72 protein-coding genes and 1 riboswitch (2 of these 73 cut by a window edge) are annotated in these 115,343 nt (G+C 56.1%); of the genes, 34 read left to right on the top strand and 38 right to left on the bottom strand.

Annotation, left to right across the window (positions count from 1 at the left end; genetic code table 11):
• Window positions 1-1,755 carry the 5' portion of an excinuclease ABC subunit UvrB gene (gene uvrB / locus Pla100_RS22075; RefSeq protein ID WP_146580235.1) on the bottom strand. Its footprint begins 369 nt before the window's first position, so 1,755 of the gene's 2,124 nt are visible here — the first part of the coding sequence; its start codon is at window positions 1,753-1,755; its stop codon lies beyond the left edge, outside the window.
• Window positions 1,752-2,708, bottom strand: coding sequence for an SDR family oxidoreductase (locus tag Pla100_RS22070; protein ID WP_146580233.1), 957 nt, complete (start codon window positions 2,706-2,708; stop codon window positions 1,752-1,754). The genes uvrB and Pla100_RS22070 overlap by 4 nt, the downstream gene beginning before the upstream one ends.
• A 493-nt stretch (window positions 2,709-3,201) precedes the next feature.
• Here Pla100_RS22070 and Pla100_RS22065 point away from each other — a divergent pair, with 493 nt between their 5' ends.
• From Pla100_RS22065 to Pla100_RS22050, 4 genes are all read left to right on the top strand, one after another.
• Entirely contained in the window at window positions 3,202-4,458 is a 1,257-nt protein-coding gene (locus tag Pla100_RS22065) for a S1C family serine protease (RefSeq protein WP_231603349.1), read from the top strand.
• The gene (locus Pla100_RS22060; protein WP_146580231.1) at window positions 4,445-5,584 is read left to right on the top strand and encodes a PDZ domain-containing protein; all 1,140 of its coding nucleotides are present in this window, start codon (window positions 4,445-4,447) and stop codon (window positions 5,582-5,584) included. The genes Pla100_RS22065 and Pla100_RS22060 overlap by 14 nt, the downstream gene beginning before the upstream one ends.
• Window positions 5,585-5,606: 22 nt before the next feature.
• A complete protein-coding gene (locus Pla100_RS22055; protein WP_231603347.1) occupies window positions 5,607-7,604 on the top strand; it encodes a hypothetical protein in 1,998 nt (665 codons plus the stop codon).
• Between the two features lie 73 nt (window positions 7,605-7,677).
• Window positions 7,678-8,682, top strand: a complete 1,005-nt coding sequence (locus Pla100_RS22050) for a M90 family metallopeptidase (protein WP_146580229.1) — start codon at window positions 7,678-7,680, stop codon at window positions 8,680-8,682.
• Between the two features lie 327 nt (window positions 8,683-9,009).
• Here the strand turns inward: Pla100_RS22050 and Pla100_RS22045 are convergent, their stop codons facing one another.
• On the bottom strand, window positions 9,010-9,996 hold the full coding sequence (locus Pla100_RS22045) for a DUF3500 domain-containing protein (protein WP_146580227.1): 987 nt from the start codon (window positions 9,994-9,996) through the stop codon (window positions 9,010-9,012).
• Between the two features lie 197 nt (window positions 9,997-10,193).
• On the opposite strand from Pla100_RS22045, the gene Pla100_RS22040 reads away from it, so the two are divergent.
• The gene (locus Pla100_RS22040) at window positions 10,194-11,045 is read left to right on the top strand and encodes a sugar phosphate isomerase/epimerase family protein (RefSeq protein WP_146580225.1); all 852 of its coding nucleotides are present in this window, start codon (window positions 10,194-10,196) and stop codon (window positions 11,043-11,045) included.
• 552 nt (window positions 11,046-11,597) lie between these two features.
• Here the strand turns inward: Pla100_RS22040 and Pla100_RS22030 are convergent.
• On the bottom strand, window positions 11,598-13,067 hold the full coding sequence (locus Pla100_RS22030; RefSeq protein WP_146580223.1) for a hypothetical protein: 1,470 nt from the start codon (window positions 13,065-13,067) through the stop codon (window positions 11,598-11,600).
• A gap of 258 nt (window positions 13,068-13,325) precedes the next feature.
• Window positions 13,326-14,120, bottom strand: coding sequence for an AraC family transcriptional regulator (locus Pla100_RS22025; RefSeq protein ID WP_146580221.1), 795 nt, complete (start codon window positions 14,118-14,120; stop codon window positions 13,326-13,328).
• A gap of 403 nt (window positions 14,121-14,523) precedes the next feature.
• On the opposite strand from Pla100_RS22025, the gene Pla100_RS22020 reads away from it, so the two are divergent.
• Genes Pla100_RS22020 through Pla100_RS22010 form a run of 3 tightly spaced genes read left to right on the top strand, consistent with a single transcriptional unit; the run spans window position 14,524 to window position 21,146 of the window.
• Window positions 14,524-15,900 (top strand): DUF1501 domain-containing protein, encoded by a 1,377-nt coding sequence (locus Pla100_RS22020; RefSeq protein WP_146580219.1) that lies wholly within the window; start codon window positions 14,524-14,526, stop codon window positions 15,898-15,900.
• Window positions 15,897-18,395 carry a DUF1553 domain-containing protein gene (locus tag Pla100_RS22015; protein WP_146580218.1) on the top strand — a complete coding sequence of 833 codons (2,499 nt, stop codon included), beginning with the start codon at window positions 15,897-15,899 and terminating at the stop codon, window positions 18,393-18,395. The genes Pla100_RS22020 and Pla100_RS22015 overlap by 4 nt, the downstream gene beginning before the upstream one ends.
• 21 nt (window positions 18,396-18,416) lie before the next feature.
• Window positions 18,417-21,146: a c-type cytochrome domain-containing protein gene (locus tag Pla100_RS22010; protein ID WP_146580216.1), complete on the top strand. Its 2,730-nt coding sequence runs from the start codon at window positions 18,417-18,419 to the stop codon at window positions 21,144-21,146.
• 5 nt (window positions 21,147-21,151) lie between these two features.
• On the opposite strand, the gene Pla100_RS22005 is transcribed toward Pla100_RS22010, so the two are convergent.
• Window positions 21,152-22,525, bottom strand: a complete 1,374-nt coding sequence (locus tag Pla100_RS22005; protein WP_231603345.1) for a dicarboxylate/amino acid:cation symporter — start codon at window positions 22,523-22,525, stop codon at window positions 21,152-21,154.
• A 203-nt stretch (window positions 22,526-22,728) separates the two neighbouring features.
• Between Pla100_RS22005 and Pla100_RS22000 the strand changes: the two genes are divergently transcribed.
• Window positions 22,729-24,336 (top strand): MFS transporter, encoded by a 1,608-nt coding sequence (locus Pla100_RS22000; protein WP_146580212.1) that lies wholly within the window; start codon window positions 22,729-22,731, stop codon window positions 24,334-24,336.
• Here the strand turns inward: Pla100_RS22000 and Pla100_RS21995 are convergent.
• Together Pla100_RS21995 and Pla100_RS21990 are read right to left on the bottom strand one after the other, a co-directional pair.
• Window positions 24,282-26,087, bottom strand: coding sequence for a sensor histidine kinase (locus Pla100_RS21995; protein WP_146580210.1), 1,806 nt, complete (start codon window positions 26,085-26,087; stop codon window positions 24,282-24,284). The genes Pla100_RS22000 and Pla100_RS21995 overlap by 55 nt on opposite strands.
• On the bottom strand, window positions 26,084-26,665 hold the full coding sequence (locus Pla100_RS21990) for a hypothetical protein (RefSeq protein WP_146580208.1): 582 nt from the start codon (window positions 26,663-26,665) through the stop codon (window positions 26,084-26,086). Before Pla100_RS21990 ends, Pla100_RS21995 begins: the two co-directional genes overlap by 4 nt.
• Before the next feature lie 363 nt (window positions 26,666-27,028).
• On the opposite strand from Pla100_RS21990, the gene Pla100_RS21980 reads away from it, so the two are divergent.
• Window positions 27,029-28,246 carry a right-handed parallel beta-helix repeat-containing protein gene (locus tag Pla100_RS21980; protein WP_146580207.1) on the top strand — a complete coding sequence of 406 codons (1,218 nt, stop codon included), beginning with the start codon at window positions 27,029-27,031 and terminating at the stop codon, window positions 28,244-28,246.
• Here the strand turns inward: Pla100_RS21980 and Pla100_RS21975 are convergent.
• Window positions 28,227-28,955 carry a PAS and helix-turn-helix domain-containing protein gene (locus Pla100_RS21975; protein WP_146580205.1) on the bottom strand — a complete coding sequence of 243 codons (729 nt, stop codon included), beginning with the start codon at window positions 28,953-28,955 and terminating at the stop codon, window positions 28,227-28,229. The two genes, Pla100_RS21980 and Pla100_RS21975, sit on opposite strands and share 20 nt — an antisense overlap.
• A gap of 302 nt (window positions 28,956-29,257) precedes the next feature.
• On the opposite strand from Pla100_RS21975, the gene Pla100_RS21970 reads away from it, so the two are divergent.
• The 3 genes from Pla100_RS21970 (at window position 29,258) to Pla100_RS21960 (ending at window position 36,807) form a co-directional block, all read left to right on the top strand.
• Window positions 29,258-33,724, top strand: a complete 4,467-nt coding sequence (locus Pla100_RS21970; RefSeq protein WP_197168145.1) for a dockerin type I domain-containing protein — start codon at window positions 29,258-29,260, stop codon at window positions 33,722-33,724.
• Between the two features lie 75 nt (window positions 33,725-33,799).
• Window positions 33,800-35,566 (top strand): hypothetical protein, encoded by a 1,767-nt coding sequence (locus Pla100_RS21965; protein ID WP_146580201.1) that lies wholly within the window; start codon window positions 33,800-33,802, stop codon window positions 35,564-35,566.
• Window positions 35,567-35,727: 161 nt separating this feature from the next.
• Window positions 35,728-36,807 (top strand): DUF1559 domain-containing protein, encoded by a 1,080-nt coding sequence (locus Pla100_RS21960; RefSeq protein WP_146580199.1) that lies wholly within the window; start codon window positions 35,728-35,730, stop codon window positions 36,805-36,807.
• A gap of 372 nt (window positions 36,808-37,179) precedes the next feature.
• On the opposite strand, the gene Pla100_RS31815 is transcribed toward Pla100_RS21960, so the two are convergent.
• On the bottom strand, window positions 37,180-37,359 hold the full coding sequence (locus Pla100_RS31815) for a hypothetical protein (protein ID WP_231603343.1): 180 nt from the start codon (window positions 37,357-37,359) through the stop codon (window positions 37,180-37,182).
• Between the two features lie 766 nt (window positions 37,360-38,125).
• On the opposite strand from Pla100_RS31815, the gene glgX reads away from it, so the two are divergent.
• Entirely contained in the window at window positions 38,126-40,216 is a 2,091-nt protein-coding gene (gene glgX, locus Pla100_RS21950; protein ID WP_146580197.1) for a glycogen debranching protein GlgX, read from the top strand.
• A gap of 7 nt (window positions 40,217-40,223) precedes the next feature.
• Here the strand turns inward: glgX and lexA are convergent, their stop codons facing one another.
• Window positions 40,224-40,811, bottom strand: a complete 588-nt coding sequence (gene lexA, locus Pla100_RS21945; protein ID WP_146580195.1) for a transcriptional repressor LexA — start codon at window positions 40,809-40,811, stop codon at window positions 40,224-40,226.
• Between the two features lie 195 nt (window positions 40,812-41,006).
• Window positions 41,007-41,792, bottom strand: coding sequence for an undecaprenyl-diphosphate phosphatase (locus tag Pla100_RS21940; RefSeq protein ID WP_146580193.1), 786 nt, complete (start codon window positions 41,790-41,792; stop codon window positions 41,007-41,009).
• Window positions 41,793-41,987: 195 nt separating this feature from the next.
• Between Pla100_RS21940 and Pla100_RS21935 the strand changes: the two genes are divergently transcribed.
• Together Pla100_RS21935 and Pla100_RS21930 are read left to right on the top strand one after the other, a co-directional pair.
• Window positions 41,988-42,908, top strand: a complete 921-nt coding sequence (locus tag Pla100_RS21935; RefSeq protein WP_231603379.1) for a DUF368 domain-containing protein — start codon at window positions 41,988-41,990, stop codon at window positions 42,906-42,908.
• A gap of 72 nt (window positions 42,909-42,980) precedes the next feature.
• The gene (locus Pla100_RS21930) at window positions 42,981-43,754 is read left to right on the top strand and encodes a CDP-alcohol phosphatidyltransferase family protein (RefSeq protein WP_146580191.1); all 774 of its coding nucleotides are present in this window, start codon (window positions 42,981-42,983) and stop codon (window positions 43,752-43,754) included.
• On the opposite strand, the gene Pla100_RS21925 is transcribed toward Pla100_RS21930, so the two are convergent.
• From Pla100_RS21925 to Pla100_RS32310, 5 genes are all read right to left on the bottom strand, one after another.
• Window positions 43,720-46,254: a DUF1588 domain-containing protein gene (locus Pla100_RS21925; protein ID WP_146580373.1), complete on the bottom strand. Its 2,535-nt coding sequence runs from the start codon at window positions 46,252-46,254 to the stop codon at window positions 43,720-43,722. The two genes, Pla100_RS21930 and Pla100_RS21925, sit on opposite strands and share 35 nt — an antisense overlap.
• A 38-nt stretch (window positions 46,255-46,292) precedes the next feature.
• Entirely contained in the window at window positions 46,293-47,612 is a 1,320-nt protein-coding gene (locus tag Pla100_RS21920) for a DUF1552 domain-containing protein (protein WP_146580189.1), read from the bottom strand.
• 460 nt (window positions 47,613-48,072) lie between these two features.
• Window positions 48,073-52,041: a hydantoinase B/oxoprolinase family protein gene (locus Pla100_RS21915; protein WP_146580187.1), complete on the bottom strand. Its 3,969-nt coding sequence runs from the start codon at window positions 52,039-52,041 to the stop codon at window positions 48,073-48,075.
• 6 nt (window positions 52,042-52,047) lie between these two features.
• Window positions 52,048-53,394, bottom strand: a complete 1,347-nt coding sequence (trkA, locus tag Pla100_RS21910; RefSeq protein WP_146580185.1) for a Trk system potassium transporter TrkA — start codon at window positions 53,392-53,394, stop codon at window positions 52,048-52,050.
• Between the two features lie 3 nt (window positions 53,395-53,397).
• Entirely contained in the window at window positions 53,398-53,589 is a 192-nt protein-coding gene (locus Pla100_RS32310; RefSeq protein ID WP_146580371.1) for a hypothetical protein, read from the bottom strand.
• A 346-nt stretch (window positions 53,590-53,935) separates the two neighbouring features.
• Between Pla100_RS32310 and hisA the strand changes: the two genes are divergently transcribed.
• A complete protein-coding gene (gene hisA, locus Pla100_RS21900; RefSeq protein ID WP_146580183.1) occupies window positions 53,936-54,670 on the top strand; it encodes a 1-(5-phosphoribosyl)-5-[(5-phosphoribosylamino)methylideneamino]imidazole-4-carboxamide isomerase in 735 nt (244 codons plus the stop codon).
• Between the two features lie 23 nt (window positions 54,671-54,693).
• Window positions 54,694-55,350, top strand: coding sequence for an esterase/lipase family protein (locus Pla100_RS21895; protein WP_146580181.1), 657 nt, complete (start codon window positions 54,694-54,696; stop codon window positions 55,348-55,350).
• On the opposite strand, the gene Pla100_RS21890 is transcribed toward Pla100_RS21895, so the two are convergent.
• Window positions 55,328-56,140: a thymidylate synthase gene (locus Pla100_RS21890; RefSeq protein WP_146580179.1), complete on the bottom strand. Its 813-nt coding sequence runs from the start codon at window positions 56,138-56,140 to the stop codon at window positions 55,328-55,330. The genes Pla100_RS21895 and Pla100_RS21890 overlap by 23 nt on opposite strands.
• 152 nt (window positions 56,141-56,292) lie before the next feature.
• The gene (locus tag Pla100_RS21885) at window positions 56,293-56,988 is read right to left on the bottom strand and encodes a class I SAM-dependent methyltransferase (protein WP_146580177.1); all 696 of its coding nucleotides are present in this window, start codon (window positions 56,986-56,988) and stop codon (window positions 56,293-56,295) included.
• Between the two features lie 266 nt (window positions 56,989-57,254).
• On the opposite strand from Pla100_RS21885, the gene Pla100_RS21880 reads away from it, so the two are divergent.
• The 5 genes from Pla100_RS21880 to Pla100_RS21860 all read left to right on the top strand — a co-directional run bounded on the left by Pla100_RS21880 (window position 57,255) and on the right by Pla100_RS21860 (window position 63,502).
• On the top strand, window positions 57,255-59,042 hold the full coding sequence (locus tag Pla100_RS21880) for a GumC family protein (protein WP_231603340.1): 1,788 nt from the start codon (window positions 57,255-57,257) through the stop codon (window positions 59,040-59,042).
• A gap of 46 nt (window positions 59,043-59,088) precedes the next feature.
• Complete coding sequence (locus tag Pla100_RS21875) at window positions 59,089-60,312, top strand: sugar transferase (RefSeq protein WP_231603339.1); 1,224 nt, start codon at window positions 59,089-59,091, stop codon at window positions 60,310-60,312.
• Window positions 60,313-60,467: 155 nt separating this feature from the next.
• Entirely contained in the window at window positions 60,468-61,691 is a 1,224-nt protein-coding gene (locus tag Pla100_RS21870; protein WP_231603337.1) for a glycosyltransferase family 4 protein, read from the top strand.
• Window positions 61,691-62,668: a polysaccharide deacetylase family protein gene (locus Pla100_RS21865; protein WP_146580173.1), complete on the top strand. Its 978-nt coding sequence runs from the start codon at window positions 61,691-61,693 to the stop codon at window positions 62,666-62,668. The genes Pla100_RS21870 and Pla100_RS21865 overlap by 1 nt, the downstream gene beginning before the upstream one ends.
• Before the next feature lie 12 nt (window positions 62,669-62,680).
• Complete coding sequence (locus tag Pla100_RS21860; RefSeq protein WP_146580171.1) at window positions 62,681-63,502, top strand: WecB/TagA/CpsF family glycosyltransferase; 822 nt, start codon at window positions 62,681-62,683, stop codon at window positions 63,500-63,502.
• A 185-nt stretch (window positions 63,503-63,687) separates the two neighbouring features.
• On the opposite strand, the gene Pla100_RS21850 is transcribed toward Pla100_RS21860, so the two are convergent.
• Window positions 63,688-65,235, bottom strand: coding sequence for an ABC transporter permease family protein (locus Pla100_RS21850; RefSeq protein ID WP_231603336.1), 1,548 nt, complete (start codon window positions 65,233-65,235; stop codon window positions 63,688-63,690).
• Between the two features lie 109 nt (window positions 65,236-65,344).
• Between Pla100_RS21850 and Pla100_RS21845 the strand changes: the two genes are divergently transcribed.
• The 4 genes from Pla100_RS21845 (at window position 65,345) to Pla100_RS21830 (ending at window position 76,392) form a co-directional block, all read left to right on the top strand.
• The gene (locus Pla100_RS21845; RefSeq protein WP_146580169.1) at window positions 65,345-67,054 is read left to right on the top strand and encodes an ABC1 kinase family protein; all 1,710 of its coding nucleotides are present in this window, start codon (window positions 65,345-65,347) and stop codon (window positions 67,052-67,054) included.
• 389 nt (window positions 67,055-67,443) lie between these two features.
• Window positions 67,444-68,805 (top strand): magnesium transporter, encoded by a 1,362-nt coding sequence (gene mgtE / locus Pla100_RS21840; protein WP_146580361.1) that lies wholly within the window; start codon window positions 67,444-67,446, stop codon window positions 68,803-68,805.
• 226 nt (window positions 68,806-69,031) lie between these two features.
• Window positions 69,032-71,092, top strand: a complete 2,061-nt coding sequence (locus Pla100_RS21835; protein ID WP_146580167.1) for a flotillin family protein — start codon at window positions 69,032-69,034, stop codon at window positions 71,090-71,092.
• A gap of 11 nt (window positions 71,093-71,103) precedes the next feature.
• The gene (locus Pla100_RS21830) at window positions 71,104-76,392 is read left to right on the top strand and encodes a DNA repair ATPase (RefSeq protein ID WP_146580165.1); all 5,289 of its coding nucleotides are present in this window, start codon (window positions 71,104-71,106) and stop codon (window positions 76,390-76,392) included.
• Window positions 76,393-76,595: 203 nt separating this feature from the next.
• On the opposite strand, the gene Pla100_RS21825 is transcribed toward Pla100_RS21830, so the two are convergent.
• The 13 genes from Pla100_RS21825 to cobA form a co-directional block, all read right to left on the bottom strand.
• On the bottom strand, window positions 76,596-77,375 hold the full coding sequence (locus Pla100_RS21825) for a class I SAM-dependent methyltransferase (RefSeq protein ID WP_146580163.1): 780 nt from the start codon (window positions 77,373-77,375) through the stop codon (window positions 76,596-76,598).
• The gene (locus Pla100_RS21820) at window positions 77,372-78,670 is read right to left on the bottom strand and encodes a DUF3419 family protein (RefSeq protein WP_146580161.1); all 1,299 of its coding nucleotides are present in this window, start codon (window positions 78,668-78,670) and stop codon (window positions 77,372-77,374) included. The genes Pla100_RS21825 and Pla100_RS21820 overlap by 4 nt, the downstream gene beginning before the upstream one ends.
• Window positions 78,671-78,703: 33 nt before the next feature.
• The gene (locus Pla100_RS21815) at window positions 78,704-79,564 is read right to left on the bottom strand and encodes a UDP-2,3-diacylglucosamine diphosphatase (RefSeq protein WP_146580159.1); all 861 of its coding nucleotides are present in this window, start codon (window positions 79,562-79,564) and stop codon (window positions 78,704-78,706) included.
• Window positions 79,565-79,697: 133 nt separating this feature from the next.
• A complete protein-coding gene (locus Pla100_RS21810) occupies window positions 79,698-84,971 on the bottom strand; it encodes a PAS domain S-box protein (protein WP_146580158.1) in 5,274 nt (1,757 codons plus the stop codon).
• A gap of 258 nt (window positions 84,972-85,229) precedes the next feature.
• Window positions 85,230-85,829 (bottom strand): ANTAR domain-containing response regulator, encoded by a 600-nt coding sequence (locus Pla100_RS21805; RefSeq protein WP_146580156.1) that lies wholly within the window; start codon window positions 85,827-85,829, stop codon window positions 85,230-85,232.
• A gap of 172 nt (window positions 85,830-86,001) precedes the next feature.
• A complete protein-coding gene (locus tag Pla100_RS21800) occupies window positions 86,002-86,550 on the bottom strand; it encodes a DUF6580 family putative transport protein (protein WP_390620660.1) in 549 nt (182 codons plus the stop codon).
• Between the two features lie 71 nt (window positions 86,551-86,621).
• The gene (locus Pla100_RS21795) at window positions 86,622-86,858 is read right to left on the bottom strand and encodes a DUF1289 domain-containing protein (protein WP_146580152.1); all 237 of its coding nucleotides are present in this window, start codon (window positions 86,856-86,858) and stop codon (window positions 86,622-86,624) included.
• A complete protein-coding gene (locus Pla100_RS21790) occupies window positions 86,855-92,917 on the bottom strand; it encodes a DUF4465 domain-containing protein (RefSeq protein ID WP_146580151.1) in 6,063 nt (2,020 codons plus the stop codon). Before Pla100_RS21790 ends, Pla100_RS21795 begins: the two co-directional genes overlap by 4 nt.
• Window positions 92,918-92,951: 34 nt before the next feature.
• Window positions 92,952-93,782 (bottom strand): DUF1559 domain-containing protein, encoded by an 831-nt coding sequence (locus tag Pla100_RS21785; RefSeq protein WP_146580149.1) that lies wholly within the window; start codon window positions 93,780-93,782, stop codon window positions 92,952-92,954.
• Between the two features lie 145 nt (window positions 93,783-93,927).
• Window positions 93,928-94,182, bottom strand: a riboswitch (cobalamin riboswitch).
• A 142-nt stretch (window positions 94,183-94,324) separates the two neighbouring features.
• A complete protein-coding gene (locus Pla100_RS21780; RefSeq protein ID WP_146580147.1) occupies window positions 94,325-95,917 on the bottom strand; it encodes a 2-isopropylmalate synthase in 1,593 nt (530 codons plus the stop codon).
• A gap of 238 nt (window positions 95,918-96,155) precedes the next feature.
• Window positions 96,156-97,148, bottom strand: a complete 993-nt coding sequence (locus Pla100_RS21775) for an alpha/beta hydrolase (protein WP_146580145.1) — start codon at window positions 97,146-97,148, stop codon at window positions 96,156-96,158.
• Window positions 97,145-97,447: a carboxymuconolactone decarboxylase family protein gene (locus tag Pla100_RS21770; RefSeq protein ID WP_146580359.1), complete on the bottom strand. Its 303-nt coding sequence runs from the start codon at window positions 97,445-97,447 to the stop codon at window positions 97,145-97,147. The genes Pla100_RS21775 and Pla100_RS21770 overlap by 4 nt, the downstream gene beginning before the upstream one ends.
• Before the next feature lie 168 nt (window positions 97,448-97,615).
• A complete protein-coding gene (gene cobA, locus Pla100_RS21765; RefSeq protein ID WP_231603333.1) occupies window positions 97,616-99,199 on the bottom strand; it encodes a uroporphyrinogen-III C-methyltransferase in 1,584 nt (527 codons plus the stop codon).
• A 189-nt stretch (window positions 99,200-99,388) separates the two neighbouring features.
• Between cobA and rpsT the strand changes: the two genes are divergently transcribed.
• From rpsT to Pla100_RS21745, 4 genes are all read left to right on the top strand, one after another.
• Window positions 99,389-99,661, top strand: a complete 273-nt coding sequence (rpsT, locus tag Pla100_RS21760; RefSeq protein ID WP_146580141.1) for a 30S ribosomal protein S20 — start codon at window positions 99,389-99,391, stop codon at window positions 99,659-99,661.
• 292 nt (window positions 99,662-99,953) lie between these two features.
• Entirely contained in the window at window positions 99,954-100,736 is a 783-nt protein-coding gene (gene ispD, locus Pla100_RS21755) for a 2-C-methyl-D-erythritol 4-phosphate cytidylyltransferase (protein WP_146580138.1), read from the top strand.
• Window positions 100,729-102,045 (top strand): tyrosine--tRNA ligase, encoded by a 1,317-nt coding sequence (gene tyrS, locus Pla100_RS21750; RefSeq protein ID WP_146580136.1) that lies wholly within the window; start codon window positions 100,729-100,731, stop codon window positions 102,043-102,045. The genes ispD and tyrS overlap by 8 nt, the downstream gene beginning before the upstream one ends.
• Window positions 102,046-102,136: 91 nt before the next feature.
• A complete protein-coding gene (locus Pla100_RS21745) occupies window positions 102,137-103,978 on the top strand; it encodes a UbiD family decarboxylase (protein WP_146580134.1) in 1,842 nt (613 codons plus the stop codon).
• Window positions 103,979-104,313: 335 nt separating this feature from the next.
• On the opposite strand, the gene Pla100_RS21740 is transcribed toward Pla100_RS21745, so the two are convergent.
• From Pla100_RS21740 to Pla100_RS21725, 4 genes are all read right to left on the bottom strand, one after another.
• Window positions 104,314-106,275: an alpha/beta hydrolase family protein gene (locus tag Pla100_RS21740; RefSeq protein WP_146580133.1), complete on the bottom strand. Its 1,962-nt coding sequence runs from the start codon at window positions 106,273-106,275 to the stop codon at window positions 104,314-104,316.
• A gap of 127 nt (window positions 106,276-106,402) precedes the next feature.
• Window positions 106,403-107,707: a DUF1552 domain-containing protein gene (locus Pla100_RS21735; protein ID WP_146580130.1), complete on the bottom strand. Its 1,305-nt coding sequence runs from the start codon at window positions 107,705-107,707 to the stop codon at window positions 106,403-106,405.
• A 151-nt stretch (window positions 107,708-107,858) separates the two neighbouring features.
• The gene (locus Pla100_RS21730; RefSeq protein WP_146580128.1) at window positions 107,859-108,485 is read right to left on the bottom strand and encodes a transposase; all 627 of its coding nucleotides are present in this window, start codon (window positions 108,483-108,485) and stop codon (window positions 107,859-107,861) included.
• Window positions 108,486-109,049: 564 nt separating this feature from the next.
• Complete coding sequence (locus Pla100_RS21725) at window positions 109,050-111,533, bottom strand: DUF1588 domain-containing protein (RefSeq protein WP_146580126.1); 2,484 nt, start codon at window positions 111,531-111,533, stop codon at window positions 109,050-109,052.
• A gap of 326 nt (window positions 111,534-111,859) precedes the next feature.
• Between Pla100_RS21725 and Pla100_RS21720 the strand changes: the two genes are divergently transcribed.
• Window positions 111,860-113,080 carry a DUF1559 domain-containing protein gene (locus Pla100_RS21720; RefSeq protein ID WP_146580124.1) on the top strand — a complete coding sequence of 407 codons (1,221 nt, stop codon included), beginning with the start codon at window positions 111,860-111,862 and terminating at the stop codon, window positions 113,078-113,080.
• A gap of 7 nt (window positions 113,081-113,087) precedes the next feature.
• Complete coding sequence (locus Pla100_RS31025; protein ID WP_231603331.1) at window positions 113,088-113,264, top strand: hypothetical protein; 177 nt, start codon at window positions 113,088-113,090, stop codon at window positions 113,262-113,264.
• 24 nt (window positions 113,265-113,288) lie between these two features.
• On the opposite strand, the gene Pla100_RS21715 is transcribed toward Pla100_RS31025, so the two are convergent.
• Window positions 113,289-114,893, bottom strand: a complete 1,605-nt coding sequence (locus tag Pla100_RS21715) for an arylsulfatase (RefSeq protein ID WP_146580121.1) — start codon at window positions 114,891-114,893, stop codon at window positions 113,289-113,291.
• Between the two features lie 97 nt (window positions 114,894-114,990).
• On the opposite strand from Pla100_RS21715, the gene Pla100_RS21710 reads away from it, so the two are divergent.
• Window positions 114,991-115,343: the 5' portion of a sigma-70 family RNA polymerase sigma factor gene (locus tag Pla100_RS21710; RefSeq protein WP_146580120.1), read on the top strand. Its footprint extends 277 nt past the window's final position; 353 of the gene's 630 nt are visible here — the first part of the coding sequence; the start codon lies at window positions 114,991-114,993; the stop codon falls past the right edge of the window.

Here is a 115,343-nt window from a genome sequence, read left to right as displayed (position 1 = left end):
CTCTTCGTTGTACTGCTGTTGAATGCTGCGACGTCGCTCGGTTTCGTCGATCGCCATTTGCATCGAGTCGGTCACTTTATCGGCATACAAGAAAACGCGTGAGTTTGCGTTTCGGGCGGCCCGTCCGATCGTTTGAATCAAACTCGTTTCGCTTCGCAAGAATCCTTCCTTGTCCGCGTCAAGAATCGCGACCAGCGAAACTTCCGGAAGGTCGAGCCCTTCTCGCAACAAGTTCACGCCCACCAAACAATCGAATTGTCCGGTTCGTAGTTCTTGCAAAAGATCGACCCGTTCGAACGCGTTGAGTTCACTGTGTAACCACCGGCACCGGACGGCGTTCTCTTGAAAGAAGTTGGCGAGGTCTTCGGCGAGCCGTTTCGTCAACGCCGTCACCAACACTCGCTCATTCCGCTCGGCCCGCAGCCGGACTTGCTCGAGCAAGTGATTGACTTGGCCGCGAGCGGAAACGACTTCAATGATCGGGTCGAGCAACCCGGTCGGGCGGATGATCTGCTCGACGACTTCGCCGCCGGTTCGTTCCAACTCGTAGTTACTCGGCGTGGCGCTGACGAAACAAATCTGTCCGGTGCGAGCTTCCCATTCGTCGAACTTCAGCGGCCGGTTGTCCAGCGCACTGGGCAGTCGAAAGCCGTGCTCGACCAACGTCATCTTGCGACTGCGGTCGCCCGCGTACATCGCTCGCACCTGCGGCACCGTGACATGCGATTCGTCGACGAAGGTAACCATGTCCTTGGGAAAGAATTCGTAAAGCGTGTCGGGCGTTGCGCCAGGCGGCTTGCCTGAAAGAGGCCGAGAATAGTTTTCGATGCCGGGACAGTGTCCGACCTCGGCGAGCATTTCCAAGTCAAACTTGGTGCGAGCCGACAGCCGTTGGGCTTCGAGCAGCTTGCCTTGGCTTTGAAACACTTCGAGTTGCTGTGCAAGTTCTTCCCGGAGCATCTTGAGGGCGCGTTGGATGCGGTCTTCGGGCATGACGAAGTGTTTGGCCGGATAGATGTAAAGATCCTTCACCGTGCGGATCGTTTCGCCCGAGACCGGTTTGATCAGCGAAATGCGTTCGATTTCATCGCCCCACATCTCGACGCGGTAGGCGAACTCTTCATACGTCGGCCAAATTTCGATCGAATCACCACGGACGCGAAACTTGCCACGTTCGAACGCGAAGTCGTTACGGTCGTATTGCACATCGACCAGTTTGAGCAACAGATGATCGCGACGGGTGGTTTCGCCTTCGTGAATGTCGATGACGAGTTGTTTGTAGTCATCGGGCGAACCGAGCCCGTAGATACTGCTGACCGAAGCGACGATGACCACGTCCCGGCGACTGACCAACGAACTCGTCGTGGCCAATCGCAGCCGATCGATCTCTTCATTGATCGAAGAATCCTTTTCGATATAAACGTCGCGTTGAGGGATGTAAGCTTCGGGTTGGTAATAGTCGTAGTAACTGACGAAGTAATGGACGGCGTTGTTGGGGAAGAACTCTTTGAACTCGCCGTAGAGTTGGGCCGCAAGTGTTTTGTTATGACTGAGCACAAGTGCCGGACGCCCCAAGTTGGCGATCACGTTGGCCATCGTGTAGGTCTTGCCCGTTCCGGTCGCTCCGAGCAGCGTTTGCGCCGACTTGCCCGCAAGGAATCCGGCGGTCAATTTCTCGATCGCCTGCGGTTGATCGCCCGAGGGCGCGAAAGGCTGATGCAGGTCGAACTGACTGGTGAGTTGCTTGATGCTCATGAACGTTGGCCGTCAGACCGTGAGAGGCGGGGAACATTGGTAAGGACGTCTTGCAGACCTTCGCGGTAGGTCGGATAGGCCAGTCGAGGAAGAAGGTCTCGTTTGAGTCGTCGGTTCCATATGCGTTTGTCCGTTTCGCTGCGGAACCTTACGCCCGAATCGGACTCGGGGTCCACGAAGGTCGGTTCGGGTGACCCCGTTTGGCGGGCGATCTCGCGGTAGAACTCACGGCGAATGACAGGCCGATCGTCACTCACCAGATATAAGTTTTCGCGGCGACGATTCGGATGGTTCGTTTTCCAAGACAGCGCCGCGATCACGGCTTCGGCGGCGTCTTGAACATGGATCAAATTCAAGTGTCCAGTTGGTGGCGAAGCGATCGGACGTCCGGCCTGAACATCTGCGGCGCGAGGAACACGACCGGGGCCGTAAATGCCCGAAAGGCGTAAGATCGACCACGAGTCGACGGGCGATTGAGACCGAAATTTCGCTTCGGCTTGCAAATGTGCTCGGCCGCCCTCACGCGTCGGATGGGTCGGGGACGTTTCGTCGACCCAAACGCCGTCGGTTTGGTGGAATACCCCCGTTGTGCTGATGTACACGACCTCGGGCACCCAGCCAGCCGGATTGGGATTGGCAACGCGGATCGTTTGCAGCAATCTCGACAGCCCGTCGACTTGGGAGGCGAACCGATCGTGGTGGCTGTTTCGGTCGTGGCTGACCGCGATCACGATCCGATTGATGTCATGTTCGGACATTGCCCGGCCGAGCGAATCCAGGTCACGGGAGTCGTTCCAATCGAATCGAATCGGAAGAATACCGGCGTTTTCCAACTCAGTGCGGCGATTCCGTGTCGTGCCGGCGACGAACCAACCGGCCGATCGAGCCGATTGTCCGACCCGCATGCCGAGATAACCACATCCGACAACGAGCAGACGGGGAGGCGGATTCATGGAAAAATGTCGGGTCATCGGTGAGATCAGGTAAAAGTCGAGGGGGCTAGCGGGCTATGGATTTAATCGTAACCCGAAGCGTGAGCGAGGGATCGAACGCCATTCATTCTCATTTAAATATCCCTCGCTCACCGGCGTGTTGATTTAATCGTAACCCGAAGCGTCAGCGAGGGATTGAACGCCGTTCATTCTCATTTAAATATCCCTCGCTCACGCTTCGGGTTACGATGCGAACTAAATCAACAGCCCGCTAGAAGCGGGGGTGAGGATTTAGGGAAACAGGGAAACAGGGAACGGTGGGTGGGGGCGTGGCGTCTAAAACCCAACAATCGTTTTAATGCGTACAATCCAACACGGCATCATCGTCGACGGGCGACCCCCTGAAAACAGGACAGGCAAGCATGGGCCGAGGCTGACCGAGCGGTTACAATGAGCCTCCTGAGCCGTCGCCTCGTTTCGTATGCAAGTTTTTATCTTCCATGGATTTTGAAGTTTGATTTCTTCTTCACAGTTCGATCGAAAGGTTCGCCCGGGGCTGGTGACGTACGACAACAGCACTTGGTGGGTGATGTTCGCCTTGCTCATCAACCTGGGTTTGCTCGGTTCAACAAGGATGTCCCCGGTCGTAGCCCAAGACCAGTTCGGTCAGGGGACGATCGTTCCAGGTCAAGTTGTGCCCAATTCAGTTGTGCCCGATGGCGCACCGACGCAATCATCGCCTTCGTATTCGACACAAGTCAATCCGCTGGGCGATTCGGTCGATGCGGGCATGCCCCCACAACCACGTCGTGTCCCCAAGGGCGACACGTGGGTCGAAACGCCCGACGCGTTGTTGGATCTGCTGCAACGAGGCGGCGTCCCAGAGTCGCTCGAAACCCTCCGCATGTTGCAGCGTCAATCTCAATTAATCGCCGCGCGGGCCGCCGAGTGCACCGTCAGCATCCAAATCGGACCGGCCCAAGGTTGCGGCGTGATCATTACCGGCACCGGTTATGTGCTGACGGCTGCTCACGTGGCGATGCGTCCCAACAAAGCGGCGGTCTTGACGCTCGCCGACGGACGCACCGTGACGGCGATGACCCGCGGAATGAATCGGCACGTCGACGCCGGACTGATGAAAATTGATGCCGGCCAAAACGACGGCAAACCTTGGCCGCATGCCACGTTGGGTTCGAGTGACAATTTAAAGACCGGTATGTGGTGCATCGCGACCGGACACCCCGGCGGTTATGACCGCACCCGAGGTATGGTGACGCGGGTGGGTCGAATTTTGGACGTTCGCAAGGGCTCGGTGGTAACCGATTGCGCCTTGATCGGCGGCGATTCGGGTGGTCCGTTGTTCGATTTGTCAGGGCGTTTGATTGCCGTTCATAGCCGCATCGGTAATGACGTCGCGGACAATTTGCACGTCCCGATCAATCATTACGATGAATCATGGTCACGCATGGACCAAGGCGAGTCGTGGGGATTCCTTCCCGGCTTCAAACCGTCGTTGGGCGTCCGCGGCAATAGTTCCGATTCCCAAGCATTAGTCAAAGAAGTGAATCCCGGCTCGCCAGCTGAAGCGGCCGGGATCGAACCGGGGGACGTGGTCGAGCGGTTCGGGGATGTTCAGATCACCGGGTTCGAATCGCTCAAACAAGCCGTTTCGGATACGATGCCCGGCGAACGAGTTAAAGTATGGGTTCGCCGCAACGGCAATTTAGTTCGAGTGGTGGTGGAAATTGGACGGGCCAATGACTTGTATTGAAACAAAACGCTACGGTTTGCCTCAAATCGCATGGACGCTATTGATCGCGATGATCATGTCGATGCCATCGACGCGGACTTGGGCGCAAGAGGACTCGCCGATCCCCGAGTGGTTGCAGCAACGTCTCGTTGATCGAGTTCTGCACCGTCGCGACAGCAACGCGATGATGCGGTTGATGCACCCGATCTCGCAAAAGGTCGAGGGTGGCATCGTCGAAATCATCAGCGACGGCCGTCCGGTGGCACTCGGCACGGCGGTTTCCTCGTCATCGAATCTCTTGGCAGTCTCCGGAACCGGTTCAGTCGGTCAAGACGCCTCGGTTCTTCAAGACGCCTATGTGGTAACCAAACGCAGCGAACTCTCCGGCGATCCGATCCGAGTCCGACTATCCGACGGTCGTCTCATTCCCGCCCGCGTGGCGGCGGTCCGACGTCGCAGTGACTTGGCGTTGTTGGTCGTTCAAGTGGATCAAGCCACCGCCGCGAGGTCGCTGCGACCGGTTCGATTTGAGTCATTCACTCCGCTGATCGGTAGCTTTCTTGTTAGCCCTGATCGAACCGGCCGCGTGATCGGTTTGGGCGTGATGGGAGCCTCGCCCCGTAAAGTCGGTTCTCAAGGCCGATTGGGGATCGAGCTCGAAGGTATCGGCCAAACCACCGGGGCTCGCGTTCGTAATATCGTTCCCGACAGTGGTGCCGACGAAGCGGGCCTGGAACGAGGGGATCGCATCATCGCCATCGACGGCCAAAACCAAAGCGATCTTCGCCAAGTCGTTAGCACGCTCAACGGAATGTTCCCCGGTGAGGTCGTTCAGTTAACGATCGAACGAGACGGTTCGACGGTCGATATTCCGGCGCGGATGAGTGAGTTGACCGTGCTGCAAGAATCGGAAAACGACGCCCGCGTTAACGGCGCTCGCAACGCCCGCTTGTCCGGATTCGAACAGGCGATCCAGCACGACACGGTGCTAAATCCTGAGCAATGCGGCGGCCCGATCTTGGATACCGAAGGCCGAGTCATCGGGTTGAACATCGCCCGTGCCGGACGCGTGGTCAGCTATGCCTTGCCGGCCTCGTTAGTCGCATCGGAAGTTTCCAGCATGATCGCCGAAGCGGGCGGAAAGTAGTTTCGGGTCGTTCGTTTTGGCTGTGCCCTTTTCCGTTCAGTGCGTGAGTTGCCACAGCCGGTTGCGGGTGACCGATGAGTCGATCGTCGGAACCATCGTCGCGTGCCCTAAGTGCGGATCGATGGTTCAAATCGTTGCACCGGAACCTACGCCACCCGCGTTGATCGCCGGGGACGAGGACGTCGACAGTCAAGAGATGACGCAGGGTGATCTGTCGTCCGTTCATGAGGAACCACACGCGGGCTTGCCGCCGATTCCGCCGCCGTTCCCGGGCAACGTCAGCGAACTGCAATCGGGACAACCACCGATTGCACCGGAAACGATTGCCGATAATTCCAACGACTCGCCCCAAGAAGTTCCTTGGTCTAGCACGCCTCAGCAAAACTCGCGTCGATGGTTGCTGATCGCGGCGACATCGCTGGGAGCCGTTCTCACGTGCGGCTTGCTGGCGTTCTCAATGTGGGGTTCGCCGGACAGACTTGCTGACGATACAACGCCGACGGTCCCCAACGACGCCGCCTTATCTGATGCGATCCAACCTGATTCCATCCAACCCGATGTTGAACAGAGTCCCGCCTTAGATGCCGCTGATCCCGAAGTAGGCTCGTCGACCAAAACTGAAAATCCGCAAGGTCAAACGGACGGCCAACCGGCGACCGATACGACGATGTCTCAACCGAAGACCGAAACCGGTCCGATGATTCCGGCGGGACTGTTGCCCGTCGATCCTTTGCGTGGCGAATCAACCGACGCCGGCAAGACACCGGGCGAATCCAGTACCGTCGTCCGCAACCAAGAACCGGATTTGCCGACCGATCCTTTAATCGGTCTACCACCGGAACTCGAAGCGTTCACGCGGTTGCTCGACATGCCCGGCGGTGCGCCCGACGCGCCACCGGTCGAACCTGTGAACGCCAACGTCGCCGAATTGCGAGTCGAGGAGGCCGCCGACGCGATGATCGATCCGATGTTGCTGGCCACACCACCGCCTAAGGTTAACATCAACAACGCGTTGAAACTGCGTGTCGCCTTGCAAACCGACGGCTATCCACTGTCGGATTTCATGCTCTTGGCGAGCGAACTCACCCAGGTTCCGATTCAGATCGACTGGGTCACACTGGACCTCGCACAGTGGTCGATCACCCAACTCGTTAAAGATGAAGCTCCCGGCTGGAAGCCGGTCGACCAACGACTCAAGGAAGTCGCGAAGTCCACCGGGCTGGTTATCGAGCCGTCACCAGATCAACTGTTGGTGACCCTTGAATTGGAACCGTACAAAGCGAAGCTGGCATCGATCATTTCCACCGATGACTTCGGCGACGAGCAGGTTTCGGCGGATGAGGTGGTCTCGTCGTTCTTGAAAGCGACCCAGTGGAACGAGCGAGAGAAAGTGGGCTTAAGCGCGTTGGTCGCCGACGGACTGCGGATCGCTCGCGACATTCCCCCCAAGATCAATGCGACCGCACGCCAACGTTGGATGGTCGAAGCCATTTGCTTGAAATCGCCGACGCCCGAAGGTCAGATACCCAAAGAGGAATTCCAGCCGCGTTGGCCGTTGATCAAGGGCGGCGAGTCAGGCATGCAGCTCGACACCGCAATCACGATGGCGGGATTCTTGCGTCACACGGCGCGGCTTAACCAAGCGACCGCGTTGGTGAATTGGCAAGACGCTCGGGATCGCCGTCTATCGCCCGGTCAATTGGTGATGCCATACGCCGGAGATCCCGCCGGCACGATGCTGCGCAAAACGCTGCAACCGCTGGGTTTAAGTTGTCGCGACGCCGGCCAAAGCGTGTGGTGGGTCGGTACGGACGCGACTTACGACCGAATGCCGTTGTTGGTCGTCGGCGATTCGTTGGGACCTCAACGACAGGCGGTTCTGGATCGCATCCGGTTAGCCGCCGTTCAAGGTGGCACCGAAATTCTCTTGCAACACGACCCGGTATCGGACCGCTATCTCAGCTTGATGCCAAGATTCCTGTACCGTCAATTGCCGAAGATCTTGCAGCCATTCCAATAGGCTCGATGAATTCGATTCAAGGCTACTTCGCAAATCTGACTTCTTCAAGTCATCATCTAAAGCAAACCTATTCATGCTTGTATCGCCCTCGGACAATCAACGTAATCGACTGCTCGCCTATAGCGTGAGCGTTCCGCTCGCAATCATCGGGCTTGGCTTGGCGGTCAAGTATCCGATCGCAGTCGTGTTGGTACCGATCGCGCTGGGTTTGTTTTTCTTGATCCGTCGTCAAACGATGCGGCGTTTGAAGATCATGGCTTCGCCGTTTCCCGAGTCGTGGGAAGCGACGCTGCAAACCCAAGTCGAATACTTCACGGCTCTTTCCGATGAGAAGAAGACTCGGTTTCGCAACCTCGTGAAGGTTTTCTTGGACGAAGTCCAGATCACGGGAATTCGCACCGAAGTCGATGAACCAACCCGCGTGTTGGTCGCCGCCAGCGCGGTGATTCCGATCATGGGGTTTGAAGACTTTGAGTATTCACGTCTTGGTGAAGTATTGATTTATCCCGGCTCGTTCGATGAGCAATATCAAACCGATGCCGGCGATCACGCCAACACTTTGGGGCTGGTCGGAACCAATCACCTCAGCGGGGTGATGATTCTTTCGAAGCCGTCGTTGATCGCGGGATTTCAAAACAGCACCGACAAACGCAACGTCGGTATCCACGAGTTCGCGCATTTGGTCGATCGAGCTGACGGCGAAATTGACGGGATACCGCCGACGATCACGGACGAAACGTTCGACCCTTGGGTGCGTTGGGTAGGCGAAGAACTCAAGCGCGACGATGTCCAAACCGAACACATCGACGACTACGCCTATACCAACGAAGCGGAATACTTCGCCGTGTTGACGGAGTATTTTTTCGAGAGCCCGAAACTTCTCGAACAGAAAAACCCAAAGCTCTACGAGATGCTTCGCAAGATGTATCATCAAGATACCAAGAAGCTGTTCAGCGGCCGCAAACCAAAACGCGGCCGCGTCGGCCGCAATTCTCCGTGCCCTTGCGGCAGCGGAGAAAAGTACAAGAAGTGCTGTTTGCGGAAAACCCGAAAGGGATTCCCGAAGTCAGCCGTTTGAACGGGGATCAGCTGGCATAAGCTTCCAGCCTTTTTATACCCCACAAGTCCTCATGGATTGCTCCCCTGCCAGCTCGTCTGGCAGGAAGCCGAGGTTGGCAAGCTAGACACGAGCCGCAATTCGCCAACCATCCGATTTTCACTTGTGCTCGCCGCTTCAAGCGGCGAGCACAAGTGAAAATCGGATGGTTGGGAGGGCGTCGTTGTCTAGCTTGCGAACCTTATTCACCCACGAGACGAGCTCGTGGGGGTCAAAAAAGATGTGGGGTATAAAAAGCTGGAAGCCTATGCCACTTCTATAATGCGGCAGTTAATGTTCCCGCGATGCTTAGGCGTTCAACTTGACGTCAGAACTGTCGGCGACGTTGACCCAAACATGAACGTGTGGGGCACCGCGGTAGTGCCAAACGAAACTCGGGCCTTCGATCCGCCAGTTGTCCCAGACACCGTCATTGCCAAGATCTTGGTCGGTAAAGAACATCAACCGGCAAGCATCCAAGCCGCCTTGAGCTTTCAAACACGCGATCACTTCGTCTTGGTCGCTGCTGCGATACGGTTCGATCAATGTTTTCAAGACCGATTGCAACTCTTCACGTTGGTCTGAGGTCAATTCCGTCACTGGAAGACCGGGCAAATCCTTCTGATCTCGGAATCCGGCGGACTGTTCACGAATCGTTTTTTTGACTCGGGCCTGGTTTTGCTGTTGACCGTCGAGCATCTTATAAACGTTGTTCGCTGCGATCGCTTGCGGCCAAAACACGTTTCCGGTGTGCGATGGGCTTTCGTTGAAATCCGGCGCGTGGCCGTAAAAGATCGGTCCACCGAATGCGACGTGGTCTGCCGAGTTGCCGTCACAGCGTAGCGTCATGTGACGCCCCGTCATGACCAACTCAAACTTGCCGTCCCCGGGTTTGCCGAAGATCGCGATGGACTGCTCGTTGCCGAACCCGCCCGCGTCGTCTTCGAGTTGTTGATCGTATCTCGCATGCCAATCCGGATGAATGATCGCTTCGAAGATCTCGCGAATCAACTGTTGTTGATCGACGGTATAGAAATCATCGTTGATACTCGGGCGAGTAATGTTCCAATTGTTGGCGACGAACGTCCTCAGCAAACCTCGCTTAGGATCTTGATGATCCCATCCGAAACAGATTTCTGACATCTGTTTTTCCGAAAGCGTGTCGTAGAGCGTCTTGGTCAACGACTCCGCCGTCACCGGTTGCGGCGATACATCGGCGAATAGTTTTGGTGTCATCGCGGCAGCAGCGACCAACGAACCGGTTTGCAATAGCTCTCGACGATTGAGCGGGGACATGGTTAACTCCGAGGTAGGAAAAACGAACGAGGTGATGGGGAAATGGGATGACAGAAAATATGCGACCTTCAGCATAACGCATCCTGAGGAACTCGGTACAATTTGTCCTCTTGGCGACTTTCGCTACATCAGGAGTTGATCGACTACTCGCCTTTTTTATTTTCACCCAAGTTTTTTTCACCCAAGGAATCTCATTCATGTCAGTTTGGCCCATCGGAGTGTTCGCATCCATCGACGCCGGTTTGGGGGTCGCTTGGCCGATCATTGAAGAACTCGGTCTACCGACGATCCAATTGCACGCCCCCCATGCCGGTAACCGAACTCCCGAAGCGGCCGATGCGTTTGCAGCACAGTTGCTTGAAATGGGCGTGCAGTGCACAGCTGTTTTTGGCGGATTCGAGGGCGAGAGTTATGCGGACATTCCGACGGTCGTCCGCACCGTCGGATTGGTGCCCGCAGCGACGCGTCAATCGCGACTGGCCGAGATGTTCGAAATCAGTGATTTTGCGAAACGGTTGGGCGTCGATTGTGTCGCCTTGCACCTCGGCTTCGTTCCCCACGACACGGCCGACCCCGACTATGCCGGAATCGTCGAAGTCACCCGAACGCTGTGCGATCATTGTCGTAGCAACGATCAGTACCTGCATTTGGAAACCGGGCAAGAAACCGCTGACGGGTTGTTGACGTTTATCGAAGCGGTCGAACGTGAAAACCTGAAAATCAATTTCGATCCGGCGAACATGATCCTCTACGGTGCCGGCGATCCGATCGAAGCGTTAAGAAAGGTCGGGCCGCACGTGCGAAGCGTTCATTGCAAAGACGGCACCTGGAGCGACCAGCCCGGCGTCACGTGGGGACGCGAAGTCCCATTGGGCCAAGGCGATGTGGGAATGGAAACGTACCTGCAAACATTGCGTGAGATCGGTTACACCGGACCGCTGACGATCGAGCGTGAGATTCCGGAAGATCCCGTTCGCCAGAAAGCAGAGATCAGTGATGCGATCAACTTGTTGACCGACTTGCGCACGAAGTTGTTGGGTGACGCGTAGTGCTTTGTTGTGGTGACGACGCGGCCAAATCCAATGCGATACGAACCAGTCGTTTGGAAATGACCTGACTGGATGAAGGCCGGTCGCAACTCGCTAGTGGGCTATTGATTTAGTCGTATACCGAATGACAACCATTAGCCGATGGGCGTTAGCCCCGGTTGGCGTCCGGTTAACCGCCGCTAACGCGGTACGGCTAATTCAATCAACAAGCAGCTAGTGTACGGTTACCAACGCTTGCTCCGGGGCTTTCGCCTTCTTTATCCTACACATCTTTTTGACCCCCACGAGCTCGTCTCGTGGGTGAATAAGGTTTGCAAGCTAGACACCGATGCCCTCCCAGCCTTCCGAGTTTAACTTATGCTCGCCGCTTGAAGCGGCGAGCATAAGTTAAACTCGGAAGGCTGGGAAAACTGTAGCTTGTGTCTAGCTTGCCAACCTCGGCTTCCTGCCAGACGAGCTGGCAGGGGAGCAATACACGAGGACTTGTGGGGTATGAAGAGGGCGGGAGCCTGGGAACGAGGGGACGGACTGAGAGTTGCCGCCACAGACGCGCTAGCTGCCGTAGGCAGCGATGCCGAGGGATCGGCGTTTGTGAGCGACTGCACCGGGGGTGACGCCGAGTTGCTCTGCTAAATCCGCATCACTCATCTTTCCGAGTTTGGCGACATTCTTGGGATTGTTCCAGTCCGCTTTCATCGTTCGCCGGTAGCCGGGGATATCGAGTTCACCGCGTTTGCGGGCAACGAATTGTGGTGAGATCCCCAACTCTTTGGCAATCTCGTCGTCATGGACTTTTCCCAAGCGTTTCAAATCGCGGGCCTTCCATTGAAACGACTGACTAGATCGGAAGGGCGGAATCCCGGCTTCTTGGCGAATGTTCCGCACTGCCGTAGCGGAGAACTCGTATCGCCGGGCTAAGTCATTATCCGAGCACTTGCCGAGTTCATCGATCAGTTCTTTCGGGATCTCGCGATGGGTCCGCTCACACGGAGCAATTTCGAGTTCTTCCCGTTTCTCACGGACCGTGATCTTCGACACATTCCATTGTTTGGCCAACACGTGATCCGGCTCGGTGCCCAACTGATCGATTCGGCTTTGTGTCCAACGAATCGACGCTTTCACGCCCGCCGGCGGGATACCAAGAGTTTTTCGTCGATAAGATACTTGATAAACCGTCGTTCCCAGTTCGATCGCGACCGACCGATCGGACTTCGTGCCGAGCAATTTGTCATCGGCCGGGGTCCATTGGTGTCGCGATTGTGGAGGAAGAGGCGCGGCGGGGATGCCGTGAAGTGCTCGATAAATACGAATCTTGGCACGCAACACGCCAAAAACATCCGACAGATGTTTGTCGGTGTCTTTGCCGATCCGTTCGATCACGTCGAGCGGGAGAGCGGGCTCGGGATCCATCTCGGTTTGCCCGAAAGGTGGGATTCCTTCGAGGATCCGTCGCAACTTCACGACGCTGTGTGAGATGCCATACTCGCTGGCCAATCTTCCGTCGGGGACTTCACCGAGTAATCGTAACATTCCAGGTGTCCACTCGACTTCGCCCCCTCGGCGAAACGGAGCAATTCCTAGTTTGTTGCGATAAATGGTGACCGTTCCAGCGAGGATTCCAATCTTCTCGGCGATGATCGTATCGGGTTGGGTACCGAGCAATTTTCGTTCGGCAGCCGTCCACTGATGGGCGTCAGACTTTCCTTCGGTCGCGACCGTGTGCGGCATCACATACGCATCGATGCCTCGTTCGATCCTTCGTTTTCGAACCCAATAAGGATCACAATCCATCAAGGCGGCGAGTTCCGTGTCGGGCATCGTTCCCAATCGGCTTTCGAGTTTCCGCGTCCATTTCGGATCGGATTCACGCTGAGCGACGATCCCCAGTTCGATCCGTCGTTTTCGCGCAGCCGAGCGAGTGATATTGAATTTCACGCACACTTCGAAATCGGGCTGATTCTTGAGACAACGATCGATCTCGGCGGTCCAGTGGGTTTGGCTGTATTTGGTAGGTTCGTTCATGTGATTAATCTTAGTAAACGTCGTAATTAGATTCCTGACTTCCTAACCCGACGCGTCACAGCTTGTTGATCTAGTCCTCATCGAAACCCGAAGCGTGAGCGAGGGATACATACATAGGCCTTAATGACGCCGAATCCCTCGCTCACGCTTCGGGTTACGATTAAATCAACACGCCGGTCAGCGAGGGATCAAGTTTAACGGCTTATCCCTCGCTGACGCGTCGGGTTCCGATTCTCTTGCTCGATGCAAAAACCGAAGTTATTTCCGAACAGTTCCTTCGCTCGACGAAATGGTTCGTTCGAGGCGCCGAAATTCCGACGGTGTCATCTGCATCCATTTGCGAAATGTTCGGTTCAGGTGGGCTTGGTCGTAGAACCCACATTGCAAGGCGACGTCGCCGATCGTCGTTTGGGTCTCCACCAACAAGCGACTGGCTTGATACACCCGCACGCGTTGCAAATACTCGCTCGGCGGGATTTGATGCTTCGCTCGGAATCGACGGTTCAACTGGCTGACCGACAAACCCACTTCTTCGGCGATGCGGGCGATCTCCATAGCGTCGGCATAACGCTCGGTCATGCGACGGGTCGCCTGATCGACGGGGTCGGAAGGATCATTCGTTTCGAGGTCTTGGTCCAACCGGATCATCACGCCGGCGATCCCGATAACCGTTCCGGCTTTCCCCCGCAGTGGAATCTTACTTGAAACGAACGTACCCAATCGCCCCCGCCCGGTCGGTACCAACCAAACTTGATGGGGGCGTTCGACACCGCTTTGCATGACCTCGCGGTCTTCCTCTTGATAGCGTCTTCCCCAGTAGGCCGAATGCAGATCGACATCGGTCTTACCCAAGCACTCTTGAGGATCGGCTGCGCCGCTGAGATGGGCCAAGGCAGCGTTCATCGCCACGAATCGGCCCGAATCGTCTTTGACGTACAAAAACACGCCGGGCAAAAAATCAAACAATCGCAACAGTTCCGATGCGTCGTCGAGCGATTCAAACCATTTCGAGCAGATTTCTTGCATGTCCATGCGCGATTTGTACAAGGTCATGCGCGGTTTCTGCAAGTCGCAACGGGGACTTCGGTTACAATATGATTGAGGTCTGTTGATCTAGTCCTCATCGAAACCCGATGCGTGAGTTTTGAAGTTGCGCTTTTGCCTGTGGCATTGGTTTATCGTAACCCGAAGCGTAAGCGAGGGATGAGTCAATATCAATTATCCCTCGCTTACGCAGCGGGTTACGAAATAAACGCAACTTCAAAATGCGTGAGTGAGGGACACTTAAGAGAGAATTGATGGTGTTCAATCCCTCGCTGACGCATCGGGTTACGATTAAATCAACAGTCCGCGGCTGGCGCCGTCGGCTCACTCAATCAACACGCCGCTAGCAAATGGTCGCTCGTACGACCTTCCCGCCCCACCTTTCATCCGCTCGAACGACGACGGTCCCACCATGTTGAATCTGACCTCACGTGCGCAAACGCACAACTGCAACGGCACCACCCGCCGCGATTTCATGCAAATCGGGACGCTCGGCGCGATCGGATTCGGATTGCCGCAGTGGATGGCCGCTCGAGCCCACGGGATGGCGGGCAGTGATGCGGATAAAAAATCCTGCATCATGATTTTCAATCTGGGTGCGCCCAGCCAAATGGACACGTTCGATCCGAAACCGAACGCGCCGGCGGAGGTCCGCGGGCCTTTCAAAACGATCGCCACCAAAGGTGATTTCGAGTTGACGGAGATCCTTCCCAAACATGCCGAGATCGCGGATAAGTTTTCGATCGTCCGCTCGTGTTACCATACCGCCGCCGCCGTCCATGATGCCGGTTGGCAAATGTTGCAAACGGGCCGTCAATTCAACGGCGGCGTGAATTACCCGCACGCCGGCGCGGTCGTCGAGTACATGCGGGGCCGTCGCTCGGATCTGCCCGCTCACGTCGTCTTGCCGGAAACGATGGGACGCGGCGGCGGGAATTTGCCCAACGGCCAAGCGGGCGGCTTCTTGGGTAAGGCCTACGATCCGTTCGCTTTGATGGCCGATCCGAGCAAACCTAATTTTAAAGTCCCGGATCTTTTACCACCTCCTGCACTGGAGGACGTCCGTATCGATCGACGTCGGCGGATGCGTGACGCGATCGAAAGCCGCATGGCGGAATTCGAAACGACAGAATCGGCCAAGATGTTCGACGCCAATTTCGACGCCGCCTACCGCTTGATGAACAGCCCGGCGGCCCGCGAGGCGTTCGACTTGACTAAAGAACCCACGTCGGTCCGCGAACGTTACGGGATGAACCGATTCGGGCAGTGCTGTTTATTGTCGCGACGGTTGATCGAAGCCGGGGTACGGTTCGTGACGGTGAATACGTTTTTGACCGTGTTCAATGAAATCACGTGGGACATCCACGGTAGCAAACCTTTCACGACGATCGAGGGCATGAAGAACATTGTCGCTCCGATGTACGACCAAGCCTACTCGGCGTTGATCAGTGATCTGGATCAACGCGGTATGCTCGCCGACACCATGGTTTGTGGATTGGCTGAATTCGGCCGGACGCCGAAAGTCAATCCGGCGGGCGGTCGAGACCACTGGCCCCAATGTTTCTCATGCACGTTCGCCGGTGGCGGTGTCGTCGGGGGCCGTGCCGTGGGTGCGTCCGATCCGATCGGTGGAGTGCCCGCCGATCGTCCGGCCAATCCGGGCGAAATCATCGCGACGATCTTCAAAGCGATGGACCTTGACTTGCACGCCGAACTTCCCGGCCCGGCCGGTCGTCCGTTTCCGCTCGTGGACTTTGGCGTCCGCGAGATTAAGGAGTTGTTTTCATGAGTGGCTTGATCTATCGCGTTCTTATTTGCCTGACCGTCGGGCTGCCGACACTCTCGACTATTGCCGTTGCCGATGACAACGACCACGGCATCCGTTTAGTTCCCGATGCGATCGAGCTAAGCCACGCCGGCGATATTCAACGAGTTGCTGTGGTGCGTTCGCATGGCGAAGTGATCGCTTCGCTCGTCGAGGATGTCGAATTGACATCGTCGGATCCGAATGTCGCCAAAGTCATCGATCAAACAGTCCACGCGGTCGCCAACGGCGAGGCGATCCTCACGGCGACGTCCAAAGACGGACGTACGACGACGACCAAAGTGACGGTCACCGGAGGGGAGGATCCGCATCAATGGAGTTTTCGACACGACGTTCAGAGTGTGCTCGCTAAACAGGGTTGCAACATGGGTGCATGCCATGGTGCGTTGGCCGGTAAGGGCGGTTTCATTCTTTCTTTGCGCGGATACGACAGTGAATCGGATTATGTTTCGATCACGCGTCAAGCTCGTGGCCGCCGAATCGAGATGGCGGATCCCGGTCGCAGTCTGTTGTTGGCCAAGCCGACCGGGGCGTTGCCGCACAAAGGCGGGCTGAAGCTCGACGTGGACTCACGTGACTACGAAATCTTGGCCCGGTGGATCGCCAGCGGTGCCGCTCCGCCGAGCGATGAAGATCCGATCGTTCAGCGTATCACGGTCACACCCGCCAACGCTTTGCTGTCCCCCGGCGATCATTCGCAGGTGCTTGTGACGGCCCATTACGATGACGGCACGACGCGTGATGTAACGCATTGGTCGCAGTTTACCGCGACCGACGAAGCGGTCGCGAGTGTCAACGAGAGTGGGCGGGTCAGCGTCAACGGCAGCGGCGAAGCGGCGGTACTGGTTTGGTACGCCAGCCAAGTGGCCTTGGCCCGGATGAAGGTTCCTTACGCCAACGAGGTTTCGCCCTCACAGTTCACATCGTCGCCGCGTCGAAATTTCATCGATACGATCAATTTGCAACAATTGGAAACTCTGCGATTGCCGCCTTCACCGCGTTGCGACGACCCGACGTTCCTGCGCCGCGCGACGATCGATACGATCGGCCGACTCCCAACCGACGACGAGCGAAGTGAATTCTTTGCCCAACCGGAAGACCAGCGACGCGATTGGTTGATCGACCACTTGTTGGCCGACGATGCGTTCGCGGACTACTGGACATATAAGTGGTCCGACGTGTTGGTCATCAACGGAAACCGACTCCGACCGATCGCGGTCAAGGCGTACTACGATTGGCTGCACGAGCGGGTGCGGAGCAACGTGCCGTGGGATCAACTCGTCAGCGAAGTTTTGACGGCGACCGGTGGCAGCGACACCAACGGAGCGACCAACTTCTACGCACTCAATCAAACGCCCGAAGATATGACCGAAAGCGCCTGCCAGTCGTTCATGGGTTTATCGATCGGGTGTGCGAAATGCCACAACCACCCGCTCGAAAAATGGACCAACGATCAATACTACGCGATGGCGAACCTGTTCTCGCGGGTGCGAGCCAAAGGCTGGGGCGGGGATTCACGTAACGGTGACGGAATCCGGCAACTTTACGTTTCGACGGTGGGTGAATTGATTCAACCCAAACGTGGCAAGCCGCAGCCGCCCGCACCGCTTGACGGCCAGCCGATCGCGTTTGACGACCCGAATGATCGGCGAGAAGTCCTGGCACAATGGATGACCGATCCGAGCAACCCGTACTTCGCCCGTTCGATCACCAATCGTGTTTGGGCGAACTTCTTCGGTCGCGGGTTGGTCGAACAGGTCGACGATCTGCGGTTGAGCAATCCGGCTAGCAATGAAGCGTTGCTCGACGCGGCCGCAGAACATTTGATCGATGCGAAGTTTGATTTGAAAACGTTGATGCGGACGATCTTGCAAAGCGAAACTTATCAACGCAGCAGCATCGCGCTACCGGAAAACCGTGACGATCAAAAGTACCTAAGTCGTTATTACCCGCGACGGATGATGGCGGAAGTATTGTTGGATTCGATCGATCAAGTTCTCGGCACGACGACCGCCTTTACCGACATCGCGTTCTTGGGAGCGGACAAACAGAAAACCGATTTCTATCAACCCGGTACCAAAGCGATCGAACTTTTCGATTCAGCCGTCGATTCATACTTCTTGACCACGTTCGGTCGCAATCCGCGCGAGATCGTTTGTGAATGCGAGCGTAACGATGAATCCTCGATGATTCAGGTCTTGCATTTATCCAACGGCGAGACGCTCAACCCGAAACTCAACGACGCGGCGAGCTTGCCGATGATCGCGGTGAAAGAAACTTGGGATCCGCAACGATTCTTGGAAACACTTTTTCAGCGTTCCCTCGCACGCGCACCAACCGATTCGGAAGTCGACAACCTGACCAAGGTGCTCGCCGAGTACGAAGATAATCAAGCCGAAGCGATGCGTGATTTAGCTTGGAGCGTTTTGACGAGCGTGGAATTTACATTCAATCATTAGCCGTTTAATCAACACTACATCATGAATCGATTACCATTTTTTCTTGCGATATGCCTCGGTTTGGCCCGGCCTGCGGTCGGTGTCGACTACGTCGAGGATGTGTTGCCGATTTTGGAAACCTACTGTCTTGGCTGTCACACCCAAGACGACGCTCAGGGCGGGTTGGTGATGGACTCCCACAAGGCCTTGATGGCCGGTGGTGGTTCCGGATTGGCGATCACTCCGGGGGTGGCGTCGAGCAGTCGAATGTTTTTGATGGCGGCGGGGAAGCTCGAACCGGTAATGCCGCCCGACGACATGGAGGGGCCAACGCCGGAAGAACTTGAAGTTCTGGCCGAGTGGATCGATGACGGTGCCAAAGGCCCCGACGGAGACATGCCGCTGAAACGGACGCTTCGCACGCCTAAGGTTCCGACGGCATCGGATGTCGACTTACCGATTACCGCGATCGCGATTTCACCCGATGGGAAACGATTCGCCCAAGCTCGGTTTGGCGTGATCGAGATCAGCGACGCCGCGGGCAAACCGATCGCGAACATCCAAACCCATTCCGGCAAGATCAATTCGTTGTCGTTCGATGCGTCTGGGCAACGGATCTTGGCGGCGACGGGCTTGACCGGCGGTTACGGGCAAGCGGTTCTTTACGACGCGCTCAACGGCCAATTGATACGAGAGTACGTCGGGCATCGTGACGTTCTTTACGCGGCGGAGTTTTCGCCCGACGGAACCAGAATCGCGACTGCCGGCTACGATCAAACGATCTCGATTTGGAACACCGATAGCGGAGACTTGATCACCACTTTGAAAGGGCACAACGGGGCGATTTTTGATTTATCCTTTTCGCCCGACGGTCGCCATTTGGTTTCGGCGTGCGCGGACGAAACGGCCAAGGTTTGGGATACCGAAACGGGCGAGCGGATGGACACGCTCAGCCAACCCGAAGGCGAAGTGTACGCGGTACGATTCACGCACGACGGAAAGTATCTATTGGCTGGTAGTGCGGACAATCGACTGCGAGTGTGGCGATTCGTATCGGTCGATCGACCGCGGATCAATCCGATCGTGCAAACTCGTTTCGTCGACGAGTCGCCCGTGGTGCATTTTGATTTGACGAAAGACGGTCGCGGTTTGGTGATCATCAGTGAGGCCGGCAACGTGAAGTTGTTGCGAACAGATGATTGGTCGGTGGTATCGGCGATGACGCCGCTGCCTGACGCGGCGACCGATCTGGCTGTTGCTCGTGATGGAAGTTCGGTCTCCATCTCATTGATGAACGGAGAGATCATCAAGCGAACATTGCCCGCGATTCCAGATCGTGAACAATCTGCTCGCGCTAGTCGAATCGAGCCGATTTATCTCGACGTGGGACCGTTGGCGACGATGGATGAAGCCAAGAGTGAATCAATCGAGGGCATCATTGATGTTCCGCGCGGCGTTGAGGTCAAGGGCGTGATCGCTCAACCGAGCGAGACGGATCGTTATCGATTCACGGCCAAACGGGGCGAGGTTTGGGCAATCGATGCCGACAAGACTTCAGGCGACCTCGATCCCAAGATCCAAGTTCGGGACGAGTCCGGCGAGTTGGTTCGGCGGACGCGTTTGCAAGCGGTCCGCGACACTTATTTCACGTTCCGTGGCAAAAACAGCATGCAAACGAACGACTTCCGTTTGTTCGGGTGGCAGGAAATCGGGTTGGACCAGTATCTGTATTCCAACGGTGAAGTGACGAAAACTTGGATGCACCCCCGTGGGCCCGATTCCGGATTCGATGTTTACCCCGGCGAAGGAACCCGGCACACCTATTTCGGAACGACGCACACGACGCACGCGTTGGGCGAACCGGCTTATGTCGTTCGCGAATTAGCAGCCGATGAAGCTCAAGAGCCCAACGGCTTGCCGGTGTTCGATGTTTACTACGAAAACGACGACGACCCTTCTCGCAAAACCGGCAGTTCCAGCCGATTGCTGTTCACCGCCCCGATAGACGGTCGATTCACGGTTTCGGTTTCCGACACACGCGGACACTCAGGTGCAGACTATGGTTACGCCTTTCGGGTGCGGCCGGCTGATCCTTCGTTCACCGTAACCGTGGCCAAAGTTGAACCAGAAATCCATCCCGGAACCGGCCGGGAAGTCCGCCTCGTTTCGGAGCGATCCGATGGATTTGAAGGACCAATTGAAGTTTCCATTGGTGAACTTCCTGAAGGATGGAGATCGACTTTCCCGGTCACTATCGAAGCGAACCAGAAAACGGCGTTTGGGATGATTTGGTTGCCCGAGGGGGCATCGCCTGGGGAGAATCCGGTCGATTTGCCCGTTACCGCGTCGGCGGAGATCCTTGGTCGGACCGTTGAACGAGCTGCGGGTATGATCCGTGGTTTGAAGGTCGGCGGTGCAGCCAAAGTGATCCCGATGATTCAACCGATCGATCGCGACGTTCCCGAGGGCGATAGCTGGACGATCGAGGTTCCACGCGGCGAGACGGTGTCCGCCCGTGTGGTCTTGAAACGAAGCGAAGGCTTTGACGGTGAGGTCAGGTTCGGTAACGAGAACGCGTGCCTGAACTCGCATCACGGTGTTTATGTGGACAACATCGGCTTGAGCGGATTACTCGTGCTGCCCGGTTCTGATGAGCAGGTCTTTTTCCTCACCGCCGATCCGGTCGCCGCGCCCGGCGAGCGAACGATCTTTTTGAAAACCAACCAAGATAAGGGCACGACCTCGTTGCCCGTGACGGTCCGAGTGAAGTAGTTCGCTTACTCGCGGATCGTGACACTAACAACGGCGGCTCCGATGCTGTCGCCAAAAACATTGACGGTGGTACGGAAACGATCGAGCAACCAATCGACGGACAAGATCAGTCCGATGTATTCGAGCGGTAAACCGACGGCGCCGAGCACGATCAACATCGTGACCAGTCCCGCTTCGGGAATTCCAGCTGCCCCGATTGCCGCGAGAGTCGCGGTGACTGCGACGATCACTTGTTCGCCCATCGTCAAGTCGAACCCGATCGCCTGAGCGATGAAGATCGCGGCGGCGGCTTCGTAGAGCGCCGTGCCGTCCATGTTAATGGTCGCGCCCAGCGGAATCACGAACTCGGTCGATCGTTTGGAGATACCCGCCGACTCGGCGCACTCGAGCGTTACTGGTAGCGTGGCCGATGAACTCGCCGTTGAGAACGCGGTCAGTAACGCTTGGCTCATTGATGAGGCGAAGCGATACGGGTTCTCGCGTCGGACGATCCAAAAGATCAACGGTAATACGATGAAGGCATGAATGGCTAAACCGATCAGCACGGCGGCAAAGTACCAGCCGATCTGACCGAGTTCGGCAAGAAAGCGTCCGTCCGCCTGCGCCTTGCCGAACCGAGCGGTCACCAAGCAAAAGATGCCCAGCGGTGCGATCTTCATCAACACCATGACGAACGACAACAAAGCGCTGTTGGCCTCGCCGACCAGCGTCGTGATCGATCGGGTCTCGTTGGGTATCGTCGTCAACAAGGCTCCAAAAGCGATCGTGAAGACGATGATTGGAAGCAACTGTGTCTCGACGGCGGCGCCGAACAGGTTGTCGGTGACGAGCATCAACGCGAGATTCTCGAGGATCGTTTCGACACCGGGGGCCGCTTCATTGTCGGAAGCCAAATTGGTGAACACCGCGCCGACTTCGTCTTCGCTAAGTCCGCTCGATTCGGCAAGACTGGCCCGAAGGATCTGCTGCGGCTTGGCTTCCTGATTGGCGAATCGGGCGAGCTGTTCCGGAGCCACCGTTCCGACGCCCGGGCGGATGACGTTCACGACGATCAATCCGATCACGACGGCGATGACGGTTGTGCAGAGGTAATACCCGACGGCAGCGGCCCCAGGTTTGCCAAGTTTGCGAACATCGCCGAGGCCGAGGATGCCACACATGACCGAAGTGAACACCAACGGCACCACGATCATCTTCAATGACCGCAAAAACAACTCGCCGCCGATTTCAAAATGCGTTGCGATATCCGGCGCAATCAATGCCAACGCGATGGCCGCCACAATCGCACCGGCGATCCAATAGGTCAGCGAATTACTGTGCTGCGGCTTCTTGCGGTTCGAGTCGGCGGCGGGCGTATCAAGCGTTGAGTTAGTATTCAAGGTTCCGTTCCTAGGGGGTGGTGAAGCCATAAAATAACGGTTCGAAGCACTTCTCGGGCACGCTGCGCCAAGATGCAACCTACTTTTGAGATGAATTCCGCGTCCGAACGCCATCCCTATCCTCCCGCAGCGATTTCGCCATGGGTCTTTTTCGCACTCAAACATCCACCCGATCCAGTTTCCGGCGTGCATCGTTGGGCACAATGCTTTGCCTCGTTGGGCTGGTTGCCGGCGGCTTCGTCGGCGTTCCCAAGTTGCATCATGCATGGTCATTGCGCCAAGAACCGGTGGAGCTGACGTGTCTCGCATTGTTGCAATCGGGGGTTCCGGAGCAAACCAGCATCGTGCGACTTTCCGATCCGGTGGTCCATCCACCGGGCGAGATGGAACTGCCCGGTGATGAGGCGGCGGCCATGCCGGGGCTGGCCAAGATGCAAGCACTGTTAGCGGATCCCCGCGCCAAAGGCCTCGTCGATCAACTCGTCCGCGGCGATATCTTGCCGCGCGGAGTACCGCGACGTTCTGGCCACCAACCACTGAAGCTCAGTATGGGACGATCAACCGTCGCGTCGGCCCAAAATGAAATCGATCAAAACGGAACCGTGACCGTTCACGTCAGCGAAGACCAGACCGTTCAATTTATTGTCAAGGTTGCCTCCTTATTGCATCTAACTCTTCCGGAAACATTGGCAGCGCAAGCCGAACTGCCGGCCTACACGTTGCATCCGGTCAGCCTGATCGGAAGCCGTCGCGAGGCGTTGGCCTGGACGATCGGCGGATCACTCACACTCGCGTTGGGACTCGTACTGTGCGGCAGCGCCACCTTGGGTTGGTGGGTGATTTTCTCGCCCTTCGCGGCCATCATCGGGTTGCCCGGCATCGCGTTTCGAAATGGTCGTGGCAACCGCATAACTCGACGGATCGGTGCCGCGCTTGGAGTTGGTTTTCTCGTCGCCGCGTTTTATCTTGCGGGATCCATCGGCGCGATCGGACAATCGGGTGGCCAGTGGCTTTGGCACGTCGCCGGTTGGTTGGCGGCGTCAATCGGATTGGCTGCGTTGTCGGGGACTTGGCTAAATAGGCGGATCGATCGTGTCCAAGGGCGATCCGTTGACGCATTGGTTCAATTTGCATCTCCAAAGAAAAAGCAATCGAAAGCCAAACGTGAAGCCGACTTCAACCGCCAAATCGCATCCAAGCCCCCGCAACTTCAAAACATACTCGATGCGAGCGAATACACCCGTCGATATCTCGATGCCAAACTCAGCGTGTCGTTATCGAGCGAAACCAGTGGCGAATTGGCAGTCCAGGCGAGCAGTCTGGAAAAGATGGAATTCGATGCGCCACTAGTGATTGAACATTGTGCCGAGGATCAATTGATTTCGGCAACCGTCCAGATTGGTTGTCGAAAATTGGTCATGATCGTGATGGAAGAAACCGCCCATGGTTTGAAAATTCGGTTGACAAGCATCCTCGAAGACGGCCACGTGATCCTGAGCAGCGGTGGTGTCGAAGATCGATTCAATCGTGATTTTTCTGGGGATGTCGCAACGGTCCACTTTTTCGATTCTTCGAATGCGGCCAAACTGGTAACGCTTCACCTGGAACGCGCAGCCTCGGTCGCCGAGCAACGCCAGACCAAACTAGTCTTGCTTGATCCTAACGAATGGCGGGACTTGATCCACTATAGCGAACGATGTTTGGCGCAAACGATGCACGAACAGAAACTCGAACGCTGGGATGTGCTGGATTCGCACTACGGCCGATTCTCGTTCCCGCCCAAAGCGGTGCTGACACCCGCGATGGCTTGATTGAACTTGGGCCACGCGAACTGAACCGTTGTTCCAGCGCCCAATTCGGATTGCAATTCAATCCGTCCTCCAAAACGCAAAAGCGTCTTTTCAACGATGGCGAGTCCCATGCCACTGGCTTCGAGCGTATCGCGACTTTGCAAGGTTTGAAAAATCTTGAACACTCGCTGGTGAAAAGCCGGATCGATTCCGGGGCCGTCATCGGTAACACGGAATCGATACTCGGTTTGAAATTCCTGGAATCCGATCTCGATTCTCCCGTGATCGCGGTTGTGATGCTTGACCGCATTGCCGATCAGGTTCAAGAATAGCATCCGCAACGGGGTGGCATAACTGACGATCACCGGCAGGTCGTCAAGGATTTGGACTTCGTAGGCAGGATCGATGGCAAGTAAATCGATAACCTCGCTGACCAATTTGGAAAGATCGATTTCCTCGAGCTTGCCTTCTTTACGTCCGATGCGACTGTACATCAATAAATCGTCGAGCAGATTCTGCATTCGCAGGATGCGTTGGTCCAGCCTGTTCAAATGCTCGACGGAACTCGGCGTTAAATGGTCCGCGTCGTCTTCACGAATGAACTTGGCAAGTTGCCCGATCCCACGCAGTGGTGAGCGAAGGTCGTGTGAAGCGATATAAGCAAACTCCTCTAGGTCTCGGTTGGCGACTTCAAGCTCGTCAGCATACTGACGTAATTCCGCTTCGGCGATCTTGCGTTCACGAAGATCTTGCCAAACCGCGAGTAGACTTTTTCCGTCGCGATGATCCACCGGCGTCAAGGTCACTTCACATGGCAAGGGCTCGTCATCGATCGTCTGATGCATCCATTCGAATCGATGGTAGCCATCGCGGTACGCGGTCGCATACATTTCTCGGAATTTCTCATCAGATCGACGACCATCCGGTTGAAGCAAAGGAGAAAACTCGACAGGAGAATGATCCATCAAGGATGCTTTGGAACTGACACCTATCAATTCGATAGCGGCTTTGTTGCAATCCAATATCCCATATTCACCGAAGATCAAATGAGGGTTGGTGGACAACTCAAAAAGGGTTGCTCGAAATGCTTCGGCTCGTTTCAGTTCCGTCACGTCGCGGATAAATAGCACGACGAGCGACTCACCTTCGAACTGAAGAATACTAGAATGAACTTGGCAATCGATTCGTACTCCGTCCTTGCGTCGATACCTAGATTCATAGATTTGGTTACCGAGCGAATCCAACGTCTGCCAATAAGATTCCCATGAATCAATTTCGACGAAATCATCCAAATCGCTCGGCGAGAGTTGCAATAGTTCTACATTGGAATATCCAAAAAGCTTGGTTGCTTGCTCATTGGCATAGGAGAGTGTACCGTCGCGTTTCACGATCAAGACGACATCCTTCGCTTCATCAACTACGTACTGAGTCCGACGCAACCGGTGCTCCAGTTCCTTACGCTGGGACACCTCCAGACGCAAATCTTCCATGACACTAATCAAGGCTTTGCGTTTACGAAGATCGTCCGTCTGTTTGAGAATCAGCCCCGACCGCTCGGTCTCCTGGACGACCTTGTCCTGTATCAGGGCGGCTCGAAGATTCACGAGTTGGATCGCATACCATGCCACCACACCGATCAACACAACGATCACGAGCGTGCACGCCAATACGTACCCGGATCGACTGTCGATAGCCGCCCAAGATCCTAGGACAAGCGAGACCGCCATGAATCCGAAAGCGAATAAGACGATCGTGGGTGCCGATCGATTCATGACTGATTCATGTACTTCGATGCCCGTCCGAGTTCTTGCAGCAGATGATTGACTTCTTGCTTTAACTCGGAAATGCGATCTTCGCGATTGAGCACCGACGCGGTGAACTCACGTAATTCTTCGTTGTTGTGTTCCAATTCTTTCTGAATCTCTTCACGACGTTGGACTTCGCCGCGCAGACGCCGGTTCATGTCCGCGATTCCAGGAAGTGCGATCGCGGCGGGCATGACGCGGATCATCGCCAGTACCGTTGCCGTTGATGCGATAGCGGTGACTACTTTCAGAATCGCCGAAAGACGATAGACGGGAAACCAAAAGATGATCGCTTCGACCAGATGCACAAACCCGCACGAAACGATGAATGCGGCGAACAACCAAAAAATGTTGGGGAAGACCAATTCCTCACGCTTGAGCACGAAAAACGCCAACACGCAAGGAATCGCGATGTAAGCGAGAAACGTAACGACATCGGCAACGATATGCAGCCATCCGACTTCAGGTTCCTCGGCCCATCCTGAACCGCAATACCAGCGCGGCGGAAATCCCTCGGTTTGAAATAGATTGAAGAAGAAGTTCATCGTTCCTCCCTGGTTGGTCGTTGTGCCCGATCGAAACCGCCGCAGCGCAATGAAACCAAATTGCCCCGGCCAGAGGCAGGTTAACAGGACGCCAGCGGACTCACTATATACTTTTCTTGGCTCGGAAGGTTCCCTGTCCCGCTCGATGATCGGCGGCTCGCGACCGCTCGCGGGCTGTTGATTTAGTCGTATACCGAATGACAACCATTAGCCGATGGGCGTTAGCCCCGGTTAACGGCCGTGTAAACCGCCGCTAACGCGGTACGGCTAATTAAATCAACAGCCCGCAAGGCTCGGTCCGAACCGCTACAATCACGGCTTGTTTTCTAGTTGGCTCGTTCAACTCGCTCGGGAACGCTCATCATGTTGCGAATTCTGACGACCGCTTTCGCGTTTTTATTGATCGTCACCCGGTCCGTACCGGCAAGTTCCGAAACATTCCATTTGAAACCGGAACAAGATTGGTTCTCGATTCTCGACGGCGACGGTCTCGCCCCCGGTGATGTGGTGAAGCTTTCGGCGGGACGCTACCAAGACCGACGTCGTCTATCGTTGCGGCATCGCGGAACCTCCGATCGGCCGATAACGATTATCGCATCAGAGAGCGGGACCGTTGTGTTCGAACGGCCCGATGACGCGCAAAACACGATCAACCTCGACGGAGCCTCGCACCTGCACCTGATCGGAATCGAAGTCACCGGAGGTGCCGCCGGGATTCGAATCAGTCGCTCTGCAGAAAATGCCGACGAAGTCATCGGCATCCATGTTCGTGATTGTCATCTGCATCACCTCGGCGGCGTCGCGATTACCTGCAATGAACCGGGAACGGTTTACCGCCAATGTGTCTTCAGCGGGAATCACATTCATCACACGTCCGGCCACGGCGAAGCGTTTTACCTCGGCGGCAACAACGCGACGGCAACCTTTCATGATGGGCGGATCGAACGAAACTACATTCACCACCTCAATGGCCCCGACGTTTCGCAAGGCGACGGCATCGAGATCAAAGACGGCTCATCGGGCAATCGAATCATTGCCAATGTGATTCACGACACCAAATTCCCCGCGGTCACCGTTTATGGATCCGGCGGCGGCCCGGTCAATCGAATCGAGCGCAATCTCATTTGGAACACCGGCGATCACGGCATTCAAGCCGCCGCCGACGCGGTCGTTCGAAACAACACCATCGTGAAGGCAGGCCAAGCGGGGATCTATAGTCGCGATCACCAAGGTGCCCGGAGTGGAAATCTGACCATTTCAAAAAATGTCATTTCCCAAACGCAGGACGCTGCGATCCGAATCTACAACGAGTCGACCGTTCAAAACCGTCAACCGATCGAAATCATCAACAACCAGTTGCACCCGGGAAACGGAAACACGATTCGAGTTGCCAATGCTGCGGGCGTCACCGTTCGAAATAATCGCGGTCGCGGACAATCGATGCCGCCCGACGTGGATGAAAGCTGGTTCACCACGGACCAGATCGATTGGTCGCTCCCCGAAGACAGACCGCATCCGGCTTGGACGCGGCTGACTCGCGCGACGCTGCGAGATCACCTGTTTACTCCGGCCGGTCGCTGAACCGACGTAAATGGGTGTCACTCAAATCCAACCCCATGCTGGTCACTAGCGCCACCAACTCGGCTTGACCTCGCATCTGTAGCTTTTGACCGATTGATTCTTTGTGCCGTTCGATCGTCTTGGGGCTGCGGTGCAGGATCGCGGCCGCTTTGGGAACGCTCATCCCATGCCCCAACAGCGCGAGTACTTCGAGTTCTCGCTTCGTTAGTACATTCAAAGGTCCTAAATCGATGAACTGAGTCTTGTACGTTTCGCAACCGGCAGCCGGACGCCACGGTGAATCGCCGGACTCAAGATGCGTAACAACGATGACGCGATTGAAGGGAGGCGTTGAATCACGCAGTGGCCAAACGGTCGACTCAATCTTCCGACCGTGATAGATGTGTCCGATGACGACCGGACGTTGGCTCTCCAAAACCCGTGCGATCAATTCGAGTCGCTCTTGAACATACTCCGGCGGATGAAAATCACGAATCGTCTTGCCCTGATAGTCCACTTGGTCTCGGTCAAAAAACAAGACCTTCGAGGTGTCATTGATAAAAAGCAGTCCACCGTCGGAGTCCATGATGCTGATGCCGACGCCGGGTGTCTTGGAGATCGCACTCCAAATCGACGCTGGGTCGAAATGCGGTTCGTCTTGCCGATGCACGTCCGAGGGGCGCGACCTCGGAAGGGCCGACGATTCGCGTTTTTCGTTCTCCGCATTCATTGTCAAAACCATCGTAAAAAGAAAAGAAGCATGGCAAGTAGGTGAATCGCCGGATGGATCGAATCACTGCTGATCGCCATCATCGTCGCACAGCCAGTGAGGTACAAGGTGAAAGGATCCACTACGAGCCGAACGGCTCGGACCACGGACGGTCACCACACTGGATGCCGCGACCACATGACGCCTCCCGTTCGGATAACCGGTATGACCGGAAGGTTTCGAGATCGAGCGAGGTATTTTCGCGCAGGCCGATTAATCTGGAGAGCGATCCTGTCCCGCTCCAGCCGCCCGGTCGTTCGCTCATGGCCCTTTTTCCCCAAGCAAAATCGAGTCGATTCCAACCTCGCCGGCGATCGCTCACGGTTCAAAAACTTGACCCTCGCGTCGTCTTCGCCGCCGAGTTGGATTTGCAAGTCAACCTGCAGGGCAGTCCCGCCGAGACCATCCCCGGGCAAGTCATCGTTCCAGGGTCGGCGATCGTCTGGGACTATCAAATCACCAATACCGGGGACCAGCCCATCGCCGGGCTGCGGGTCCTTCAAAATGCCGGCACGCCCGCCGATCCGAGCGATGACTTCGAGCCAGCCCTCGTTCCGAACGTCCAGCCGGCACCGTCGATCGCTGCTTCGGGTACGTTGGTCGCCACGTTCGCCAACACTCGCGTTGACAAGATGGTCAGTAGTCCTTGGCAACCTCGTCTATATGCGACCATACCCAATGAAGACATGGTCGCCGTTTACAACACCAAAACGTCAACTCTGATCCGTTCGGTTGATTTAAATTACGCGCCATCCGGTTTGACGCTTTCGGCGGACGCGTCCACACTCTACGTGGCCGCGTTCAGCGAGTCCCTTGATCGCGGGCGCATCTTTATTCTCGACGCTGGCGATCTGGATGAAATCGACAGCATCATCGTGCCCGGTGTACCTCGGGACGTCCGCGTCGGTGCGGACGGTCGCTTGATCGTTTTGACCGACCGCGAACTACTGCAGATCAATCCGGCGACAGGTGACTCGGTCAGCGATTCGATTCCCGTCGAGTTCTCACGCGGCGAGCTGGCCATCAATCCGGCGCGTGACCGGCTCTACGTCGCCAGCATCGGTGCCCCTTGGGCTTCGCTGACACAGTACGATTTGACGGCCGACCCGCCTCGCGTTCTTTGGCAAAGTCCGACCGGTCCGTTGACCGGGAGCAACGGCCAAGACCTCACCATCAGTCATGACGGACGGTTCGTTTCCTACGCCGCCGGTAACGGACAGGGCGGTTATCGAATTGCCAAATACGACACGCTGTCCGATATGAATATCATCGGCCATTTCGAAACGGGAGCGTTCCCGAGAGAAATCACCTACAGCCCCGACGATGCCATCGCCTACACTGTTTCGCGATCCGGAGTCATTTCGGCATGGGATACGGGCGACTTCCAATTGGCCGATCAGCTATCGGTCATCGGGGAGGCACGTGAACTCAGTGTGGATTCTACCGGACGGTATCTCTACGCCGCATTCGACGATGGGTTGCGGGTCTATTCCACCGGTCGAACCGTCGCGATCAACATTGGCGATGAAAACCAAAACGGATTAGTCGATCCCGGTGAACGATGGTCGTACACGTCCGAAGGAGTTGCCGATACCGGACCAACCCAAACAATCAGTTTGGCAACCGGGATCAACCCGCAAGGCAATCCGGTAACCGCCGTGGCAACCTCGTATTACACCGGAGAATCCATCTCGGTTACGTTGGCATCGACGCTGCAAGGTGAAGCCGTCACGGCGACATCCTCGCCATTGCACGCAATCGACAAAACGCTCCTATGGCGTCATTCCGTCACCAACACCGGTACGGCCGCACTGTCTCAGGTCAACCTACGACGCGATGGGATCGATTCAAACAATCGATACCTGGCGGGCGATGTCAACGAAAACGGCCAGTTCGATCCGAACGAAACTTGGATTTACGAAGTCCAAGAAATCGCGACGGCGGGAATTCAAACGCGTGTCGTTCAGTTCAATGCCGTCTCGGCAAGCGGCGATGCGCCGGTCGCGTTCAATGAGTCCGAAATCGTCGGCTATTTCGGCGTCGACTCTTCCGTCGAGCTTCGATCGCTTATCAACGGTCAAGTCGTCGGCGTTGAGCCGGGCTCGGAGATCGGTGTCGGCGATCCCGCGACTTTGGTTTACCAGATATCCAATACCGGGAATGTCTCGCTATCCTCGGTGACTCTGATCGAAGACAACGGAACGGCTCGAAACGATGATGATTTTTCGCCGATTCGAGCGCAAGGAGATACCAACGCCAACGACGAACTTGACCCTGGCGAAACCTGGATCTACTTGATCGAACAAACCGCCGTCGCCGGAACACAACAGCGCAACCTCGCCCTCACGGCCACCGATCCGCTCGATCGTCAGATCACGGCGGAAACGCCCGCGCATTACGTCGGTGTCGGCGGGAATGTGGACTTGGTGGTCGGCTTGATTGCGCCTGAAAACCCACTTCAACACCCCGCCACGGAGAGTGCACTGGTACCGACCGGTGAGTTGGTCCGTTTGCAATACCTCGTTACCAATGCGGGCACCTTGCCCCTGGGCAATCCGACACTCGTCGATGACCGAGCAACACCGAACGACCTGAGCGATGACCTCACTCCGTTTCGTGTCAACGAAGACATCGGTGCCGACGGCGTTCTATCCCCCGGCGAGACATGGGACTTTCGAATCTCGTTCCTTGCCGCCGAAGGTCTTCGGTCGCACCGGGCCAACGTCGTCGTTTACCCGGTCGATGAACTGGGACAAACACTCGATGGAGTTAACCCGGTATCGGACACGGCCAGCTCGCAGTACTTCGGCGGGACCGTGGATATCAATGCCAACGTACGAGCAAATGGTTCGGCGGTCGATCCCGAGCGTGACGATTTGTTCCTAGCCGATACAATGGTCCAGTGGACCTATGAAGTGACCAATACCGGCAACACTGCGATCGAAAGCGTTCGCGTCGTCGAGAACCCGGCGGATGAAACCGAAGAACCGATCCCCACGTTTTCTCAACCGCATTCGACGCAAACGGGATTGTCGCCCCGCGGGACCGTCATGGCGGAATTCGATGGAGTCATGGTGCATCGATTTGTAACACATCCGACGCTTCCGTATGTGTTCGCGTCGGACTTCGCCGGCAACCGCGTTTTGAAGATCAATACGAACACGCTGCTGATCGAACAAACTTACGAGATGGGTCTGCGTCCACGTGGGATGTCGCTATCGCCCGACGGAAACCGACTCTATGTCGCTCATGAAACATCACAAACGATCGGCGTGTTGGACATCGCGAACAATGAAATCCTGCCAAGCCTATCGATCGCCCAGGTCCCGCGAGACGTTCAAGTCGGAATTGATGGGCGCTTGTACGTTCTCGGCCATCAAAATTTAATGCAACTCAATGCGTTGACCGGCGAGGCCGTCGGGCCGACTCTACCGGTCACCGTGCTCGGAGGCGAGATCGCGATCAATCCCGAACGAACAAGACTTTATTATTCCAACTCGAATCTAACGCCCGCATCGCTTTATCAGATCGATCTGACAACTCCCTCGCCGACCATTCTTTATCAAAGCCCGGCCGACGGCAGCGAGGGTGGCAATGGTCAGTCGTTGGCCTTGAGCGCCGACGGAAGCTTGGTCGCTCACGCGGTCTCATTGCCATCGGGAAGCATCGGCGGAGGAGGTGTCGCGACGCCCGTTCGCGTCACCGTTCGAAAGACATCCGACATGACGCTGGCCGGCGAGTATGCTCTCGCCGACCCCGCCCCGGGAGTGTTCGCGCGAGAGATCGCGTTTGATCCTGAAGGTCGATTCGCCTATGCCACATCCCAACCCAATCTCATTTCCGTTTTCGGCGCGACCACATTCGCTCAAACCAGTGCGATCGGTATCGACGGAACCACCGAAGAGATGGAAGTCGACTCGACCGGCCGCTATTTGTTCGCTTCGGTCGGAACTCGATTAGTGGTCTACTCGACCGGTCGGGCGTTATCAACGATCAATCGCGGTGACGTCAATTTCAATCGTAGCTTCGATCCCGGCGAAACCTGGATCTATGGTTCGTCGGCGACGGTTGAACCAGGCAGTGCAGCCCATTCGATCACCGCGATCGCAACCGGTCTGTTCGGCCAAACCATTGCCGCGACCACAGAAACGACGATCGTGGGGGCCGCCACCGCCCAGATCAACGCACTCGTGTCCGGAGCAACCGTTTACAACGAGGACGGCTTGCCGGAGACTTGGATCGTCTCCGATGATCGGTTTGAGATCTCGCAAGGAAGATTGAAGCTACGCGACGGCGAGTTCCTCAGTGCCGACGACGATCAACTGGAAGTCACTTTGCGTGTCGATGAGGCATCTGATCGGATCGAGCGGTCGATCGTCGTGAGCGTCAGCAATGAACCAGCATGGCAGAACACATTGGACCCTGCCGACGTCAACGGCGACGGATTGGTCACCGCCCTGGACGCGTTGATCATCATCAACCGGCTCGATGCGATCGAGTCGGCCGCTAACGGAAACTCGCTCGGTGTCCGTCCGCACGACGTCGAACTGTTCTACGATGTGAGCGGCGATTCATTGATTACGGCGGTCGATGCCTTGCGAGTGATCAATGCCCTCAACGCTTCATCGACCACGCCCGCGTCGGCGGCCGACAGCGAACCGATCGCCGCCGTGATAGAACTGCTATCGATGGAAGAAAGAAAACGTCGGGAATTTGAATACCATCGCTGACGCGACGGTTTGGGTTACCAAGGCCGCTGGAGTAAACTCCGACATCTCCTTTCCTCCTTAACAGAAACGCGTCCAATGCGGATCCATGCCGGCCACACGCTCACACTCGCGTGGGTAATCTTGCTCACCACTTCTCTCGAATGTCATGCCGACACCCATACTTGGGACGGGAAGTACGAGACGACCTCGATCGACGTGACGGTCGTTTACTTCGTCCCATCGGATCGTCAACCACTGACCGATTGGCGAGATCGAGTCGATTACTACTGCCAGAGAATCGAGAAATTTCACGCCCGTGAGTTTCAAGGCGAATCAAAGTTGCGGACGCTCATTCATCCGGAGCCATTGGTTTCGCAACTGTCGACGTCGCAACTTCGCAGCGGCGATGCCAACGCGATCTATTATCGCACGCTCCAGGAAACCGACCGGCGGATCGGATTCGCCCAAGACAAAACGGACGCCTTTCCGATTCTGCTCGTACTGAGCGAAATCAACTGGCGACCACTCGATGATTTTTATCGTCTCGCGCCCACCGAGGGCGGATTTGAATTCGAAGGCAACCTCCATGACGGTCAACATTTCCCCGGTGCCGCATCGGGCGGTTCGAGGGCAAGCTACCGTGCCGACCGGGGTGTCGGGTGGGGACTGGTTAGCGCGGACGGATGGCGAGTGCCTTACCGAGGCTCGGACTGCGTGGTCTACCACGAAGGATGCGGACACACCGTCGGACTTCCCCACCCGGAACCTGGCAACGGGTCGGTGATGAGTATGGGGCAGTACCGAGGATGGATCAGTGAATCGTGGTTAGACAAAGAACAAAAAAGCCGCCTCGGATGGGAACCGCTCGACTTAACAGTCGATCCGCAGACGCGACTGTTTTCAGAGTTTCGAGCCTTGCCCGAACCGATCGTTCCGTCTCCCGGGGAGAAGGTTGTCTTGAACCTCGATTGGCCTGATGACGCAACGCTCAAATCAATTCGAGTTCGCTACCAAACGGACATCAACGGACCTTGGATCGACGCTCCCCAAGAGCAGCAAGCCATGCTGCCGGAGACGGTGACGCTGGGATCATTCGAACGACCGACTCCGGTAAGTTACCGCATCAACGTGACGATGCAGGACGGCACGAGCGAAGAACTGTGGGGCTACTTCCAAGTCCGCCTGAATGACCAACCACCCCGGCCGACCTCGCGGTTCGAAGATTGGATCGTTCAAGACGGAGTCGGTTCGAATGCGGCCGGTTCGAATGCGGCCGATTCAACCGAGGTCGTGAAGGCTTGGCCAGACGAGGAGATTGATTTACTTAAGCAAACCGATCCGGCACAGTGCTGGACGGTGGGCGACTGGACGTCCCGCGATGGCACCTTGGTCAGCCCCAAACGTTACGGTGCTCGGCTGGAACTGCCTTTTACGCCGAGCGGAGAATACCGTTTGACATTGATCGTCGAACCACTCGATTCGCCCAACGGTTTGATCTTGGGGCATCAGCTCGCCGGCAAACGGTTCGCGACCTTATTGAATTATTCCGTCGGCGACGAGCACCGCAGCGCCATCGAAAACGTGGACGGTCGCAACGTCGGGAATGAAACGACCTTCACCGGATCGCTGTTCCGGCAAGGCCAACTTTCGCAAGTGATCGTTACGGTGCGAAAGAATCGAGTGAGCGTATTGGTCGATGGTCGCACGATCGTGAACTGGCAGGGAAAAGCCGATCAATTATCGCTGTCGGATTATTGGGCGACGCCCAACCCGTCCGCGTTATTGGTCGGTGCTTACGATTGCAGTTTCCGTTTCCACCGGATCACGCTCGAGCCACTCGAGAATCGGGGTGGCGATTTTTAAGAAAATCGACCATACCGGGTTGCTATTGCGACTGACTCGCATTACCGTTTGAGCAATAAAAAGCTAGCCAGCCCACTTCGGTTGCCTTCGATCTGATTCGATGCGTGATCCGAATGCCAGCCATGCTTGATCCTTTCAACACCGAATTTTAGGACAAGTCCATGCGCGCTGGTATGACCGGTTTGATGTCGCCTTCGATCACCCCCAAACGTTTTGCTTTTACCCTCGTCGAGTTGTTGGTCGTGATTGCGATCATCGGCGTGTTGGTGGGGTTGTTGCTGCCCGCCGTCCAGGCGGCCCGCGAAGCGGCCCGTCGGATGAGTTGCAGCAATAATCTGAAACAGGTCGGGTTGGCGACCCACAACTACGAATCCGTCTACAAGAAACTGCCGCCGGCTTGGAGCCTGACGCCCGACGGAAAGGGCTGGTCGATGCAGGCCCGGATCCTACCTTTCATCGAGGCTTCCGGGCTCGCCGATGGCATTAACTTCGGCGATGGCTATACCAATTCGTCGCTGGTCGTTGACGGACAAGCCGTACCGATTTCCGCCTATCGAGTTCCGACGTACCAATGCCCGAGCGATCCGCTGGACCAACCGCGGTTGGGCGCGAGCGGCCCGGAATATTACAAGCTGAATTACGCGGTCAATCAGGGCACGTGGTTCGTGTTCGATCCACAAAACGAATCGAACCTTGCCGACGGCATGTTCGTTCCCAACCGCTATTTCGGAATGCGCGATTGCTTGGACGGATTGAGCAATACCTTGGCGTTTGCCGAAGTCAAAGGCTGGACGCCCTACATGAGGGATGTTGCCAATACGATGGATTTGACGAAGCCGATCCAGCCAGAGGAAATCTGTGCTCTCGGTTACGGGGCGAGCGGATTCAAGCGTGACACCGGGCACACCGAATGGACCGACGGTCGAGTTCACCAAGCGGGGTTTACGACCACGTTCACGCCCAATTTGAAAGTCCTCTGCGACGACGGTTCGGGTCAAAAACTGGACGCCGATTGGACGAATTCTCGGGAGGGTAAAACGATCACCCTCGTCGGCGGACTTCCGACGATCACCGATACCGCAAAGACCTACGCCGCCGTGACGTCTCGCAGTTACCACGTCGGCGGCGTTCTGGTGGGCGTGATGGATGGTTCGGTTCGATTCGTAACCGATTCGGTCGATCGCGACCTGTGGCAAGACCTATCGACTCGCATGGGCCGAGAAGTGATCGAGTGGCCGTAATCGGCTGCGTAAGAATAAGCGTGTGCATCCAAAGCTCTGGCTCTCATTCGTGCTCGTGCTCAGCATCGCGGTGCTCGTGCTCGTAATCGACCGCCACCGGACAGCTGAACGATCGCTCTTTGACGCCGTCAAACTTGATCGCCATTCGGGTCAACTTCGACACGATTCGCTTGAGCTTGGACTTTTAGTCGCGACTCGTCGATTCGTTCATGCCGCCAGTCGAGACCAAGACGTATTCGATCGACAGACGATAAACGTCGAGTCGAACGTGGTTGAAAGTTAGATCGTTCATGAGGGCTGCTTTTCGATTACGAGCACGAGCACCGTTTCACTGAGCACGAGCACGATGGTGGATAGCCAGAACTACTGAGGTCATCTGGGACGGACGATTGATTCTTCATTGGCAAAACATGGCAGGCCGTGCTTACGTGCACGGCCAAGTTGTGGCCATGTTTCGTGCTCGTGCTCAGCATCGCGGTGCTCGTGCTCGTAATCGGCCGCCACCGGATAGCTGAACGATCGCTCTTTGACGCCGTCAAACTTGATCGCCATTCGGGTCAACATCGACACGATTCGTTTGAGTTTGGACTTTTAGTCGCGACTCGTCGATTCGTTCATGCGGCCAGTCGAGACCAAGACGTATTCGATCGACAGACGATAAACGTCGAGTCGATCGTGGTCGAAGGTTAGATCGTTCATCAGGGCTGCTTTTCGATTACGAGCACGAGCACCGTTTCACTGAGCACGAGCACGATGGGCACCTCGCGCCAGAACGATGTAATTATCGCCGGTTGCTTCGAAAATCATCTCGGGGTGGCCGGACTGATCATCGGTCGGGCCGAAGGGCAAGTATGCGGGTCCCCCGAGGGCCGGTCAAGCAATTCGGCCGGTCCAGCAATTCTGAGGAATGTTTCCAGGTGTTGGTCACAATACCGTGCCGAGGGTCTCCGTGGAGCTTGGCGAGAATTTTGCCACTAAGGCACGATAAGGTAGAGTTCGCCTTTCGTGGCGATTCTGGCCACATTGGCAAGCCCGGCGAGCTGGTGGAGGAGATATCATACGGTCAAGCTGACAGTTTCTGTTCCTCCAAAGGAGATCGTTTTTAGGTCACTCGGGTCACCGGTCGAATGATTGTCTTGTTCCATCTTAATGGAACGACCGGCAATCTTTGGCTGACACTTCGCCGTTGCCCGATCGAACTATTGAGCCGAATGATCGACGTTTCTTGTCTTCCGGGACGGAGAATTTTTGCCGATCGTTGGCTTGGTGGTAGGTTTCGGTGACAACTGGACCCTGTGACTCAAGGAGCGATCTTTCCATGCTGATGCGACAACCGTGCCCCGATCTTCAATTCGCCTATGCCCCACCTTTCGGGGCTTCGCTGACCGAAAAAGGGACTCAGTTCTCCGTCTTTAGCCGGTCGGCAACCGAAATGCGGCTTTTGCTTTACAACAAGGTCAACGACCGCGAACCGGCTCAGATCATTGATTTTGATCGCCAGACGGATCGCTGGGGTGACGTTTGGAGCTTGCACGTTCCAGGACTCGACGCCGGTCAACTTTACCACTTTCAAGCCAGCGGTCCTTGGGACCCCGAAAACGGACATCGTTTCGATTCATCGGCACGTTTGATCGATCCTTACGCACAAGCGCTTGCGGGAACTTATCAAACCGGTAAGGACGGCTTGGTTCGGCCGCCCAAGTGTGTCGTCGTCGATCAATCGTTCGACTGGGAGGGTGATCGCCATCTGCGTCACGACATAAGCGAAACGATCATTTACGAAATGCACGTTCGGGGCTTCACCAAGAGCAAGACGGCCAAGGTCAAGGCCCCCGGCAGTTATCTTGGCGTGATCGAAAAAATCCCGTATTTGAAATCACTCGGTGTCACAGCCGTCGAATTGATGCCCGTTCATGAATTCCCGATTCGTGACCCACACGGACAAAAATTGTCACGGCCGAACTATTGGGGCTACGACCCGATGGCGTTCTTTGCGCCTCATCGTGGCTACGCTCACAACTCGAAACCGGGAGCCCAAGTCAATGAATTCAAACAAATGGTCAAGGCGCTCCACGCCGCCGGCATCGAGGTGATCCTGGACGTCGTGTTCAATCACACGTGCGAAGGCAACGAGCACGGACCCACGCTGTCGTTCAAGGGATTAGAAAACCAAGTTTACTATATCCTCAGCGAAGGTCAGCATTACTGCAACTACAGTGGTTGTGGCAACACGATCAACGGCAATCACCCGGTCGTCCGCGAGATGATCTTTCACTGCCTGCGTCACTGGGTTCACAACTATCACATCGACGGATTCCGTTTCGATTTGGCAAGCATATTGAGTCGTGACCGAAAAGGAAATTTGATTCCCAATCCGCCGATGGTCGAATTGATCGCCGAAGATCCTATGCTCGCCGACACCAAGATGATCGCCGAAGCCTGGGATGCCGCAGGTGCTTACCAAGTCGGTAGTTTCGGTAACGCCCGTTGGGCCGAATGGAACGGCCGATATCGCGACGACACGCGTGGTTTTTGGCGTGGCGATGGCGGGACGCTCGGCCCGCTCGCGACCCGATTGGCCGGCAGCAGTGACTTGTACCAACACGCCGGACGTCCTCCGTTTTGCAGTATTAACTTCATCACGAGCCATGACGGCTTCACGATGAATGATTTGGTTTCGTACAAGAACAAGCACAACGAGGCCAACGGAGAAAACAACAACGACGGCGATAATCACAACATCAGCGATAACTACGGAATCGAAGGCCCGACGCGGAAGAAGGCGATCACCACGATCCGTGATCAACAAGTTCGCAACATGTTGTCGACCTTGCTGGTTAGCCAAGGCGTGCCAATGATCGTCAGCGGCGACGAAGCCCGACGGACCCAAAAAGGTAACAACAACGCTTATTGCCAAGACAACGAAATCTCTTGGTTCGATTGGCGGTTGGTCGAAAAGAACGCTGATCTGGTCCGCTTTGTTAGCGGCCTGATCGAGTTCCGCAAACGCCAGCCGACGATCCGACGTCGTGAATACCTGACCGGACACCCCGTTGACGGCCGCAAGGTTCCCGACGTGTCGTGGTACGGCGCGGGTGGGCATCTGCTCAATTGGGAACAGGGCGAATTGGCGATGACGGCCTACATCGCCGCCCCGAGTCGCATCGATGATCCCGAAGGTCTCGGACGTGATATGATCTTGATGTTCAACAGCACCGGCGACAACAAAGATTTCCTACTGCCGGAAATCGGTCGCGGCACCCAATGGAACTTGTTCGTGGACACCGCCGCCGAGTCGCCCGGTGATATCTATCCCGACGCGGACGGCCCGATGGCACCGAGCAACCGGATCATCGAAGTCAGCCGCCATTCGCTGCAGATCTACGTCTGCCACGAGGCGGCTCAATAAGCCGCAATCAGATCGTCCCTTCGCGAACCAACGCGACGGCAACGCCGAGCACCTCGGAACCGTGGGTGCTCGAGGTCGACGCAATCACCGGGTGCGGCGACGTCGCGTCCCAAATCCGCATCGCGACCCGCCCGTCGTTGAGTTTCGCCAATACGAGTGTGTCGGCAGAAACTTGTTCGGCCGTTTCCAACACAAGATAGTCGCCGTCAAGAATGCAGCGATCTCGCAACGCATTGCCGGAGATTTGAACAGTAAAGCGATCTCCGGTCGCCAGCGATTTACCCAAATCGATTGCGTCGGTCGGATTCAGGTCCAGCTCGACCGGGTGATCGGATACGACACCCATAAGGACTAAACCCGTTTTCGAGCGGGCATGATCCCCCACCAATTCGATCGCGCGGGATTTGTTCGCTCTCCGCAGAATCAATCCCTTCTTCTCCAGTGCACGCAAATGGCACATCACACCGTTGGGACTCTTGATGCCAAAGTGTTCCCCAATTTCGCGAACGGTCGGACCGTAGCCACGGTCTTGGATTAACGAGCGGATCAACTCGTAAACGTCCTTTTGCCGATCAGTCAATTGCGGCTTAGTCATGCGGATATCAGGTGGGATGGGAACGAGAAGGAACGCGTAGCTCAGGTAGGATCAAAGTCGCTTCCAATGAATCACTTTGATGGCGCAAGTTTAGCGATCCAGGCTAGCTAGCCTATCAGGATGCGCATGTATAGATGCGCTTCGAAATTCACCCTTCCTAAGCCATCGCCAAGTGTATAGGAGTTTCGGCGTGACTCAACCGAAATTCACAAAATGCAAGGCAACGACGCACACGCCGGCTGGAATGCACCAATACGCAAACCAATGCAAACGATCCTCTTGGCTCCAATAAATGAGCCATTTTAGCGCAAAAATTCCGACCAAAAATGAGCAAATCGACCCAGCTAGTAAGAGGGGTACAGACAGGCTCGACATGGCGGTTTCTTCGCTTAAGAGATCCTTCAAAGCCAATGTCGTCGCGCCACAGATGGCGGGGATCGCAAGCAAAAAAGAAAACGTGACCGAATCTTCGTTGTTCAATCCCATCATGCGGCCGCCCACGATCGTCGAACCGCTGCGACTGATTCCGGGAAGGATCGCAATCGCTTGGAAGCAACCGACCACCCAAGCGCTGAACCAACTCATCGCCGTGTACCGCCCATCACGAACGGGCAATCTCCCCAAGAGGACTAGTAGTCCGCCGGTAACGATCAACATCGCGCCGGCCAAAAGCGGACTGCGAATCAACCACGGAAATCCTTCCTTGATCGTTAACCCCACGACAACAGCGGGCAGTGTTCCCACGATCATCAACCCGACCACACGTCGGTCACGGGTGATCAAGTCCAAAATCTTCCGCCAATAAACGACCAAGATCGAACCCAACGTGCCAGCATGAAGAATGATCTCGAGCGTTGCCGATTCGCCAAGTTCGCCGAGCATCGAGCCCAAGATCACCAAGTGACCGGACGAACTGATGGGCAGAAATTCGGCAATGCCTTGGACGACGGCAAGGATCAAAACTCGGTAAAGATCGGTCACGACGAAAAGTCTTTATTGAAGTAGAGTAAAGGATTCATTTTAAAAGGTAGGTTAGAAAAGGTTCCGGCAAGTGCGCAGGCCAACCGGTTTCTGACCAATCTCTTTTGCACCCTGCATCACGGACTGCATCGACCAGTGACATCCACTTCTGAAGATACCGTTTTTCTCGACCCTACGGATCCTCCCGATTCTGCCGTGGGTGATGCGTTGAATGTGTTTCGTGGTTTTTGCATGGGCGTCGCCGACACGGTTCCTGGTGTGAGTGGCGGCACCGTTGCGTTGATCCTGGGACACTACGACCGATTAATCGCCGCCATCAGCCAAGTCGATTCCGAAGCGATCGCGATGTTGATCGGTGGCCGGTGGCGGGAGTTGATTGACAAGCTCGATCTGCGTTTCTTGATTGCCTTGGCGATCGGAATCGCCAGCGGAATTGTGATGTTAGCCGGTTTGATGCACTGGCTCTTGCACGAGCGGATGAATGAAACGATGGCGGTCTTCTTCGGGCTGATCCTGGCGAGCGTCTGGGTGGTTCGCCGCAACGTAACGTCCTGGACATTCTCTCGATATGTCGCCGCCCTCATCGGGATCGCGGTCGCGTTGGCCATCTCGCAAATCCCGGCAAGTGTCGGGGACGTCAGTCTCGTCTATTTGTTCCTCAGCGCATCGATCGCGATCTGCGCCATGATCTTGCCGGGAATCAGCGGTGCGTTCATTCTCTTGCTGCTGGGGGTCTACGAGCCGGTGATCGGCATGATCAAAGAATCCGCCCGTGGGAACATCGATTTTTCAACGATCGTCCAGCTTGGTGTGTTCGCGTTGGGATGCTTGACCGGATTGCTGGCGTTCTCGCGTTTATTGAATTACCTATTGTCAACCCACCGTGACACAACGATGGCAGCCTTGATCGGATTGATGATCGGATCGGTGGGACGGTTGTGGCCGTTGCAGGTTGTGACCCCCGAGACGGCCGACTTGAAGCTAAAGTATCAAGAATTTAATCTTGTCTCTCCGAGCGAGTATCCCGGTAGCGTCGGCGGTCTCGTCGTGCTCGCAATCGTTGCGATCTTGGTCGTGATCGTTGCCGATCGAATCGCCAATAAGGCAGATCGCTAAAAACCGCGCAGTGGTTCGTCGGCGAAGGGCTCCTGAATAAAACCGATACCGTTTTCCTTCAGGAGCTTTGCCATGTCTCGTCGTGTCTCTCACAGCCTTTTGGACCCGATCATCGGGCCGCGTTTACAATCGCTCTACCCGATCCTGCAAATTCCCCGATGGTTTCCTCCGGAAGGAATCGTCTTGGTGGGGCATCTCAGCGCGATCGCCGGAGCGGTCGGATTCGCGTTCTCGACCCAGGTTTGGTGGGGCGGTGTCGTCGGTTGTTTGGGAGTGATCGGCAATCACACCGCAGATTGTCTCGACGGAACCCATGCCCGCTCGACGGGCCAATGTCGCAACGGAGGCGAATTGCTCGATCATTTTACCGATCCGCTGAGTTTCGCCTATATCCTGATCGGTCTGGCGGTCGCGTGTGGTCGATTGGAACTGGGCTTGGCGGCGGTGTGTTGTTTGTTCGCGATGGCGGTGCTGACCAACATCAAAACCAAGATGACCGGCGAATTCACGTTGGCCACCTTCGGACCGACCGAATTCAAAACCGCGTTGGCGATATCGGGACTGCTGCTAAGCATCGGTACCACGACTTGGTTGGGAGCGACCTTCGCCTTGCCGCTGGCGTTCTACGGCTATTCAGCCATGGTGATTGCGGGCATCGGGATGCTGATTCATCAACTCGTCACGGCGGTCAAGGAAGTGAATCGGTGTGGAGCCGAAGTCGATACGGCTCCTTGGGTCACGCGATCGCAAGCGAAAGAAGTATCGCAGAGGATCATTGACAAAAACCAGCGGGTTCATGACGACGCGTTTGTTACCGCTTTCGGTAGAGAAACGCGTCCGATGTGAGCAGCGATACGATCAAGCTGTTCATGCTGCCGCCGTTTTCCCGATAAGCGTGATAGGCATCCTGCAGCACCGGGGCGTCGTGGAGAGTTTCGTTGCGTCCCATCCAAAAACGAAAGGCATGACGAACAAAGACCTGTTCGGCGCGTTCACTTTCTGAAATCTTCCTGATCATTTCGATTGCGTCGGCAACCTTCCCGTCAAGCGACGGGTCACCCGAATCAATGATCTCACCGCTCGTATCAACACGTTGATTCAGTTCCGTCTCGCGATACAAACCTGCGTGGTTGTACATTTCAAACGGCAGCCCGAGCGGATCCATTTTTTGATGGCATGTCCAGCAGTATTCCTCTCGAGTCACCCGCATCCGCTCGCGGAGCGTGTTCTTCGGTTCGTCAGGCAACATGGCGTCGACCGTAATCGGCACATCAGGAATCCCGCCACCTAGCAAACGCTCGCGAATCCATCGGCCGCGACGGATGGCGTGATTGTCCATCGCATCGGAATGAGAAACGAGCCAACTCGGGTGCGTCAAAATCCCCAGGCGTTGTCCTTGGGGAGCCGTGGCCAAGACACGTTCCGGTTTCATCGATCCATTGCCGAAGCTACGATGGCTGACGCGAACGAAGATCTCGGGACCGGACAGATCCGCTTTGGCGACACCGGAATTCTCGTCGTTCCGTCCTGACTTCTTTGTTGCCGCTAATTGCTTTTCAGCCTCCGTCACCGCTCTTTTCTTTTCGGCCAGCTCTTTCTTTCGCGATCTCGCTTCATCCGGGTGGGCTTCGATGAAAGCTTCCAGTTCGGTTAGCTGCTCTTTTGCTGCGGCAAGCTTCGTCGATTGATCCCGGATTCGCTCGGCAAGTTTCTGCTTTGCCGTTTCAAGGGCCGCCGTTTTCTCTTCTTTGGTTCGTTCTTTTCCAAAATATATCTTGTCCGCTTCCGTGGCGATCACTTGATCGGTGGTCAACAACCTGCTGAGCACGTCGGTATCGTCGGCGAGAATCAATTCCACCAATCGATCGGTGCTGGCCGTTGCGTCGAACATGGCTTGGTAATGAGCCGTCCCGCGATTGCTCACGCCGGTATCGGCTAACGCTCGGTTGTCTTTGCAGATGTAACCACCAAGGTCATAGTCAAAGTAATCGCGAAAGAAACGCAATATCCTTGGCTTGCGACTGCTGTCGTCGGCCAACATTCGCTCGACTTCCCGACGGACGTCTTCTTTAGTCCGCATCCGTCCATCAAGGATCGCCCGACGTAGTTTGTCATCCGGTTTGAGATAGCGCAGGGCGTGGTTAACCGCTAACCCGAGTTCCCAATCTTGCATCATCACGCGGCCGTGCGAATCAGGATTTCCCTCGGTCACCAGTTCAGGTCGGAACAACGCATCACGATCTAGAAAGATCGAAGAAAGCCCCAAGACAGCGCCATCTTCTTTGCCAAGTTTGTCAATCGACTCTTGGACGATTTTGATGTAAACGTCGGACTCACTTGGCAGCGGCTGACGGAACGTCAACGCTTCAAACAGATAGTCGATCGCCGCCCGCAAGCTCGGTTCGGTCACGCCGTCCTCTTTCATCAAGTCGTAGACCGGCGTCAGCGGTCGAACAACCTTCGTACTGTAGACCAGTGCGGTGGGCAAACCCCGCAGGTCACCCACCATTTTATCGGCGATCGACTTGGGGTCGTCGGTAATCTGATAAGGCTCGGCAATACTATAAGGGCCATAGGCCATGTAACGAATGATGTCGTCGGCGACATCCATGATCTGGGTCGCTTCGGCACTATTGACCGTGTAAAAATCAGGGTAGTTTTCAAGGCCGTGTGTTCGTGCCGACGACAAAACCGCCGGGATACTTTTGACCGACGTCGCATAGGCAACGGTCCCGCCTTGCCACTGAATGATTCGATCGGTTCCGAAATAGAGCTTCAATTCGCCGCCATGGTTCGTCGGCACCACGTCGCCCCATGTTCGCAGTCCAGGCTTGGACGGGTCGTAAGCCGGCTCGGTGTTGATCAACTCGTTCAATCGAGTGATGTGCTCTTGAGGAGTCACTCGCCAGAGGCGCGCCGGCGATGATGTCGGAACGAGTTCGATCGAATCGGGAAGCCGGCCAAAGAGCAGGTCATGATCGACGAAGTTACCCTTGTTCGGGTCACGGTGGTCATGGAAGCCGCCTTTGTCCCGCATCACACGGCTTAGTTCGCTCACGATCCATTCGGAAAACTTCAGTCGCTCGACGACCTCGGGTTGAGATGCGTCCGCAGGAGGCATTTCCTTCAACGTGACTTGAGCCCATACGCTTCGCCAAATGCCTGCGTTGATTTCATCGATCGGGCCGAGGTCGTGTAGCGAAAGATCTCCTTCGGGTCCGATCTCACCGTGACAATCGACACAATGATTGGTAAGAAACGGTCGAGCAACGTTTTCAAAGTTCCCGCTGACCGGCACGCCCGGCGTGTATGTCTCGCCGTATCCGTTGGAAATGAAACACGCGATCGCGATCGAAACGTTTCGCAAATGAAAGCACAGATTGTTCACACCAACAGTTCCTTGACAGGACCGGAACCGCTATCAAACTGTTTGGCAATCTTTTCGTCCATGTTGAATCGATCGCAGTTCTGTCCGGCGGCGCGGAGTAGGGTTGTGTACAACGCGTTGATCGGTCGCGTCCCGTCCAGCTGGGTAAAGCAGCCTGTTTTGAAAGTGCCATCGAAATTGCCCAACAACATGACCGGCCAATTGTTGCCGCTGGTGTGTTGCTTGTCCGCGTTGTTGCTGGTGTAGACGATCAAGGTATGATCCATCATCGTGCCGCTACCTTCGGGCACGCTTTCGAGCGCCTGCATGATCTTGACCAACATGCGGCTGTTGTACTGGCGGATCTTGATCCAGATCGGATTGTCAGGTTGATCCATGTGGCCGAGATTGTGTCCCTGTTGTTCGACGCCTAGGCCCTTCCAAGCACCAAAGATTTCGCCGCGGCCCGATCCGATGGTCAACGTGTTTGTGATTCCCGAGGTAAGCGCCGAAATACCCAAATCCAACAACACGTCGTGCCAGTCGGTTTCGAACTCCGGTTGCGTGTAACGCTCGTCCACCACGGGCGCGAATTGGCGCAAATGATCGGCAACGGAACTCAAACGATCTCGTAATGCGTTGGTCTCTTGGAACCCTTGAACGTATTGCCCGTATCGTTGTTGGTCGGCGCTCGGAAGGGATTGTCCTTTGGCGGCCGCCAGTGTTTCGATCTGGCTCAACAGGCTTGATCTTGCTTCGTGTTGTCGGCGGATGTCCCCCGTGGAAATCCCGCCGTAAAGCATTTGATAAAGATGGTTCGGATTGGAGTACATGAAGATCGGTTGCCCCGCACCGCTGGCCGACAATGTCGCGATGGTCGGCTTGGTCTTCATGTTCTCGATCGAGTCCATCCCGATGCAAAGATGGGGCAGCAGCGTTTGAGGCAACACATTGCTCAACTCGTAGTCGATCGTCGGGCCGCTCGGTGGCACGCCATCGCTCCCGCGATAACCGCCCAGAGCGCCAAAGAACGCGCTGTGGGAGGGACTTGTGTGAACGCCGTGCAATCCATTGATGATGTGCATGCGCTCTTTGTAAGGCTCCAACGGACTAATCGGTTCGGGAAGTTTGACCTTCGCCAGCGAACCACCGTTCTTCATTCCCGCCGGAATGCAGGTCTTCGGATCGAATCCTTGGTTCTGCATAAAGAATACGATCCGCTTAGGGGTCGTGTTGCTCACGGTCGATGCCATCATCCGCTGAGAAATGAGGGGACCACCGAACGCGGCACCGGCTCCCGCGGCCATGGATTGCAACAAGTTTCTTCGATTGAGCATGATCGATCCCTAGTAAGAGATGGGTGGTCGATGGTTAATACGATGGCACGCAATCAAGCGGATCCGTGGTCTCAGGCATTCGCTCGGCAGCATCGTCCGCAGGGGTGGGTCGACATCGGTTCGAAACCGATCGTCAAATTGTGCGGAAAAAGGGGTAGGAATTGAAAACGGATGCAAAAGCCTTACGCAAGTGTACCTCCCCAGAATGTTGCACGCAAATAGCGAATCCTGCGGCTTGCGGCGTGTTGATTTAATCGTAACCCGAAGCGTGAGCGAGGGATTCATCGCCATTAAGTCCCTTGTATGTATCCCTCGCTGACGCTTCGGGTTTCGATGAGGACTAAATCAACAGTCCGCTAGCTGCGGGCTTTACAGCAAATAAGCCGACATTTGAGGCCCGTGGCTAGCGCCATCGGCTCACAAGAATTGCTTAATCCACTAAATCAACACGCCGCAGGCTTTACGAAAGGGGCGGGCCGAAACCGCCGCCGCCGGGGGTTTCGATTCGCAGGCGGTCGCCGGATTGAACTTGAATCGAGAATGACGAATCCAATTCGGTTTCGATGCCGTCTTGGATGAGAAACTGTTTCCCCGGCTGCCCGTTATCGCCACCGGCAATGCCGTAAGGAGACGTTCGCCGACGTGAGGTGATCATGCTGACGGTGAGCGAACGCAGAAACTCCAACTCGCGGATCATTCCGTCGCCGCCGCGATGCGTTCCGGCTCCACCGCTGTTTTGTCGGACGCCGAATCGTCGCAACCGGATCGGTAGTCGGGACTCCAATACTTCGGGGTCCGTGATGCGGGTGTTGGTCATGTGCGTGTGGACCGCATCGGCCCCACCATGACTCGCCGTCGCTCCGGCGCCACCTCCGATCGTTTCGTAGTATCCGAAGGACTGATCGCCGATCAACAGGTTGTTCATCGTTCCTTGAGAGGCGGCCGCGACGCCGAGCGTTCCCAACAGTACGTCGACGACGCGGTTGCTCGTTTCGACGTTGCCCGCGACGACCGCCGGGCATTCCTCGGGTGTGCGATCACGGGAGACTTCCGAGGACCCCAGTGGATCAAGCAGGCCGGGTGGAATGACCAAGTCGATCCGGCGCAACACTCCATCGCACAGGGGCAATTCGTTCGGCGTGACGCAGCGTAACACGTACAAGACGGCCGCGGTCACAATCGAACGGGTGGCATTGAACCCGTGGGGATGCACCGGACCGGTGCCGGTGAAATCGATTCTGAGTCGACGTTGAATTGGATCGGGAGTCAGCGTGACTTCGACGGGCGTTCCATCGTCGAGTTGATCGCGGAAGTGCTTCGGTTGATCGCCGAGCGATTCGATCCACGACGCGGTGGCTTCGCCGGCAACGTCGAGCAACCGCCGCAACAGCGACGTTAGTCTCGGCAAGCTTAGCGAGTCGGCCATGGCTTCGATCGCCCGAGCACCTTCACGACCGGCGGCTTCGGCGGCGGCGATGTCCGCCATGTTTTCGGGAACATTGCGGGACGGATAACGGGCGGTCGACAATCGGTGCTCGATCGCCGCGTGGTGGGATTTCCCTTGATACACCAACGGCAAGTTCCGTAGCACAACGCCTTCGTCGGCGAGACAAGTCGCCATCGGTGCCATCGATCCGGGAACCATGCCGCCGATCTCGGCATGGTGACAACGCGAAGCCACGAAGAAATCACACGGCCAGCCCGGCGACCGCGCCGCCGAACCGCAAAACACGGGAGTGACGACGGTGATATCGGGGAGATGCGAACCGCCGGCGAACGGATCGTTGCTGATGAAACAATCGCCCGGTTGCATGTCGGGGAAGGCCTCGATCATGCTGCGAACGGTGTGACCCATCGCACCCAAATGAACCGGTACGTGGGGCGCGTTGGCGACAAGGGAACCATCACCCAAGAACACCGCACAGCTATAATCACGTCGCTCTTTGACGTTCACGCTGACGCTGGTCCGGCGGATCACTTCGCCCATCGCTTCGGCGATCCCTTGCACCCGTCTCGCGATGATCTCCATTTCCACCGCGTCGTTGTCGGATTCGAGGTTGTCGGCCGGCGTGTTGGTTGCGTCGCGTGTGCTCGTTTGGTGACGTCTGAGCTGAATCCATTGTCGGGCGTCGACGGTTGCCGTCCATCCCGATTCGACGACGAGGATGGAATGTGGCGAAGTGATGATGGCGGGCCCATCGATGGTTTCGCCTTCACGCAAGCTGCATCGATCGTAGGAAGGCGATGGTGCGAGGGAAGAGTCCTCGGTTTGCAAGGCCCGATGCGATGTGTCCGGTACCGATTCAAGAGTGAAGGTGCGAGCCTCCGATCGCACGGTGGCTTCCGCTCGCAAGGTTACCGTTTCGATCGACATCGTCGGCCGGGCATAGCCGAACGTGGCCGCGTGTTGTTGATCCATGCGATCGGCAAGCGATTCGATGGGAGCGAGCGTGAGTTCGATCGGCGACTGGGTCCCGACATAACGAACGTCCACGCTGACTCTCGTCTCCAGCCGATCCTCGTTGGTATCATCGGACGAAAGTTGCTCTTCGTTCTTCAAACGTTCAATGCATTCGGCGAGCAAGTCCCCGCCCGCCGTTGCGAGTTTGTTCGCCACATCACCTGGAATCGTCCTGGCCGATTCCAGCTCAATTTCCGGTGCATCGTTTGGTTGCAAACGGTTCGCCAAAAGGTGCAAGCATGGTCGGTCCAAGATTCGACCGATCGGTGCGTTGCCGATGCCGACCGCCGACAGAATTCCGGCTTGCGGATGATCGACCGCGTGATCCATTTCCAGCGCCTCGGCGACCCGGCACAGATGTCCTCCGGCGGCGCCACCGAAGCCGACCAGCGTCATCTTTCGCACGTCGTTGCCTGCGGCGGTGGTCACCACGCGCGCGGCTTCAGCCATTTCAGTCACCGCGATCTTCAAGAAACCTTCGGCGAGTTCTTCAGGAGACGTGGCGATGTCCTGTGGCAGTTGTTGATGAACGTTTTTGAGCGCTTCGCGGGACGCCTCGAGATCCAAACGGAATGGAAATTTGTCGATCGGTAGTCGGCCCAAGACCACGTTGAGATCGGTGATCGTCAGCGGCCCGCCGCGTCCGTAGCAGGCCGGTCCGGGGTTCGCGCCGGCACTTTCGGGGCCGACGAATAGACGACCGTCTCGCACCCCGCAGATCGACCCGCCACCGGAGGCGACGGTGTGAATGTCCATCATCGGCGAGAGCACGCGGATTCCGGCGATCTCGCTTTCTTGACGACGACCGATCCGCCCGTCGTAACGACTCACGTCGGTGCTCGTGCCGCCCATGTCCAAACCGACGGCGCCCTGAACGCCGATCGCCCGTGCGATTTGTTCCAAGGCAACCACGCCTCCGGCGGGGCCGGACAAGACGCTTTCGCGTCCGCGAAAGGCGGCCGAGGTGACCAGGTTCCCGCCGCTGGTCATCCACCGCAAGGTGCAATTGGATTCGCCGCCGAATTGTTGTTCAACACGTTGCACGTAGTCTTCCAAGACCGGTTGCAGGTACGCATCAAGCGTCGTTGTTTCGGCTCGCGGCACGATGCGAGGCAGCGCCGCGATTTGGCTCGACCGGACCACACGGTCAAACCCGGCTTCTCGAACAATCGTTTCGACTTGACGTTCGTGCGCGTCGTTTTGGTAGGCATGCATCAAACAGATCGCAATGACCTCCGGGCGATCGGGGGACTTGGCCAATGATGTCAAGGCGTCCCTGACTCGTCCCACGTCGATCGGTTGCAATTCCGATCCGTCGGCGGCGAGGCGGCCGGGAACTTCCAAGATCGTTTCGGGCAGAGGTTTCGGCTTGATGATATCGAGGGCAAACAATTCAGGTCGATTCTGTGTCCCGATCGCCAACAGGTCGGCAAAACCTTTGGTAATCAACAGGGCCGTCTTGGCACCGCCACGCGTTAACAATGCATTGGTGCCACGGGTCGTTCCCAATCGAACGTGCAGGGGCGGCAACGGCTCGGTCAACGGAAGTCCGAGAATTAACCGCGTCGCCAACACGGGAGCTTCGATCGCACCGTCCAGAGTCAACGAAACGCCAGGTGTGAGTGACGATGGAAAGGTTTGCAGAAGCTTTATCCGGACCAAAGCTCGGCCCTGCTGATCGGCGGGTTGAATCAGTTCGCAAGATTCGATCGTGCCAAGCTTGACATGATCGGGCGAGAAAACACCGGCCGACTTCCAAAAGCCTTCGCACACAAACGCTGGCGGTATTGCGACGGTGAGTCGGCCGGTTTCCGCCGCGATCAGTTCCGCCGCGACAAGACCGCTACTAAGGACCTTGAGCGTGCGTTGTTGCCACGTGCCGTCGTGCTGTCGAACGTTGACAAGGCAATCCGTGAACGTGCCGCCGATGTCCGCCCAAACGTCTGTCGTCGACTTGCGGTGATTCATTCGTGATCAGTGGGCGTTAAACAACGTCATGATTTCGTCAGCATCGTTCAAGTCGATCAAAGCGACAACGATATCACCGACTTTCAAAACATCGTTGGCGGTGGGAACGCGGACGAATCCGTCGCGTTGAATCGCCGCGACTAGGCAGCGGCCGGCCAACGGTAGATCGGCGAGTGATCCCTTGGTGACGGGCGAATCTTCGAGGATTTCCAATTCGTAAACACCGATCGAACCGTTGGGCAATTTACTTTGGCTGATCACGGCTCCTTCGTTGAGGAATCCCAATACTTGCCGGGCGACGACGTCGCGTTCGCTGACGGCGAGGTCGATGCCGAGTTTCCCGACGACGTTGGCATAGTCCGGTCGACCAACCACGCACATCACTCGCGAAGCGCCGAGTTCACGAGCTTCGACGCCGGCCATGATGTTGCTTTCGTCGTTGCCGGTGCAACCGACAAAATAGTCGACCGTTCCGCCGCCTTCGTCCTCCAGAACGCTGCGTCGGTTCGCGTTCGCGTTGACGATCGTAACGTGAGGTAGCAATTTGGAGAGTTGCTCGCAGCGGTGGGTATCGTTTTCGAGCAGCACGATGCGGAAGTCTTCGCGGCCGAGCAGACTGGCCAAGTGATAGCCGGTTTCGCCACCCCCGGCGATCATGACTTTGGCGAGGTTGCGTTTGCGTTTGTCGCTGCCGAACACCTTGCGTGCGACGCTGATCGCGCCGGGCATTCCGACCAGGCTGACGCGGTCACCGACGTGCGTTTCATCCGCACCGCTGGCGATCCACATGCGTCCTTCACGGGCCAGCGATCCGACACGAACGCTCGGCGGCAGATCCAATTCCATCAATTTCTTTCCCGCAGCGATGGCCGACGGGGCGACCTCCATCTCATAAACTTGTAATTGTCCGCGGGCGAAATGTTCGAGCGGGATCGCGTCGGGATTACGAATCGCGCGGGCCAATTCGGAAGCGGAAAGTTGCTCGAGGGATAGCAGACTGTCGATCCCGAAGTGTTGTTGATAATCAAATGTCGCCAAGTCACGAAACGCCGGCGCGTAGACACGTGCAATCGCCCTGCGGGCACCAAGTGCTTTGGCCATGCTCGCCGCAACGATGTTGACTTCGTCGTCGCCGGTGACAGCCAAGCACAAGTCCGCGCTCAACACGTCGGCCGAGAACAACACCGTACTTTGGGAGGCATTACCTTCGATCGCTCGGACGTCCAATTCGCTGTTGATCGATCGGACGATTTCTGGATCGGTATCAATCAACGTGACGCTGTGACGCCGCCGACACAGCATGTCGGCGATCCAGCGTCCGACCGTGCCGCCGCCGAGTGTCAGAATCCGCATCGTCTATACCATCCAATCCATCACTAACAAAACCACGAAAACGATGGCCATGAAACCAGTGATCCAACGTGCGGTGTGGGCGGCGTGCCGCAGGATCAACTTGAGATCCTCGTGCCGGGTCGCGCCAAAGACCAACGAAATCGCGATGATCAGCGGCAGGTAATACAGCAGATAGGTGGGGGAAATCGAAAGCATAAAATCAACGTTCGGCGAGGCGGTGGATGTCGCATCGTAGTGGACACGGGCCGGCGGTCGCAATGGATCGCCAGTCATGGGAGCAGGGTTTTGTCGTGAATCTCGCTCGACGCCTTGAAAATCACCCCCGTTTGGATCATCGTTCACGGGCCTTTCAACGAGCGATCGCCGTGCTTGATGCAATCGGAACGCCATGAATACATGCCCGAAGCGCAAGGGAGCGGACAAAATGGTAACCCGAAACGATTAAATTAACTCGCGTGCAACTCAGCGGAACCACTCGCTTGCGCGTCGGGCTTGTATTTTGGTGGCGTTGCCGCCTTCCCTCCAACCCCCGGATCTATTGATGCAAATTTGGCCCGCGATCGACCTGCGACACGGAAAACCGGTACGGCTCCGCCAAGGGGATTACGATCAACAAACGACCTTCGGCGACGATCCAGTCGAGTTCGCCCGCCAGTGGCAACAAGCCGGCGCCGAATGTTTGCATTTGGTCGACCTGGATGCCGCCCGGGGTGACGATCCGACCGCCAACCGCGAAGCCGTGCGGCGGATCGTCGAAGCCACCGGGCTGCCTTGCCAAATGGGCGGCGGGGTGCGGGACGAAGAAACCATCGAAGCGTTGATCGACGTCGGCGTGGCGAGGTTGGTCGTCGGTTCGCGGGCGTGTCGCGACCCACAGTGGTTCACGTCGATGTGCGACGCGCACCCGGGCAAACTCGCCGCCGGCATTGACGCGCGAGACGGATTGGTCGCGACCCAAGGGTGGCTGGAAACGAGCGACGTTCGGGCGATCGACTTGGCGAAAAGGCTGCGAGAGGCTACCTCCAACATTGCCGCTATCGTCTACACCGACATCGCCCGTGACGGCATGATGCAAGGCCCCAACTTTGAAGGCCTCGCCGAGATGGCCGCCGCGACGGACATCCCGCTCGTCGCCAGCGGTGGTGTGACCACTTACGAAGACGTTGAAAAATTGGTCGCAATGAATATGCCCGCCGCGATCATCGGTCGTTCGCTCTACGACGGTGTGATGGACTTGCGACAAGTATTGAAAATCGCATCGACGCCGAGTCTTTAGTTCGCGTCATTCGCTTGCCTTCCGTGTTCCGTCCCTCCGAGGGTCATCCACTCGTGCCTTCGATCGATCGCATCTTGCTCATCCCTGGATTGTTGGAACCGCGGTCAGCGTTCTGGCCGTTGAAGAGGCGATTGCAACGGTACCCGGTGGAAGTGGAAGTTTGGCGCGACCGCTATGTCTTTCGTGACACCGAGGCCAGCATCGAGCGATTGGCTCAGCGGATCGGAGACCTCTCTGATACGGGACGGTACGGTTTGGTCACACATAGTTTCGGGGACTGGGTCGCTCGCCAAGCGATCGCGCGGACCCCTGATCATCGTGTCAACGCACTCGTGTCGATCGCGCCGGTGATGGCGTGCGGAATCATCCCCCGCGCGATTCATTTGGTCTCCGGAAATTTGGTTCCTGAGATTAGGATCATCGCGAACACAGAACTCGCATCGAAGTCGCTTGATTGTGGCGTGCGTCTTGACGATGGAGTTCACCAACATGCGGCGACACCGCGACGAATGATCATCTGGGCGGCCTGCGATTTAGGCGTACGCCGTCTCGACGTTTCGCATCTTTCCGGTGTGGTTGTGCACCGCGTTGCCGCAACGCATTTATCAGTGGTGATGCAACCTAACACTCATCGATTGATCGAATCGTTTTTTGGTTTTAAACCGCAACGCTCGCTTTGATGTGCGGATGAGGGTCGTAGTCGAGTAATTCGAAATCTTCGTATTGGAAATCGTTCATTGAATCAACCGGCCGATTGATGAGCATCGTCGGACGTTTGCGCGGGGTCCGCGTGAGTTGCTCGCGGGCTTGCTCAAAGTGATTCGAATACAAGTGGACGTCGCCGAGCGTGTGGACGAACTCACCCGGTTGCAATCCAGTCACGTGGGCCATCATCATCGTCAACAAGCCGTAGCTGGCGATGTTAAAGGGGACCCCCAAAAACAGATCGGCACTGCGTTGATAAAGCTGGCACGAGAGCTTTCCGTTGGCGACGTAAAACTGAAACATTAAGTGGCAAGGTGGCAGTGCCATCTGAGGCACATCGGCGACGTTCCATGCCGAGACGATCAAACGGCGTGACTGCGGGTTGGTGCGAATTTCGTTTTCTACCCAAGCGATCTGGTCGATCGTTTGAGCGGCTTCGAGGTGCTCGGGATCAGGAGCGGGCCAACTTCGCCATTGATGACCGTAGACCGGTCCGAGGTTCCCGTGTTCGTCGGCCCATTCATCCCAAATCCGAACGCCGTTTTCTTTGAGCCAAGCAATGTTGGTGTCGCCACGAAGAAACCACAGTAGTTCGTAGATGATGGATCGAACATGAAGTTTCTTCGTCGTCAACAACGGAAAGCCTTCAGAGAGATCAAACCGCATTTGGCGGCCGAACAAACTCCGGGTACCGACGCCGGTTCGATCGTCGCGATCGATGCCGTCATGAAGAACTTCGTCGAGCAGATGCAAGTAGCCGTGCATGAAATGAAACAGAACGAGGGAAAACGAATTGTAAGACGAGTGGCATTAGAAAAAGTACCCAAGGTAGTGGGATTCGCAAGAATTCCCCGAGTGCAATTGGAATTCTTGCGAATCCCGCTACCGCAGAAAATTGCTGCCGCTCGCGTAAGAAACTAGGGTTTGGTCCAGTCGATCGTCCAGTGTCGATCACTCGTTATTTGAACCGCTTCGGCTTCGATGCCCAAGGGAGCGATGATCGTTCGGATTTCATCCAAGGTGAAGGCGGCGTGCAAAGACTGCCGTAACAGCTGAGCCGAAGACGATTCGCCACCATGTTGTTCGACCAAAGCTTCGACTTCGGCGCTGCTCGCCGGTCGGAACAGGTCGCGAACGAACAACCTCCCCCCCGGCTTGGCGGCTCGGATTGCCAAACCAATGGCGTTGGTCGGATCGTCCAAATGGTGCAGGACGGTGTTGCACATCAACGTGTCGGCGATGTCAGCCTGCAACGCGTTGGGTTGGTTTAAATCGATTTGCTGCAGTTCGATCTGTTCGACGCGACCGGCCATCTCGATTTCGAACTTGGCGATTTCGAGCATTTCGACGGCGACGTCGGTAGCCATCACTCGGAGGCGTTCTTGGGCGGGGCGATAGTGGGTCTCGCCGCCGTCTCCTTGAATCGCTTCGCACAACAGAATCGGAATATGGGCGGGGCCGCACCCCAAGTCGACCACCCAAGGTCCGACCGGGCCACCCAAGATCAAATCGTCAACGAACTGACGATTAACGATGGTGTGGTCCATGTCGCGGTAGATCTCCGCCTCGACGAGAGGGTCGTCCGCAATCGGTTCGCAAGTACGTGGAATCATAACAGTGTCGTTGGCCGGGTCGGTTGTCGTCAAAATGAATTGGGTCGCGATTCTGCCCTATTGCAAAAACCTAAGCAAACATAAGGGTCTTTACCCATTTTTTTCAAAAAATCGCACCACAAAATTCGCATCTCTAACTAGAACATTAGTGCTGGACTTCCGGCGCGATCATCCAATGATATCACGGTTCCGACCGATCTCCTCCTCGAAATGATTAGCCTTCTCGTTATGATTGTTCACTATTGGTCCCATACGAAGGCGAGTTGATGTCCCACATTGAAACCGAATCTTGGGCGATGGTCACCCCCGGCGACGTTTTACGTTCGATCCGGCGTCGCATTCCGTCGGTGATCTTCACAACAATCTTGGTAACAACCGCCGTGGTCTCGATTTTGGTCATTTGGCCGAACCATTATCGCAGCGAAGGGATGATGTACGTCCGGTTGGGACGCGGTGCCCTCGGTGGCGATCCGACCGCCAAGACCAATAACTCGGTATCGATGCAAGAAAGCCGCACGGCGGAGGTCGTTAGCATTGGTGAAATGATCGGAAGTCGCGAGATTGCCGAGCGTGCCGTCGAGCGAGTCGGCGTTGAGAAAATCAACCAACCACGAAACTGGATCGAAGAGTTCAGTCAATTGGCCGGCGCGAAGATGAAGGAATTAGATTGGTTAACCGGCAGTCAAGAAAAGACAGTCGGTGATCTGACTCCGCAACAGTACGACGCTCAACTCGAACGTGAGAAGGCGATCAAGACCGTTCAAAAGGCAATCAACATTCAGGTCGCCAAGAACGGTTACACCGTCGCGGTCGCGGGCAAGGAAGACGATCCGTTGTTGATTCAATCGATCGTTCAAGCCGTGATGGATGAATTCGGCAGCTATCACGTCGAAGCCCATCGGGTCAAAGGTTCCGAAGCATTCTTCGACGTGCAGGCACGTGAGAGTCGTGAATTGGCGATCGCCGCCCGGCGGGAACTTCAGGAAACCCGAAACAAGATGGGTTGGTTGAGTGCCGACGCAGCCGAACGGACCTTGAGCGAGCGAATCATTGACCTGGAGATGAAACTCAGTTCTGCCGACAGCGAATTAGCTGAAGCGATCAGCCAAGCCGAAGAATTACGTCGCCAACTCGAATCGACCGACCAATGGGTGCCCGTCGCCAAAACGTTGGGCATCGCCAACGCGGCCGGCGATCAAATGCGTAGCCAACTGTACGACGTTCAGATTCAAGATGGCGAAGAACTCGCCAAACTCAGCCCTTCGCACCCTCGCTACAAACGCATCGAAGCGAAGATGAACCAAAGCGAGCAATTGGCCGAAGTCGAACGCAGTGAACGAGAAGAACGCCAAGAGGCCATCAATCCGGTTTATCAAGAACTTGAGACCCAGTTCCAAACCGTCCGCGCCAAAGCAGTCGGCCTGGCCAGTCGACGCGATTCGATCGTCGAACGTTTGGAAGCAACCCAGGCGGATTTGCAAAGACTCAATGAAGACGTCGTGGTCATGTCTCGATTGGATTGGGAAGCCCAAATCGCTGAAGACACTTATCGCAGCCACGCGCGGTCGCTGGAAGAAGCACGGGTTAATGCCGAATTGGACAAAAACCTGATGTCGGATGTCAGCGTGATTCAAGGTGCCACACTCAACCTCAAGAAAGCGGGCCCCCAACGTGCGTTGCTGTCGGTCGTCGGAGCATTGTTCGCATTGTCGCTGGGACTGCTTCAGGCGATCTTGCGTGATTCGCCGACGAGTTCGGTCCGACGAACTGAATCACGCCGAAACCGGCAAACGGCAGACTCCGCCGACCAAGATTCACGAACGTTTCGAACCGAAATGGAACACGATGCTTTGGCACCGCAGCAACGCACCAAACGCCAAGCTCGATCGGCGGTCGCCACGGTGCCGACCATAACCGCCACTGATGAATTGCCAGGCTCCGATTCAGCGGAAATTGGTTTAACGAAATTCGAATCCGGATCGAACTCGCCATCGAGTTCGATTTTGTCTGACGATGAAAGCATTGATGGATTTTCCAGCGCACGGCCACGCTGACCCGAAACCGAAGCACTCACGACGCAATTATCCTTAGGACGACACCTTGTTCCCATTTCGCAAACGACGGTCAAAAGATCAAGGCTGGTTGGCTTGGCCGACCAGTTCGACGCTTGGCAATCGACGCGTTCTATTGCTCTCGCCTCGCCAATTCGAACGGGAAGTGGCCCGAGAACGCGTTCGATCGACCCGTCGGACGATCCCGTTCTGCGTGCTTCAGGTGAAGATCCGATCAATCGGCAAACACGGTGCGGACACCAAACTAGATCGACGACAATCTCGCAAGGTCATTGACCTATTGCACCACAACTTACGCATGACCGATGAGAAGGGAATCCTTTCATCAACGTGCTACGGTGTACTTTTGGTCGACACTCCCGAGATGGGTGGTCGCGCGGTTCTCGATCGTTTAACGACCTTGATGAACGCCTCCAATTTAAACGTCGAACTGAGTCTTCAAGTTCACGATCCAGAGGGGTTTGGCAACGAAGACGAATTGGTTGGCGTCGATGAGAACGGTCGAAGCCGACGGCGCAGTGATTTAAGTAACAGTTCTTGGGATCGCAAACCTGCCCATTCATTCGACAGCGGCTCGAGCGCAGTCCCGGCGCCTCTTAGCGAGAGCCGCGTCACGGTGGTCGACGACGAACTAACGCATCGGCCTTCGTGGACGTCCCGAGCAATGAAACGCACATTGGATCTCGTCGGCGCGACGACCGGTTTGCTGCTGACTAGCCCTTTCATCCTCGCCGCAATGGCGGCGATCAAACTCACCGACGGAGGGCCGGTGTTCTTCTGTCAAACGCGAGAAGGACTCAACGGCCGACCGTTTACAATCTATAAGTTGCGGTCGATGATCATCGACGCAGAAAAAATGCAAGCATCGTTGCGAGTGGCCAGTCACCGAGATGGTCCCGCATTCAAGATCAGTCGAGATCCCCGGGTTACGAAAGTCGGACATTTTTTACGAGCGACTTGCTTGGACGAATTGCCACAGTTGTTCAACGTCCTTCTGGGTGATATGTCATTGGTGGGTCCGCGTCCGCTACCTTGGCACGAAAGCCGCGCCTGCGAGCGATGGCATCGTCGGCGTTTGGACGTTCGCCCAGGATTGACCTGCATTTGGCAAGTCAACAAATCCAAAGCGACCACGTTTGATGATTGGATGCGGATGGACCTGCGTTACATCGACCGACCAGGACTGTTGCAGGATTTGCGATTGATCGCCCGCACCGTGGTCGTTCCCGTGACGGGGCGCGGCGGAGAATAAACCGACGCTCGTTTGATCAATTCATTGTGCTTAACTCCGCTACTTCCACGACCGACTCCTCCGAGACTTGCGAATCAAAATCCGAGACTCGCGAATCAAACACCATGAGTTCACCGAGGGACCGTTCGCAAGGTCCGTCCAAGAATTCAGTTCGGATGCAGACGTCTGAAATCACCTCCCCGCTAAAAGTCCGGGCGGTGTTTTTGACTCATTACATCCCGCTCTACCAAGTTCGCGTGTTGCAGGAATTAACCCAGTCCCTCGACGGACTGAAGATTTTGCTAAGCACACCGATCGAACCGAATCGCCAATTTCGCCCCGATTGGTCAGGGCTCGACGTGGACGTTCAAAACACCATCACGTTGCGACGGCGTTGGAAACACCGCGCCGCAGGTTTCACTGATCCGCTATTCGTGCATGTCCCCTATGACACGAAACGACGATTGAAAACGTTGTCGCCGGACGTCGTGATCTCGCACGAACTCGGCGCGCGCTCGATAGCTGCGGCACGTTATTGTCGTCGCAGTGGCACGAAGTTGATTTTGGCCACATTCATGAGCGAACACACCGAACAGGGGCGTGGGTGGTTCCGACGCCGCGTCCGCCAACGTTTGATTCGACAAGCCGACGCGATCACCTACAACGGCCCATCCTGTCGAGACTACCTGATCGGGCTCGGTGCGGATCCAAGCAAACTCTTTCATGCCCCGTACGCGGCCGATGATCGTCATTGGCTCTTGGACCCTCCGCCACGAGACGAGGCTGCCGTCCGTCGCCGATTAATTTGCATCGGACAACTTACCGATCGCAAAGGTGTCCTGCAATTAGTCCGTCAAGCGGATCAGTTTTGTCGAGACGCCGACGAACGACTCGAAATCACGTTCGTCGGTGACGGCCCGCTCCGGAGCGACCTCGAACAACTCGCCAGGGGACAATCCATTTCGCTCCAGAGTGCCTTGGACACTCGATTGCAGATCAACGTTCTGGGAAACCAACCCGCCTCGCGACTGCCGGAACTCATGCAACAACACGGTGCGCTCGTGGCACCGACTTTAGCCGACGAATGGTTGTTGGTCGTCAACGAAGCGATGCACGCCGGAATGCCAGTGATCGGCAGCGTTTATGCTCAAGCGGTAACGACTCTGGTGGACGACGACCAAAACGGCTGGCGCTACAATCCATTGCACACGAGTGGATCGTCTGGAAGTGGCAACGGCGATTGTTCGCTCGCGTTGGTGCTTCGCCGTTACCTCGACGCTGAAGATCAAGCCATCACTGGGATGCGACGACAGGCCCAAAAAACAGTCGCACCCTACACACCCGCCCGATCCGCCGCCGGATTCATCGACGCGATCCGCAAGGTCGGCGAGTCCTCGTGATGTCGACGCGTCCCGCCGCGAGCATCTCGGTTGACTTGGACAACAAATGGGCCTACTTGCGTGCCGCCGGGCGCGATGATTGGGAGAACTGCTCGAGTTACCTGCCAATGGTGATCGAGCGGATGATTGATCTGCTCGGGTCATGCGAATTACCGTTAACCGTCTTCTTGGTCGGGCGGGATCTGCGTTCGAGCGACGACGTCAATGCGATCGAGCGATTCAACACGCTCCAGTCTTGGGAACCGGCCAATCATTCGTACAACCATTTGCCGTGGATGCACACGCTCGATACCGACGCCATTCGTGACGAGATCGAATCAACCCATCACGCCATCGAGACGTCTTTCGGTCGCCCACCACGTGGTTTTCGCGGGCCCGGGTTCAGTTGTCCCGACGAGGTGCTGAGTGTTTTGACAGAATGGAACTATCTTTACGACGCGTCGATTTTTCCAACGTCGATGGCTCCGATCGCCCGGGCGGTGTTCCTGGCACGCACCCGGTTGCGAGGTGAGCAGCGGGATCGAGCTAAAAAACTTTACGGCGGAATGGCGTCGATGCGAAAACCGAATCGACCGTATTTGCGGGAAATCCGGGGTCGATCGCTTTGCGAGATTCCCGTCACGGTGATGCCGCTGATCCGAACGCCAATTCATTTCAGCTACCTGAATTTCATCGCCGGGTTCAACGTGACGCTGGCGAAAACTTACTTTCGAGCCGCGCTGGCGACATGCCGACGGTTGGACGTGCCGCCGTCTTTGCTGTTGCATCCGCCCGATTTCTTGGGCTGTGAAGACGATTCGGACATGGCGTATTTGCCTGGCATGACAACAACCCGGTCCCGCAAGCTTGATTTCATGAAATGGGCTTTGTCGTTGTACGCAAGCCAGTTTGATGTGACTACCATGATCAAACAAGTTCAACCCGATTGCGCCACTGAAAACGCGGTTGCCCCCCTTTTCGGACAGGCCTTCAACTGACGGTTCAGAAACATGCTCGATTACGGAAAACAAAGTATTCTTGGCATCGGCGTCAACGCGATCGATTACGATGCGGCGATTGACAAGATCATCGCTGGAGCTAAGCAAAAACGATCGATGACCGTGACCGCCTTAGCTGTTCATGGTGTCATGACCGGTGTACTGGATCGAGAGCATTTTTATCGTTTGAATCAATTCGATTTGGTTTGCCCAGACGGACAGCCCGTTCGTTGGGCGATCAACGCATTGCACGGGAAGCGTTTTTCGGGCGGGAAACTACAAAATCGAGTCTACGGCCCCGAACTAACATTGAGGTTGTGCGAAGCGGCTGCGAAGAACGATGTGCCGGTGTTTCTGTTCGGCGCGACCGAAGAAATGCTTTCGCAATTCGCCGATAATCTGTCGAAACGTTTTCAAGGCCTTCGAGTCGTCGGCAAACGAGCGTCCGCGTTTCGCCGAATCAACGCTCAAGAACGTGACGAACTGGCCGCCGAGATCACCGCCAGCGGAGCCCGAATGTGCTTCGTGGGTTTGGGATGCCCTCGCCAAGAAATCTTTGCATACGAAATGAAACCGCATCTTCGCATGCCATTGATCGCGGTCGGAGCGGCGTTCGCGTTTCACGCCGGCACGTTGCAACAAGCACCACCGTGGATGCAAGATGCGGGATTGGAGTGGCTCTTTCGGCTCACCCGCGAACCGTCGCGTTTGTGGCGACGATACCTGTATCTGAACCCTGCTTACGCTTCGTTGTTGATGTTGCAGAAACTGGGGTTGTATCGCAAGAACCCAAGCGACGGGACGCCACCCAAGCAAGACCTGTTGTTCGGCTAGTGGGCTGTTGGTTTAGTCGGATTCAGCAATGCAACGATTAGCCGAAGGGCGTTAGCCCCGGTTGGCGTCCGGTTAACCGCCGCTAACGCGGTACGGCTAATTAAATCAACAGCCCGCGAGCGTTCTGCCACGGTTCCTGAGGGTGGCGAAACTCGCCAAGAGTTTCGGAAGCACTCATTCATCACTCAAGACAAAACCATCCGACGCTTGACGATCACCCACGAGATCGTCCCCAAGACCAACAGGGCGGCGAAGTACCAAAACGCCAGCGAGGCTTCTTGATAGCGAGCGCCGCTGTGCAATAACCCGAACAGACGTGTCCCCACGGTGGTCACGCCAGGAGGCAGTACAGGCAGGCTCGCGGGCACATCACCGCTGGCGATGATCGCGGAGGCGATCGATGCGATCAGAACGGCCGGCCAAATCGCGGGCAACTCGACGCTGATTATGCGTCGCCACGACGAAGCATCCAACCGAGCCGATTGCCAAACCGATTCGCTGATTTGTGAATAGGCAAATCGCAGAATCAGATACGCGATTACGAAGCTACGAACGCCCACCGCCATCATGGTCGGAATGAGAGTCTGCGTCGCTAGAGTTTCAAATCCCGGGACGCCGAACGCGAACAGGCGGACGATTCCCATGGCGACTAGGGGACCGGGTATCACGAATAACGCCACCATGGCCGCATCGGTTGCCTTGGCAGACCTGGGGTGGGTCCGCGATCGACGACCAACAACGCAGGCGAGTGGGATTACGACGATCGTGGTCAGGCATGCCAACTGGATCGTCCATGCATATTCTTGAGCAAACATGGAAGGAGCCTCAGCAAGCGAACGCACGCACGCGGTCCACGACCACGACGCAATCGCCCGACCGCCTTCGACGCGTACGGCATGACCAGCCTGCAGCACCAAACCGACAAACATTGCCGTTTGACAAACAAGCAAAGACAGGATTAACCAGAGCAAAGCCATGAAGGAAGAAACAGCCATGCCCGGTGAGAACGCACAAATAAGTTGCGACGGCGACCGACGATGTGCCATGTCCATGTAGAAACCCGAATGCCCCGACAGGTACCACACACTGCACGGAATGGACGCCAAGACAAAGGGAACGACCAGTACCATCATGACGGAAGTCATTGTCGGATCGAGCGCGTAAAACAGATAGAATTGATCCGCGACCGTTCGCACGCTGTGCAGATCCGCGACACTCATTTCGGTCGCCGCGACCAACCCAACCAAAACTACTCCGAGCGCAATCCAAGGGCGGGCCAACGACAATCGGACGTTCCACCAAACACGCCAGGGTGTCATATCGATCGATGCGTGCTGCAATACAAGATCGGGAATGTTACGAATCGCCCAAAACGAAAGAAGTCCGACGATCGCCGATCCGTGAACGCCGTGGATCCAACCGACCCACAAAAGATTTCCACCGGTCATCGTTTTGACGAGCCAACCAAATTTGCCCGCCGTCGACTCCCAAGCGGCGGCGTGTAAGATCAACGGCGTCGCGATCGCAAACAACATCGCGGCGATCCACAACGGCACGGCAAGGCGGCAAACCCGCGACCAGTTAGAAACCTCGCGGTCCCGCCCGATTGCTCCCTTGTCGGCCAGAAACGTCGCGGCAATCGCCGAGGGGATTCCGATCACCACCGCTAGGATCGACGAAACAGCCATAAGCGCGAACGTCGTGACCAGGGCCGCCCCCCAATCGTCGGCCATCGCTTCGATCGTCAAAATCGTTACCTTCGTGCCTGTGGAATCCTCACACCTGGCACATTGTAGCGGCGATCTCAACGGCGACCACGCGAGTGGTTAGCATCGTAGGACGATGAAACTCACTTCCATTCCGAGTCTTTACCGAAATCTTCGCCGGGGGCGAGAGATTCTTGCGGTGCTGCGCCGTTACGGCTTGGCCGACTGGCTCAGTCGGTCCCAACGAATGCCGATGCGGAATTGGCTCAAAGACCGATCCGGCGTGCCGCTGACGCAGTACACACGGGCCCAGCGGATACGGATGGCGATCACGGAATTGGGACCGACGTTCATCAAAGTCGGACAAGTCCTCGCGTCGCGTCCGGACATGGTGGGAACCGAGATCGCCGAGGAACTCAAGGGACTCCGTGGTGACGTCCGCCCGGACTCGGAAACCCAAGTTCGCCGCACGCTCGGCAGTGAACTCGGTGAGGATTTCGAAAAGCACTTCAAGTCGATCGACTTTGATCCGCTCGCCACCGCGTCGATCGGCCAGGTCCATCGAGCGGTGCTGTTGGACGGACGTCGAGTGGTGATCAAAGTCCAACGTTCGGGCATCGACCGGATGATGAAACAGGACCTGGAAGTTCTTGAAGGGCTCGCTCAATTGGCGTCGAAGGTCGAATCGCTCGCCGTTTGGGGACCGACCGAGATGGTTCGGCAACTGATGCCGATGGTGATGCACGAACTCGACTTCAATCGAGAACGCGGCAGCTTGAAACAGTTCGCCGAAACGCTTCGCGATCAACGTCATGAAGTGATCGTTCCGGAAGTCGTCGATGCGTTGTGTACCCGACGCGTGTTAGTGATGAACGAGATGGTCGGCGTGCCGCTTGCAAAAGTTTTTCAAACTCGACCCGATGACACCTCCGCCACGAATATCACCAAAGAAGCCTTGCCCGCCGACTTGGGACAACGGTTGGCTCGCGTTTATTTGAAGATGGTATTTGAGGACGGTTTCTTTCACGCCGACCCGCACCCCGGAAACCTGTTCTGTTTAGAAGATCATCGATTAGGCATCCTCGACTTTGGGATGACCGGCCGGATCGATGAGTCGTTGCGTGAATCGATCGAAGAGATGCTCTTTGCGATCAATTCCGGTGACCAACGACGGCTGACCCGATTGATTCGGCAGGTCGGCAACCCGCGGGTGGACTTGGATCACGCGGCCCTCGAGATCGACGTCGCTGATTTTGTTGATACGTTCGGCCGCCAATCGCTCAATCAGTTCGACCTGCGAGGCGCACTGAACCAATTGACAGAAATTTTGCATCGACACGGCATCAGTTTGCCCAACCAATCGGCGATGTTACTGAAGATGTTGATTTCGCTCGAAGGAACGCTCCGTGAACTCGGCGTCGGTTTCGATTCACTCGAGATTGTTCGCACGTACATGCGAAAAGTGATGATCCGTCGCTTGACGCCAGGCCGTCGATTGCGTCAGGCAAGAAGAATCTATCTGGAGAATGAAGCGTTTCTTGAAGAAGCCCCTGAACAGGTGCTCGCGGTATTGAATCAGGCTCGGTTGGGTCAACTGCAACTTCGGCTCGATCCGAAACGATTCGCCCCGGCGATCAACCGGCTGGTCATCGGCTTGATGGCCAGCGCGGTGTTCTTGGGATCATCGTTGTTGCTCGCTTACGAGGTCTCGCCGGTGTTATTTCCCGACGCGCCGGTGCTGGGTATCCAAAACGTCAGCTTGATCGGGCTGCTCGGTTTGCTCGCCAGCCTGGGAGCGATGACCGCTTTGTGTCTCGCAATCTTTCGCAGCGGTGGGGACGAGTAGCCCTGCGGCGACGAGTCAGCGAGGGATCAAGTTCAATGGCGCATCCCTCGCTCACGCGTCGGGTTCCGATTCTTTTGCTCGATGCGAAGCCGAAGTTGTTTCCGAACAGTTCCTCGGGTCCGCAGTGCTTGTCGCATTCGATCGGGGTTTGGGCGATGATCGGAACCGTAGTGCTTTATTATTTTTTTTGCCCTGTGCCAAGACCGAGGATTTGCCGATGATACGCCGGCGAATTGGTCAATCGATATTGCATCGTCGTGGATATGGCCGCCCGCATCTTCGCTTGTCAATTCTTCTACGCGAAATGATTATGACAGACAATGACGATGGACAATGAAAACGACCGCCCGATCGACGAGACGAGTCTGAGCCAGCAACCCACCCCGGCCATGACCATTCCGATGGATCGGCCTTGGGAGCGATTGGGCGAACTCGCCGACGCGGGGGATTCTGACGCGCTCGTTGAATTTGTCGACAGTTTATCGGCAAGCGACCAGGCGCTCGCGCTGAGCCGTCTCGATGGAGCTCATCACAAAACGGTGTTGACAACGATGCCGGCCGAAGACGCGGCGGAATTGTTGCGTCACCTCAGCGAAATCCAAGCGGCCGATTTGGTCGAATCGTTGTCGATTCCTGAAGCGGCGGCCATCGTCCACGAGATGCCCTCGGACGAACAAGCCGACTTGCTCGGCGATTTGGACGAGGAACAAGCCGCTCAAATTCTCAAGGCGTTGCCCAAAGCCGAGGCCCGTGCCGTTCGTCAGTTAGCCGCCTACAGCGATGATGTTGCGGGGGGGTTGCTGGTTCGAGAAATCTTGCGGTTCGATCGCTCGACGACCGTGGCCGAAGTCATTGCGATGCTTTCGGAGAACGCGGAGGAGTTCCGAGATTACGACGTTCAGTACGCTTATCTGACCGATTCGGACAAACGACTCGTCGGCGTTTTGCCGATGCGAAACTTATTGTTCGCAAGACGCAAAGACCCGGTCGCCGACATCATGATCGCCGATCCCTTGTCGGTACGCGATACGACCCCGTTGGATGAATTGATCGACTTCTTTGACACGCATCATTTTCTCGGCGTGCCGGTCGTCGACGCCGAGGGAAAGTTGCTCGGCGTGGTCCACCGAAATGCGGTCGATTACGAAGCAACACGGGCCGCCGAAAGCGACTTCTTGAAAAGCCAGGGCATCATCGGCGGCGAAGAACTCCGCACGATGCCGCTTTGGCAACGCGCCAAACGTCGACTGAGTTGGTTGAGCATCAACATCGTCTTGAACATCGGGGCCGCAGGGGTGATCGCGGTCTATCAGGACACGTTGGCTAAAGTGATCGCATTGGCGGTGTTCTTGCCGATCATCAGCGATATGAGCGGTTGCAGCGGCAACCAAGCCGTCGCGGTCAGCATGCGAGAACTCTCGCTCGGTCTGGTCCGCCCGACCGAGATGATGCGTGTGTGGCTCAAAGAGGTCAGTGTGGGGTTAATCAACGGAGCGGCGCTCGGCGCGTTGGTCGCAATCGTCGCGGTGATTTGGGACGGCAACGGGTACTTGGGGTTGGTCGTCGGAGTCGCGTTGTTCTTCAACACGCTCGTCGCCGTTTCGATCGGCGGAACGGTCCCTCTGCTGCTCAAACGATTCGGATTCGACCCCGCCGTCGCAAGTGGACCGTTGTTAACGACGGTCACGGACATGTGCGGCTTTTTCCTGGTACTCGGCTTGGCGACGGCGATGTTGGATCGATTGATCTAAAACCAACCCACCGAAAGCATGAAATTCTTCGTGACGGTCCCACCCGCCCATCGGGGGAACTAAGATGGCGTCTTGACCGCTCCCAAGCTGCGAATCAATCGAATTTTGGTCGATCCCGCGCCCCGAGATTCGGAATCTCTTGCCTGAACGCAAGTGCCGACTCGAACGGTCTCACTTTTCGTCTGTCTCCCCTGCAATACATTCGGGTTCACCGAAGGGAAAAACCATGCTTGCCGCTTTGATTACCAACAGTGTCGGAGCCGATGCCGCGATCATCGTCATCGGCGGATTAGTACTCGCGTTGTTGATGTTGGTCATCATGACCAACAAATACTATATCAAGGTCGGACCCGATCGCGCGATCGTGCGGTCCGGTCAAGGCGGCGTCCGAGCGGTCTGCGGACAGGGGATGTTTGTCATCCCACTGTTGCAGCAATACGAGTACATGGATTTGACGCTCAAGAGCTTCGAGATCCATCGCGAAGGCAGCGCGGGTTTGATCTGTAAAGACAACATCCGCGCCGACATCAAAGTCGCTTTCTTCATCCGTGTCGCCAATTCACCCGAAGAAATGAAAGAAGTTTCCGAGGCGATCGGCGCGAAAAGGTGCAGCCAGATCGAAACGCTCCGTGAGTTATTCGATGCAAAATTCAGCGAAGCGTTGAAGACGGTCGGCAAGCAATTCGACTTCATCGATCTATACGACCAACGTGATAAATTCAAAGAAGAGATTTTGAAGGTCATCGGCACCGACCTGAACGGTTACCGACTCGATGATGCGGCGATCGATTATCTCGAACAGACGCCGTTGTCGATGCTCAGCCCGAGCAACATCCTCGACGCCGAAGGCATCAAGAAGATCACCGAACTGACCTCGATGGAAAAGGTCAAGGAAAACCAGTTCACCCGCGACAAAGAAAAGACGCTCAAGAAACAGGACGTCGAAGCGGAAGAAACCATCCTTGCTTTGGAACGCCAACGCGTCGAAGCGGTCGAAAAGCAACGACGTGAGATCGCCGAAATCACCGCCCGCGAACAGGCCGCCGCCGCCAAAGTTCGCGAAGAACAACGACTCGAATCCGAACGCGCACGGATCATCACCGAAGAAGAAATCGGCATCGCCGAAGAAAACAAATCTCGCCAGATCTTGGTGGCGATGCGAAACAAAGAAAAGACCGATGCGGTCGAACTCGAACGTGTCGCCCGTGATCGTGACTTGGAAGCGACTGAACGATTGCGAGTCGTCGGCGTGGCGGAAGTCGAGAAAGAAAAAGCGATCGAAGTCGAAAAACGCAACATCCAAGAGGTCATCCGCGAACGAGTTGCCGTCGAACGAGCCGTCGTCGAAGAACAGGAAAAAATCAAGGACACCGAAGAGATCGCTAAAGCGGACCGAGCCAAGAAGGTCCAGATCACGGCGGCCGAGATGAAGGCCGAAGAAGAGTTGATCCGTCAAACCAAACTCGCCCAAGCCGAGAAAGAATCCAGCGAACTGTTGGCAGAAAAAATTCGAATCGAAGCCGAAGCGAAACGCGACGCGGCCGAGAAAGAAACCGCCGCGACGAAAATGCTAGCCGAAGCCGAAACGGCTCAAGCCGCCGCGATCGGTCTGGCCGAGGCCCAAGTGCAAACAGCCAAAGCGGTCTCATTGGAGAAAGAAGGTTTGGCCGAAGCCAAGGTTTCTCGCGAGAAGTACGCCGCCGAAGCCCAAGGTATCACCGAGAAAGCCGAAGCGATGAAGAAACTCGACGGCGTCGGCAAAGAGCACGAAGAGTTCAAAATCACCATCAAGAAGGAACAAGACGTCGAGATCGCGGCCATCAACGCGCAGCGTGGTATTGCCGAGAGCCAAGCTTCCGTTATCGGTGACGCCCTTAAGGCCGCTCGGATCGACATCGTCGGCGGCGATGGCGAGTTCTTCCAACAGATCACTTCGGCCGTCAAGGGCGGCAAGGCGATCGACCGATTCGTCTACAACTCGAAAGTGGCAACCGACATCAAGGACACGTTCTTCGACGGCAACGCGGATTACTTCCGGACTCAAGTCGAAGAGCTGATCGGCCAGTTCGGACTCGACACCGATGGTGTCAAAGATTTGTCCATCGCCGCGTTGATCGCCAAGATGATGGGCATGTCGACGACCGACAGTGTCCGCAATCAACTGACCAGTTTGCTCAGTATCGCGGCCACCGCAAACGTAACGGACCAAAAAGCCGGACGACTGTTAGTCAAACCCGCTAGCAACGGTGATGCGACTCTGGTCGCCGGCAAACGTCGCAAGTCCTAAAAAGCCATCTTATGAGCGAAAACCAACTCGCCGGCGGCACTTACGAGATCCTTCGAAACCGACTTCGCGAATCGGCTAACGATTTGCGGCAACGATTGAATCAACTCAATCAAGACCGCAACGAAGTTTTCGGGAACATCGAAACCCGGTTGATTGCCACCGAACGTGTCTCGACGGAACACAATTGTGTGCCGCGAGACATCGTTTCGATCGGAGACCATTTCGTCTTCGGATACAACGTGCAGTTCGGACTCAAGAGCGAAATTCATCTGCCCGATGTGTTTTCGATCTACCGGATGCAAGATCATCAGTTTCACAACGCAACTTTGGAACTGATCGAGGACCCGCGATTCGTCAACGATTTTGAGGAACTGTATCGGTTCTACAAAGGCACCACGTTTTTAAGGTTCTTTGTCACCGGCCCGACCCTGCACATGGTTTTCCAAGTCGGCCGTACGGCTCGGGATATCAAGTCTTTCAAATGGAGGATCACCGGATCGACGGTCGAATACATCGACAACCGCAGCGATCATGAGGTCAAACGTCCGCCGCAGCACGCGTTCGATTGGAAACGCGCTACGCGGGACATGCACCACTATGGTGACCATCCGCACATCTCAATCGAAGATAAAGTTTTTGTCGAAACCGTCGGCGGTGACCTGACGATCAAGATCGAAAACAACACGTCCTCCGGCGAAGGCATCTACGCCGAACCGGTCGACAACCCCGATCAAAAACTCGACGACGCGGAGACCTACTACGCCATCCTGGGCAACCTCGTCTTGCTCAAGATCAAACCGTATCAAGAGAATCAATTCCGATACATCGTTTTCAGCGGCAAGATCAACCAAGCCGTTCGGTTGGACGAGATGCAACACGCCTGCGTGATGTTGCCCGGCGATCAAGGCATCATCTTCCCCGGCGGATACTACTTGCAATCCGGCGAGTTCAAGCGATTCGATCACGGGCTTTCGGACATGCGTTTCGAACGCATGATCGCGTCCAGTAACGGTGAGGATTACCTTTACCTGTTTAGCAACATGCACAACGGGACGTACGTGCAATTGCGTTACAACCAAATCCGACAAAGCGTCGACACGCCATTGGTCTGTCACGGTCAAACGTTCTTTGAAGCCGGCGAGATGGTCTGTTTCAAAACGCAAGAAACGCCGCAAAAACACCACGCCATCCAGATCTGGCAAACACCCTTCACGGGCGAAAACTTCCTGCCCGACAGCCAAACGGATTCGATGCTGTTTAAGATCGGCAACAAAGACCTCGTTCGCGGGATGGCTGAATGCAGCGAACTGTTGCAATTGATCGACAAAGACGACAGTTACGCTGGTTTGTACAACGATCTCGTCAAAAAATCCGGTGACATCCTAGACAGTTATTTTTGGATCGAGAACGAGCAAACTCACCATCTCAATGAACCTCTACTCGGAATCAAACAGGCCGCCTCCGCCGCCGTCGACGAATTCGAAAAGGTCGTTCGGGTTCGGCAATCGACCAACCAACAAACCGAACAGGTTCGTGCTGCGATCGAGTCGACACTCAAAGGGATCGACCGAGCCCGATTCGAATCGATCAATGACTTCGTCGCCTCGTTGACCAAGCTTCGTGAACATCGCGGACACGCGATCACACTACGAGACCTAAAGTTTGTCGACGAATCCATCGTCGATTCTCTTGAGGCGAAAGTAACCGAGCAAGCCGAACGGCTGAGCCGACGCTGCGTCGAGTTCTTGCTTCAACCCGGATCACTCGCGCCCTATCATGACCGCATCAAGGCGGCCGAACAAAAAGTCAAGGAAGTCACGACGGTTGCGATCGCCAAAGAACTCGGCGATGAAATCGATGCTGCTGCGGCAGAGCTGGAAATGTTGACCGAAACGGTCAGCAACCTGAAGATCGACGACGCGACCCAGCGGACGCAGATCATCGATTCGATCGGCGACGTTTTCGCATCGGTCAACCGGGTCCGTAGTGCGTTGAAGAATCGTCGACGTGATCTCGTCGGGATTGAAGGCCGTGCGGAGTTCGCCTCGCAGTTGAAGCTTCTCGAACAAACCACATCCGGCTACCTCGACGTTTGCGACACGCCCGCTCGCTGTGACGAGTACCTGACGAAGGTCATGGTGCAACTGGAAGAACTCGAGGGTCGGTTCGCCGAATTTGACGAGTTCATCGAAACCCTCGCCCAGCGGCGGGAAGAAGTTTACACGGCGTTCGAATCTCGAAAAGTCGCGTTGGTCGAACAACGCAACCGACGCGCCGAGTCGCTCGCTTCGGCCGCCGATCGAATTTTGAAAGGGATCGACTCACGCGTCTCGGCGATGGATTCGACCGACGCGATTGCCGCTTATTTCGCCGGTGACTTGATGGTCGCCAAGGTGCGCGACCTGATCAAGGAACTCGATGAACTCGGCGATGCCGTCCGCGTCGGTGACCTGCAGGGCCGCTTGAAGGTCACCCGCGAAGACGCGATGCGAGGTTTGAAAGATCGCCAAGACCTCTACGAAGACGGCGGTGATATCATCCGGTTGGGCGAGCGTCGTTTCGCGGTCAACACGCAACCGCTCGATCTCACCACGGTGCTCCGGGGCGGCGAGTTGTGCTTGCACCTGACGGGGACGCAGTTTTTTGAACCGATGCACGAGCCGCGATTGGAAGACTCGCGGGAACTGTGGGACCAATCGCTGGTCAGCGAAAACAGAACCGTCTACCGGGCTGAGTTCTTGGCCATGTCGCTCTTCGATGAGGCTGCCGGGTCCGACAAGACCATCGACACGGCCTGGGTGGCCGCGCGAATGGGCGGACGATTCGACGAAGGCTACGCCAAGGGCGTTCATGACATCGACACCACGCAAATTTTACAATCGCTCGTTTCGATCGATGCAAAGCTCGGCTTATTGCGGTACGAACCTTCCCTGAGAATGGCGGGGCAGTTCTGGTACAAGCAACTACTTGACGCGAAACCTCGGGCCGAGATGAATCACTGGATCGCCGGATTCGCCAAGCTCGCTCGAGCGTATCCCAACGCCGAACCCGCAATCCAATTTCGACAACGCTTGTCTGAATTTGCGGATGCCGACCGGGCCGTCTGGCAATCAATTTTTGATCCCACCGTGACTCCGGATCGAATGGCCGACTATCTGTTCGCCGAACTCGTCGTCGCACCGACCAAGGTGACCGTCAGCGGCCGGGCAATCGAGTTGTTCACCGAGTTCGAAGAATCACTCCCTCAAACCGACCGCGCCAAATGGTTGATCGCGGGGATGAAATCCAACAGTGGTGATCCGGTGCGATCCTTTGTGTTGGCTCGCAATTGGGCCGATGCGTTCCTCGCCAAGCGGGCGGCGGGCATCAAGGATGCTGAGATCGATCCGGCAACCTGGTACCGCGATGAACTCGCGTGGTTGATCCTGCGTTCGGCCAACCAGACCACAGCCACGACCCAAGACGACGAATTATCCACCGCCACCGATCCCAAACAAGGGCTCACCGTTGTCAGCGTTCCCGTTGCTACGATGATCACCGGATTGACTGGCAGTCATGATCGAATCGAAAGCGGTAAGATCGCCCTTCACTATCATGAATTCATGAAGCGACTGCGGCATTATCAGGCCGAGGTCGTGCCCCGGTTCAAAGCGTTGCACGTCGCCAAGTCCGAATTGGTGGCCAAGGCTCGCAAGGACATGCGACTGGATGAGTTCAAACCGAAGATTTTGTCGAGTTTCGTCCGCAATCAACTGCTCGACGAGGTTTACCTACCCATGATCGGCGACAATCTCGCCAAACAAATGGGTACGGCGGGCGAGGATAAGCGGACCGACCGGATGGGCTTGTTGTTATTGATCTCGCCACCTGGATACGGGAAGACGACGCTGATGGAATACATCGCCAATCGTCTCGGTTTGGTCTTCATGAAGATCAACGGACCGGCGATCGGGCATGGTGTGACATCACTCGATCCCGCCGAGGCGCCCAACGCCGCCGCTCGTGAGGAGATCGAACGACTCAATCTTGCTCTCGAGATGGGAGATAACGTGATGTTGTATCTCGACGACATTCAGCACACGCACCCGGAATTGCTTCAAAAGTTCATTTCGTTGTGCGATGCAACTCGCAAGATCGAAGGCGTTCGCAACGGACAAACACGAACCTACGACTTACGTGGCCGACGCGTCGCCGTCGTCATGGCGGGCAATCCATACACCGAAAGCGGTGATCGTTTCCAAATCCCCGACATGCTTTCCAACCGCGCCGATGTCTATAACCTTGGCGAGATCATTGGTGACAAAGCCGACGCGTTTGAAACGAGCTATCTTGAAAACTGCTTAACCAGCAACCCGACGCTCGCCCCGCTGTCGACCTGCCCACCCCAAGATGCGAGGCGGATCATCGTTGCCGCCCAGCGGGATTCGATGGAAGGCATCGAACTGGAAAGCAACCTGCCACTCGACCAAGTCCGCGATATGTTCGAGGTCATGCGGAAGTTATTGCGTGTGCGGGATGTCGTGTTGCGAGTCAACCGAGCCTACATCCGCAGTGCGGCGCAGGCGGACGCCTACCGCACCGAGCCTCCGTTCAAACTGCAGGGAAGTTACCGCAATATGAACCGCATCGCCGAGCGAGTCGCCCCGGTGATGAACGACGCCGAACTCAACACACTGATCGTCAGCAATTACGAACAGGACGCGCAAACGTTGACGACCGACAACGAAGCCAACGTGTTGAAGTTCAAAGAGTTGATGGGGAACTTGACCGCCGAAGAAACCCAACGTTGGGACGCGATCAAATACGCATTCGTCGAGAACGTTCGGATGGCGGGCATGGACAGCGAAGACCAGGTCGGCCAAGTCATGCGCCAGCTTGCGTCGATGCGTGACGGTTTGGAATCGATTCGTCAAGTCATCGCCAAAGCGATCGCGATGGAAGACCATTCATCCGAAGAGCGGATGGACGCACGGGTCGATGCGCTTCGTCAAACCCTACTTGCGATGGGCGAAACGATGGCCCAGCGAATGGAAGCGACCGGCAATCGAATCGAAGACTTAACGAAACAACAGGCGATCACACCGCCGGAGCAAAAGATCCTCGTCCAACACAAAGTCCCACGCATCATGGCCGAACTGATCAAGGGCCAATTTCATTTAATGCAAGAGTGGATGCGGCCGCTGCTCAACGAATCACTCGACAACGGCCGCGACATCGACAAGTTGCTCAAGCAACTCGACCAAATGATGCAAACATACCAACAAGTCGATTCGGCCCTAACGCCAAAGTCCAATCCGTAGTTCACCCGCACAAAACCCCCACAAGCTGCAACCGACAAGCCCGTCACAACCTACAAGCCCGACGCGTAACTGGCTGTTGATTTAGTGCACGATTGGGCGTTTTCGTTTAACGGCAAGCCGCAGGCGTCTGCGTTCTCAAGCTCTGTCGCCTGCGGCTTGCCGTTAAACGATTAAATCGACAGCCCGCTAGCGGCGTCGGCTCACTAAATCAACACGCCGGCGAGCGAGCTTCCTCCTGGCTTAGTGCCCACAAATTGATAGTAGGGGGCTCGGACCAACGGAAGATACGGAATCTTCCCGAATCGTTCTTCGAAACGTTGAACTTCAAATCGACGATGCAGCATCGCGATGTGATCGCCGGTCAAGTGAACGTTGTCAGCTGCGAACCAATGCGTCCAGAACGCGCGGCGCAACCAACCATGTTGCTTCATACCTTCGGTCGCGTACTTCCGTGACACGTAAAAGTCAACGACAGCGATCGTTCCGCCGGGGCGAAGCATCCGCTCGGCGGCGGCCAAGGCCTCGAACCAATCAGGAATCATGGTTAACGAGTAGGAGCAGGTCACGACATCGACCGACTCTGGCTCACGTTCAAACCGCGTCGCATCGGCCAAATGAGTGTGGACGCAATCCACGCCGGCGCGGGCGGCATTCCGGGGGGCAACGGCCAGCAACGATGGCGACAAATCAACGAGATGGATCTCTGAAAGCTGGCCGGCCCGCTCGCCCGCTGCCAAGACGTTCTCGCCGGTCCCCGCACCCAAATCAACCCAAACGCCACCAGGTGGGAAATCAATGGACGCGATCAGCTCTCGCCGGCCGTGAAGCATGCGAGCACGAAACGCGTCGTAGTTTTCGGCCTGACCCGAGTAAAAACTTTCGAGTCGCTGGGCGTGTGTGTTACCACGAACCGGAGACATCGTGAGATGCCATAGGATCTTCAGGTCACTCCACCGCGAACTCGCCTTAGCTGCGGCACTCATGCTGCCGAGCCCCCGATCAATTCGCCAGCATCCGACGAACTCAAATTCTTCACCGCGTTCGCCGACGCCGCTTGCTGTGTGATTCCATTCGCGGTTGCGGAGCCTCGAAGGTCGGCAATGTAAAAACTTCCATAGGTGTGGACTCGGTCGCGAGAATGCAATTCCAACGCGAACTCGGGATGATATCTCAACAACTCGCCGACAGACACCTGCGTTCCATTTCGATCAACCACCAACGGGTCAACGAAACCCACACTTAGCGCCGCGCTACGCCACAATACTCTTGATTGCGGTGCGGCGTTGTTGATGATCGACTGCCATTCAGAGGTTAGTTTGGCGGGGTGATTGTCCCACAACCAATCCATGTGATCGAGCAACACGAAACGCGAAATTGGTTGACGGTTTCGATTGAGAAAACCTTCGACGGTATCGGTGTGGGTGCTGACCCGTTCCGCCAACCCACCCTTGAGCTTGTCGAAGTTGCTTTCCTTCAGGTATTCCGGACAACACTCGGGGGTGTACTGTCCCGTCAAATAAACTCGCCAGAAGTAATTGTCCTTGAGCGGCAGACGCTTGAAAACGGTTTCGATCCTCATGCGAATGAACTCGCCAATGCCGCCGGGGTAGGACGAATCGATCTGCTTGCGTTGGCTCTGCGGAACGCCCAGCATCGCTAGTGTCGCGTCACGCTGCAGCGCCCATCGGATCGGCTTTCGCCACAACAAAGCATCGACGTTCTCTTGGTCATAGATCCTTGCTTGTTCCTCCACGGTTTCGGCATCGAGGATGGCATCAACAGCTCGACGTAGTTGACTCGGACGCTTGAGATACCCATTGATCATCCAAGCAAATAGACCAGACGTTCCTCGAAAATAGAAACTTTTCCGGCGACTCGTTCCATTGAAAAAGTCGAGCCGTCGATCCCAAATCGCTTGATCCTCGGGACGAAGTTCGCACCGCACCAAGTCATGGTAGATCTCATCCCAATTCGGATGCACGCCACGACCGAAAACGGAAAAGAAGTCCTCGTGGGACAGCGAACGGATGCAGGCGAGTTTCAGTTCGAGCAATGCGTTTTGCAACGGATTCATGTCGACAGCGAACACGTTAGCGGGTGATTGCAAGGCATAGTCCAATGCGTTGCATCCCGCCGATGTGATGACCAGCACGTTATCGTCGGGGCTCAACTCCAACGCCTGTCGATCCAGACGGGGATCTTCCCAACAGGTGTTGTAGACCAGATTCTTAAGGTGAATGAACGAAAAGCATTTTTGTCCGATCCATCGTTTGACCATCGAAAGTCTTTCACAAAAAACAAGGATGTGTGTTCATGCCACGTTGGCGAGAACTTGAGCTTCGTCGACCGATTCCGAACCATCACCGGAGCGAAGCGGCAGTTCGATCGATTGATGATCTCCATAAAGAGACATCAACTGAATGAGACCATCATGATGCTCGACCAATCCGGTACAATTTTCGACCCAGTCGCCCGTGTTCAAATAAACGAGGCTATCACTGTCCGCCGGCGGCGTTTGGGGAATCGCAGGCGTGTGAATGTGTCCGCAAACAATGCCGTGACATTCACGCCAACGCGCGTGCTGGAGGATGCTGCGTTCGTAACGACTGATAAACTGAACCGCTCGCTTGACGCGTCCCTTCAATATCGCACAGACACCGTATGGGTTCTCATTTGGATGCAGAAACCAATGGTGCATCCAACGATTGAGGCTGAGCGCCGAGTCATAGAAAATTGACGAGCCTTTCGAAAGCCATTGGGCTTTCGTTTCAAAAACATCAAACAGATCACCGTGCGTTACAAGCAATTTCCAGCCACTAGCGGTCTCGAATATAAACTCGTTAGCGACTTCAAATTGAGAAAAAATCGCCGGCATGAGTGCATCGAAACCGGGTGTCCGCAGGAAGGAATCGTGGTTCCCGGGCACATAGAAAATTTTCGTGCCCTGTTGATTCAAGAAGACCAGACGCTCGATAACCTCATCGCATTCGGATGACCAATGCCACCCGGAATTGATCTTCCACGTATCGATAAAATCGCCCACGATATAAAGCGACTCGGGCTCAAAACGTCTAAGAAAATGAAGAAACTGCTTAGACTGGGAATGTTTACACCCCAAGTGCACGTCACTGACCAACAACGTACGGATCGGCAACGCTCCGGCGTCATCCATGCCATCGCTTCATGTGTGAGTAAGGTGGGCCACCACCCGCGCTGACGGGTTGACCAAGCCGCTGACAAGTGTAGCAATTCAGGATTTGGATTGCGTTAACACTGTGCTTGCGTTTTAAGAAGAGTTGGGATGGCTAAGTTTCTCGATCACCTCGGATGAGCTTCGCGACTCGGCTTACCAAGTCGACCGCATCGACGGGCTTGGACACGAACTCGGTGCATCCCGCACTGAGTGCTTCCTGTACTTCGTCTGACGTAGCTCCAGCCGTCAAGGCGATGACCGGCAATAGATAGCCTTCATCACGAAGACGCTGAGTCGCTTCGCGGCCGTCGAGTTCGGGCATCTGCATGTCCATCAGCACGAGATCGAACGGCCTTCCTTCTCTTTCGGCGTCGCGGACCGCTCGCACCGCTTCAGCACCGTTGACGACTTCTACCACTTCGGCTCCGGCACGCGAAAGGAAACGGCTGGTTACCAATCGAACGTCGCGGGCGTCATCGGCGATCAAAATGCGTCCTGAAACATTGACCAATTCGGCTGACTTCGTCGTTCCCGGAATCAGTAGCTCGGGACTTGCTTCGATACGATGAGCCGATTTGTCAATCGGCAACAACAATGTGAAACAACTGCCTTCCCCTTCGTTACTTTCAACGGTGATGTCACCACCCAACAACTTGGCAAGCCGTTTGCTGATCACGAGGCCGAGTCCCGTTCCTTCGACACCGACTATCTTTTGGTCATGGACCTGACTGAATGTTTGAAACAGACGCGATAGGTTTTCTTCAGAGATACCGATTCCGGTGTCCATGATTCGAAAACGGATCTGCGGCGGATCCTTTGGGTCGACATCGACAACTACCCGGACGTCACCTCCGGGTGCGAACTTCAATGCGTTGCCAATCAGGTTGACAAGAATCTGTTCCACGCGAGATCGGTCGCTCGAGAGCCTTTCAGGTACCGGCGATGCGAACTCGAATGAAAGCGGAACACCGGATTGTTTGCTGCGATGTCGCATCAGTTCATTAATATCCGTCAGCATCGGCAACAGCTTAAAGCGAGTCTTGCGAACTTCCAACTTGCCTGCTTCAACCTTGGATAGATCGAGAATATCGTTGATGATGCGCAACAGAAATCGACCGTTTCGGATGACGGTTTCCAGATTAGACGGATCGACCGGCTTGCCCTCACGGAGATCTCGCAGTGCGATATCGGAGAATCCTAAGATTGCCGACATGGGCGAGCGTATCTCGTGACTCATGTTGGTCAGAAATTTGCTCTTGGCTTGACTTGCATCTTCCGCCGCCACGCGAGCACGTTGCAGATACGATTCGGTTTCCTTTCGTCCGGTCACATCGGTCATATAAACGGCCGCACCACCCTCGACGGGAAACACGCGGCAATCGTACCAACGATTGAGGAATTGAGAAAAAAACTCGGTCGTCTCACCACGTTGCGAGCGGCGCACTCGGTCCAATGCGGTAACCAACGGCGAGACCGCTTCGTTCTCGAATAACTCTTGGTAAGGTCGCCCGATCAGCGCATCCTCCAAAGCGGTCAATTCGCCGGCGGCTCGATTGGCGACCTGAATCACGCCTTGCTCGTCAAAACTCATGAACGGATCGTCGCTGCGTTGGATCACCTCGGTGATGATCGCACGCGACGCCGACAGTCTTTGCTCGGTTTCTTTTCTTGTGGTGATGTCTTCGACGAGTGAAATGCAACACTCTGGATCGCCGTGCGCGTTGCGACGCAAGGAAGTCGTTAGATTGATCCAGACGATGTGTCCGTCACGGTGGATGTAACGTTTCTCCATTGAATAGCCAGGAATTTCTCCTCGTTTCATCCGCGCAAACAGAACGAGATCCTTGTCCAAATCATTCGGGTGAGTGATTTCTTGAAACGACTTGGCCGTGAGTTCTTCGGAGGTGTAGCCGACGATGGAGCAGAGTTTCTCGTTCACACGCAACCACCGGCCGTCGATCCCGATGTGGCCGATACCGATTGCCGCATTCTCGAACGTGCTACGGTACTCCACCTCGCTTGCTTCGAGCGTACGACGTGCTTCGACGATCGCCGTGGCATCATTCTGGACACCGACGAAGTGGGTGACGACGTTCTGGCTATTGCGTATCGGAGTGATGATCAGGTCATTATAAAACGTCGACCCATCACGCCGGTAATTCAGCAAAGTGACCCGGCAATGGGCCTGGTCTCTTATCGCATCGCGAATCGTTTGAACGTCAGCAGGATCCGTCATGGGCCCCTGAAGGAAGCGACAGTTCCGGCCGACGATCTCTTCGGGATTGAACCCGGTTAATGTCATGAAACCTTTGTTGGCGTACACGATCGGCATGTCATCAGCCCGGGCATCGACAATGATAAATCCATTGCTGGCCGCGTCGATCGCGCGCGTCCGAAGGTTCAACTGTTCCTCCGCTATCCGCATCGCCGTGATGTCGTACAACGTGATTGCTGCTGCCGCAACGCGATCACGATCGTCCAACACGGGTGTCACGCGGATTAACACGTTCAGCTTACGGCTGTTGATCTTTAAGCTAACTTCTTTGGCAGCGACTTCGCCTTTTCGGACCAATTCACGTATCAAATCGTAACACGGCTCGCACACATCCGCTGGAATCATATCTTGCAGTTCGACGTTACGTTCGACGTCGAGATCGTTGCCAAACAAACGCGTCGCCCCGCGATTCCAACTCGTAATCCGTCCGTTGAGTTCCACACCGATGATGGCGTCCGTACTGTCTTCAATGATCGACGTCATTTTGCGGAGTCGCGCGGCGGTATCCTTCACGCCGCGAAGATTCGTCATCGTCAACACCGTCCCGCTGCCATCACGATAAGGCGTCACACGGAGCAAGATCGGATCGTTGCGACGGTCCGCCGTCTCGACCTCGATCGTCCGATTCTCGGCATTGGCCTGACGCACCATATCGACCAACTGAACCTCTTCAAACGCCATCGCATAATCCGTCAACGCGCGCCCCTCGGTCGCATCAGCGCGCGTCAGTAGCATTTCCGCCGCGGCGGGCGTGATCCAGCGAATGCGTAATTGATCATTGACCAGGATGATCCCGATGTCGCTCTCTCGCATGACATTCTCGAGATCGGTTGTCAACTCGGTCAACAAGGTTAAGCGACGATTGCTTTCCGTATTAGTCGTGTGCAACTCTTCGTTGACACTGTGCAACTCCTCGTTGGTGCTCTGGAGTTCTTCGTTGCTACTGGTCAGCTCTTCATTGCTCGATTGCAACTCTTCGTTGGTCGTCTCGACTTCTTCGATGGTTGCTTGCAAGTTTTCTCGGGTGAAGTCCAGTTCCAACTCCAACATCCGAACGCGTTCGAGCAACATCGCGTTATCGCCGGCGAGATCGTTGACGCTCTCGTAGATCAACTCTCCGTCGGGGGATGAACCCATTGGTGCCGTACCGACATCACCACCCGAACTTGCCATCGAAGACCGTGATACGAAAGCGGAGGGCGATTGCCCGCTTTGATCATGAAAGGATATGAAATAGTGCGTCTCGCTCAAGTCGCGATGCGGAATGAGGCTGACGCGGATTTCGATCAATTGATCGCTTACCGTTGCCGTTTCGGATTCGGTCGCTCGCTGATTGAGCTTCATTCGCTGCATCGCGATGGTCAATGGCAACCGCAATCGTTCCACTAAGATGTCTTCGATCGTTCCCGCCAATCGGCCGCGCATTCCAACCGTGTATGCTGAAATGTCGCCAAACACCTGCAACGGTCGCAGCGAAGCATCGACCAGCACGCCGGTCGGCGCGTAACGTTCGAGCAAGACGTCGTAACTTCCGATCAATGCCGGAGACGGCGTTCGCGACGACCGAGGTCGGATCGACATGGTCGCGTTCGTCGGAGGACGTTTGCGAAGCTTCAGGTCAAGCGGCAGACGACTTTCGCTTTCCTTCTGAAAGAGTCGCCAATGTTTGTCGAGCACGGAAAAGTTAGACGCCGCCGATCCCGGAGTTTCGCTTGGGCCTAGCCACATCACTCCGCGTTTTCGTAGTGCGTGGGCGAACGCTCCGAGAACTTTTGATTGAGCCTCTTCCACCAAATAGATCAACAAATTTCGACAGGTGATCAGATCGAGATTGGTAAAGGGTGCATCACGAAGAACGTCGTGCCGGGCAAACACAATCGCTCCTCGGACCGACTTGTTGATCTCAAAGCCTTCGGGATGATGGTGTAAGTATCGCTCGCGAAATTCCTTGGGAATTTCCGTCAAAGATTCGTTCGGATAGACACCTCGCTGCGCGTACCGGATCGCTTCGGGATGGACATCGGTCGCGAAGATCTTCAGCTCGATGTCGTTGCCGACCTGGCGTATCTCGTCATGGACCAACATGGCGACGCTGTAGGCCTCTTTCCCGGTCGCACATCCGGCGACCCAAATGCGCAGTTCATCTCCATCGGATTTGCTTTGCACGATCGGGCGAATACAACGTTTCCGCAATCTCGCGTAAGCGTCCGGATCGCGAAAGAAACGAGTGACGCCGATCATCAAATCGTCGGCCAACCGGGATTGTTCGGTGGGATCTCGATCGAGCAGTTCCATGTAGTGATCGAGTTGGTCGATCTTCGACAACATCATCCGCCGAGCCAACCTCCGCGTGAACGTGCCGGACTTGTATTGACCGAAATCAACACCACAAGACGACTCCAAACGCGCATAAAGCGAATCGAGTTCATTGCGCTCGATCGACGGCGAAGAATGAGCAATCACTTCGTCGATGCTCGAACCGCCAATGAACAACGACAAAGCTTCGGCGATTTCCGGGACCGATGCGACGACATGAACCGCTTCGGTCTTCATCGCATTGAGCGGCATGCCGTTGAACTGAGCGCTGTCTTCGTCTTGGCAAAGTACCAAACCGCCGACCCGATTGACGTTGACAATGCCGGCACTGCCGTCGCTACCGGTTCCCGACAAAATGACCGCAGCGATGCGGCGTTCGCTCGGATCGTTGACTCGGTAGGATAGCGACTGCAGGAACTTGTCGATCGGTAAGTTCAATTCACCTTCGTCTTCACGTTCGCTGAGTTGCAAAACTCCATCAACGTGTTCAACGTGTTTGCCCGGAGGTAATAGATAAACCGTATTGGGTTGCGGCACGACCGCTTCGTTCATTTGCAACGTCGCCATGCTGGTCCGGCGACCGAGCAACTCAGCCATGTGGCTTTGATAGTCCGGCGAAAGATGCTGGATGACGACGAACGCCGCACCGGTCCGCGACGGCAGTTGCTCGAACAACGTTTCAAGGGCGGCCAACCCACCCGCCGAAGCTCCGACGCCAATGATGGGAGTCGCCTGAATGGGCAAAGACTCCACGGGTAGGGGGTCTTCGCTAGTCGGCTCGAGTGTTTCTTCCATATGGCGGCTTCATCATTTCGCAGAGCCCGATTCATAACCGGACATCGTGTGCTTCAACAGAACTTTAGAGACAAGTGAAGCGCAGCCGCCATGGGTGCACATTGTCCGTCCGACCAGTGTTTTAACAAGACACCCAGTCGAGCCACTGCAAGAATAGTCCGATCATCAATCATGGTCAATCGAATCAACGTCGACCCCACCCCAGCGGGTAAGCAGAATCGTAGAGGCGAATCCAAGACCTCGATCGGAAACGCCACATCAAAGTTCGGCTTGGAGGAGCCCCCCCTCTACGGAGATTGATTGGGCGATCTCGATAAGTTTTTTCCGCTGCTTTGTCGCGAGCCTTTGCAAAAATCGATGAGCCTCGGATTCAGAGAATCCTCGCGCGTGCATCAGTATACCTTTTGCCTGCTCGATCACTTTGCGAATCTCCAACCGCTGCTCGAGTGAATCAATCCGCTCAATAAGTTTTTTGAATTCTTCAAAGCGATGTTCCGCCAAGTAGATCGCTGGTAAGAGCGAGTCCTTGGTGACCGGTTCAACCAGATACGCCATCACATGATCTTCCATCGCCCGTTCGATTTTCTCCACATCATTGGAGCGGGCGATCACGATGCTCGCGATCGGCCGTTGTTCGCCGATCCGGATCAAAGCTTCAATGCCGTCCATGTCCGACAAGGTCGGCGCGGCGATGTTGAGATCCGGGGGTCGACCGATCGATCGTCGAATCAGCTCTTCACCGGATGCCGTTTCGAGGGCCACGACGTGACCGAGTTCTTCGAGCATCGAGACAAGATCGCGACGTGCTTCGCCGTCACCGTGGGCAAGATAGATTGTCAAGTTGGTATCAGCCATCATTGATCAACACACGTTGATCTCCTCCATCGACGTAGGTGCCAATCCAGCGGAACATTCCAGCAGGACACCTTCGCTTCAGCAAATACCGCGCCGAAGGAAAATGACTCCTCCGCGACCAACTGTTCTTATGTTCAAAACGGCCTTCACTGCACGGCCTTCAATACGGCCGTCCCTAATTTTGAGCGGGGGCCATCGACAGTTCCCTCGGTAGGCTGACCCGTCGGGTGCGGGGTAACGCGACGGCGGCAAACAAACCGAACAAAGCACCGGTGTAAACCAGGTCACCGGCGAGCGTGTACTGGAAAAACGGAATCGCGGCCGTGTAACAGGCGATCAAGCCGGCGAGCGTGGTGGGATAAAAGGCGACAAAACATCCCAAGTTTGTGACCAAGAAAAACAGTACGCTGCCCATTAGGGTGCCTGAGACGATCCGTCCCGTCGTCGCAAAACCCGCAGTCAAATCCGTCGATCTGGAGCCACGAACCCATAACGCGCCGATTGCGATGTTCACAAGCAAACAGCCGTAGACCAACGGCATCAGCGAATGAAATCCGATCACCGCGTCGCTGACGAGCATCGCCGCCACGACGGCGACGGCGGCCATCGCGGGCTTGCGACTGACCGTACCGGCGAACAACCCCAAGGCGGCTAAAGGCGTGAAATTCGGTGGATGAGGCAAAAGCCGTGCGATCACGGCGACCGCGACGGCCGCCATCAGCATAACCGCGTGCGAGGTGTCGAACGATCGGATTGCGCGAATGATGGATTGGGAAAGCTTGTTCATCGAAATCATCAGGGTTGAAGGGAATTGGACGTGGAGGCAGCGGGAACGGATGGTTTCAAAGCGGTAAATCGGCGGAGTTGCACCTCCGCAAGAATGGAACGTTTTTCCTCGTTCGATGCAATCGACCATCGGCCGATCTCGCTCAAGGAACGGTGGCAACCGGTGCAAATCTGACGCTCATTAACTTGGCAAATTCCAATGCAAGGCGAGCGTGGCGGGAGGTTGGCGGAAAACGATCGTGTCATGAATTCAATTCCAGTAAGTGGCGCCATCGTCCCCGCAAGTCGTCATCCGAATCTGATAGCAGCCCGAGTTCGGCCAGGGCAATGTCGACCGATTCCCCGGAAAGGAACTCGGCCGAAACCGTCGACGAGACTCGCTCCATGCCGCGGAAAGGCACGACTGGCAAAACGACGGATGAGCGTTGGGGTTGACCTCGCATTTCGTCGGTTTCGTCGTCGTCCGTTGCCCGTTCGGCTTTTTCGAGCATCGTGACCGCCATCGCCGCCGAGGAACTCTCTGTCGCCAACGCGATCGGCTCACCTGCGAGGGACGTATCGTTCAGATAATTGATGACCTGCAAGGCATCGATCGCGGTGACCTGACCATCGCCGGAAACGTCGACGAGTCGGCCGACCAAATCGGCAGTTGTCTCGGGCGTGGGAAGTTCCGAAGTCGAACTCGCGTTGATCCAGTTGATCACCGTTAACGCATCCGTTGCGGTCACATCGCCACTGCCATTGACGTCAGCTCGATTCAAAACGTTTTGCCAAGGTCGTTGCGTTGAGACGCTCACTTCGACTCCTTCGCCGACCAAGCGACTGGTGACTACCCCATCCTCGATCATCGGTAATCCCAACTGCCAATTACCTGAAAGATTCAACACTTGATTCGCCGACGTCACCAAACGAGCAGGACTGTCGCCCAACCAAGACTTCAGTTCCAACGAGTCAAGCTTGAAACGGAACGCCGCATCATTCGGGTCGGTGGACCCCAACACGATGGTTTCGAACCGGACGATCCGATGACGCAACCAATCGGCCAAATCCAATGCTTCGCCGTCGGCCAAATCGAACGGCGAAATGATCAGGGTGTCTTGTCCACTGCCGCCGTCGATGGAGGTGAAGCCTTGCGTCAACACCGTCACCACGTCATCGCCGCCGGCGACATCGATACCGACTAAACCGCGAGCGTTCGGGATCGGTTCGATCGTCAACCGTTGCGGTAGGTCGTTAAGCCGAATCAGAATGTCTTCGTCGAGCGGATAGTCGTCGAACGTCAGATCTTTCGAGCCGTCGACCAAGCGGATCTGACCATTCTGATCAATCAATGAAATGCGTGAAGGCTGATAATCCGCCAGCTCGATCCAAGCTTGTCCAGACGTGTAACCAATTGCTCGAATTACGATCGGAATGACCATCGCGTCGTCGACCACTAAATCCGGCCGCCCCGAAACGAGCACGGCTTGAGATTGGTTCCAGTTTTGTGGCGTGAACGTCAATGAGGTCTTGTCGAAAATCAGTTCGTCTTGGTTGCCAATGATTTCAACGGTCAAGTCGGATGACGGAGCCGACTCCAAGCGGACACTGATAACCGACGCCGTGCCGCCTTCGCTCAAAACGAGATTCGATCCGCCGTTTTCAACCACCACGGAAGGCAATTCATCGTTTTGCACCGATACGAATTGTGAGTCCGATTCAAACCCGATCGCGGCAACGGACAGTTCGACCGTCGTGTCGACTTGATAGACGGCATCATCGATCACGGCAAAAGGAACGCGAATGCGGTCGCTGCCGGCCGGAATGGTGACGGTCGCCGGAACGTCCAATCGCGATGCCGGATCGACCTGAACGTTGACGACCAAGTTGCCGCTGAGGTCCGACGAATTGCGATGCACGGTCATGCTTGCAGCGGCGTCAACGTTGCGATCGACCACCAATTGATCGATGGCAAAAAACGCCGGAGTGTTCATTCCAAAGTTGCCCACATCCGACGAAGACAAACGGAACTGTAAACGCGTGGCATCAACGAGCGAGCTCAAGTCCACCACCGTCCAGTCCTCGATCACATAGTCGAGGGAATGATCGGCGAAGCGATAATCGGCAAGATAAAAATCGACCGATCCGACGGAATCGCCGACGGCATCATATCCTACGATCGTAAGCAAAAAGAAATCAGGATCCGCGCTGGTTTCGCCGCCAAACCGCTTGGCAAACGAATCGCCCTGCAACATCGATAACGCCGCGTATGTGGTGTTGGTGATCGCGATTGATTCGAAGGAAGCCCCCGCGAACGAGTCGGGCAACTCAATGGTCGGCGGACTCTCTCCGTATCCGCCGGCGACGGCGAACGTGTCCGATCCGTCCGCTCCGCCACCGGAGTAAGAGGCGAACTGGTTGGCGAATCCAGCGGTCACGGTGTCGGTGACGTTCGAATAAGCCCACCCGCTCCATGATCCAAACGCGGGTGTGTACTCGTTGGCAAATGATAGCGATCCCGAACGGAACCCGCCGCGTTGGTCGGAACCGTTATCAAACGCATCTTCGGCGAGGGCCTCACCGACATCCTCAAAGCCGATGGTTTGAACTCCTTCCGCTTCGGACAGATCCGTTGCCGAAACGTGCAGGGTCAGCGATGCGGAATCATCATCGATCAAGGTCACGTCTCGAGCGACTCCGGCAAAGCCTTCCGCTTCGGCGGTGATGCGTACCGAGCGATCACCGTTGACGATTTCGTCATTTCGCCATCGCACCGGGACATCGACCGAATCGCCCCCCGCAGACATCGTCACACTCGGCGGCAATACAACGTCGTCGCGATCACTGCCGAGCGTAATCGTAACCGGTTCGTCGGTATCGGTGCCACTGCGAACGATCGTGATGAACGACGCCCCCGCTGCATTGCTCGGGGTCGGCTGCAAGGCCACATCATCGATGGCGAAATAGCCGGGCGTGTTCATCCCGAACGTTCCGTTATCGGACGAGGACAACTGCATCGACAACGTTACCGCTTGGCCGATCGAACTCACATCCACGGTCGTCCATTGATCAATGAGGTAGTCAAGCGAGTTGTCGGCGAAACGGACGTCGGCCAAGTAAAACTCGACCTGACCGATCGAATTGCCGTTTTGATCGAGTCCATCGATCGTCAACAAAAAGAAGTCCGGATCATCTCCTGATTCGCCCCCGAACTGTTTCGCAAACTGGTCGCCGTCTCGCATCGACAAAGCCGCGTAGGTCGTGTTGGTGACGGTAATCGAATCGAAAGGATCGGACTCGGTCTCCCTTGTGATCGTGACCGGCGAACTGGCGAACGCGACCGCGTAGGTCCCTGATCCGTCGGCACCGGTTCCGGGCAGCGCCGAGTACTGATTGAAGAAGCCCGGTGTTTGGGTATCGTTGTCACGACTGATCGAGAAGCCCGACCAAGAATCAAAACCGAAGGAATTGTCGAACTCATTTTGAAGCGTGATCGGTCCGGAAACGAACCCGTCGTCATGGCCCGCGTCGTTGTCGAATTCGCCTTCGAGCAAACCACGGCCGAGCGTCTCGAAATCGATCACGGTGGCCGCATCGGCCTCGCTTAACGCATCACCGGGGACAGCAATTTCCAAAACCGGCAAATCGGGATCGGTGACTTGGACCGTTTCGAAAACACTGACCACGCCGGGCGACGAGGCCGTGATTCGCAGCGGCAAGGCGTCGCCGGCACCACTGGTGGGCGTTACAGAAAACGTCGCCGTCGTTTGATTCACCCCCACCGGGATCGTGACCTCGGCGGGACCGACGATTCGATCGCTGGTGACTCCGCCGAGCAGCGCGTTCAAGCTGATCGTTTGTGGTTGATTCAGTGCCGTACCCAAGCGACGGACTTGGACTCGAAACGAAGTCCCTTCGGGAATCGAAGTGATTCGTTGGCCCGATAAGTCCTGCACGTTCAACTCGATTGATGCCTGATCGTTGTCAATAACCTGCACGTCGATGATGGAAGAGACAAAAAACAAGTTGTTCGCTTGAACGCGATAAGACGAACGAGAGTTTTGGATCGCATCGTCGATCACGCCGATTGTGGCGACCGCGCTCGCCGATCCCGCCGGAATGATTACCGAAGCGGGAACGACCAAAGGCCCGCCGTCGAGGTTGGTCAAAGTCACCGTGACGGGCTGGCTCAGGTCGGTCGTGTTGCGACTGATCGTGAGATTGCGGCTCGTCGATGCGAAATTCTCGTTTAACTGAATCGTCGTTGGATTGGCCAACAGCGACGGCAAATCATTGTCGGCGATCTGGATCGTCGCGGTGGCCGTCGCTCGTCCGGCAACGATCGCGCTGACCGTGACGCTGCGTGGTCCGTCCAACTGAGTATTCTCGAGCACCGTCATTGGGACAACAACCTCGCGCGCACCGGCCGCAAACGTGACCGTGCTTGGTAAGGTTAATTGTGACGCCACGCTCGGACTGATCGTGACGTTGAGAGGTTGGCTGATATCGGAATCATTTCGAGTCAACGTCAACGATACCGCATTGCCCGATCCTTCGTTCACGTTGAGATTGGCGTTCACAAACGCGACCGCTAGCGATTCGTCGTCTTCGATCGTCAACGACCGAGTCGTCGGCAATAGATTGTCGGCCGACGCCGTGATCTCTAAGAAACGGTCGGGCGTCGGGACCGAATCGTTGACAGGCGTGATGGTGAAGTTGGCAAACGGCGCCCCGGCCGGGATCGTGACGGTCGTTGGCACACTCGCTTGATCCGAGCCGGTGCGATTCAACGTCACGGTTATCGCGGCCGAGTTGTCCGACGTTGAACGTGAGATACGGCCGGTAACGGTTTGGTCTTCCCGCGTTACCGGCGTGCTCAGGTCAAACGCAACCGCAGGCCGCGATAACGTTACGTCATCGACGGCGATGTAGGCCGGTGTCAGCATGCCGAAACCGTTGACATCGGTGGACGTCATGCTGAACCGCAGTGATCGGGCATCGGACAGACTCGACACGTCAACCTTGGTCCAGCGATCCAAGATAAAATCTTGCGAGTTGTCGGCAAAACGATAGTCCGCCATGTCCACCGTCACGGTGCCAACGGTGGCACCCGTCGCATCGACGCCGGTGACGATCAATTGCAAGAGATCGGGATCGTTACCGGTCGCGCCACCAAACTTCTTGGCAAATCCGTCGCCTTGACGCATCGAAAACGTCGCGTAGGTGGTGTTGGTGACATAGAACGAATCGAATCGCGAACCACTGGCCGGATCAAGCGTGATCGTCGGTGGCGGCAATGCTCCCGATGGCGACGAGTCGAAGAAACCGACCGCATAGGTTGATGAGTTGTTATGGCCGATTCCGGTGATTGCGCCGTACTGATTAGTGAAGCCCGGCGTTGTGTTGTCGGTCGATTGCGAGACCGACCATCCCGCCCAACTTTGGAACTGCGAACTGTAATTGTTATTGAGGCGGATCTCTTGTTCGGTGAATCCGCCTGATCCGCTGGAGCCGTTGTCGAACGTCGCGCCACCCAATGACGCGCCGAGCGTTTCGAAATCAACGACAATCTCACCGGTCGCTTGAGCGTGAATCACGGCAACGCCGTCGACATCCAGACCTGCCGAACCGACCGTCGGTGTGGGATCGTAAATCGGATCGCCGCTCGCATCGGTCACGCTACCGTCACCGACAATGTCCACTAAACGAATATGCGTTACGGCGGTCACATCCAATCCGGCACGACCGCGCAGTTCGCCCAAATCGAACGGTGTGCCGAACCCGGCTCGGTACTTACCGGCAAGGTTGTGAAGGTTGGTCGGGTCAAGCAGATCAAAACTGTTCAGCGGCGCGGCCGTCCGCGAATCCGATGCGAATCGATGAAAGTTCACGCCATCAGACGAAACCTCGACAAAGCCCAATTCCAAAAACGTGTCCGAGAACGAATTTTCGAACACGGCAAAATCATCACCGAGTCCATCACGGATCGGGGTGTTGAACGTCAGCGTCAACGAGCCGCCTCGGCCGAGTGAAACAATACCATCGAACTCACCTTCGGCCGGGCCGAGCGCATTGTTTGCGTTCGTCCAGACGGCATCGACGTTGGTGCCCGGCGTGTAGTTGGCCACTCTCGACGCCCATCCGACGATCGCCGGATCGGTTCGCGAGATCGCATCGGATCCTTCCAGTCCGGCCGCGGGAGCGTATGGACCGGCCGCGAGCATTCGACGGTCCTCGAGCGATTGCAATTGGATCCGGCGACGTGGTGATTGTTGTTTTCGTGCCCGAGTACGTGAGCGGACTGATAAGTTCTTGTTCAAGTTCATGATGTGGATTCTTGGGATGGATTCTTGGTTTCGATTATTCCAGCGACTGTGTCTCGCGACCGTTGCGGGTACACAACGCGGCAAGAACCTCAAGGTTGATCTGTTCGTTCAAAAAATGAGCAGAACCGTCGGCCCGCAAACTCATCGCACCGCCGGGATGAAAACTCCGCATGTCGTTCTCAAACGCCGGTGCTTGGTTGATCCCGAACGCTTGGTCAAACAGATTGCGCCCGTTGATCCATTGCCCGTCGGGGAAGTCGGCGTCTTCACCGATCATGATCGTGTGCGAGCTTCCATCGAGAATGTCGCGAAACCCCAACGCTTGGTCGTGGATCATCATCCCGCGTGGCGGTGTGTTGTTGGTCACGATCCGTTCGCCGTAGATCCCGCCATAATCACTCACGCCCATGCCGCCAACGCGAGGTTCGGGACGAGGCGTCGTCGGGCACACATACGCGGCAACGACCTCGGCGGCCGCATCCAAGTTCAACGGATCATCGAACGGACGATCGAAGTCGATCCGGTCGGCCAACGCGTTTTGTTCCATTTGAGGCAGGATGAACGCGGACCAAGCGAACTGCTTACCACCGGCCACCTCGGGTCGCACCTGGATCGCCCCGGGCGGGAATTTGCCGAACGCGGAATGATAGTTGTGCAGCCCCAGCCCGACTTGATGCAAGTTATTCTGGCAGGACGCACGACGCATCGCCTCGCGAGCGGCTTGGACCGCCGGCAACAACAAACCCACCAGCGCACCGATAATCGCGATCACCACGAGCAGTTCGATTAAGGTGAACCCGATGCGTCGTTTCCTCGAATCGCTACGAACGCGCAGCGATATCGGATTCCAAAGGGTGAAAGTCATTGCGTCAATCAACGGCATGCGGCAATGACCGACGATCTGAACCCAATACCGCATCGTGTCCACGAAAGCGCAGGCGGGAACGTCGAGTCATTCAAAAAGGAATTCGGACATACATTCCTGACGTTGACCTCACCCAAGAAGGTCGACAGACGTCCGATATCTGGTAGGTCTTCTGACTCCCGACACTTCCCACCACCTCGCCTTCTCACCGAGACCGAAGTCCGGCAATGGCCAAGAAAAGGAGCGGGTTCCCAATGTCTAGCCGGCGAAGAAATCACTGACAGCTGGACATTCGTGTGCGTCGGATACAGCGGCCGGGCCGTCTCGGAATCTCACCGAAGTTCCCTGTTCTCGTGCCCGTCGAGAGGACGGTCACGACACCAAGTATCGTTGACCCAGAGTATTGACGCGGCGTTCAGGTTTGTCAAACGGTTTGTCGCCAACCTGCATCTTCCTCAATGCGGCGACAACTGACATCATGTCAAGCTTCAATCGACGTTCCGTGTCGCCGTCGACTGAAAGTCGACGCCACAGTCGATCCATTACGGTTGAGGTAGATCCTCTTCGCTCGCGTCGGATTGTCCGGCCATGATTCGGTTGATCGCGTTGAGCATCGCCAAGATCGTGCTCTCGACACTGTCGGTACTTACCCCGATGCCGCGGTAAGTTTTGCCACGGTGTTCGACTTCTAGATTTACTTCGCCGATCGCGTCACGTCCAAGCGTGGCGCTGCGGACGCGGAAGTCTTTGCACACCAACTCAATGCCGGTGATCTTTTCAACCGCCCAGAACGCGGCGTCGATCGGGCCATCGCCTTGGGAAACTTGTTCGGTGAATTCCTGACCGCCATGTTTCAGCGTGAGTCGGACTTCCGGCGTTTTGTTTCTCGCACTGGTGACTTCGTAATCGATCAAGCTCCACTGCGTTGTCACGGTGCCACTGATTTGTTGTTGCACGAGCGCCATGATGTCGCCGTCGTAGATTTCCTTTTTCTTATCGGCGAGTTCTTTGAATCGATCGAACACTTCCTGTAACTGTTCGCCCGACAAAGTGAACCCGAGTTGTTTGGCGCGATCGGCCAAGGCGGCCCGGCCGCTGTGTTTGCCGAGCACCAAGTCGGTTTTGGAGAAGCCGACTTCTTCGGGTGACATGATCTCGTACGTACTGCGTTCCTTCAGCATGCCGTCTTGATGGATGCCTGACTCGTGAGCGAACGCGTTGCGTCCGACGATCGCTTTGTTGCGTTGCACGTTGATGCCGGTCGTCTTGCTGACCAATCGACTGACGGGGACCAAGCGGGTCGAATCGATGTTGGTCGTTAAGTGATAAAAGTCTTGACGGGTTTTCATCGCCATCACGACTTCTTCCAGCGCGGCGTTGCCCGCCCGCTCGCCGATGCCGTTGATCGTGCATTCGATTTGCCCGGCTCCGGCGGAAACGGCGGCCAATGAGTTGGCGACGGCCATCCCCAAATCATCGTGGCAATGAGTGCTCAAGATCGCTTTATCGATGTTGGGAACCCGGTTCATCAACATCGCAAATCGATCATAGACTTCTCCCGGCGTCGCATAGCCGACCGTGTCGGGCACGTTGATCGTGGTCGCACCGGCGTCGATAGCCGCTTCGACAACCCGGCACAGGAAATCGTGTTCGGTCCGGCAAGCATCTTCAGGTGAGAACTCCACATCGTCACAGTAGGAAGCGGCGCGTTGAACCCCGGCGATCGCCCGCGCGACGATCTCGTCGGTCGTCATCCGCAGTTTGAATTGACGGTGTATCGCGCTGGTGGCCAAGAACACGTGAATGCGACTCGACGGAGCGACCTTCAGCGCCTCCCAAGCACGGTCGATGTCCTTTTCATTGCACCGGGCCAACCCGCAAATGGTGGCACCACGGACGGTCGCGGCGATCTGCCGGACGGACTCGAAGTCACCGGGAGAGGCGATCGGAAAGCCGGCCTCGATCACGTCAACTCCCATCTCCGCAAGCGCCGAGGCGACTTCGAGCTTCTCGGCCAAGTTCATGCTCGCCCCCGGCGACTGCTCGCCGTCACGAAGCGTCGTGTCGAAAATTCGAATCGCGCGGGGCTGTGGTTGGGGGGGAGACGTGGTTTCGTCGGTGGGTGTTTCAGACATGACCGTTTCAAGGATTGGTGAGAGAACGGGACAACAGCGAAGGCACAAAAAAAGCCCGAGACGCATAGCATGGCGGCTCGGGCTAATTCGTTGAACGGGGGTGAAACGAGGCTTCAGAACACCACAACGAATCGGCTCGGGCCACTGCTTAGTAGCAGGCCTAGGTCGAGGCGTCGTAGGGATTCGAGTCGCGTATTCATATCCGAAAGATAGACTCCCGGGGGGCGTGCGTCAAGGACTAACGTGAGCCGAAGTTGTCATCGTGAAACTTCATGATCGCCAGTCCCTTCTGTTCGTAGATTCCTTTGGCCGAATGCGGAACGCCTTCGACGATCAATGACCTGAAAGGAATCCCCTGCTCTTTCAGAAACGCCATGTACTGAAGGTTGTTTTGATAGTTGAACCCTTTGGTGCCGACGTAGATCATCAGGTCCAATGAGGGCCGATCGGATTTCGCATAGACACGCGCCAAATCCCACGTATTGTCACCGATTGCGAATCGCAGCGTCTCACTTTCGCGGCCTTCGGATTCGCTGATGCGTTTTTCGGTTTCATAACCACCGCCACCCGCCGCGACGCTGCTGAACAGTTCTGGATACCGAAGCGACAATCGCATCGTGCCGCGTCCGCCTTGCGAGAATCCCTCGAGTCCACGTCCACTGCGATCGGCGATCGTTCGATACGTCTGATCGATGTGCGGGATCAATTCTTGAATGAATACGTCGGCACCGATCGCGCCGGGTTGGTCGGGAACGTTGTAATGACTGACCGGACCGCCGTTGACGAACACATAAATCATTTCGCCGACTTGCTCAGACTTCATCGCTTCGACCATCATCGGTGCCAATGAAATGCCTTTGGCTTCCGAGCCCGGACGGCCACCGTGAAGGTAGTAGACCACCGGATAACGCTGTTGGGATTGAGTCCCCGCCTTCGACTCATAACCTGGTGGCAACAGGAGGAAGTAGCCGACATTTTGATCGACCAACGTGCTATGAAATTGGCCGTGAATCAGACCAGGAACCTGTTGGGAATTCTGGGCCGGATTGATCCATGAAAATCGGGGAGTCGCCTTGTCCTTCCGACCGACTTTCGCGGGTGGAGTTCTCGCGGGCTGATTCTTCGCGGGGAGTTCGTCCGAGTCTACCTGCGAAGCGATCCCGTTGACCAAGTACAGAAGTGTGACAAGAACGATGAGACTTAAGCGTGCAGATCGTACGAGAGGGCTCATTCGGTTTTCTCTTTCGGTTGTTGATTCAAGACATCTTCGATCCAACTCTTCGCTCGCATCATAGTCGGGAAGCCGATCGTGGGTGCCGCTAGGATCGCGACGTGACGCAGGTCGTCGGGCGAACAGCCCGCCTGCAAGGCTTTGCGGCAGTGCGAATGAGCACCGCCTTGCAAACCCGCTCCGATCGAAATGGCCAGCTTCACCATCGCGACCTCGCGATCCGATAGCGGTCCGGCTTGTCGGGCGGCCTGTCCCATCGCTTCGTACGCTTGCATGAACTCCGGGAATTGCTCGTGCATCGCACGATAGGTGCCAGGAATTCTGTCATTCGGATTAATATCGGACATGGATTCGGTCTCGTTTGGTGGCGTGGCGTCGACTTTCAGTCGACGCTTGATGGGATGGCGACTGAAAGTCGCCACTACGGTAGAAATCCGCCGCGCGCCTTACCGCTTTGCGAAGTGGATTTAGGGTTTCATCACGCTGGCAATCGCATCGACGATACCCCGCATCGTATGCGGGTCGGCGATGGCGTCGACTTGATATTCCAAATTCTTCAATACGTCCGCAGTGATCGGGCTGATTGCGGCGAAGCGACATGGTTTGATCGTGTCGCCGAACAATCGATGCAGGTTCTCGGCACTCGCGCTGCTGGTGACGATCACCCAATCGATCGCACCGTCGCGCGCGAGCATTTCGACTTGTGGGGACACCGACTCCACGTCGACGCTCCGATAGCCGATGACCTCGCGAACATCCGCCCCGGCGGTTCGCAGCCCATGCGGCAACGTGTCGCTGCCGCGGTTGGCACGGACGATCAAGAATCGTTGACTTGAAAGAGGCTTATTGTTTTGGGGTGCTAGATCAGTGAAGTGCGTCAACAAAGACTCTGCGGTGAACTGCTCCGGAATGTAGTCGGGACGCAGACGATACTCCGCCAATCGTTTGGCGGTGGCCTTGCCGACGACCGCGATCCGGCAACCAGCCAGTGCACGGGAGTCCATGCCACGATATTCGAGGCGATTGAAAAAAGAAGACACTCCGTTGGCGCTGGCGAAGACCAACCAATCAAACGATGCGAGTTCGTCTTGTGCGGCATCGATTTCGGTCCAATCCTCCGGCGGCAAGATCTCAATCACGCTCTGTCGAATTATCTCGGCACCTAAGTCTTCGAGTGGGGCTGCCAGTTCATCCGCTTGGCCGGCCGGGCGGGTGACGAGAATACACTGACCGTGCAGCGGTCGCTTGCTGAACCAGTCCATCGTTTCGGAAAGCCGGGTGACGTCGCCGACGATGGTGATGACCGGAGGTCGAAATCGGCTTGCCGGTGTCAAATGCCCGACCACTTCGTCGAGACGACATCGGATCTGTTGTTGATCGGGCAAACTGCATCGCCGTAAAATAGCGCACGGCGTGCCGGCCGGTTTGCCCGCTTCGATCAACGCCGTCGTCCAGGCCTCCGCCGTCGTGACGCCCATGTAAATGACCAACGTGCCCGGAAATGCGGCCAGGGCCGACCAATCCAGCGCCGACTCGGGCTTGCCGGGTTCTTCGTGACCGGTCACCAGGGCCACGGCCGACGCGATCCCGCGATGGGTGATCGGGATGCCGGCATACGAACCGGCCGCCAAAGCCGCCGTGATCCCAGGCACGATTTCGAACGCAACTTTCGCGTCGACCAACGCGTCGACCTCTTCGCTGGTGCGGGCGAAAACGGCCGGGTCACCGCCTTTGAGCCGCACGACACATTTCCCTTGCTCCGCGTGTCGAAGGATTTCTTGGATGATTTCCTGCTGTTTCCAAATCCGGGTTTGCCCATGCTTGCCAACGCAAATGTGCTCCGCTTGGGGGGCGTGGACGAGCATGTCCGTGTTGGAAAGCCCGTCGTAGAGCACCACATCGCAGCGCGAGAGCCATTTCTGTCCCCGCAGCGTCAGCAATTCGGGATGCCCCGGTCCGGCCCCCACCAAGGCTACAAAACCGCCTCCGGAGGGAGCCGCTGCGGGTTCACGCAGCGAGGATTGAGATGTCGGGGGCGATGGATCGGACACGGCGGGACGATTCAAAACGGGTAAAGGAGAGCGACCAGAAAACCGATTATGGAAGTTTCCAGGAGATATGGACAGTCGCCCCCCGGGTCGTCATACTAATCCGCCCTGAAGAAACCTTTTGGACCGACCGGATAGTTTGGTCGACCGTTTCCCTGTTTTTGTCGGTGCCCATCACCGCCCCCAATCAACATGCCAAATACTCCCAGTTCGAACAAACGTCTTCGTCAAAACGGTGTCCGCCGCCTTCGTAACCGGGCGACTCGCAGCACGATGCGTTCGAGCGTCAAGCGAGTCCGCGAAGCCGTCGAAGCGAACGATCTAGACACCGCCAAGGACGCCTACAAAATGGCTTGCCGCAAATTGGACCAAGCGGCCGCCAAGAACGTGATCCACAAAAACGTGGCCTCCCGCACGAAGAGCCGCCTCAACGCCGCGATCAAGAAAATCGCCCAAGCGGCCTGATTTTAACGGCCCGCCATACAAGCCAGAAGCGCAACGGTCTGTTGATCTAATCGTTTAACGGTAAGCCGCAGGCGACAGAGTTTGAAAACGCAGGCGCCTGCGGCTTGCCGTTAAACGAAAACGCCTAAACGTGCACTCAATCAACACACCGGCAAGCGAGTGTTCCAGAAACACACCCCCGAAGCGCAAGCGAGTCAGTACGTTCCATTCACCCACCCTCGGTTCCTCTCGCTTGCGCGTCGGGCTTGTATGAGCTTAGCCGACTAAGGATGAAACGGTCGCTGATTTCTTGATGTCTGCTTTACCGATCCAGTCGGGTGCAACTTTGATCGCACCACAATCCATCGCGGCAGTTCTGCCCGCCGCCGGTAGTGGCTCCCGATTCGGCAGTGAATCGAACAAACTCTTTGCCCTGCTAGCCGGTCGCCCCCTCTGGACGCACGCGACCGAGAAGCTGATCGGGCGTTCCGAAATCGGGAAAGTCATTTTAGCTGTTTCGCAGTCCGACCGGGCTCGATTCGAGGACCAGCGGAATCTTGTCTCTCAACCAGAGCGGATCGAGATTATCCCGGGCGGGGACCAGCGTAGCGATACGGTCGCCGCAGCGATTCAGTGGATCGCCGCCCGCAGCGCCGACTCGGGTTGCCAATATGTTGCCGTGCATGATGCCGCCCGGCCATTGATCCGAGATGACGATCTGACCCGCTTGTTTGAAAAAGTGGGCGAAACAGGAGCCGCGTTGTTGGCCCATCGAGTCACCGGTACGCTGAAACGCCAACGCGACGCGGGCAATGATTGTGAAACGGTCGATCGCGAAGGCATGTGGGTCGCGCAGACGCCCCAAGTTTTTCGGCTCGATTGGATCAAGCAAGCCTACGACCGGCATCGGGGCCGCGCCGTGACCGACGACGCCCAAATGATCGAACGTTCCGGCCACCGAGTCGCTCTAGTCGAAGGGGCCGCCGACAATTTAAAAATCACTTACGCGGAAGACTTGCTCGTCGCCGAGGCTCTGATCCAAGCATCCGCCCTCCGATTCGAACGCACTGAAACCAACGCAGACAGCCATGAATGAAACCGCTACGACTCAAACTCTGCTCGATGAACTTCGTTGGCGAGGACTGCTGAGCCAAATCACCGACGAAGAGGGCTTGGCCGAATGTTTGAATTCGGGGATGCAAACGGTCTACATCGGGTTCGACCCGACGGCGTCGAGCCTGCACGTGGGCAGCATGATGCAGTTGATGATGTTGCGTCGTTTCCAGCGGGCCGGGCACCGGCCGATCGCCTTGGTCGGCGGGGCGACGGGCATGATCGGTGACCCGAGCGGCAAGAGCGAAGAACGCAACTTGTTGTCCGCCGAACAATTGCAAGTCAACGTCGACGGCGTCGCGGCGCAGATGCGACGCTTCCTCGGCTTCGAGGGTGAAGACGGTTTCAAAGGCGAAAACGGTGCGTTGCTGCTCAATAATTTCGATTGGATGAAAGGTTACTCTTACCTCGAGTTCCTCCGCGATGTCGGCAAGAACTTCCCCGTCGGAACGATGATGGGCAAGGAGTCCGTTCGCAGTCGTCTGAGCAGTGAAGCGGGACTGAGCTACACCGAGTTCAGTTACATGCTCCTGCAAGCGTATGACTTCGTGTACTTGGCCAAAGAACACGGCTGCCGGATCCAAGCCGGCGGCAGCGACCAGTGGGGAAACATCACCGCTGGCATCGATTTGGGCCGCCGAATGATCGGCCAACAACTCTTCGGCATGACGGCACCATTGCTCACCACGAGCGACGGTCGCAAGATGGGCAAAACCGAAAGTGGCGCGGTATGGCTGGATGCCGAGCGAACGAGTCCGTACGCGTTCTACCAATACTGGATCAACGTTGCCGATGACGACGTGATGAGGTGCATCGCTTACTTGACTGAGATCGATAAGACCGAGTACGACGAACTCGCCGAGCAAACCGCATCCAACCCTGGAGGCCGTGCCGCGCAGAAACGGTTGGCCCAGTGGATGACCGAATTGGTTCACAGCACCGAGGGGATTGATTCGGCCCAGCGGGCGACGCAGATCCTGTTCGGTGGCGAACTCGGCGACACCCCTGATTCGCAACTACGCGAAATCTTTGCGGACGTTCCCAGTTATGAAGTCACCGCCGAACAGCTCGGCGGTGAGGGTTTGTGGATCATTGAAGCATTGCAACTCGTGGCGCTGTGCAGCAGCGGTGGGGAAGCCCGCCGCAGCGTGAAAGAGGGCGGCGTGTACCTCAATAACGTGCGAGTCGACGATGAACAGCGACGCATCGTACCGAGCGACTTTGGCGACCGCAGCATCGTGGTGCTTCGCCGGGGAAAACGAAAATACGCTTTGTTGTCGAAGTCTTCCTAAGCCGGTCATTTTGCAATTGGTTGCCGATGGCGGAGGATATCCGGTCAATCTACAGTACCGATTCACCTCCCCGTCCCCGTGAGCCAACCCGTTGAAACACCGTAGCACCCGCGACGTCGTCAATGATCTGCGTGACGGCGGCCGATTGATCGAGGTCACCGACGAAGTCGATCCGCATTTGGAAATGGCGGAGATTCAGCGCCGGGTTTATGCCAACGGCGGACCGGGATTGTTTTTCTCGAACGTTCGCGGCTGTCGCTTCCCGATGGCTTCGAACCTGTTCGCGTCGCTCGACCAAGCGACGTATCTGTTTCGTGATACGATCGAATCGGTGCGGCGATTGATCGAAGTGAAGCTGGACCCCTCGGCGCTTCCCAAACGTCCGTTTCGGTACGCCGGTGTGCCGTTGACGGCGCTCACCATGCTACCGCGATTCGTCCGTTCGGGACCGGTTACGGCCTCCTCGTGCGGTCTGGCCGAATTGCCGCAGTTGAAATGTTGGCCCGACGACGGTGGCGCTTTCGTGACGTTGCCGCAGGTGCTCAGCAGCGACCCGTTGGCGCCCGGCAATTTGATGCGTGTGAATTTGGGAATGTACCGCGTCCAGTTATCAGGCAACGAATATGACCCTGACTCGCAAGTCGGCTTGCATTACCAAATCCACCGCGGCATCGGCGTTCATCACCGGGCCGCGATCGACCGTAGCGAGCCATTACGCGTCGCGATCACCGTTGGGGGTTCGCCGGCGATGAGTCTCGCCGCCGTGATGCCGCTGCCCGAAGGGCTGACCGAACTGACGTTTGCCGGTGCGCTCGCGGGCCGACGCACGCGGATGGTTCGTTCGGCGGGCGACTCGCATGCGCCCGTTTACGCCGACGCGGATTTCGCCATCGTAGGTCGAATCGATCCGACCGCGATGATGCCCGAAGGCCCGTTCGGTGATCACTTGGGCTACTACTCGCTCAAACATGAATTCCCGTTCATGCAAGTCGATCGGGTTTGGCATCGCAAGGATGCGATCTGGCCGTTCACCGTCGTGGGTCGACCGCCGCAAGAGGACACCACGTTCGGTCAATTGATTCATGAATTGACCGATCCGATCATCCCGACGGTGATCCCAGGGGTCAAAGCAGTTCACGCGGTCGACGCGGCCGGGGTTCATCCGTTGTTGTTGGCGATCGGCAGCGAGCGGTACATGCCGCATCTGAAGCCCGCCGAACCTCAAGAGTTGTTAACGCAAGCCAACGCGATCTTGGGCAACGGACAATTGTCACTAGCGAAGTATTTGTGGATCACGGACGATCCGAGCGGCCAACTCAAGATTCACGACATCGGCGCATTCATCCAACATGTGTTGCGGCGAGTCGATTGGCGACGCGACTTGCATTTTCATACTCGAACGACGATCGACACGCTCGATTATTCCGGAACCGGTTTCAACCAAGGTTCCAAAGTCGTGATCGCGGCGACGGGGCCGGCGCGGTTGGAATTGGCGACCGAGATCCCTGCCGATCTTTCATTGCCCGATGGTTTTGGCAATCCTCGATTGGTGATGCCCGGTGTGCTCGCCGTTGCGGGACCGAAACATGTCGGCGACTCGAGTCGCGATGACATGGCACGACTGTCCAACGACTTGAATCATTCCGATCTGCCACCCGGATTGTCGATCATGACGGTCTGCGATGATTCGGTCTTCGCGGCGGCAAACTTGAAAAACTGGTTGTGGTTGACGTTCACACGGAGCAACCCGGCGATCGACCTGAGCGGAGTCGATGAAGTGATGATCGACAAGCATTGGGGATGTCGCGGTCCGCTGTTGATTGATGCGAGAGTCAAACCGCATCACGCCCCGCCGCTGATCGAAGATGCCGCGACTCTCAAGAAAGTCGACGCCCGGGCAACCCGCCATGACGCATTGGCCAAGTATCTGTAAAGGCCGATTCACTTAGGACAGCAAAGTAGGCTGGGTGGAGGAGGCTTTGCGACGAACACCCGGCGGGTTGGTTTGAACTTAAACCTAAACTTCAACTTCAACCTAAACTTCCCATCGCGAGCTTCGCTCGCGTAATAGTTTAAGTTTAAGTTTAAGTTTAAGTTTAAGTTTAAGTTTAAGTTTAAGTTTAAGTTTAGGTTTAGGTTTAGGTTTTAAAACAGCGGGCGCCGAAACCGTCGGATCGCGATACCTGCTTCGCATCGGATAAGCCAGGTCGATTCGCACTTAGAAATTCAAAATGACTTGGCACTCCGAAATCTTCCGACTGCGTTTGTCTACTCCAAAGACTTCGTGATGGCGTCATCAAAATTCCTGTCAAATGCATGCGGATCGACCTCGCCATCAGTGGCTCCTTGTCCCGTGTATTGTCCACCTTCCCAACGTAAATTTCGGATCTCTCGAGGTCCCTGCCACGGTTGGCCTGCGGAATCGACTTTCAATCCGTCACGAACGACGATGCCGCTCGGGCTGATGGTGAATTCCGTGACGGTTCGCCAGTTTTCGAGTGGTTCAATCACGCTCGAGTCTGTTGCCGTTAACTCGTCACACTTGACCGTCACTCGCTGCCATTTCGGGGAACCATTGAGTTCCTTCACAACGGTATAGTCGACTGGTCGTTGGCCGGGATTGAAAGCGCCCCAAGCATTGCAATTGAACGTAAGAACGAGTTGATTGTCGGTTTCGCAGATGACATCAAAGCTCAACGTGGCTCCATCGGGGCCTCGCCATTTGACATCTTTAAGCTTGCGTGTGGTCGCTCTCCACAACGGCCGATGGTCCCAATTCAGTCGATACCAGTCGTGCCAACCTCGTGAGCCGTCATCGATCAAGCGATCGGGACGGTCTGTGGCCTGGATACCAGGCGACTTCAGTTCGCTTGGACTCGCCCATAACATTCGCGAGCTGATCACATAGGTGTCGGCTGTCGATACGCCAGCCATCTGGGGTCCGGTTCGGTACGGAACGGGTACCTCATAAATGACATTGGCGAAAGCGAAGATCGGTTGATCGTGCGACATTACTGGGCAGTCGGCTTTCCATTCCTTTCCAACTTGGACTGCCTTCGCATCACGCCAGAAGCGCGTGAGTGCATGAGGGTCAATCGAATAGAAGACATCTACCCGCTGAACCGATCGCGATGTGTCTGGCGTGACACTGAACTGGGGGACGCCGTGAGTGGTTTTAAGATCAAGCTTGACTTTCGGCGATTCCGGCATCTTGAAGTCGGCATTTTTCAAATGCTGTTCAAACCACAAATATTCCGTTAACGCGTTTTCGCTGGCGTGACGGTGATTGAGGTGCGGCGAAATGCTGAATCGCACGATGTCGTCGGGCACGTTTCGCCAATTCCAGGCCATGTTATCGATATGGCCATGAAAATCGTTCGTGGGGGACAACCAAAGAATCGGGCAGGTGATCAGCGGGATATACGCGTTGTCCGATACGCAAGCTAATCTCATCGGGTCGAGTTTGTCTTTCTTTCCTCCGGGCACCTCGGTTTGCTCCAACGCAAGATCCCCTGAACCGCCACACGACGGCACTGCGGCCTTGATACGCTTGTCGATCCCGGCAAGGTTCGTCGTCAATTTCCCACCCATCGAATGACCATGGACCCCGATGCGCGATGCGTCCACTTCAGGTTGCTGTTCCAGAAACGAGATTGCACGACGGGCCGCAATAAGCACGACGTACCAATTGCTGTTACGAGGAGACTCCACGCTGTCCAGTGTGAATTCGTTCGGAGTGAGCGGTCCGGCAAAATGATTCACGCGATCGCGTTGGGGTGGATGAGTCGCATCGAGGTTTCCCCAATCGGTCTGCGGGCCAGCCCAGTTCTCCGAACCGAGATTCATTGCATTGCCGCCCCAATTGATCGACACGCTCGCATAGCCGCGTTTGGCATAGGTAACGACGCTATTGAGTGAAGCGGATTGCCCACCACCATGAATCTGAACAAGGGCTGGCAGATTCGTTCCACCTTTTGGAAAGGCATAAAAAGCAGCGACTCGTGATTGCGAGCCTTTGAACACACCAACCTGGTAGCGAACGATGCGACAGACGATGGTCTCCTGCTCCCATTCTTTAAGAACTTCGACCTCCAGCGGAGTGCTTTTATCCAGTTCTTCATAGTCCGCCCAAAGTTCCTGGACATTCTTCGGAATCGCCTGCTGAGCCTCTTTCGCATGCACGATGGCATTTGGAAAGAGAATCAGCAGAAGGGCGAATGCTAGTTTCATGACGTATTTTCTTCTGCTTTGAGTAGTGGAGGTTCTTTGCTCGTTTAACGGCTAGCCGAAGGCGAATTCTGCGCTGCTCGGACGCCTGCGGCTTACCGTTAAACGAAGCGTCTTGGCGAGTTGCGCATTAGCCGCATAGTTCCGAGATCACTCCCGTGCTGTGACTGAACTGTTCAACCGGCACACCAGCTTGCTGTATGAGCGTGAGCCAGTAGTTGGCGAGTGGCGTGTCCTCTTTTGGCAGGACAATGTTTCTTCCATGTCTTATATCTTTCGCACCACCGCCGGTAAGGATCGCCGGCACATTCTTTAGTTCATGACCGGAGCGAATGTTGGTCCCATAGCTCACAATGCAATTGTCATACAAGCGGCTGCCGTCGATATCTTTGGCTTCCTTGAGGCGGTCGATGAAATGAGCCAGCAGGCCCATGCATTTTTGATCTCGCTGCCGCGAAGCATCAATGCGTGGTTGAGAAAAACCATAATGACTGAGGGAATGAGCCTGCAGCTTGATACCGATACTGGACAGCAAGGAACACACCGGCAGTCGATAGCTCACGACGCGAACGGCATCGGTTTGCAACGCGATGATCATCATGTCGTACATCAACTTGATCGCCTCTTCACCCGTCAGCCCCTCGTCGGGTGCTTCAAAGGGGGCATTGGGTTTCGGAATGTCAGCCCACTTGGCCTGACGCTCCAGCCCCGTCTCGACTTGCCGCACGCCCGTAAAATATTCATCGAGTTTGTCTTGGTCGTCTTTGCCCAGCGTTCGTTTCATGCTGCCCGCATTGATCTTGACGATGTCCAAGATGCTCTGCTTTTCCTTCAAGCGGGCGTGAACCTTATCCGGTGCGTCGTCACGGCTGGCGAATAGCGTGAAGTACAAATCAATCGGCCGATTGATTCCCGGAATCGGATTGCCGGAGTCGTCCCAAGCGAGCGACAGGCCCTTGCCGTGCCCCGAATTCTGTCCGCCATCGGCCTCGTTCGCCGACAGCGTCAACGATGCGAATCGCGTGTCGCTGCCCAGGTGCCGCGCGATGAGTTGATCACAGGAGATCGAATTGTGAAACCGTTTTCCCGGCGTGCCTTCAACGTTCGCACCCGTCAGGTACGAAACACTGCCACCATGTGGATCGGTCGCACCGATGTTGGTCATATTGGCGACCATCGTGATGTCGTCCTGATGTCGCTGGAGCGGGGCAAGTCCTTCGGTAAGGCCAATCTCCGAAAAGCGTCCGGCCTGCTTCGGATAGAAGGTGTCCGCAGTGAAGCCGAAGCCGCCACCGAGAAAGATCACACGTTTGGGCGGAGTTTTGTTGGAAGCAGCCGCACTGGCAAACGTTTCCAAAAAAGGTATCGCGATGACTGAGCTGCCGGCGCGTAGAAACGAGCGGCGTGTGGTCGAGTTTGTGATGAAGTGGGTCATGGTCGGTACCTGATGTAAATTGTTTAACGGCTAGCCGCAGGCGTCGGTGCATCTAGGTATGTCGACGCCTGCGGCTTGCCGTTAAACGATTTGATTGGTTGTGGGTGTGTTTGGTCGGAGTCGCCTGCGGCTTGCCGTTAAACGAGTTGGGTTAGTGGTAGGTGGTCCAGCCAGCGGTGTTGAGTCCAGCGAACGGAGTGACGAACGACCATTGCTGAGCGTGTATATCCTCTTTGATCGGATTCTGCACCACATACTCAATCGCCTGTTCGATGGCTTGTTCGCTGTCGAGATACTGCTTCCATTCGTGAGCGGCCCACATCCGAGGTAAACGATCGCCTTCAGGCGTGATCTCTTGAAAGGGATGAAGTTGGTCTTCAGCGATTTGACGTGTTGCTGCGCCCTTGAGCAAGTTAACCATTTGCTCAACTTTGTACGTGTGCCTGGCGATCACCAGATGCGTATGCTCGGGGAGGATAGAACACGCCCAGACGGTATAGTTGCTCTTGCTAATCTGCGTGGCAAAACCCTTGGCAATGGAAACCGCCTGCTGCCCCGTGACGGAGACGGGGTCGTATTGCAAGGCTCGCTTGGCTGCGTCCCGTGTCTCGAGCTCCTCTGACGAGAGTTCGCTCAGTGATCTTCGCTCAAGCGTTTTGGTGCTGGTGCCGAATTTCGCAATTTCCCAGCGGCGAACAAAGTCTGACCACGAACCCCGCGGGTCGTTCGGCAGCCAAAACCCATACATCGGCATGATGACATGATAACCGTGGATCATTCGGCTAGACCTATCCTGTTCATTGGGTTTCGTTTTTCGTTTAACGGCAAGCCGCAGGCGTCGGTGCATTACTCATCATCCTAAACGCAATTGGCATATACAAGCTCTGACGGTCTTGGTTCATATCGAGTGTTTTTTGGGAGGTTGCTGTTGGGACACCGTCGCCTTCGGCTTGCCGTTAAACGATTGGGTTGGCTTGTTTAACGGCTAGCCGCAGGCGTCGGTGTCTCTCAAAATAATTTCCTACTACTCAGTCGCCTTCGGCTTGCCGTTAAACGATCGGGTTGGCTTGTTTAACGGCTAGCCGTAGGCGTCGGTGCAGCTCAAAACAATTTCCTACTACTCAGTCGCCTTCGGCTTGCCGTTAAACGATTGGGTTGGCTTGTTTAACGGCTAGCCGCAGGCGTCGGTGCCTCTCAAAATAATTTCATACTACTCGGTCGCCTTCGGCTTGCCGTTAAACGATGGGCTTGGCTTTGTTTAACGGCTAGCCGTAGGCGTCGGTGCCTCTCAAAATAATTTCCTACTACTCAGTCGCCTACGGCTTGCCGTTAAACGATGGGGTCATGGTTTTCTAAACAGAGGACTCAGGGCGATTTCTCGGATCATGGATCGGACGCGGTAGTCGTCGGGTTTCAGCTTGGCGAGCATCGTGTCGACGTCGTCGGCATCGGAAAATTCGACCGTGCGGCCGAGGGCATAGGCGAGCATCGATTCGAGTACTTCTCGCGCCAAAGCGTCTTCGTGAGCGAGCAATACCTTTTTCAATTCCTGCACGCTATCGAAAGCCAAACCATCCGGCAGCGTTCCACCGGGTTCGATGGGGACTGGCTTTCTGCCCACTTTTTCGATATCCCGCCATTGCCCCGTGGTGTCAAAGTTCTCCAGACCAAATCCGATCACGTCCATCTTCTTGTGACACGAGGCACATACCGCCCGTTGTTGGTGCAGTTCAACCATCTCGCGGTTCGTCTTCGGCTCGGCGGAGGCTTCGCTCAGCTCGGGAACGTTGGGCGGTGGCGGAGCGGGTTTCTCGTGCAGCAACTTTTCCATGATCAGCGCACCGCGGATCACCGGCGACGATCGCTCACCATTGGATCCCGTCACGAGAAACGCGGTCTGCGTCATCAGACCACCACGCGGCGAATCATCAGGCAAACGAATCTTGAGAAACTCGTCGGTCCTCGTGTCCGGAAAATCCAAGCCGTAATGAGCGGCGAGAGCTGCATTGATGGTGACGAAGTCCGAGTCGATGAGATTGGCTGCCGGCAAGTTTTCATCGATCAACGTTCCGAAGAATTCGAGAACCTCTCGTTTGGCGTCCTGCTGTACACCCTCGTTGAATCGAAAATGTTCCTGTCGATCAATGGTGATGGCATCGTATCGGTCGAACTCAGCCCATTGACTGACGAAGCCATCACGAAACGCTTGAGCTTTCGGGTCGTCAAGCATGCGATCCACTTGCTGGGCGTAGACGGCCGTGTCAGACAGGTCGGCGGCGTACAGTTCTTCGTCGGGAGGACAGCTCCACAGGAAATACGACAAGCGAATCGCCAATTCGCGGTTGGTGAGTGCGTTGCGATCCGACTTTTCTTGCAAGAACAGAAACGCCGGAGAAGCGAGCACAATTCCGATCACCTCGGTCATTGCATCGCGATGGCTCATGCCCTCCGCTCGGTGCTGTTGAAAAATGGCGTGCAATCCCGCGACGTAGTCCGGTTCCGGCTGGTTCCTACGAAACGCCTCGAACGCAAACTTCTCGATCAACTCCGGAATCTTTGCATCGTCCCAAATGTAGGGGCTGCCTCGTCCCGTGGGTCTGTTGGGGAAAACGATCTCTTCAATCTTGGGGCGCTGCTCCGGATAGAAGGGCCCTTCGATCTCAACCCAGTCGACCCAGACAGTGGCTCTTGGGTCGATGTGATCCCCGCGACCCTGAACCTTGTCGATGTAGCCGCGCAAGGTGTTTATGGTGTTTTCCGGCACATTTTCCCTGACGTTGACAGGGAGCCAAGACTGATTCAGCGGCTGACGAAATCGCATCTCCACACTTTCGGGATTCTCCGGCGTACCAGTAAGTCTCGCCGTGCCGCGAGTGCTGTGGTTGTCCCAGACGCGAATGATTTGGCGAAGGGGATCCGGCTGGCCGCGAACGCCGCCATGAATGCGAACAATGTACTCACCCCGGATATCGAGATGCCTCGCTGCCGCAACCCATTTGGCGATATCACAGATATAGACGCCTTCGTCGACCAGCGGATACTGCAAGTAACGCCGAGGCATCTCCGCGCGGGAATCCCATTGCGTAAAGATGATCTCCATATCGCCTTCGTCCTCGAACCCCATTTCCTGCCACGTCGCCCCGGCTTTCTTCATGGCCATTTTCTGGTCCAGGTCCGCGAGATTGTTTCGTACATATTCATTCACTTGTGTCTCGACTTCAGAGCGTTCGGTCGTCAGTTCTCGTCGAGGGCTGTAGTTGAATCGGAATGATTCGAAGGCGACTTTTTTGCCAAGCTCCAGATACTTTTCAAAATGGGCTGACGAAAAATACTGCTCTGCCCCCACGGTATCGAAACTGCCAGCCTCGCCGTCATCGGGGATGTCATCCAGGGCAACATGAAATCCGAACAGGTCGCGGATGGTTGCCGAATACTCACGTCGGTTCAACCGACGCATTTTGATTTCGCCGCCATGATCCGTCAGCCGTCGTCGAGCATCCACAAGAGATCCGGTGAGAGCGTCCAGCACACCGGCCAGTTCGTCGTTACTGGGTTGCGGTGAATCTTCGGGAGGCATGTCGCCACTGTTCAACTGGTCGAGCACATCCTGCCACCGCTGAGCTTCGCTGTTGCCGGTAATTTCCCAGGCAATCTGGTCAAAACGGACTTGACCATTTTGTTCGTCCGGTCCGTGGCACGTAGCGCAGTACTTCTGCAGAAACGGTTGCAGCTTCGCTTGAGGCACACGCGTTGACTGTGGCGGCTCATCAGCGACTGCACCGCCGCACGCGAGGATGAACGTCAGGATGATCAAAAGCTGTTTCATGATGTTTGTTATCAAATCGTTTAACGGCAAGCCGCAGGCGTCGGCTCTCAGAATTGGCAGCCATTCACCGCGATGGACCTCAATCCGCCAGCGTTCACGGATGACCGACCGACACAGTCTACACAAAAACCGGAAAGTCTCACCGCCATCCCTTGTCCTGCAAACACGGGACCGATGCCAGCCGCAGCGGCAAGTAAACTGATGGAGGTTTTCGTCGAGTCGAGCTGCCACAGCCCCAAACCTTTGAGCGAGTCTCAACCACGCTCGATCGGCTCCGCGATCGCCTCATGACGCCTTATCCGTAATCGTTCTAGGAGTCCCAACCCATGAAAAAACATTCCGCGGCGCGAAACGCATTTACGTTGGTTGAACTCTTGGTGGTGATCGCCATCATCGGTGTGCTCGTCGGCTTGCTTTTGCCTGCCGTTCAGGCGGCTCGGGAAGCCGCTCGCCGCATGTCCTGCGGTAACAATTTCAAACAAATTGGATTGGCAATTCACAATTATCACGCGGCCTACGATCAGCTTCCTACCCATGGCTCGGGAACTCATACCGAAGTATCACCCCTGTTCAATTGGTCTACCGCCAGCGGTTCATCGAACAATATCCACCTCAGCGTTCTCGTTGGTTTGACTCCGTTCATCGAGCAGCAGGCGTTGTGGGAACTCATTTCAAACTCATACGATACGAACGGGGACGGCGTTATTGCATACGCTGCACCGTCGGCAAACTCGACCGGCGACTACTATCCGATGGGGCCTGGACCATCGGTCATCTACCGACATTATGAACCCTGGTCGACGGATGTCAGTTCGTTCCGCTGCCCCAGTGATCCTGGGATAGGTCTGCCAGCGATGGGGCGCACCAACTATGCGGTCAATCTTGGCGATTCGATCGATAGGATGAACATCGGCGACAGAGGTCATGCCAATTTCCCCCTTGTTCAAAATTCCAATCGAGCACGTGCATCCAATCGAGGCTTTTTTGCGAGGTTTCAGAAGACCAGCTTTTCAAATGTATTGGATGGCTTATCCAATACGATCGCCATGGGTGAAATCGCAACCGACATAGGCGATAACGATAATCGAACGATCATCAAAGGCACGGCGAATGAAGACGCGATCAGAGACAATCCGCGGACCTGTTACGAAACTGCGGGCCTCATTGACTCGACCAGACCTCGCTTTTGGACATCAGGCGGTATCGACAATGCAAACAACGGCCGTGGATACATTTGGGCAAGTTCGACATCGATCTTTACCAGCATGTTCACCATTTTGCCTCCTAACAATGCAGTGTGTCATCAATGGACGCTTTCCACAGGAGTCTTGCCGCCATCAAGTCGCCATGAAGGTGGAGTCCATGTCCTCATGGGTGACGGCGCCGTGAAGTTCGTCACCGAGTCGATCGACTCAGGCAATACGAACGCGGGCAACGTATGGCTCAACGGCTTCGCAGGTCAGGCACCTGGCTCCCAGAGTCCTTATGGTCTGTGGGGCGCACTGGGCACGCGTGCCAACTCGGAAACAATCAAGGAGTCTTTCTAAGATGAGAATGAAACTACTTTTGGTGCCATTGCTCGCTTGCAGTTGTCTACTGAGCATCGGCTGTGGTGGCCAGGAAAGCACGTTAGTAGTCCCGGGTGCGCCCACGCTCGAAGAAGACCAAAAAATGCTCGAGCAGCAGGAAAAGCAAGCGGCACAATACATGGAATCGCTTAAAAACGAATAGAACGTTTTTTTAGGATGACTTCGCCTACTTGGAGCCGAGCGTTGGTGGCATTGCCGACGGGTGGTATCGCTGGCCCGAACCCCGGTCGCCTTGCGGTGAATAGTGAGGGCTATCCTGGGTCGTTGTTGGTTGGTAGGTGTCCTCTTGCGAAGTCATTCGCCACCATTTCAACCATCCCTTGGCAAGTTCATCGACCTTTTCAGGATGCAAATCGCTCAGATCGTTCGTTTCCAGCGGATCGATTGTGGATTGGAATAGTTCCCAACCGGATTCGTCAACTTCCGCCAACGTCCAATCGCCATCGCGGACGGCGCGATTGTCCATGTACTGAAAATACAGTGGGCGATCGCGTTGCCAATCCCCGGTTGTAAGTAAGTCAACAAACGATTGACCTGATAAATTTGCGTTCTCTTCGGCTCGTGCGACTGAATCAGTGAGAGCAAGCCGGGTCAACGTCGGCAATACGTCGACGACATGCACGGCTTGCGAGCGGATTTGGCCGGGTTGAATTTTGGCCGGCCAACGCGCGATCGCGCCGCTGGTCACGCCGCCCGCGTGTTGGCTGATCTTGTACATCCGCCATGGCGTCACGCTGGCGTAGGCCCATCCGGTACCGGGTTGCCAATTCGAGCCTCGATCGCCCGGCAATTTGCCTTGCGCTAACATCGGTTGATCGACCACCGAAAATGAATCCGTTCCGTTGTCGCTGATGAATAGTACCAGTGTGTTCTCGGCGATCGACTTCGAATCGAGTGTCCGCAACAATCGCCCGATCCCCTGGTCCATGCGATCGACCATCGCCGCATAGACGGCCATCCGCAAGTCTTCGAGATCTTGCTGTGCCTCGGTCAACGAATCCCATTGCGGTAAGTTGTCCGGATAGGCGGGTAGCTGAGCGTTCGAGGCGACGAGACCGATTTGTTTTTGTTGCTCGAACCGAGCCTCGCGAATCGCATGCCACCCGACGCGATACTTGCCACGATATTTTTCGATCTCCTCACGCGGCGCTTGCAAGGGGTTGTGAGGTGCTTGGTAGCTGACCATCACCATGAAGGGTTGATTCGCGTCGGCCTGTTCGATGAAGTGAATCGCCCGATCGGTCAAGGCGTCGCTGCTGTAAAAGTCGGTGGCAAAATCGTGAAACGGGTTTCGATCGAGTTGGTATTGGTTGTTTCCGGCGAAGTGATCGGCGAACCCGTTGAGGAATCCGAAAAAGTGATCAAAGCCATGATCCATCGGATGACCGGGCAGGTGCCATTTTCCGATCAAAGCGGTTTGGTATCCGGTCGTTTTGAGGCGTTCGGGCAAGGTGTCGGTGGAATTGAAATCTCGAAGCGCTACCGGCCACCACTGCCCTGTCATCAAGGACGCCCGAGTGGTCACGCACATCCCACCGTTAAAAAAACGCGTCAAGCGAACGCCGTCATTGGCCAATCGGTCCAAATTCGGAGTCGCGATCTCGCCGCCGTAGCACCCCAGATCGCTGTAACCCAGATCATCTGCCACGACCAGGACTATGTTGGGCTGGGCCGCCCCTGCAGGCGGGGTCGGTAGCCAAGCCAACAGCCACACCGAGAAAATCGCAATGATGAGGGTGTTTTTGGGAAGCGAAAAGAGGAACAAACGCATGTTGTCTTGGGGAGTGTTTCGGATCTTTTTGCGGGAAGGCTGTTTTTACCCAGTAAAATAGTCGCCAGGTGTGACATTCCTTTTCATAGAGAACACTTTGCAAGGAAAACTCGTCATTTCGTCCCCGTCTGTTTCCTCCGATCACGACGATCAGCCGGAGTTTGAAGACGCAATCGAGCGTGCTCAACTTCCGATGTTCGGTTATCTGGTTCGCTTGACCGGATCGGTGACCGATGCGCAAGACCTATTGCAAATGACCAACGTGACCGCGTGGACGCGGAAAGAGACGTTCGAGCCGGGGTCCGACTTGATCGCTTGGATGCGCACGATCGCGATCAACCACGTTCGCAACGAATCCCGCCGCCGAGCACGCCGATCGACCGTACCATTGCTCGATGACGAACTATCCCAACTCGCCGAAGCCCGCCACGCGATGCGGCAGCGTAACGC

The sequence above is a fragment of the Neorhodopirellula pilleata genome, from assembly GCF_007859915.1.
In the GTDB taxonomy this organism is placed as follows: Bacteria; Planctomycetota; Planctomycetia; order Pirellulales; family Pirellulaceae; genus Rhodopirellula; species Rhodopirellula pilleata.
Note: the sequence above shows the minus strand (reverse complement) of the source record. Positions and strands in the feature narration are given on the sequence as shown.

Excerpts from the sequence above, each read along its gene's own strand:
- Pla100_RS22000 (WP_146580212.1), top strand. The coding sequence starts at position 22,729 with ATGCTTTGCCTCGTTGGGCTGGTTGCCGGCGGCTTCGTCGGCGTTCCC.
- Pla100_RS21845 (WP_146580169.1), top strand. The coding sequence starts at position 65,345 with ATGAAACTCACTTCCATTCCGAGTCTTTACCGAAATCTTCGCCGGGGG.
- Pla100_RS21775 (WP_146580145.1), bottom strand. The coding sequence starts at position 97,148 with ATGAGCCCTCTCGTACGATCTGCACGCTTAAGTCTCATCGTTCTTGTC.
- Pla100_RS21715 (WP_146580121.1), bottom strand. The coding sequence starts at position 114,893 with ATGCGTTTGTTCCTCTTTTCGCTTCCCAAAAACACCCTCATCATTGCG.
- Pla100_RS21795 (WP_146580152.1), bottom strand. The coding sequence starts at position 86,858 with ATGACACGATCGTTTTCCGCCAACCTCCCGCCACGCTCGCCTTGCATT.
- Pla100_RS22070 (WP_146580233.1), bottom strand. The coding sequence starts at position 2,708 with ATGAATCCGCCTCCCCGTCTGCTCGTTGTCGGATGTGGTTATCTCGGC.
- Pla100_RS21930 (WP_146580191.1), top strand. The coding sequence starts at position 42,981 with ATGTCTCGTCGTGTCTCTCACAGCCTTTTGGACCCGATCATCGGGCCG.
- Pla100_RS21885 (WP_146580177.1), bottom strand. The coding sequence starts at position 56,988 with ATGATTCCACGTACTTGCGAACCGATTGCGGACGACCCTCTCGTCGAG.
- Pla100_RS21860 (WP_146580171.1), top strand. The coding sequence starts at position 62,681 with ATGCTCGATTACGGAAAACAAAGTATTCTTGGCATCGGCGTCAACGCG.
- Pla100_RS21970 (WP_197168145.1), top strand. The coding sequence starts at position 29,258 with ATGGCCCTTTTTCCCCAAGCAAAATCGAGTCGATTCCAACCTCGCCGG.
- tyrS (WP_146580136.1), top strand. The coding sequence starts at position 100,729 with ATGAATGAAACCGCTACGACTCAAACTCTGCTCGATGAACTTCGTTGG.
- glgX (WP_146580197.1), top strand. The coding sequence starts at position 38,126 with ATGCTGATGCGACAACCGTGCCCCGATCTTCAATTCGCCTATGCCCCA.
- Pla100_RS21810 (WP_146580158.1), bottom strand. The coding sequence starts at position 84,971 with ATGGAAGAAACACTCGAGCCGACTAGCGAAGACCCCCTACCCGTGGAG.
- Pla100_RS21880 (WP_231603340.1), top strand. The coding sequence starts at position 57,255 with ATGTCCCACATTGAAACCGAATCTTGGGCGATGGTCACCCCCGGCGAC.
- Pla100_RS21825 (WP_146580163.1), bottom strand. The coding sequence starts at position 77,375 with ATGAGTGCCGCAGCTAAGGCGAGTTCGCGGTGGAGTGACCTGAAGATC.
- Pla100_RS21800 (WP_390620660.1), bottom strand. The coding sequence starts at position 86,550 with ATGCTGATGGCGGCCGTCGCGGTCGCCGTGATCGCACGGCTTTTGCCT.
- Pla100_RS21975 (WP_146580205.1), bottom strand. The coding sequence starts at position 28,955 with ATGAATGCGGAGAACGAAAAACGCGAATCGTCGGCCCTTCCGAGGTCG.
- Pla100_RS21920 (WP_146580189.1), bottom strand. The coding sequence starts at position 47,612 with ATGCTCAATCGAAGAAACTTGTTGCAATCCATGGCCGCGGGAGCCGGT.
- Pla100_RS31025 (WP_231603331.1), top strand. The coding sequence starts at position 113,088 with ATGAAACTACTTTTGGTGCCATTGCTCGCTTGCAGTTGTCTACTGAGC.
- Pla100_RS21915 (WP_146580187.1), bottom strand. The coding sequence starts at position 52,041 with ATGAATCACCGCAAGTCGACGACAGACGTTTGGGCGGACATCGGCGGC.
- Pla100_RS22040 (WP_146580225.1), top strand. The coding sequence starts at position 10,194 with ATGTCAGTTTGGCCCATCGGAGTGTTCGCATCCATCGACGCCGGTTTG.
- Pla100_RS21815 (WP_146580159.1), bottom strand. The coding sequence starts at position 79,564 with ATGGATGACGCCGGAGCGTTGCCGATCCGTACGTTGTTGGTCAGTGAC.
- Pla100_RS21995 (WP_146580210.1), bottom strand. The coding sequence starts at position 26,087 with ATGAATCGATCGGCACCCACGATCGTCTTATTCGCTTTCGGATTCATG.
- Pla100_RS21780 (WP_146580147.1), bottom strand. The coding sequence starts at position 95,917 with ATGTCTGAAACACCCACCGACGAAACCACGTCTCCCCCCCAACCACAG.
- Pla100_RS31815 (WP_231603343.1), bottom strand. The coding sequence starts at position 37,359 with ATGGCGATCAAGTTTGACGGCGTCAAAGAGCGATCGTTCAGCTATCCG.
- Pla100_RS21835 (WP_146580167.1), top strand. The coding sequence starts at position 69,032 with ATGCTTGCCGCTTTGATTACCAACAGTGTCGGAGCCGATGCCGCGATC.
- Pla100_RS22010 (WP_146580216.1), top strand. The coding sequence starts at position 18,417 with ATGAATCGATTACCATTTTTTCTTGCGATATGCCTCGGTTTGGCCCGG.
- mgtE (WP_146580361.1), top strand. The coding sequence starts at position 67,444 with ATGACCATTCCGATGGATCGGCCTTGGGAGCGATTGGGCGAACTCGCC.
- Pla100_RS22030 (WP_146580223.1), bottom strand. The coding sequence starts at position 13,067 with ATGAACGAACCTACCAAATACAGCCAAACCCACTGGACCGCCGAGATC.
- Pla100_RS22050 (WP_146580229.1), top strand. The coding sequence starts at position 7,678 with ATGCTTGTATCGCCCTCGGACAATCAACGTAATCGACTGCTCGCCTAT.
- hisA (WP_146580183.1), top strand. The coding sequence starts at position 53,936 with ATGCAAATTTGGCCCGCGATCGACCTGCGACACGGAAAACCGGTACGG.
- Pla100_RS21990 (WP_146580208.1), bottom strand. The coding sequence starts at position 26,665 with ATGAACTTCTTCTTCAATCTATTTCAAACCGAGGGATTTCCGCCGCGC.
- Pla100_RS21890 (WP_146580179.1), bottom strand. The coding sequence starts at position 56,140 with ATGCACGGCTACTTGCATCTGCTCGACGAAGTTCTTCATGACGGCATC.
- Pla100_RS21805 (WP_146580156.1), bottom strand. The coding sequence starts at position 85,829 with ATGATGGCTGATACCAACTTGACAATCTATCTTGCCCACGGTGACGGC.
- Pla100_RS21720 (WP_146580124.1), top strand. The coding sequence starts at position 111,860 with ATGAAAAAACATTCCGCGGCGCGAAACGCATTTACGTTGGTTGAACTC.
- Pla100_RS21870 (WP_231603337.1), top strand. The coding sequence starts at position 60,468 with ATGCAGACGTCTGAAATCACCTCCCCGCTAAAAGTCCGGGCGGTGTTT.
- Pla100_RS21785 (WP_146580149.1), bottom strand. The coding sequence starts at position 93,782 with ATGACTTTCACCCTTTGGAATCCGATATCGCTGCGCGTTCGTAGCGAT.
- Pla100_RS22015 (WP_146580218.1), top strand. The coding sequence starts at position 15,897 with ATGAGTGGCTTGATCTATCGCGTTCTTATTTGCCTGACCGTCGGGCTG.
- Pla100_RS21790 (WP_146580151.1), bottom strand. The coding sequence starts at position 92,917 with ATGAACTTGAACAAGAACTTATCAGTCCGCTCACGTACTCGGGCACGA.
- Pla100_RS21730 (WP_146580128.1), bottom strand. The coding sequence starts at position 108,485 with ATGATCCACGGTTATCATGTCATCATGCCGATGTATGGGTTTTGGCTG.
- Pla100_RS32310 (WP_146580371.1), bottom strand. The coding sequence starts at position 53,589 with ATGCTTTCGATTTCCCCCACCTATCTGCTGTATTACCTGCCGCTGATC.
- Pla100_RS22045 (WP_146580227.1), bottom strand. The coding sequence starts at position 9,996 with ATGTCCCCGCTCAATCGTCGAGAGCTATTGCAAACCGGTTCGTTGGTC.
- Pla100_RS21770 (WP_146580359.1), bottom strand. The coding sequence starts at position 97,447 with ATGCACGAGCAATTCCCGGAGTTCATGCAAGCGTACGAAGCGATGGGA.
- Pla100_RS21725 (WP_146580126.1), bottom strand. The coding sequence starts at position 111,533 with ATGAAACAGCTTTTGATCATCCTGACGTTCATCCTCGCGTGCGGCGGT.
- Pla100_RS21820 (WP_146580161.1), bottom strand. The coding sequence starts at position 78,670 with ATGGTCAAACGATGGATCGGACAAAAATGCTTTTCGTTCATTCACCTT.
- Pla100_RS21735 (WP_146580130.1), bottom strand. The coding sequence starts at position 107,707 with ATGACCCACTTCATCACAAACTCGACCACACGCCGCTCGTTTCTACGC.
- Pla100_RS21965 (WP_146580201.1), top strand. The coding sequence starts at position 33,800 with ATGCGGATCCATGCCGGCCACACGCTCACACTCGCGTGGGTAATCTTG.
- Pla100_RS21960 (WP_146580199.1), top strand. The coding sequence starts at position 35,728 with ATGCGCGCTGGTATGACCGGTTTGATGTCGCCTTCGATCACCCCCAAA.
- Pla100_RS21865 (WP_146580173.1), top strand. The coding sequence starts at position 61,691 with ATGTCGACGCGTCCCGCCGCGAGCATCTCGGTTGACTTGGACAACAAA.
- trkA (WP_146580185.1), bottom strand. The coding sequence starts at position 53,394 with ATGCGGATTCTGACACTCGGCGGCGGCACGGTCGGACGCTGGATCGCC.
- ispD (WP_146580138.1), top strand. The coding sequence starts at position 99,954 with ATGTCTGCTTTACCGATCCAGTCGGGTGCAACTTTGATCGCACCACAA.
- rpsT (WP_146580141.1), top strand. The coding sequence starts at position 99,389 with ATGCCAAATACTCCCAGTTCGAACAAACGTCTTCGTCAAAACGGTGTC.
- lexA (WP_146580195.1), bottom strand. The coding sequence starts at position 40,811 with ATGACTAAGCCGCAATTGACTGATCGGCAAAAGGACGTTTACGAGTTG.
- Pla100_RS21830 (WP_146580165.1), top strand. The coding sequence starts at position 71,104 with ATGAGCGAAAACCAACTCGCCGGCGGCACTTACGAGATCCTTCGAAAC.
- Pla100_RS22025 (WP_146580221.1), bottom strand. The coding sequence starts at position 14,120 with ATGACCTTGTACAAATCGCGCATGGACATGCAAGAAATCTGCTCGAAA.
- Pla100_RS21850 (WP_231603336.1), bottom strand. The coding sequence starts at position 65,235 with ATGGCCGACGATTGGGGGGCGGCCCTGGTCACGACGTTCGCGCTTATG.
- Pla100_RS21980 (WP_146580207.1), top strand. The coding sequence starts at position 27,029 with ATGTTGCGAATTCTGACGACCGCTTTCGCGTTTTTATTGATCGTCACC.
- Pla100_RS22020 (WP_146580219.1), top strand. The coding sequence starts at position 14,524 with ATGTTGAATCTGACCTCACGTGCGCAAACGCACAACTGCAACGGCACC.
- Pla100_RS21740 (WP_146580133.1), bottom strand. The coding sequence starts at position 106,275 with ATGAAACTAGCATTCGCCCTTCTGCTGATTCTCTTTCCAAATGCCATC.
- Pla100_RS22060 (WP_146580231.1), top strand. The coding sequence starts at position 4,445 with ATGACTTGTATTGAAACAAAACGCTACGGTTTGCCTCAAATCGCATGG.